We start from the raw sequence: 114,963 nt of genomic DNA, 5'->3' as shown, positions 1-114,963 counted from the left end.
CTGCTGCGCGGGCATGGCGGGCACCGCGATCTTCAGGCTACTGTCGATCTCCCCGGTCACGTCGACGGAGAGCTGGGCCATGGCGGGCGTCGCGCCAAGCGCGCATACCGCCGCGACGATCAGGATCTTCAAGCGTTTCATCGGTTCAGCCTCGCGTCAAAGCGGAGCGGCTTCAGCCACTTCCACTGGTCATAATATTCCGGCGGCAGATTCTGGAACGGCGAGGCCAGCATAACAGCCTGGATCGCACGTTCGGCATGTAATTTCGCTTGCGGCCTGTTGCTGGCCGTCACGCCCAGTTGATCGACCAGTTCGGGCGAGCCGACGACCCGCCCATTCTTGTCGAGATGGACGCTGAGCAGCGTCACGAGCTGGTCGGCGTCGGCGCCCGAGGGCGGCCGCCAATGGGCCTTGAGCTGCCGGCGGATTTCCTGGTCGAGCGCGGCCTTCTGCTGCGGGCCCAGCGCGGCGGCGGGGGCGGGCGAAGGCGCCGTGGGGCGGACGGGCTTTTCGGTCTGGATGCCCTTGAGGAAATCCGGGCCGAGCAGCGATCCGCGTGCGCGGGTCGCCGTGCCGCTGCCGCTGGCTTTCGGCTTTTCCGGCGCCGGCTTGGGCTTCGCCTTGGGCGTTTCCTTCGCGGGGGCGGGCTTGGCCGCGGGCTTTTCCCTGGGCGGGGCCGGTTTTGCGACGGCCTTGGGCGGCGCGGCCGGTGGCCTGGGCTTGGGCTTCGCCTTTTCCGCGATCTGGCGGGGCGGGGCGGGCTTGGGCGGCGGCGGCGCGGGCACCGGTTCCGGCTCGGGCTCCGGCGCCGCTTCAGGCGCGGGGGCGGGCGCGGCCTCTTCCGTCGGCCCCTGCTCGGGCGCCTGCGAGGGCGGCGGCGGGGTGGTCGAGACGCGCTGGGCCATGCTCTGCAGCGCCACCTCGTCCACCATGGACACATCCATGGGCGGCGAGTTGAGCTTCAGCGGGTTGGGCGTCGAGAGGAAACCGGAAGACAGCACGCCGAACAGCAGGACATGTCCCGCCGTGGCGATGCCAAGGCCGATCTTTTCAGAGCGCTCCATGCACCGCCACCTATTCGCCCGGTCCTGAACCTGCGATGACGGGTGCCGCATTGCGCGCGCCCTCGCTCGCGCTGCTGCTGACCAGCGCCACCCGGCTGAGCCCGGCACGGTTGAGTTCGCCCATCACCCGCATCACGCGGCCATAATCCAGTGCCGTATCGGCGCGCAGGAACATCTGCGGCGGCTCCGCCCCCGCCGTGGCCGCGCGGATTTCGGCAAGGCGGCCGGGCAGGTCGCCCTCGCTGATCTCGACATCGTCGATGAACAGCCGGCCGCTCCTGTCGATGGAGAGCACCGTGGGTTTCTCATCCTGATCCAGCGCCTTGGCGCGGCTGTCCGGCAGCTTGACCGGCACGCCCGTCACCAGCAACGGCGCCGTCACCATGAAGATGATGAGCAGCACCAGCATCACGTCCACCAGCGGCGTGACGTTGATGTCGGCCATCGGCGCGCGGCGGCCGCCCCTGCGGCCGGAAGGCGGCGTTCCCATGCCCATCTCAGCGCGTCTCCTGTGTCAAAGCGGGCACGATCAGTTTCCCTGCCGTCACTGGCGCTGGCTTTCCAGTTCGCGGCTCAAGGTCGCATAGAAGCCGTCCGCAAAGCGGTGCAGCCGCGCCTCCAGCTTGTTGATGCCATGGCTGAAGCGGTTATAGGCGATCACCGCCGGGATGGCCGCGAACAGGCCGATGGCGGTCGCGAACAGCGCCTCGGCAATGCCCGGCGCGACGACGGCGAGCGAGCTGTTCTGCTCCGCCGCGATCGAGGTGAAGGCGCGCATAATGCCCCAGACGGTGCCGAACAGGCCGACAAAGGGCGCGACGCTGCCGACCGTCGCCAGGATGTTGAGCCGGTCGGACATGCGATCCACCTCGGCGGCGACGGCGCTGCCCATGGCGGTCGACAGGCGGTCGCGCGTGCCTTCGCGGTCCACGCTCTTCTGCGCGGTGGAGCGGCGCCATTCGGAAACGCCCGCCGCCATCACCTTGGCGGTCGGCAGGTTGGCCTTGCCACGGGCTTCGTAGAAGCGGTCGATATCCTCGGTCTTCCAGAAATCCGTCTCGAAACTGGCGCAGCCGCGGCGCGCACGCCCGAAGGAAAAGCTGAAGCCGATGATGATCGCCCAGGTCCAGATGCTGGCGAGCAGCAGGCCCACCATCACGACCTTGACGACGATGTCGGCCTGAAGGAACAGTTTGACCGGCGAGATGACGGTCGGCCCGTCGGCAAGCGCCAGCGCGGCGGAGAATATGGGCAGGGAGAGGCTCATATAGTCAAATCTTCCCCTTGGAGGAGGCGGTTGAACAATGCGATCCAGGGCGCCGGTTGCCGTTGCGGGCGACCCTGGGGGCTGAGGAAGGCGACTTTCACGTCGCTTTGGGTCAGGATGTCTTCTCCACGCACCACCTGCTGATGGATGGTACAGGTGGCGGCACCTACCCCAGTCACATGGCTGCGCACCAGCAGATCGTCGTCCAGCCGTGCCGGCCGGCGATAGCTGATCGCCACATCCGCGACGGCATAGACGCCCGTCCCGCCCTCATGGGTGCCGCGCTGGTCGATGCCGGCCACGCGCAGCATGTCCGACCGCGCCCGCTCCATATAGCGCAGATAATTGGCATGATAGACCACGCCCGACAGATCCGTGTCCTCGAAATAGACACGGACGGGAAAATGGTGGACGCCGGCCATGAAGATACCGGTCGCCGGCGCTGGCAGCACGGGGGACATGGCGGCCGTTTAACCACGTTCCGCACTGCAGCGCAAAGCCGTAAAATGACGAGAACGAAACCTTTTCCCGCACGGCTGCCCCGGTCCGTCGCGCATATGGGCCGGTGACGGCCTTCGGGAGAGGGCAGGGAAAGTCCGTCGGCGGAAGGCCGGACAGCCCGTTCGCCCGGCACGCCCGCCTATAGCCTGAGCCAATTGGTCGCGGCGAACCAGCCCGCGATCGCAATCGCCGTCGCCACGCAAAAGCCGGTCACGCCCCAGAAGGCCCAATGCGCATGGGCAAAGGGAATGCCCTCCACATTCATGCCCAGCAGGCCGGTGATGAAGGTGAGCGGCAGGAAGATCAGCGCCACGACGGCGAGCACCAGCGCCTGTCGGTTCATCTGTTCGGCGCGCAGGTCGGTCAGCGCTTCATGGGCCAGCGCCGACCGTTCGCGCACCGCCTCCAGTTCTTCCGCCATGCGCGCGCAGCGGTCGGCCGCATCCTGCAGGTGCAGCCGGTCGTCCTCCTCCAGCCAGTGCGCATCGGCCATCGCCAGCCGCTCGACCGCCTGCCGCTGCGGCGAGAGGAACCGGCGATAGGCGATGGCGGTCGCGCGGATACGGGCGACGCGGCGGCGCGATTCGGACAACCCCTCCTCGCTCAGCGCACTTTCGATGTCGTCCAGCGCATCGCCCAGTTCGGCCACGTCCGGGTCCAGCTCATCGGTGATTTCCTGGGCAAGGCAGGCAATGAAATCGCCCGGATCGCGGATCGCCCCGCTCTTCATCTGCTCGATCATGCGTGGCAGCGCGGCCAGCTCGCGATAAACGGTGGACACGATCAGCCCCTTCTGCACCCAGAGGCGGATGGACACGAGCGGATCGCCATCGGGGTCTTCACCGCCACACAGGCCACGCAGGTTGACCAGCGCGCCGGTGATGCCGCCCGCGCTCATGAAGGTGCAGCGCGGCCGCGTTTCCTGCGCGACCAGGGCCCGCATCGCGGATTCGGGCACGTCGGCGATCCTGCCCGCCACCGCGCGCGGATCTTCCTTCCGCCCATCGATATGCAGCCAGGTCAGGGCCGGATGCGTCGGCAGCGCGCACCAGGCGTCGAGCGTGATCTCCCTTACGCCAGCGCCGCTTTGGGCGCCGTCATGGATGAGGACGAGGCTCATCGGGCGATCTCCAGCCAGAGCGAGAGGCCCGCGCCGGGCGCACCGGGCGGCGCATCGGCCATGATCCGCGCAGCGTCGGCGCGGGCACGGACCAGGATCGCGGCCGGCACATCGGGATGGTAATAGACCCTGTCCGCCTCGCCCAGCAACCGCGCGGCGCGCAGGCTGAGGTCGTCGGGGTCCGCCGACGCGAGGATCAACCTGACCAGGCGACTGCCGTCCCCTTCCCCTCCATCCTGCGCAAGCCATGCCGCCACGCGAGCGTCGCCATCGCCATCGCCATCGCCATCGCCATCCGCCAACGGATCGAGCGCGCCGCCCGCCGCAAGGGCCGCGTCGATGGCCCGGCGTCGCTCCGCGGCACCCGGCCAGCACTGCCTGATCGCCCCGCGCGCCGCCGACAGCGCCAGCGCCAAAGCGCCCAGCCGCGCCGGCAGCATCGCCTCGATCCGCTGCCGCACCGCCTTGGCAAGCCCCGCCGAAGCCCCGCCCGTCCCCACCGCGACGATCAACGGATCGCGGTCGACAATGGCGGGCAGGGTGAAATCGCAGAGCGCCGGGCGGTCGACGGCGTTCACCAGCACGCCCCGCGCCTGCAGCCGGGCGACCGCCGCGCGTGCCGCCGCATCATCCTCGATCGCGACGATGGCGATGGCCGCCTGCGCGCCCTCATCGTCCGTCACGCACGCGCCGGCCCGCTCCAGCAGGCGCCGCTTGGCCGCCGTCACCTCACCCTCGCCCAGCAGGATCACCGGCCGGTCCGCAAGGCGCAGGAACAGCGGCAGGGCCTCCATGCGCGTGTTAGCCCTTCACCCAATCGGGGATGATGTCGCCCGCGATCAGCGCCTCGACCGGCGGACGCGGACGCACGACGGCCCAGCGATCGCCGGACACCAGCACTTCGGGGGTCAGCGGGCGGCTGTTATAGGTGCCGGCCATGGTCGCGCCATAAGCCCCGGCGGTCATGAAGGCGACCAGATCGTCCGCCTGCACATGGTCCATCGCCCGGCCCGTGGCAAAGGTATCGCCGCTCTCGCATACCGGGCCGACGACATTGGCCGTCGTCGTGCGGCCGCTGGGCTGCACCGCGCGAATATCGTGCCAGGCGTCATAGAGGCTGGGGCGGAGTAGGTCGTTCATCGCCGCGTCGACGATGACGAAGGGCTGGCTCGCCCCCTGCTTCACCCGCACGACACGGCTCACCAGCGCGCCGGCATTGCCCACGATCACCCGGCCGGGCTCGAACATCAGCCGCACCTTCCAGTCGCGGGTGACGCGCGTCACCATCGCACCATAGTCGGCGGGGCTGGGCGGCACGGGGAGCGAAGGATCATAGGGCACGCCCAGGCCGCCGCCCAGGTCCGCAGTGCGGATAGTGTGCCCTTCGTCGGCCAGCACCTCGATCAGCGCGCCGACCTTGGTGAAGGCAGCCTCCAGCGGGGCGAGATCGGTCAGCTGGCTGCCGATGTGGACGGCGACGCCCTGCACGTCGAGCCCGGCAAGCTGCGCCGCCCGATCATAGGCGGCAATGGCGCGATCATAGGGGATGCCGAACTTGTTTTCCGCCTTGCCGGTGGAAATCTTCGCATGGGTGCCCGCGTCCACATCCGGGTTGATGCGATAGGCGACCGGCGCGACCTGCCCCATGGAAAGCGCCACTTCGGACAGCATCTCCGCCTCCGGCTCGCTTTCCAGGTTGAACTGGAAAATGCCCTTTTCCAGCGCGAGCCGCATTTCCTCGCGGGTCTTGCCGACGCCGGAAAAGACGATCTTGCTCGCCGGGATGCCGGCGGCAAGCGCGCGCAGCAGCTCGCCGGCGGACACCACGTCCGCGCCCAGCCCCAGCTTCGCCAGCGTGCCGAGCACGGCGGCATTGGGGTTCGCCTTCACCGCAAAGGCGATCAACGGATCGGGCAGGGCGGACAGCGCCGCGCGGAACACGCCGACATGGCGGGTCAGGGTGGCAGTGGAGTAGATATAGACAGGCGTGCCGACCGCTTCGGCGATCACCTCGACAGGCACGTCCTCAACATGCATCGCGCCGCCGCGATACTCGAAATGGTCCATCTGGCAGCGTTCCTCAGTTGGTTTCGGGCGGAAGGTCGAAAGGATCGTCCTCGCGCTCCTGCGATTTGGTCAGCAATTCCGCGTTGCGCTCGGGCCGCGACTGTTCGGATGGCGTCATCAGCTGCTGCGCCGTCGGCTGCGCAGCGGCGCCCCGCGGCACGGGGATGCGCGCGGTACCGCTGGGCGGCTGCAGCGCCTGTCGCCCGCCACAGGCGGACAGCAGGGCGAGCGCCCCCAATGCCAGGGCGATGGCGGTCCGGCCGGTCATGGCGCCGTCCCTTCCAGCAACGCGGCCTTCGCCTGCGCGATGCGGGCGCGCACCTGATCGGGCGCGGTGCCGCCATGGCTGCGGCGGCTGGCGACAGAGGCATCGACGGTCAGCACCGCAAACAGCCGCGCGTCGATGCGCGGGTCGATCTCCTGCAGTGCTTCCAGCGGCAGCGCGGCGAGCGCCACGCCGCTGTCGTCCGCCAGCTTCACTGCGCGACCGGTGATGTGATGCGCCTCGCGGAAAGGCACGTTCGCCTCGCGCACCAGCCAGTCGGCAAGATCGGTCGCAGTCGCATGGCCGCTTTCGGCAAGCGTCCGCATCCGGTCGGTGCGGAAAGTGACGGTCTCGATCATGCCGGTCATCGCCGCGATGGAGAGGCCCAGCAGGTCGTGCGCCTCGAACACCGGCGGCTTGTCGTCCTGCATGTCCTTCGAATAGGCAAGCGGCAGGCCCTTCATGGTGATGACCAGCGCGTTCATGGCGCCCGCGATCCGCCCGGCATGGCCGCGCACCAGCTCCGCCGCATCGGGATTGCGCTTCTGCGGCATGATCGAGCTGCCGGTCGAATAGGCGTCCGGCAGCGAGATGAAGCCGAAGGGCTGGCTCGCCCAGATGATGAATTCCTCGGCCAGCCGCGACAGATGCAGGCTGCACTGGGTCGCCGCCATCAGATAATCGAGCGCGAAGTCTCGGTCGGACACGCTGTCGAGGCTGTTGTCGGTCGGCCGGTCGAAGCCCAGCGCCGCCGCCGTCGCATGGCGATCCAGCGGAAAGCCGGTGCCGGCGAGCGCGGCCGCGCCCAGCGGGCATTCGTTCATCCGCACCCGCGCGTCGGCAAAGCGGCTGCGGTCGCGCCGGACCATCTCATAATAGGCCATCAGATGATGGCCGAGCGTCACCGGCTGGGCGGACTGGAGATGGGTGAAGCCCGGCATCACTGCGTCGGCATGCTCCTGCGCCCGCGCCACCAGCGCGCGCTGCAGCCCGGCAAGGCCGGCCTCGACCATGTCGATCGCATCGCGCACCCACAGGCGGAAATCGGTCGCGACCTGATCGTTGCGCGAACGCGCGGTGTGCAGGCGGCCCGCGACCGGGCCGATCAGCGCGGCCAGGCGCGATTCGGTCGCCATGTGGATATCTTCAAGGTCGAGATCTTCCGGAACGCCATTAGCCTCATATTCCGCCGCGACCTGCGCCAGACCGTCCGTGATCGCCTGCGCATCCGCCGCCGAAACGATACCCTGTTTGGCCAGCATCGCGACATGCGCGCGCGATCCGGCGATATCCTGCCGCCACAATCGCTTGTCGAAGGGGATAGAGGCATTTATCTCGCGCATGACCGAAGCCGGGCCGGCCGCAAATCGCCCGCCCCACATGCTGTTGGAGCCTGAACCCTTGCCCAGCCCCCTATTCGTCTCGTCTGTCCGGTCTTCCGGTGCCGTCATGGTTTCACTGCGTTCCGTCATGGCCCTGCTGATCGCGGGGGGCGTGTTGAGCGCCTGCGATAGGCAATCCGCGCCGCAGGGGCAACACGCCAATGCGAGCGCGGCCGCTGCATCCGACGAAGTGCCGTCCAGCGACGAGGCATCAGGGTCGGCGGGGGCACCGGCGGGCAACGACAGCGGCGGCTTCAGCTTCACCGTGGACAAGGCCAAGGCAGGGACGCCGGCACCCGCCTTCGTCTTTGCCGCGCCCGGCGGTGGCGAGGCGAAGCTGGCCGACTTTGCGGGCAAGCCCATCCTCGTCAACCTGTGGGCGACATGGTGCGCGCCCTGCGTCGCGGAAATGCCGACGCTCGACACAATCGCGGCGACCTATGCCCCGCGCGGCCTGCAGATCCTCACCATCTCGCAGGACAGCCAGGGCGCCGAACGGGTCGACGCCTTTTTCGCTGCACGCAAGTTCAAGCATTTGAAGGCCTGGCGCGACCCGGAAAACCAGTTCGGTTTCCACTATGCGACCGGCCTGTTGCCCACCAGCGTGCTCTATAATGCCAGGGGCAAGGAGGTCGCGCGCGTGACCGGGGCGATGGACTGGACGGGGCCGGAAGCGAAGGCGCTGATCGAAGAAGCGCTGAAAGGCGCCTGATCGGCCCAATACCGGGACGATCATATCGGAATGAAGCGATACGGCGGACAATCGCGGGCTTGCACGCCGCTTTCCTGCTCATGATCGCCCTGTCGCAATGATTCATGGCCAATTGCATCAACGCCGGACAGCCGCTTGCAGCCCGCGTCTTCCGGCGTAGGATGGCGCGCCTGCCCGGCAGGCGCAGCAATTGGGAGGAACGATCATGAAAGCCTGGCAGATAAGCGGCGCGGCCCTGATGGCATGTCTTGCGGTTGGCCTTGCGAGCGCGGCCGGCGGCATGCGCATCGACATGAAGAGCCTGCTTGCCGACCCCGGCCGCCCGGAAGCGGACCGCGTGCGCGACCAGGACCGCAAGCCGGCCGAGACGATCGCGGCATCCGGCCTCAAGCCCGGCGACAAGGTGGCGGAACTGGCGCCCGGCGGCGGCTATTTCACCCGCATCCTCGTGGGCGCGGTGGGCGCCAAAGGGCATGTCTATGCGATGCTGGGCCGCCCCTCCCCGGCGTTGGCGGACTATGCCGCGAGCCATGCCAATCTGAGCCTGGTGGAGATCGGGCCGGGCGAGATCACCGTGCCCGAGCCGGTCGATGTCGTGTGGACGACGCTCAACTATCATGACTTCAAGAACAACAAGGTCGGCGACAGCGATGCCGCCACGCTGACCAATGCCGCCGCCTTCAGGGCGCTGAAGCCCGGCGGCTCTTATTTCATCGTCGACCATCAGGCCGCCAAAGGCGCCGGCACCACCGTCACATCGACCCTGCACCGGATCGAGGATAGCGCCGTCATCAGCGAAGTGAAGGCCGCCGGCTTCGTGCTGGACCGCCAGAGCCCGATCCTGCGCCACCCGGCGGACGATCACAGCCTGAAGGTTCAGGAAAGCGGCATCCGGGGCAAGACGGACCAGTTCGTCCTGCGCTTCCGCAAGCCGCTGCGCTGATCCATCGGCGGCAAGGCAGGGCGCGCGGACAGGAGGGCGCGCCCTGCCTTGCCCTGCGCCCGCCGGGGCAGCAGGCGAAGAGGCCGGCACGCAGGCGATAAAAGACGCCGTCACGCCGGTCGGCGACATTCCCGGACTGGAACATCCCCACGCGCCGCAAGCCGTTGTGCGCTTTGCGTAACCTGCTATTCTGGCGCCATAAACGGCGGGACACGCATGCCGCCGGGGAGGGGCTTGATCATGTCCGGGCGATGGCCGGGAATGGAAAGGCGGGCAACTGTCGCGCTGGCGGCCGCCCTGTTGCTGGCCGTCTCCGCCGCGCCAGCCCCCGCCACGCGCCAGCCCTATGTGCCCGACGTCACGGAAACGCGCGAGAAGCAGTGGCGCACGCTCACGTCACAGGCGCAAAAGGACTATGCCGCCGGGCAGATGGCCGAGGGTGCCGCCCATGCCCGGGAAGCGCTGGCCGTTGCGGAGGAGATTTTCGATGAGGACGACCCGCGCACGCTCATCTCCGTGAACGATCTGGCGCTCAACCTCGACGCCCTGCATCAGGATGGCGAGGCCGAAGCCCTGCTGCGCCGCGCGTTCGACGCCTATCTGCGCACAAGGGGCGAGGCCGACCAGAATACCCAGCTTGCGGCCGAGAACCTGATCGATTTCTATGCGTCGCGACAGCGCTATGCCGCCGCGCAGGAACTTGCCGGCTGGGCGCTGGACAGCCGTCGCCGGACCATGGGCGCCAGCAGCACGCCCAGCCAGATGATGGAACAGCGGCTGCAGCAACTGGCCGCCGCGGCTACGCCCGCCGCGCCGCCTGCCCCGCCGCCAGATGTTGCATCGCCTACGCCCGCGCCGCCGCCCCAGCCATCCGCCACGCCCGCAACCGGGGCGGAAATCCAGGCACTCCCTGCCGGCGCCATGCCCTTGCCGCCGCCGACCGACGGGGAAGCCCCCGTCCAGCCGACCACGCCTGCGCCCATGCCGACGCCTTTGGAGCGGGAGCCCATATTGCCATGACGGCGCGCGCCCATCCGGAGGCGGAAAAGCAGGCGGCCGGAACGGCCATTGCGCATTTACGGCTTATTGACCACATATGGGATACGCCTGACGCATGGGAACCGGCACGCAGGGGAAGGCCATGACAGCCTGGACGGACATCGCCGCCTATCTGCACCGCAAAAGCATTGCGGCGGTGAACATGCTTGAACTCAACATGCGCGCCATCGTGACCGGCTGGGTCCTCGTGGCGGCCTTTCTGTGCGGCCTGCGCATGGCCTTTCCCGCGACCCCGCAGGAAAACGACCTGCTGAGCGCGGCCCGCGCGATGCTGCCCTATATCCTTGTCGTCGGCGCGCCGCTGGCATCGCTCGGCCTTGGCCTTGGCCTGTTTCCGCGCGACGCGGTATTCGACCAGCCCATGATCCGGCTGGCGCGGGTCGGTCGCTGGCGGCAGGTCGATTGCCTGACCGCGCGCGACCTGTCGCATCACGGGCTGTTCGGGATGATGGCATCGCTGCTGATCGGCCTGCTGCTGAACGTGCCGGTGCGCACGCTGGAATTTCTTGCCGCCATGCCCGCGCTCGGCAGCCATTCGCCCGACTGGTTCCAGGGCGTCTTCCATGTGATGCTGCTGGACTGCACGGTCATCAGCAGCCTCTATATGTTTGCCTTTGCGATGGCGTTTCGCCTGCACCCGCTGTTTCCCCGCTTCCTGCTGCTCGTCTGGGGGCTGGACCTGCTGGCGCAGCTGGTGATCGCCAATGTCGCTGCGTCCATGCATGGGCTTCCCGTGACCGTGGCGAGCGCCCTTGCCGACCTTCTGACCGGCAACATCAAGAAGGTGCTGATCAGCGCGGCGATCTGGCTGCCTTATCTGATCCTGTCGGCGCGCGTGAACCTGACCTTCCGGCACCGCGTCCCCGCCTGATCCCCGCGTCTCATCGCCTAACGGCGCGCCCGGCCGTGCTGCGCCGGCGTTTCGCATTTGCAATAACGATTCAGAAAAACCCGCAATTCATTTGCAAGAAGCGTAAATAAAAACGAATCAATACTTGGGTATATCTAAAGTTATACTTGACTGATTCGCTTTCAATTTACCCCGAAACGCATAAAATGGCCCATATGGTTAACAAAAATTTACTGCAATATACTGAAAAATATAGCTAAAATTTGGTGTATTGACAGATTCCGATACTAGGCAGCTATTGGCTTCAGCTTTTGTGGAAACTGTCGGAACCGACGGCTCCTCCACCAAGGCGCCGCCGGGGTCACATGGTTCAGAACCCCGACGCGAAAGCGGAAATAGCCGGACTTATCCGGCAGAGCGTAGGGGTAGGAAAATGAACATCATCAAGACTCTGTGGAATGACGAAAGCGGCGCTTCGGCCGCTGAATACGCCCTGATCCTGGCGATTGTCGGCACGGGTATTGCCGGTGCAGCTTGGTATCTTGGCGACAACATCAAGACCGCCATGACCGCGTCTGCAGACTGCATCAAGGATTCAGCTGCAGCAACGAGCCAAGCGGCAGCGACGGCGGCCTGCCAGCCTTGATCGAACCATGGGCACCCTGCGCTAACGCACAGGGTGCCTAGCTTCCTTTTTGCTACTGCACGCAGTCGGGGGAAATTCCGTGGGGCAGCGTCGATCATTGATCATATTGGCCTTCGCAATCCTGCTGGGCCTGGCGGCGGTCTACATCGCCAACGTCTTTCTGGTCCGCAAGGAACAGCAGCAGGCGCAAATCCCCCAGGGCATGGCCAAGGTTGTCGTCGCGCGTGTCGCGATGCCCTTCGGCACCGCCGTCACCAATGAAAATGTGCGGGTGGTCGACTGGCCGGCGGCGTCATTGCCGGCGGGCTCCTTCCATTCCCCCATGCAGTTGACCTCCTTCGGCAAGACGCGGGTCGTCACCCGCGCCATAGAGGCCAATGAACCCATTCTCGCGGTCAAGCTTTCGGGCGATGACGGCCGCGCCTCCATCACCGGCCTGCTCCGCCCCGACATGCGCGCCACCGCCGTGCGGGTCAGCGATGTCGCGGCGGCCGGCGGCTTCGTGCTGCCGGGCGACATGGTGGACGTGCTGGTCACGCGCCAGCTGGAAAGCCCCATGGGCGGCCCAAGCGGCGGTAGGGCCGAACAGATCACCGACGTGCTGCTGCAGGGCGTGCGCGTGATCGCGATCGACCAGAACGCCAATGACAGCACCAAGGACCCGACCGTCGCCAAGACCGCGACCCTGGAAACGACCCAGGTGGACGCGCAGAAGCTGGTGCTGGGCCAGAGCGTCGGCCAGCTGACGCTGGTGCTGCGCAAGATCACCGACAAGCCGACGCTGGCGGTGCAGACCGTGAATATCGAGGACCTGCGCGATGGCGCCTATGCCGGCGGCTATCGCCGGTCGTCCATCCCGCCCGCGCTTGCCGGCCTTCCCTTCGACATGTCCGTCGCGCCCGCCCCGGCGGTGATGCGCGCCCGTCCGCAGGTTGCGGCCACATCCGCGCCCAAGCCCGCCAATACCGCCACGGTGGAAGTGGTGCGCGGCGTCAAGGGCAGTTCTTACGAGGTAAAGCGCTATGGCACGAAATAGGGGGATGCTGCAGTTTGCGCTGGGGGGCGCATTGGCGGTCGGCCTGACTGGCCCCAATCCGGTCGCAAATCCAGCCGCACAGGCGCAGATATTGAGCGGCGCGGTCAGGACCAGCGACGCCCTGCATGCCGGCCAGCTCGACGTGCCGCTCAACAAGAGCCAGGTGCTGACGGTCGACCGCCCCTTCGCCAAGGCGCTGGTGGGCAATGACGAGGTGGCGGACATCCTGCCGATGACCAATCGCTCGCTCTATGTCCTGGGCAAGAAGATGGGGACGACCAGCCTGACCCTGTATGACGGCCGCAACATGCTGATCGCCGTGGTCGACGTGGCGGTGGGGCCGGACATCGTGACGCTGAAGCGCCAGCTGTCCGAACTGCTGCCCGGCGAGAAGGTCAGCGCCCGCATCTCCAACGACGCCATCGTGCTGAGCGGCACCGTCTCCAGCGCATCGGCGGTGCAGCGCGCGGCCGATATCGCCCGGACCTATGCGGGCGGCCCGGAAAAGGTCGTCAACATGCTCTCGGTCGGCTCGGCCCAGCAGGTCATGCTGGAAGTGCGCTTTTCCGAAGTGAACCGCCAGGCCGCCAAGCAGATCGGCTTCAACCACAGCTTCGTGGGCAACAAGACCTATGGCAGCGTCGGCAATCTGGCGCCCAAGTCCGTGCTGGGCATCAGCGACGGAATCCAGGCGGACGGCATCGCCCGGCCGGTGATCGCGATAGACGGCCTGTCCGACGCCTTCGGCGTGGGCACGCTGGCCTATTCGATCGGCAGCCTCAACCTCTTCTCCGCGCTCGACCTGCTGGAGCGCAAGGGGCTGGTGAAGACATTGGCGGAACCGACGCTGGTCGCTCTGTCGGGCGAAACCGCCTCCTTCCTGGCGGGCGGCGAATTCCCGATTCCCGTGCTGCAGAATGCCAATTCCGGGGGCGGGGGCGGCGCCGGCGGCAATGGCGGCGGGGGCGGCATCACCGTGGAGTTCAAGCCCTTCGGCGTCAGCCTGGGCTTCACCCCCACGGTGCTGGCCGACGGCGTCATCAACCTGGTGGTCGAACCCGAAGTCAGCTCCATCGATCCGTCCGCATCCATCACCATCAACGGGCTGGTCGTGCCGGGGCTGCTGACGCGGCGGGCCAAGACGGTGGTGGAGCTGCGCGACGGCCAGTCCTTCGCCATTGCCGGGCTGCTGCGCAACGATTTCCAGGATACGGTGCGCCAGCTGCCCATATTGGGATCGCTGCCGATCATCGGCACGCTGTTCCGCTCCACCGGCTTCCAGAAGCAGGAGACGGAACTGGTGATGATCGTCACCCCGCGGCTGGTGAAGCCGATGCCGGCCGAAGCCGTGCGCCTGCCCACCGATCGCGTCGGCAATCCGCATGAGCTGGACCTGTTCCTGATGGGGCGGACGGACAAGGCGGTGGGCATCAACCCGCTGGACCCCAACGCGATGCCGCCCGAAGCGCCCAAGGCGCCGGCACCGGCAATGCCGGCCCCTGCCGATCCGGCCCAGCCCCCATCACCGTCTCAAGCCCAGTCTCAACCGCCAGCCCAACCGGGCGGCTATGAGCTTTAGGAGGATCACCATGCGGACCTTTCCCCTCCTGCTGCTGGCGCCCTTGCCCCTGCTGGCGGCCTGCACGCCCAATGATCCGACGCTGGGCGGGGCGCTGCGCCACAATTATGCGATGCAGGTGATCGACCCGGACCCGCATTATCAGGGCAATGAGATCGAGGGCAGCGACGGCGCCCGCTCCGCCGCCGCCATCGAACGCTATCGCACGGACAAGGTGAAGCAGCCCCGCTCGATCAGGACGACATCGGGCACATCGGGCGGCGGTTCGGGGTCAGGTTCGGGCTCCGGCTCCAGCTCGGGCATGCGTTAGGGCGGAGGGGGATGCGGCCATGCCTGTCCGGGAGAAAGGCCTGATCGGTGCGACCAGAGGCGCCGTCGCGCCCACCGTCGCGCTGTCGCTTTTCGCCCTGATCGCGGTGGGCGGCATCGCCTTCGACTATGCCCGGCTGGCCGGCATGGATTCCGAACTGCAAAGCGCCGCCGACCAGGCCGCGCTGGCCGCAGCCACCCAGCTGGACGGCAAATCCACCGCCATCACCCGCGCCACCGCCGCCGCGCAGACCCTGATCCAGAATTCGACGGTCTTCGCCAATGACGGCAATGCGAGCGGGCGCACCATCACCGTGCCCACGCTGACCTTCTATTCGGCCTATAATGAAACCACCGACAGCGGCACGGTGACGACCGACCCGGTGGCCGCGAAGTTCGTTCAGGTGACGGTGGCGCCGCGACAGGCCCGATATGCCCTCACGCCGGTCGTTCAGGCGATCAGTTCCGGCAATATCGACGCTTCGGCCGTCGCGGGGCTGGGCCAGGCGATCTGCAAGGTGCCGCCCCTTATGATCTGCAATCCGCAGGAAACCGGGGGCAATACGTCCTTCGATGTGACATCGTTGATCGGCAAGGGGCTGAAGCTCGTCTCCGTCGGCAATGGCGGCGGGTGGGCGCCGGGGAATTTCGGCTATCTCAACACCGGCGGCGGCAGCAACGGCGCGCCGGGCCTGCGCGAAGCGCTGGGCTGGGTGACGGCGCCCGGCGACTGCATTGCGCAGACCGGCGTCGACACGAAACCGGGCGCGACCGTCTCCGTCACCGACGCGCTGAACACGCGGTTCGACATCTACGACAGCAACGTCTCGTGCCCCAATGGCGGCGCTTGCCCGGCATCGATCAATGCGGTGAAGGATCTGGTGCGCCCGGGCAATGCGAACGGCAACAATGCCTGCAAGATGCACAATCAGGGATGGCAGGAAGTTTCTGCGGCGACGCGATATCTTCCAACCTCCGCCACCGCACCGATCGCGACCACGCCCGCGGCGATGGGGCATCCCCGCGACATATGCCATGCCGTGACGTCCGGCACCGCCGGCGCCTGTACCGGCCCGATCGGCAACGGAACATGGGACCGGGACGCCTATTTCCGCGTCAACTACGGATGGACGCCCGCCCAATGGCAAAGCTTCACCGGCCTCTCGCCAACGGCCGCGCCCACCGACGCGAGCTATGCCAGCCGATACCATGTCTACACATGGGAGATCGCCCATCGCGGACAGACCATCGGCAGCAAGCTGATCCTGTCATCCCGCACGGCGCAAGGCAGCGGCGCCAATGCATTGATGGATCATGACAGCCCGGTCTGCAGCACCGATCAGGGCTATGGCGGCGGCACCGTGCCGGGCGGCAGCATTGTCGACCGACGGCGGCTGTCGGTGGCGGTCGTCAATTGCACGGCCAACAGCGTCAATGGCTCCTCGACGAATGTTCCGGTCGAAAAATGGATCGACACCTTCCTTGTCGAGCCTTCGCTCAACCGTGATCGCACCAACGCCGGCGATATCTATGTCGAGGTCATCGATCAGACGCCGGCGGGCGGCGGCGGCGCCACCAACGCGCAGGTCATTCAACGCTCTGTGCCGTATCTGCTCAAATGAAACCGCGCGCGCGCCCTTCCCTTATCAAAAGCGATCTGGCCACGGCCGGCGCGGAAATGGCGCTGGTGGCGCCGATGCTCATCATCCTCATGTTCGGCTCCTTCGAGCTTGGAAACTATTTCCTGAGCGAACATGTGGTGGTGAAGGCGGTAAGGGATGGCGCGCGCTATGCCTCGCGGCTGAACATCACCAACTATCCATGCACCGCCCCGGCAACCGGCCTCGCTCCGGCGGGGACGGTGGTGGACGACACGCGCAACCTGACCCGTACCGGGCAGATCAGCGGCGGCAGCAGCAGGATATCCTCCTGGACCAGCGCGACCACCATCACCGTGACCTATGACTGCGTCACATCGAACAGCAATGCAGACTATTCGGGCATTTACAACGGCATGTCCAACGTCCCGCGGATCAAGGTCAGCGCCGTCGTCCCTTATGATTCCCTGTTCAACGACCTGGGCTTCACCAGCACCACCTTGTCGATGAAAGCCGAATCGCAAGTTTCGGTGATGGGTATATGACGCGGCGCGCACGCCACCTTCTGCGCGACAGCAGAGCCAGCTCTGCCGCCGAATTCGCATTGGTGCTGCCGTTATTGCTGATCTTTCTCTTCGGGATCATCGACGTCGGCCGGTTGATGTGGACCTGGAACCGCGCCGAAAAGGCGACGCAGATGGGCGTGCGCTATGCCGTCGTGACCGACATGGTGCCGACCGGGCTGGCAAATTACAGCTTTGCCACCAGCGGGGGCATCCCGCAGGGCGACACCATTCCCCTGTCCGCCTTTGGCGGGGCATCCTGCACGTCCACCAGCTGCACATGCCATAGCGGCGCGACCTGCCCCACGCTCACGCCCTATAACGGCACCGCCTTTACCAAGATTGTCGACCGGATGCGGCTGTTCATGCCGGAGATCGCGGCCAGCGACGTCAAGGTGGACTATGGTTATTCCGGCCTTGGCTATGCGGGCGACCCCAATGGGTCCGATGTCGCGCCGGTCGTCACCGTCAGCCTGCTCCCCGGCAGCATCCAGTTCCAGCCGATCACACTCATCCTGTTCCAGACCAGCTTCGGTCTTCCCAGCTTCGGCGCCGCGCTGACGCTGGAAGACGCGAAGGGCAGCGCATCAAATTGAAGGACAACAGACCCGTGGGCATTGCGACCAAGACAGGCGAAGCCGATATCTGGGCCCTTGACGATGGCAGGGGCGGCATCGACGTCATCCTTTCCGAACCGGAGGTGCGCTCTTCGGACCTGACGGCGGCGGGGCTGAGCGACGTGGTGCTGCGGCTCGACATGATGCCGGCCGACGCCCCGATCCCGGCGGACATCGCGGACCGGACGCAGGCGATCATCCTTGAGGTGGAGCCCGACAGCCCCGGTTCCATCCGCCGGCTGGAGGCGCTGCGCGCGACCCACCCCGCCATGCCGATCGTGGCGGCGGTGCGATCGCCCGAGCTGGCGACCGTGCGCACCCTGCTGCGCAGCGGCGTGAACGACGTGATCTCCCTGCCGCTGCAGGCAAGCGAGCTGGCCACGGTCATGCGCGATCTTTCCGACCTGCTCGAAAAGCGCAACCGCGAAACCATGCGCACCGGCCGGCTGATCTCCTGCATCAAGAGCGTCGGCGGCGTCGGCTCCACCACCATCGCCACCCAGGCGGCCAGCCTGGAAGCGCGGCTGGGCAGGGAGAGCGGCCGCCAGGTCTGCCTGATCGACCTCGACCTTCAGTTCGGCAATGCGGCGACCTATCTGGGCGCGACCAGCCCGCTGACCTTGAACGACCTGCTGACCGCCGGCAGCCGCGTCGACACCGCGCTGCTGCGCACGGTGACGGTGGACACCGCCTCGGGGCTCCATCTCATCACCGCGCCCAACGACATCATGCCGATGGAGGCGGTGAACGCCCAGCAAATCTACCGCATCGTCGAGCTGGCGCAACTGGAATATGACACGGTCTATCTGGACCTGCCCGGCAACTGGACGAACTGGTCGCTCTCGCTCGTCGCGCGGTCGGACATCATCCTGCTGGTGGTGGAGCTGTCGATCGCCAGCCTGCGGCAGGCGCGGCGGCAGATATCGCTGCTGCACAGCGAGGGCATCGACCCCGCCCGCCTGCATGTCGTCGCCAATCGCGTGGAAAAACAGCTGTTCCGGCCCATCGGCCTCGGCTCGGCGGAAACGGCGCTGGATCATCCGGTGAAGTTCAGCATCGCCAACGACTTTCCGCTGGTGAACTCGGCCCTCGACCAGGGCGTGCTGGTGGAGGAGCTGAAGGCAAAAAGCCGGGTGTGCAAGGATCTGCGCATCCTGGTCGACGCCTGCATGGCCGATGGCGTCCAGGGGGAGGCAGGCTGATGTGGCAGATATCCAAGGGCGGCGATGCCCTCGCCCGCACCATCGAACCGGCCGGGCCGGGGCAGTCGATCGTGCCCGAGCAGGAGGATCAGCGCCACCTCGACCTCAAGGTCGCGCTGCACCAGAAGCTGCTCGACATCATCAACCTGTCGGCGCTGGAAACCATGTCGCGCCAGCAGGTGGAGGCGGAGATCGGCGAGATCGTCTATGAGCAGCTCGCGCTCCAGAAGCATGCCCTCAACCAGGAGGAGCGTCGCAAGCTGATCGGCGACGTGCTGGACGAGCTGCTGGGGCTGGGGCCGCTGGAACCGCTGCTCAAGGATGCCACCATCAACGACATCCTGGTCAACGGCTACGATACGGTCTTTGTCGAGCGCAAGGGGCGGCTGGTGGAAACGCCGGTGCGCTTCAAGGATGAAAAGCACCTGCTGCGCATCATCCAGAAGATCGTGTCGGCGGTCGGCCGCCGGATCGATGAATCCTCGCCCTTCGTCGATGCGCGCCTGGCCGACGGCTCGCGCGTCCACGCTATCATCCCGCCGCTGGCGGTCGACGGGTCGCTGCTCTCCATCCGCAAGTTCGCGCGCGTGCCCATCGACATGAACAAGCTGATCGAGCTGGGCAGCGTGCCGCGCGCCATGGCGGAAGTGCTGAGCGCCATCGTGGCGGGCCGGCGCAACATCCTGATTTCGGGCGGCACCGGATCGGGCAAGACGACGCTGCTCAACGCCATGTCGGAATATATCTCCCATGAAGAGCGCATCCTGACGATCGAGGATTCAGCCGAACTGCAATTGCGCCAGCGCCATGTCGCCCGGCTGGAAACCCGCCCGCCCAATATCGAGGGGCGCGGCGAGGTGTCCCAGCGCGATCTGGTGAAGAACGCGCTGCGCATGCGGCCCGACCGCATCATCGTGGGCGAGGTGCGCGCCGGCGAGGCGTTCGACATGCTGCAGGCGATGAACACGGGGCATGACGGGTCGATGACCACGGTGCATGCCAACACCCCGCGCGATGCCCTTTCCCGCGTCGAGCAGATGATCGGCATGAGCGGCATCGAGATTTCGCCGCGCTCGGCGCGGGCGCAGATCGCGTCGGCGATCAATGTCGTCGTCCAGGCCGGCCGCCTTGCCGATGGCCGTCGCAAGATCCTGAGCGTGTCGGAAGTGACCGGCATGGAAGGCGATGTCATCACCATGCAGGAAATCTTCCGCTTCCGCCTGAGCGGACGCGACGAGCATGGCAATGTGCTGGGCCGGTTCGAAGCCACCGGCATCCGCCCGCGCTTCCTTTCGGAACTGGCCGATCAGGGCATTCACCTGCCCGCGGAGCTGTTCCGCCCGGATGGAGTCTTCTCCTGATGCCCAGCTATGCCATCCGCCTGCTCGTGCTGCTGCTGCTGTTCGCGGCGATCGTGCTGGCGATCGAGGCCGGCGTCGGCTGGTATCAGGGGCGCATCGGCGGCGGCCGCGCGATCAACAAGCGCCTGTCGATGATCGCGCGCGGCGCGGGACGCGCGACCATCCTGTCCAAGCTGCGGCGCGACGACGAGACCGCGCAATGGAACCCCGATACGCTGCCGGGCCGGTTGGGGCTGGGCATGGTGCGGATGCTCCACGGCGCCGGCGTGCCCTATACTGCCAGGGCGGTGATGTCCGCCATGGCCATGGCCATCGCGACGCTGTTCCTCCTGGTCATGCTGGCGGCCGCACTTTCGGGCTATGCGCTGACCAGCGGGGTCGTCCTGCTGGCGCTGGCCTTTGCCGGCGCGCTGGGCGCCGGCATGCCGCTCGCCATCCTGTCGCGCATGAACCAGAAGCGGCACAAGAAGATGGAAGACCAGTTTCCGGTCGCGCTCGACACCTTTGTCCGCGCCCTGCGCGCAGGGCATCCGGTGGCGGCGGCGCTCGACCTGCTCACCGTGGAGATGAAGGACCCGATCGGCAGCGAATTCGGCATCGTCGCCGATGAAGTCACCTATGGCGCGGACCTGCGCGACGCGCTGCAGCGCATGGCGGACCGCTGGGGGATGAACGACCTGCACATGTTCGTCGTCTCCCTCTCCATCCAGAGCGAGACGGGCGGCAACCTTGCCGAAATCCTCGAAAATCTCTCCGCCGTCATCCGCGAGCGGCACAGCCTGTTCATGAAGGTGCGGGCGCTCAGTTCCGAAGGGCGGATGACCGCCCTGATGCTGACCGTGCTGCCGGTACTCGCCTTTGTCGCGTTGTTCCTCATCAATCCGGGCTTCTACATGGACGTTGCGCAGGACCCGATGTTCCTGACCGGCTTTGTCGGGCTCGCCCTTCTCTACGCTGTCGGGTTTATCACGATCCGCCGCATGGTCGATCTGAAGGTCTAGGACATGAACGATCTTTTCGCCTCGCGGACGCTGTTCCTCCTCATCGTCTTCCTGCTGGTCGTGGGCGGCGTGCTGCTGGCCAGCGCTGTCATCAATCGCAACATGGCGGTGCGGCGCAGGCTTGGGGAACTGGGCGTCGTCGCCGGCGGCGGCGAACCGACCGGGCAGACGAGCCTGCGCGCCGCCCGCGCCAATACCGAATGGACGCGCATCGTCGACCGCATCGAGCGGTCGGGCATCTCGCTGGTGGACACGAACAACGAGAAGCTGCGCAAGCGGCTGATTGCGGCGGGATATACCTCCCCGGAGGCGCCGCGGATGTTCACGCTGCTGCGCCTTGTCCTCACCCTGCTGCTGCCCGCCGTCCTCGTGATCCTGAACCTGAGTTCAGGCCAGACGCCCAGCCTCTTCAAACTCTACCTCTTCGGCGTCATTGTCGCCCTGGTCGGCCTGTATCTGCCCAATCTGTGGATCGCGGCCAAGGCCGGCCGGCGGCAGGAAGCCATCGTCAACGGCTTTCCCGATGCGCTCGACCTACTACTCGTCTGTGTCGAGGCCGGGCTGGGGCTGGAAGCGGGGCTGGATCGCGTCGGGCGGGAAATGTCGCTGTCCCACCCGCTGGTGTCGCAGATGCTGGGCAAGGTGGTGCTGGAACTGCGCGCCGGCCGCAGCCGCGCCGATGCGCTGCGCCGCATGGCCGACGATGTCGAGATCGACGAGATCCGCGCCTTCTCGACCCTGCTGATCCAGTCGGACCAGCTTGGCACCAGCGTCGGCCAGACCTTGCGCGTCTATGCTGCCGAAATGCGCGAAAAGCGCCGGATGCGGGCCGAGGAAAAGGCACACAAGCTGCCGGTGCTGCTGTCGATCCCGCTGGTGGCGTGCATGCTGCCGGTGATGATCGGCGTGCTGATGCTGCCCGCGATGATCCGCGTCGTGCGGACCTTGCTGCCCGCCATGGGAGGGGGATCATGAACAAGAACGCCGTCGTCGTCGCGCTGCTGGCCGCATCGGCCGCTATTTCGGGCTGTACGGGCATGGGTACGTCGCATGTCGAGATCAGGCCGCTCAATCCCGGCGCGGGCCCAGGCGCGGGACCAGGCACGGGCAACCTCCGGTCGACCGGGATCGCGGCGGGCCATGCGCTGTTCCGCCAGGGCGAATATGCCCTCGCCATGGATGCCTATCGCAAGGTGCTGCGCGTCGATCCCGCCAATGCCGACGCCTATAACGGCCTGGCCGTCAGCTATGCCGCCATGGGGCGCTATGACATCGGCGACAGGTTCTTCCAGCTCGCTTTGTCCTTCGCCCCCACGGACGCCCGCATTCTGCGCAATTTCGCCCGCTGCCTGGAACAGCAGGGCCGGCATGACGAGAGCCGGGCGATGCTGGCCCGGCTGGACGGCACCGGCGCCATGCCCACGCCGCGCACCAGCCTGGCGCAGATCGCGGCGCGCCCCGCGGTGATGGCGCAAGCCGGCACTGCCGCGCAGGCGCAGCATCTCGTCCGCCAGTCCATGGGCGAAGTGCGGCTCGACACCAGCACGCTGGGCAGCAACGCCAATACCGGCCAGCTTTCGGCGCATATCACCGTCACCATCATCGACCGTTCGGACATCGTGGAAAAAGACAAGGACACAGCCGAACAGCCGGGCCAGCAGGCTACGGCCACCAGGGCGCCTCGGGTCGCAACCGAAGACGTCTCCGCAAAGGGCGGCCATGCCGCCGATCGGGATCTTTCTTTCCTCAGGCTGTGGAAGGCCATGAAGACGGAGGAGCCATCCTGATGATGCGTCCCCTGCATGTCGCGCTGATGGGCGCGGCTCTGCTTGGTGCCGCATCCCCGTTCAGCGGGGTACTCGGCGCCGAACCGCCCACCGTCGGGGCCATCGCCCCACCCGATGACCTGGCGCAGGTGGAAGAGGCGCTGGATGCCGGCAGGCTGGTCCAGGCCGATGTCATGCTCGGGCGGCTCGGGGCGGATGCGGCCATGCGGCAGACCCCGCGCTTTCGGGTCGCCTTTGCCGCGCTGGCCGTAAACGAGGGCAAGGCGCAGACGGTGGTCGGCGATCTTGAGGCGTTGAAGGCCGCGGGCGACACATCCTGCCGGCTGCTTGAGGCATTGGGCACGGCCTATCTGCGCACCGGCCGCGACGAAGATGCCATCGCCAGCCTGGAGCCGGCCGTGGCGTCCTGCCCCGAACGATGGCGCGCCTGGGAAGCGCTCGGCATGGCGCATGACCGCCGCGCGCAATGGCAGGAAAGCGCCCGCGCCTTCGAACGGGCCTTCCGGTGGACGAACCATCCCGCCCGCATCGCCAATAATTACGGCGTCTCGCTGCTGCGGCAGGGCCGCGCCGCCGAAGCCGCCAACCTGTTCGCCGAGGCGATCCGCCTGGATGCCGCCAATCCGCGATATCAGAGCAATGAAGATGCCGCGCACATCATCGCCGGCCTCCCGCTCCGCCGCCTGGGCGAGGACGAGACGACCGAAGCGACCGCGGAACGGCTCGCCGATGCGTCCCGTGTCGCCAGCGGGGCGGGGCTGGCCGACAGGGCCCGCGCGCTTTCCGCCCAGGCACTGACCACGGCCGAATATTATGGTGCCGATGGCGGGCTCGACAGGCTTGCAAAGGATGGATTGTGATGACCCACTGGCTTCTTGTCGCGGCGGCAATCGTGCTGGCGCTGGCCGCGCTGCAGGACATCGCCTCGCTGCGGATCGCCAATCTGTTCCCGGTGCTGATGGTCGCGCTCTATATCGTCTGGGTGGCCTTGGTCGGGTGGAACGGCTCGCTCTGGCTGAACGCGGCCTCCTTCCTCGCCATGCTGGGCGCGGGCATCGTCATGTTCGGGCGGGGATGGCTGGGCGGGGGCGATGTCAAGCTGCTGGCCGCAACGGCGCTCTGGTTCCCGCTCACCGGCCTGCCGGCGCTCATCGCCTATGTCACCATGGTCGGCGGCCTGATGACGCTGGTGCTGATCGCCCTGCGGCGCCTGGTCATGTCAGGCAGCGGCGATCAGATACGCAATCCCGTGCTGAAGCCCAAGGGGCCGATCCCCTATGGCGTTGCGATCGCCATCGGCGCCATCGCCTGCCTGTTCCTCTATGGCCCGAACCCGGACGGCGTCGCCCGCGAGCCCGCCTTTCTCCATGCCGCCTCCAGCCCGCTGGGCCAGGGCCGCTAACATCGCCGGCCGCTCGCAGCCTCTCTCCGCCGCCGGGCGATCCGGGATGGAGGCCGCCCCCGTCGAAGCGGCCTCGCCCGGTCATTCTCGCCCCGTCATTCTCGTCTGGTCATTGGCCGCCGGCCGGCATCATCGAGACGATCAGTTCCGCGCGGGATTTGACGCCCAGCTTCTGGAAGATGCTGTGCAGATGCACCTTCACGGTCCCCTCGGTCAGCCCGCATTTCTCGGCGATGACCCGGTTGCGCAGGCCCGCGCGGATCAGGCCGGAAATCTCCCGCTCGCGCTCGGTCAGGTGATCGGCCAGGCTGGGCCGGTGGGTCTTGGCCATGATGCTGTAGTGCAGGGCATCGTTCATGATGCCGGGATCAATGGCATTTTCCCCCGCCTCGATCCTTGCGATACAGGTCAGAAGCTCCTCGGGATCGCGTTCCTTCAGGACGATGCCGTTGACCCCCATCTCCACCGCTTCCAGCGTCTGCTCGGGAGGGATGTTCACTGTCAGGAAGATCGCGGGGACAGTATTTCCTGCTGCGCGAAGTTCAGACAATATCGCCAGGCCGCCGCCATCTTTCATGCTGACGTCCAGAATGGCGATGTCGGGGTTTTTGCGGTTGATCAGCGCGATCGCATCTTCAATATTCCGTGCCAGACCCAGCACTTCATGACCATTCGCCTTCAGGAAATGCGCAAGGCCATCGAGAAATATTGGATGATCGTCAACAATGACGAGATTTGACATTATTTTGGCGCCCCCATCCTAATCGGTATTTGAACAGAAATGATTGAACTTTTATCTAATCTGTCAAAATAGGCCCTGCCGCCGATTGCACTCAGCCGTTGTTTCAGTGACCTGGATTGCACTATTATCTCCTTTTCTCCCTCCTCGCTATTGGTTTTGGTGCCGTTCCAACCGGAATCGTCACGAAATGCGAGCACCAACTGGTCGTCCTGAACGGAAACGGCCACGGTGATCTTGCGGGCGTGCGCATGCTGCACCGCGTTCGCCACCATTTCGCGCACCAGAAATTCGACCTGGATGGCGACGGCGCGGGACACCATGATGCCGTCCCGCTCCAGAATCGGCAGGCATTCGACATTCCACTGGGCCGCCGCGAGCGACGCGCAACGCTTCAAGCAGGCGGACATATCTTCTTCGAGATCGGCATCGCGCGCGCTTTGCTGCAGCAGTTTCCGCAGATTCTGCTGCTCGGCGATGATGAGTTGCTGCAACCCTTCGACATCCTGTGCGAGCATGGCATCGGCCGGCGCGCCGATACGGCCCCGCAAGGTCGCCAGCCGGATGCGAAGCGCGGCAAGGGTCTGGAGCACGCTATCGTGCAGGTCCCGGCTCATCGCCTGCCGCGCTTCGGCAAAGGAGCGTTCGCGCCAGGCGACGAGGAAATAATAGCGCTCGAAAAAGATCTCCACGCTTTCCTGGATGCGCATCAGCTGATCGAGCGCGCCCGCCGCCCAGCCATGGCGCAACGCGACAAAACCCATGCCCGCAATGTCGCCCGCCACGACCGGAAAGCCCGCGCCCTGCCCCAGGCCATAGGTCTGCATGATCGCGTCCATCAGTTCAGGCGCGGCACGCAGCCGCAATGAGCCGATCGTGTTGCGCAGCAAAACCTCGTCAGAACCGCGACCGAACAGGAATGGCGTGTCGGGAATGCGCGGGTGCAGCAGCGCGGTCGCCAGCGCGGGCATCGGGTTGAGCCGCTCCACGGTGCCGTCTTCCCACCGCAGGCAGACGATCTCGTCCGTCACAAGATTGCGCCACAGGATGCCGCAGTGCCGGGCATTGCAGATCGCGGCCAGCTCACCCAGCAGCAGCCCCGTCGGCAGTTCGCTCACATTGCCGCCCACGGCCTGAAGCCGGTCGGCCCACAGCTTGAGGTTCGACCGGCGCAGACCCACGCCGATGGCCGCGACACTCCCCAGGCAACCGATGACGACCGTGCCGCTGTCGATCAGCGACAGGTCCATCGTGCCGGCCAGCACCGCGTCCCAGGGGCCGTAATTGTGGCGCACCAGCAGGGTCAGGATGATGCCGATCGCCGCCAGCCCGGTGATCGTCCGCCCCAGCCGCTCATGGATCGCCCAGAGCAGGACAAGGGCACAGCACAGCGCGGGCAGTTCCAGCTGCCGCAGCAATGCGACGACGATCATCAGCAGCTGGAAATCGACCAGCAGCAGCAGCGGCCTCAGCCCCATCTCCATGCGGGCCGACAGCAGTTTCGTCGCTGGAAACAGGATGATCCACGCCACGACCAGCCACCGGCCATAGCGCGCCGCCCGGCCAAGCTCGGGAACATGCATGACGGCGATGCCAAGATAGCTGATGATCAGGAAGCCGACGACAAGACGGGCAATGCCCAGGATCGCCATGGGCGAACGGCCGAACCTGTCGGCAATGTCGCCGAGCAGCTTGACCATCCCCATCCCTGCTTGCCGTGCGATCATATGGCCCGAGTCGCTTTCTGACAGCGCTTGATCCTAGCAACAATTTTCCCGGAAAATACTGCAAAAGATATATATACCGGGAGATAAGTAATACTTTGGTTATATGTCGATAGATTATTCCACAAGTATAAATACACAAGATGGTTAACAAAATTTGAATCTACATGACTTAAGAAATTATGTGGAATAGGATCGGAGCCGTGACGAATAGAAATATAAACCGTCACAAAATTAGGTGGTGCAGAGGATAGCTTGTCAATTCTCAAATAGAAGACCGTATCGCCTGGCTCGATCCGTGATCGCTTAAGTCCGGTCCGTCGATCCAGAAATGTTCACCCGGATGCTCATGGCGTTTTCGGGAAGTCATTTTTGCGCGCTGTCTTCGGTCCACCGCTGATGGGGACAAAAGATGGATTTCGAAACCAACGCCGGACTTCAGGCACCCTCCGATCTTCAGCAATTCAGCGCGGGCGACATGCCTGCCGCCCCGGGCAAGCAATCCTTGCAGCCGCCGGTCACGCGAACCATCGCACCGGATGCGAGCGGCCATATCGTGCTGCCCGCCGGCACCGATCTGGATCTGATCCAGGTGGTCGGCCGCAATCTGGTCGTCACCCTGCCCGATGGCGAGAAGGTGCTGATCCCCGACGGCGCTATCCTGATGCCGCAGCTTGTGATCGGCGACGTGGAAGTGCCGCCGCTCAACCTTGCCGCGCTGCTGATCGGGGAGGAGCCGCAGCCGGCGGCCGGTCCGCCGCAAAGTTCGGGCGGCAATTTCGCCGCGGCCGATGGCGACATCGGCAACCCCTTTGCCCTGGGCGACCTGCTCCCCCCGACGGCACTGGCCTTCACGCAGCCCGAAGAGCGCGAGATCCTGCCGATCGCCCCCGATGAGGAGCCCAGCGTCCTCATCACCACGCCCGACCAGCCGGCCGGCGCGACGGATGCCACAGCCAATGTCACCGAAGAGGCGCTGCCCGCGCGCGGCAATGAGCCCGCCGGGTCCAACGCAGCTTCCAGCAATGAAAGCGTCAGCGGCACCATCGCCTTTGTCGCGAATGATTCGCCCGCCGTCGTCGCGATCGACGGCACCGCCGTCACCGCCATCGGCCAGACATTCACCACGGCCAATGGCGTGCTCACCATCACGTCGATCGGCGCGGGCACGATCGGCTACAGCTATACGCTGACGGATAATGTCGTCGGCCCGGCGACGCCCGAGCTGTTCACCGTCACCGTCACGGATGGCGACGGAGATGTCGCGACCGCCACCCTCACCATCGCCATTGTCGATGACAGCCCGACCGCCATCAACGATGTCGACAGCGTGGCCGAGGATGGCTCGGTGCTGGCCGACGGCAATGTGCTGACCGGCACCGGCGGCAGCGACGCCAACACCACCGACGGCGTCGCCGACGTGCAGGGCGCGGATGGCGCGCACGTCACCGGCATCGCCTTTGGCGGGGTGGCGGGCACGCTCGGCGCGCCGATCCAGGGCAGCTACGGCACCCTCACGCTCAATGCGGACGGCAGCTACAGCTATGCCCTCGACAATGAGAGCAGCCGCGTACAGGGCCTCAACGGCACCGAGACCCGGACGGAGACCTTCACCTACACCATCACCGATGGCGACGGCGACACCTCGTCCGCCACGCTGGTCATCACCGTGCGCGGCAGCGACGACCCGGCGAGTGTCACCGGCCTCGACAGCACCTCGTCCGAGCAGACGCTGTTCGAAAGCGACCTGATCGACGGCAGCCAGCCCGACGCGCCGGCACTGACCCAAAGCGGCAGCTTCCAGCTTTCCGCCCTGGACGGCATCACCACGGTGACGGTCGGCGGGCAGCCGATCTTCACCGGCAATGGCTTTGTGCCCAATGTCACGATCGCCAATGCCTATGGCACGCTGACCGTCACCGGCTTCACGCCCACGGTCGATGGCGACGGGCAGGTGACGGGCGGCACCGTGACCTACAGCTATGTGCTGAACGACAATACGCTGCTGCATGTCGGCGCGAATGCCGACAGCCTGACCGACAGCTTCGTCGTTGCGATCACCGATACGGACGGATCGACCGACAATGCCAGCCTGGACATCAGCATCGTCGACGACGTGCCGACCGCCCATGACGACAGCGCCGCGCAATCGGCCGAAAACGCGCCGATCAGCATCAATGTACTGACCAACGACGTGCCCGGCGCCGACGGCGTCGATCCGGCCAGCGGCGTCGCCCTGCTCGACGCGCCGGCCAAGGGCAGCGTCACCTATCAAGGCGGCGGCGTCTTCCTCTACACCCCGGCGCCCGGCGCCGAGGGGCAGGACAGCTTCACCTATACGATCACCGACGGCGACGGCGACCCATCGACCGCAACGGTGACGATCAGCCTGCTGGCGGATTCGACGCCGACCGTGCGCGTCACCGACCTTACCGTATCGGAAGCCGCCCTGCCGGCCGGCACCGATCCCGCCTCCGACGCGGAAACCGCCGGCGGCGCCATGACCATCGCCACGGGCGGCGACACCCTTGCCAGGGTCGAGGTGCAGGACGGCAACGGCAACTGGGTCGATGTGACGGCCGCCACCACGGCCGCGCCGGTGATTGTCGCCGGGGCCGCCGGGCAGCTTTCCGTCACGTCGGACGGTGCGGGCCATTACAGCTACAGCTATACGCTGGTCGCCAACGACCCCACCCACCCGGACACCAACCCCAATGACGGCGACGGGATCAGCGGCGGCGCCGACACGCTGCCGGGCGACAGCTTCGCCGTCCGCGTGACGGACAGCGACGGCGATGTCTCGCCCGCCGACAGCATCGACGTGACCGTGCAGGACGACGCGCCCATCGCCGCGCCGGACAGCGGCGCCGTCATCGAAGGCGCAACGCTGGTCGTGGCCGCCGACGCCGGCGTGCTCGCCAATGACAAGGCCGGCGCGGACGGCTTTGCGCCCGGCGTCGTGGGCGTGGCGGCCGGCACCGATGCGAGCAATCCGGTCAGCGGCAATGTCGGCAACGCCATTGCCGGCGACCATGGCACGCTGACGCTCAATGCCGATGGCAGCTATCGCTATGTCGCGACCGCCAACGCCATCACCGCCGATGCGCAGGACGTGTTCGTCTACACCATCCGCGACGCCGACGGCGATCTGGCGACGACGACGCTGACCATCAACCTCACCAATGTCGTTCTGAACGCGGACAACCAGACGCAGACGGTCTACGAAGCCGCGCTCGACACGATCGTTGCCGACAGCGACATCGCCGCCGGCAGCGTGACAGGCAGCGACCCGGACCTGAAGACCGAAACGGCGACCGGCACGATCAGCGTGGTCGATGCCGTGGGCTATACGCTGGTGGGATCGGCGACCGGCACCTATGGCGTGCTGTCGCTGAACGGCACGACCGGCGCCTATGTCTATACGCTGACGACCCCGTTCGACACCACGCCCGATGCGAACAACGGATCGCAGACGGAGCCGGGGGCCGAGGTCTTCACCTATCAGGCCACCGATGCCGTCGGCAACACGGTGCTGGGCACCATCACCATCGACATCGTCGATGACGTGCCGACCGCCCATGACGATGCAACCCGGACGCTGGCGGAGGATGCGGCGGCGATCGACGGCAATGTGCTGGCCAACGACATCCAGGGCGCGGACAGCGCGACGCTGACCGCCGTCACCATCGGCGGCGTCACCACCGCCATCGCGCCCGCGGGCACGACGGTCGTGTCGGGCGCCTATGGCAGCTACAGCTTCACCGCCGCCGGCGCGTGGACCTTCACGCCCGCGCCGAACCTGTCGAATGCCGACGGCGTCAATGCCGGCTTCAGCTATGTCATCACCGATGGCGACGGCGACACCTCGTCCGCGCTCCAGCCGATCACGGTGACGGACGGCGCCGGCCCGACCGCCGGCGAACCGGTCAGCCTGACCCTGGACGACCAGAACCTGCCCGGCGGCACCAGCGCCGGAAACCCGGATTTCACCAGCGCCAGCATCAGCTTCACGCCCGGATCGGACGCTATCGCCTCCATCCTGTTCGGCGATACCGGCGGGCTTGGCGGCGGCCTCACCTGGCTGCGCGTTTCGGGGACGCAGATCACCGGATCGGACGAACGCGGCGTCGTGGTGACGCTGGACCTTTCGGTCACGGGCAATGTCGCCACCGTCACCGCCACGCTGAACGACAATTACGACACGCATCCGGGCATCAATGTCGATGATCTCGCCGCGCTCGGCACGGTCGGCATCATCGCCACCGACACCGATGGCGACACCGCCACCGGCACCGCCAGCGTCGCCGTGTCGGACGACCTGCCGGTGGTGACGGGCACCCCGCCCGCCGCCAATGCCCTGACGGTCGATGAAACCGTGCTCGCCACCAATGCGCAGGCGGATTTCAGCGGGCTCTTCACGCCCGATTATCGCGCCGACGGCCCGTCCGCAACGACGCCCATCGCCTACACGCTGGACGTCAAGGCGGCCGGCATCGCTTCCGGCCTGTTCGACACCGCGACCGGCAGCGCCATCCTGCTGCGCGTCAACGGCGCCGTGGTGGAGGGTTATCTCCAGTCGCAACCCGCGACGCTGGCCTTCACCCTCTCCGTCGATGCCGGCGGCACGGTGACGCTCGACCAGCTGCGCGCCGTGATCCACACGCCCGACAGCGGGCCGGACCAGCCCGCCTTCCTCGCCGGCGCCGACCTCATCACCCTGACGGCGACGGTCACGGATGTCGATGGCGACACCGCCCACGCCACCGTCAACATCGCCGGCGCCCTGCGCTTCGAGGATGACGCGCCCGCCATCACCGCCGCCAGCGATCCTGACGCCAATGTGCTGGTGACGACGCAGGACGCGGACACCATCGGCGCGGCCAGCGACAGCGACAGCGCGAATTTCAGCAGCGCTTTCTCGGTCGCCACGTCCAGCTATGGCGCGGACGGCGCGGGCACCACGGTCTGGAGCTATGCGCTCGGCTTCGCCGGCAGCCTCGTCAACGGCGCGCCTTCGGGCCTCTCCAGCAATGGCGTGGGCATCAACCTCTTCCTCGATGGCGGCATCATCAAGGGGTCGACCGCCGCGTCGCTCGGCGGCGTGAACGCGGGGAACACGATCTTCTCCATCGCCGTGGGCAGCGGCTCGGGCATCGTCACCCTGACCCAGTTTGCAGAGATCGACCATGCCGCGCCCGGCGCGACCGGCAATTATGACAGCCAGCTCGCCAGCCTCGCCAATGATCTGGTGCTGCTGCAGGGCACGGTGACGATCACCGACAAGGATGGCGACAGCGCATCCGCCACCCAGGCCTTCGACCTTGGCGGCAATATCCGCTTTGCCGACGATGGCCCGGTGGTCGGCACGCCCGCGATCACCGGCGGCGTCACGCTGGATGAAAGCAATGCGGTGCCCAGCGGCTTCCCGATCTCGGCCACCAGCGCGACGCCCGTCGTCACCGCCAGCGTCTCCTTCGGCGCCGACGGCCCCGGCAGCGTCGCCTATGCCATCACCCGCGCCGGCAACGGCACGACGACGCTCCAGACCGCGCAGGGCGATTTCGCGATCAGCCTGGTGCAGACCAACGCCACGACGATCACCGGCGTCTATGATGGCGGCCTCACCGCCTTCACCGTCGTCATCAACGGCAACGGCACGCTGACCGTCACCCAGATGGTCGCGCTGGAGCATCTGCAGGACGGTGCGACCCCGGCGGATTTCAACGATGCCCTCACCCTTGCGGGCCTCATCAACGCGACCGTGACCGCCACCGATGGCGATCTGGACATCGCGTCGGCCACCGCCGGCATCGGCGGCGCCATCGTCTTCCTGGACGACGGCCCCTCGGTGAGCGCCAATGCGCCGGTGCAGCTGGACGACGATGCGCTGGCGGGCGGCAACCCCGGCGGCACCGGCGACGATCCCAATGCCGTGAACGTCACCGGCACGCTGCAGCATGATTATCGCGCGGACGGCGCGGGCGGGATCGCCCTGCTCGACACCGGCGCGCCCGGCGGCTTCACCTATCAGAGCAATGGCACGGTGCTGACCGTGAAGCAGGGGGCGACCACCGTCCTCACCATCACGCTCACCGACGCGACGGCCGGCACCTATACGGTGGTGCAGAACGCGCCGATCATCCATGCGGCGGGGCTGGACGAAAACAACCAGAGCTTCACCATCGCCTATCGGGTGACGGACGGCGACGGCGACACGGTCGACGGCACGCTCTCGATCAGCGTCGACGACGATACGCCGCTGGCCGCGAACGACACCGACAGCGTCACCGAGGACGGCCCCACCAGCGCCAACGGCAATGTGCTGACCGGCACCGGCTCGGACGGCAATCCGGCCGGCGCGGACTCGCTGGGCGCCGACGGCCCGGCCGTGGGCGGCGCGGTGACGGGGATCGCCGGCGGCACGATCGGCGTGGCGCATGCGGGCAGCTATGGCTCGATCACCCTCAATGCCGATGGCAGCTACAGCTATGCGCTGAACAACGCCCTGCCCGCCGTGCAGCAGCTGGACGACGGCGAGACGCTGTCCGATGTCTTCACCTACACGATCAGCGACCGCGACGGCGACACGACCACCGCCACGCTGACCATCACCATCAACGGCAGGAACGACGCGCCGGTGGTCGGCAGCGGTATCGCCATCGTCTCCGAAGAGGGGCTGGCGAGCGCCAATGCCGACGGCAGCGGCACGCCCACGGACACGACCAACAGCGCGAGCGCCGGCGGCACCATCAGCATCGCCGATGTCGATGGCGACAGCATCACGGTGACGCTGGGCGATCCCGGCGCGGTGCTGACCGCCGATGGCCTGCCCGTGACCTGGACCGGCGTCGGCACCCAGACGCTGGTCGGATCGGTCGGGCTGGTCCCGGTCATCACCGTCACCATCACCAATGGCGGCGCCTTCACGGTCACGCTGTCGCAGTCGATCGACCATCCCGCGAGCAATGCCGAGGACCTGAAGAACTTCACCGTCCCGGTGAATGTCAGCGACGGCACGGCCAATGTCGCCACCAGCATCGCGGTGACGATCGAGGATGACAGCCCCATCGCCGTCGCCGACGATCGCACCGCGGGCGAGAACGGCCCCGCCCTCAACGGCAATGTCCTCACCAACGACATGGTCGGCGCCGACACGCCCGGAGCGGTGGTCTCCATCAACGGATCGGCGATCGCGCTGGGCGGCAGCCAGACGCTCATCACCAGCTTCGGCACGCTGCAGATCTTTTCGGACGGCAGCTACAGCTACACGCCCAAGGCGTCCGTGGCGGCCGGCACGGTCGACAGCTTCACCTATGTCATGCGCGATGCCGATGGCGACACCGCGATGACGACGCTGAAGTTCACCTTCGCGGGCGACGCCAGCAAGCCGACGGCCGGCACCGCGACCGCGGCCGTCGATGACGATGGCCTTGCCGGCCACAATGCGGCCAGCACCAGCGGCGACCTGGACGCCAATGCCGGCGACCTGGATGGCCCCGCCTCGAGCGAGGCGAGCTTCACCGGCATCCTGCCGCATGATTTCGGGCTGGACGGGGCGGGCAGCATCAGCTTCGCCGCGCTCGACACCCAGACCGCGACCGTCGGCACGGACACCGTGCGCTACAGCTGGAACGGCGCCACCAACACGCTCACCGCCACGATCGTCACCGTGGGCGGGCGCGGCACCGACCTGTTCAAGGTCGTCGTCAATCCGCTGACCGGCCAATATACGGTGACATTGCTGGACAATGTGCTGCACGCAGCGGGCGGCGCGGAAAATGACGCATCGGTCAACCTCGCCTATCTGGTGACGGACAGCGACTATAACGCCACGACCAGTCCGGGATCGTCGGCCACCGGCACGCTCACCATCACCTTCGATGACGACATGCCCAGCGCCTTCGCGCCCCAGTCGGGCGCCGTGGCGAACACCGACAGCCCGGCAACGCCGTTCAACCTCAATTTCGCCAATGCGGTGGGCGCCGACGGCCTGGGCGATGTCGTCTTCAGCTTCACCAACGGGACGGCGGCGCTGGATGCCAATGGCGCCACCCTGCGCCTGGCCGGGGAACAGCTGTTCCTGTTCGGCACCGGCACCAATGTGCTGACGGCGATGACCGCGGACGGCGACATCGGCTACACCATCACCATCAATCCGGGCGCCGACACCTATGTCGTCGACCTCCACGGCACGATCACCAACGGCAGCGAGATTTCCGTCAGCAACCTGACGAGCGCGGCGGCCGGCAACAGCGATTATCGCGGCATCGGCGTCAACACGACCGATGCGATCGACGTCCTCCTCTCGGGTCGCAGCGCCGATGGGACACGGGGGAGCGTCAACACCGACAGCGACTCCATCGGCATCGACAACCAGTCGATGAACCCGAACGAAGCGGCCCGCATCGATCTGGTGAAGGGCCTGACGAGCAATGCCGGCCAGCCCACCGGCTTTGCCTATACCGACCATCAGGAAGTGGCGAGCTTCGAACAGGTCATCGCGCAGGTCGGCGGCGCGCCGGGCAACACCGCATCCATCAAGGTCACGGCGATCAACGCCGACAATGACCAGGATTTCAGCTATTCCTCCACCAGCGCCGAAGCCGGCGAGAGCTTCGTCGCGATCAACAAGGTGGTCGTCACCGACGCCAGCAGCGGCCTTGTCTACACCTTCACCAGCAGCGGCACGCAGGCCGGTTTCACCGTCACCTTCGCGTCGGGCAGCGCCAGCATCACCGGCCTTGCGGTCAATGACAGCTACGAAATCTCCGGCGCATCCCCGTTCGACGCGGTGCTGGTGGAGGCGCTGAACGGCTCCAATCCCTTCGATCTTGGGGTCTTCTCGGTCGTCACGATCAACAGCGGCGATCCCATCAACCTCAGCTACAGCGTGATCGGCAGCGATGCGGACAGCGACAGCGTGACCGTCAACAACGCCATCAACCTCACGCTGAACCCGGTGACGCCGCCCGTCGCGATCGACCTGGACGGCAATGGGCTGCAATTTCTCAGCCTGTCCGCGGGTGTCCAGCATGATTATGGCTCCGGCCTCGTCGCGACCGCATGGGTGGCGCCCGAAGACGGCCTGCTCGCCCATCAGACCGGCGACGGCAGCTATGACATCGTCTTCACCGACGATGCCGCCGGCGCCACCACCGACCTTCAGGGGCTCGCCCTTGCCTATGACAGCAATGGCGACGGCGCGCTGACCAGCAGCGACACCGCCTTTGCAAGCTTCGGCGTCTGGCAGGATGCCAACAGCAACGGCGTGGTCGACGCAGGCGAATTCACCAGCCTGACGGCCGCCGGCATTGCCGCCATCGCGCTGACATCGGACGGCAAATCCTATGTCGACGCCAGCGGCGACACGGTGGTTCTGGGCACCGGCAGCTTCACCCGGGCGGACGGGACGACGGGCGTCATTGGCGATGTGGTCTTCACCACCACGAAGATCGCCGCCAATGACGACCGCGCCACCAGCAGCGCCAACAGTGCCGCCAACAGCGCCCTGGCCGGCCTCAACCAGGCACTGGTCGCCGCCAGCCTCGTCGCGACGGCCGCCGCCGCGCCGGCCGTGCTGCAGGCGATCGCGCCCGATGCCCATGCCGCCACAGCCCTTGCCGGCGATGTGCCGCCATGGATGGCCCAGGCCGCGCCGACATTCGCCCCGCTGGCGAAGGCGGACACGCCGCCCGCCCATGACGGGCTGGACAGGCCCGAGCCGGCGCATGGCGCGACGAAGGCGCCGGACATCCATCACGGCTTTGAAGACGGCGCCCGCCCGGCTTCCACGGACAGGGTCGAACCCGACCATGCGCCGTCCGGCCAGGCCCCCGCGCCAGCGGACATGCATGTCGACCAGCACCCGCTGCTCGCGCAGGGCGCACCGGCGCTGTCGGTGGACGGGGCGGCGCTCATGCTCGCGGCCAGCATCGCCGGGCAGGCACCGCAGGCCCAGCAGGCAACGACCCCCGAGCAACTGGCGCAGACCATAGCCGAGGCGCTGGGCCGGCATGACGGCCCGGACCTGAGCGCGCTGCTGGATGCGCTGCCGCACGGGAAGGACGTTGCCATCGCCCATCTCGATGCGGCGGGGCCGGCCGCCGGCGACAGCGGGCATCTGGCCGCGATGATGGGTGCGTCGCACGGCTTCGACATGGCGATGGCCGCCCACGACGCAATGGTGGCCGCCCATGCCTGAACCGGAAGGATCGCGAGACACCTCAAAAGGTGCCGAACAGGGAGAGCAGGAATGAACACGCAACGCACATCCACCGCCGCGGCCATCTGCCTGATGGCGGGCATGGCCACCGCGCCGGCGATGGCCGCCCCGGTCTCCGCGCTGATGGATATGGACCAGGGCACGCTTCGAAGCGAATTGCAGAGCCGCTATGACCGCGCCGTCGCCGCCGTGGCGGACCACAGCGTGCAGGCGGCATCGGACAGCCGCTTCACCTGGGCGGTCGAAGCCAAGAACCAGTGCGGCATCGCGCTCGGCTTCCTGAAATCGAACACGCGGGACATGAACAGCATCAACAAATGCGACGCGGCCATCGCCCATCTCACGGCGCCGCCCCCGCCCCCGCCGCCTGCCGCCGGGCCTCCGGCCGGATGCATGACCGCGCCGGTCGTCTCGATCTTCTTCGACTGGAACATGGACAACCCGCTGCCCGAGGGCACCGAAACGATCAACAGCATCGCCCGCGATGCCGCATCCTGCGGATGGACGCGCTTCTCCGTCGTCGGCTTCACCGACACGTCGGGCACCAACATCTACAATGACGGGCTGTCCGTCCGCCGCGCCCGCAATGTCGCGAGCCAGCTGGAACAGGCCGGCATCGCCAGCACCGCGATCGCCACCGAGGGGCGGGGCGAAACCCAGCTCAAGATCGAAACGCAGGACGGGGTTCGCGAACCGATGAACCGTCGCGTCGAAGTCACCGCCATGAGTGGTCAATAAGACAACAGGAGAGGACAGGACCATGGACATGCGCAAGACATGCGTCAGCCTGATCGCACTAGCCGCCGCCACGATGATAACCGCGGCCAACGCCCAGACTACCGATCTGCACAATGCGATCGTCGCTGCGATCGACAGCCACCCGGAAATCAACCAGGCGATCCAGAACAAGCAGGCGATCGAGTTCGAGCGGGAGCAGGCCCAGGGGCTTTACCTGCCGCGCGTCAGCGTGGAGGGATCGGCCGGCATCCGGCGGCTGGAGAACAACACCCGCCGCACGCTGGGGATCGGCGACCAGACGCTGTATCCGGCCGAAGCCAATGCCGTCATCGAGCAGACGATCTTCGATTCGGGCTATCGCGCCTCTGAAAAGCGGCGGCAGGCGGCACGCACCGACGGCGCCGCGCTCCGCATCGAGGAACGCTCCGAATTCATCGCCCTCAACGTGACCCGGCAATATCTGGACTACATGCTGCAACAGCGGATCGTCGCCGCTTCGGAAGACAATATCGCCTTCCACCAGAAGTTGCTGGGCGATCTGGGCGAAGGCGTGCGGCAGGGCTCGATCAGCATCGCCGACCAGCAGCAGGCCGAGGAACGGCTGCAATCCGCGCGCGTGCGCAAGAGCGAGGCGGAGCAGGACCTGACCAATGCCGCCATCAGCTTCCGCACGCTGACCGGGCTCTCCATCGACCAGGTGCAGATGCCCGATCCGGTGACGGCGGCCGTGCCCCCGACGCTGGACGACGCCATCGCCGCCGCGCGGATCGGCAACCCCAAGGTACGTGAGGCCGAGGCCGATGTGCAGGCCGCCCATGCGGTGGTCGGCGAAGCGCGGTCGGACCTTGGCCCGAAGGTGACGCTGGAAGGCCGTGGCCGCATCGGCGACGATGTCGATGGCTTCCGGGGCAGCACCAATGATGTGCAGGGCCGGGTGGTCGTGCGCTGGCAGCTGTTCGACGGCGGCATCAATCGCGCCAAGGTGCAGGAGATGACGCGCCGCGCCAGCGAGGCCCGCTTCCTGCTCAGCCAGCGCCAGCGCGAGGCCGAGGAGGATGTCCGCACCGCGTGGAACCGCTGGGATACCGAAAAGAAGCGGATCGTGGACCTTGAGCGGCAGGGCCAGGTGTCCGACGCGCTGCTGGTGTCCTATCGCGAGCAATTCAATGTCGGCCGGCGCTCGCTGCTCGACGTGCTCGATTCCCAGAACACCCGCTACAACACCCAGATCCGTAGCGAAACGGCCCGGTTTTCTGAGATTTTCGCGCAATATCAAATCCTTGCGGCAGACAACAAACTGCTCGACACGCTCGGCATCGCGCCACCCTCCGACAGCGAGGCCACGGCGCGGGCGCGGTTCAAGGTCGATGACCTGCCCCCCGCGGAGCTGATGCGCCGACGCAACCCGCAATGATGCTGCGACCCGGAAAACCCGCGAGGTGAATGACATGCTGGATCGCAGCACCACGGCGAGCCTGGAGGAATGGCTCGACCAGGAGCCCGACCATGGGGACGATCTGCTCGCCTGCATCGCGCTGATCGCCCGCCATTTCGACAAGTCGGCGGGCATTGTCGGCCTGCGCGCCGGCCTTGCGCTGGACGATCGCGGCTTCCTGCCCTTCCATCAGGCGGAATCCGCGCTCGACCAGCTGGGGCTGCTCTCCGATCATGTGCGCGGCAAGCTCAAATCATGGCGGCGGACCGACCTGCCCGCCATCCTGCCGCTGCGCGATGGGCGCCATGTGCTGCTGCTGGACGTCAATGGCGGCGACCTGCTGGTCCACAGGCCCGGCGCACTGGCGCCGGCATGGATCGACAGCAGCGTCTTTGCCGACCGCTTCGCGGGCGAGGCGCTGGTCGTCATGGCCGACCATGGCCGCGAGCGCGCCGAGGAACGGCCATGGGACGAGCGCGCCCGCCGCCACTGGTTCTGGCGGGAGGTCTGGCGGATGCGCCGGGCCTTCGGCTTCGTCGTCCTCGCTGCCGGGATCATCAACCTGCTCGCCTTCGCGCTGCCGCTGTTCACGATGAACGTCTATGACCGGATCATCCCGAACAAGGCGGCGGCCAGCCTGTGGGTGCTCGCCATCGGCGTGCTGCTCGCCTTTTCGCTCGACTTCGCGCTGCGCCTTGCCCGCGCCCGGCTGATCGACGAATCCGGCCGCGAGATCGACGAGCGCCTGTCCCAGCGCCTGTTCGAAAAGGTGATGAACATCCCCCTGTCCCACCGCGAGGGCAGCACAGGCGCGCTTGCCCGCCGCGTCTCGGAATTCGAGACGGTGCGGGAATTCTTCACCTCGACCACCGTCGTCCTGATGGTCGACATGGCCTTTCTGGTGGTGTTCGTGGCGCTCATCACCTTTCTGGGCGGCTGGCTGGCGCTGGTGCCGGTCGTCGCGATGGCCGTCATGGCCAGCGCGGGCTACATGCTCCAGCGCAGCATGGCGCAGGTGTCGCGCGATGCGCAAGCCGACGCCAGCCTGCAGGGCTCCGTGCTGGTCGAAGCCATTGGCGGCATGGAAACGCTCAAGGCCTGCCGCGCCGAAGGGCGGATGCTCGCGCGCTGGCGCCGCTACGCGCAGATGAGCGCGGCCACGCAGGAAAAGCTGCGCCGGCTCAGCGCCACCAGCGTCACCCTGGCCGCCCTGTGCCAGCAGGTGACGAGCATCAGCCTGGTGATCGGCGGCTTCTACATGTTCTCCGCCGGGCAGATCACCATGGGCGCGATCATCGCCATCGTCATGCTGGCCGGGCGCTCGCTCGCACCGGTGGGGCAGCTGGCCTTCGTCATCGTCCGCGCGCGGCAGGCGATGACCACGCTGGAAAGCCTGCAGACGCTGATCGACCGCCCCGACGAACGCCATGACGGCGTGCGCAGCATCGTGCCCGAAATCCGCGAAGGCACCATCACCACGCAGGGGCTCTCGTTCAGCTATCCCGGCGCCAGCCAGCCGTCGCTGCGGGAACTGAACCTGCGGATCACGCCCGGCGAGCGGATCGGCATCATCGGGCGGGTCGCGTCGGGCAAGTCCACGCTGGGCCGGGTGCTGTGCGGCCTCTATGCGCCCACCGGCGGCGCGATGCTGGTGGACGAGATCGACAGCCGCCAGCATCACCCGCACGAACTGCGCGCCGCCTTCCGCTATGTCGGGCAGGATTCGCAACTGTTCAGCGGATCGATCCGCGAAAACCTGCTGCTGGGCGCCCGCGAGGCGGACGACGCGAAGCTGATCGATGCGCTGCGGCGGTCGGGCGCGGACCGGATGTTCGGCCGCGACGCCGCCGGCTTCGACCTCCATATCGGCGAGCGCGGCAGCCGCCTGTCGGGCGGGCAGCGCAGTTTCCTAGTGCTCGCCCGCGCGCTGGTCGAACCCTGCCGCCTGCTGTTCCTGGACGAGCCGACCGGCGCGATGGACAGCCAGACCGAGGCGATGTTCATCCAGCATCTGGGCAGCGCGCTGGAAAGGGACCAGACGCTGGTCGTTTCCACCCACCGCCATGCGCTGCTGAACTTGGTCGACCGCGTCATCGTCATCGATCAGGGCCGGATCATCGCGGATGGCCCGCGCGATCTGGTCGTCAGCCTGTTGCAGCAGCAGGCGATGGAGAAGACGGAAGCAAAAGCCGGGGAGAAGGCCGCGGAGACGGCCGGATGATCGCGCGGCCGCCTTTCGCATGGCAGGCCGGCATAAGCGGGCTGGCCGCGCTGTCCTGCGCGACCGGGCTGACGCTCGCCCTGCTGAACGGCGGCCGCCCGGTCGATCCCCCCGCCACCGCCCGGCCCGCCGCATCGCCGAAGGCGGTCATCCCGCCCCAATATCGCGCGCTCGTCGCCATGACGACAATCGCCGACAGCAGCGCGCCGGAGGGCAGGGACGCCCGGAAAGAGAATGACGCCCTACCCTTCTCGCACAACCGGGTGGCGGCGATCGCACCCTTCATGGCGCTCGGCCCGACGGGGTCGAACCACGACCGCGCGCTGCAATGCCTGACGCAGGCCGTCTATTATGAGGCCGGATACGAACCCGAAGCCGGGCGCCGCGCCGTCGCCCAGGTCGTGCTCAACCGCGTGCGCCACCCCGCCTTCGCCAAATCGGTCTGCGGCGTCGTCTATCAGGGGTTCCAGGCGCCCGGTTGCCAGTTCAGTTTCACCTGCGACGGCTCGCTCGCTCGCCGTCCCGCGCCACAGGCATGGGCGGAGGCGCGACGGATCGCGGCGGAGGCGCTGGCCGGCGCGGTCTACGCCCCGGTGGGCACGGCGACCCATTATCATGCCGATTATGTCTTCCCGCGCTGGGCGCCCTATCTGTCGAAGCTGGCGAAGATCGGCGCGCATATCTTCTATCGCTGGCCGGGCAGCTGGGGCCTGCCCAATGCCTTTCTCGCCCGCTATGTCGGCGGCGAATATGTGCCGGCCGTGGACCTTTCCCGCTTCGCCGCGCTCCCCTCGTCGCAGATCGCCTATCCCGCCGTCGCCGCCCTGCCCGAACGCCGGGCGGACAACGACCTTGGCGGCCGGCTCGACCCGACAAAGGGCTGGACGCTCGCCATTCCCGACCCGGCCCAGACGCATGGATCGCTGAGCGGCATCCTGGCCCGGCAGGGCGATGCCCCATCCCCGTCCACACCCGCCGCGACACCGACCACCCGCCTCGCCTCGGCGGACGAAAGCCATCAGGAGAAACACCCATGATCGCCCGCTGGACCCGCTGGGTCCGCACGCAATCCGGCAGCCGACAGATCATCCTTTTCAGCGCGGGGGGCATGCTGCTGTTCCTGCTGTGGGCCAGCCTCGCCACGGTCGACGAAGTGACGCACGGGCAGGGGCGCGTCATCCCCTCCAGCAAGGCGCAGGTGATCCAGAGCGCCGAGCCGACGACGATCAAGGAAATCCTGGTGCGCTCCGGCCAGAAGGTGCGCCGGGACCAGTTGCTGGTGCGCCTGGACGACGCGATCCTGGGCTCCGAACTGGGGCAGTTGCAGGCCGAGACGCGGTCGCTTTCCGCCCGCGCCGGGCGTCTTGGGATGGAGGGCACCGGGTCCGGCGCGATCTGCGCCGCCACCGCCGATGGCACGATCGCGCCCGAATGCCGGCAGGAACAGGCGCTGGCGCAGGTGCGCGAATCGACCTTGCGCAGCCGGCAGGCGGCACTCGCCGCCGCCGTCGACCAACGCAGCCGGGAAATGGCGGAGGCGCAGGCCACCATCCAGAGCCTGGAGGGCAGCGCGCAGCTCGCCCAGCGTCAGGTCGACATGCTGGAACCGCTCGCCGCCAAATCCGTGGTGCCGCAGACCGACCTGCTCACCGCCCGGCGCGAACTGAACGACACGCAGGGCCGCCTTGCCGCCGCGCGCCAGCAATCCTCGCGCGCCGCCGCCGCGATCCGCGAGGCGCAGGCCCAGCGGTCGGAGGCCAGTTTCCAGTTCCGGCAGGATGCGCTGAACGAACGCAGCGAATTGCAGGCGAAGATCGCCGTCAACAGCGAATCCCTGCGCGGCGCGAAGGGCCGGGCCGAGCGCGCCGAAATCCGCTCGCCCGTGGATGGCCTTGTCAACGACGTGCAGGTGACGACCATCGGCGGTTTCGTCAGCCCCGGACAGAAGATCATGCAGGTGGTGCCGATCGGCGAGAAACTGCTGGTGGAAGCGCGGGTGCGCCCCAGCGACATCGCCTTCATCAAGGCCGGCGACCATGCGGTGGTGAAAGTGACCGCCTATGATTTCTCCATCTATGGCGGCCTGTCGGGCACGGTGCAGCAGATTTCGGCCGACAGCGTCTATGACGAGACGACCAAGGAAGCCTATTTCACCGTCGTCGTGGAGACCGACCGCTCCTATCTGACCTCCGGCACCCGGCGCCTGCCGATCACGCCGGGCATGGTCTGCGACGTGGAAGTGCTGACGGGGCGCAAGACCATCCTCGCCTATCTGCTCAAGCCGGTAATGAAGGCGCGGTCGGAGGCATTGCGCGAACGATAGAATATCCTGCGATAGATGGGGATAGCTGGATGGCTGCCCCCGTTCGCCTCCGGATCAGGTCCGGGGCAGGCTCCGGGCCTGTCGAAGCGCGAAAGCCGTCACGTGCCTGCTTTCGACCTGAGCGCCTGCCAGAGGGCCGTCCTTAGGCTCGGCCCGAACGGGTTGGATTGAACGCCCGATGCTGTAGCGACGAGCGACCGGCGGGGACGTGCGATTATCGCAGGGCAGCGAACCGGCGCCCTTCGGCCGGCACGGTGCTGGCAACCCGATAGCCATGCATCCAGCGGCCCGCCGCGCCGAAGGTGATGATCGGCCGATAATCGGACGCCGCCATGGCCGAGGCCAGCCGGTCGGTCATATTGTCGAGGATCACCGCCTGCCCGTCCACGCGGGCGACCAGCACGGCATGGTCGGCGCGGCGCACCAGATCCCGCGCGATCACCAGGAACAGCGCCCGGCGATCAAAGCCCATCGCTTCGAGCAGGCGCATCTTGGCGATCGCATAATCCTCGCAATCGCCCGTGCCGCGCGACAGCGCACTGGCCGCGGTGGACCATTGGTCGGCGACACCGGCGGCGCGGATGTCGTCTACGAAACGCAGCCGCCCATTGACCCAGCGGTTGACGGCATCGACCTGTTGCCGGGGCGCAAGGCCGCGCCCACCCTCGACCAGCGTCCGCCACACGCCATTGCGCGGCAGCGCCGCCGCGACGCTCGCCCATTTCCGGTCGAGCGGCGTATGGCTGATCGGCAGGGCATTGCTGCCGAAGAAATCGACCGGCCCGGCCAGCACCGCCGGCGCGGAGCGGACGAAGGGCGCCTGCGGATCGGCGCGATCGGCCATCGGAGCGCGGCAGTCCACATCCCCGTCGGCCCCCTGGGCGGCGGGCGCGACGCGCAGGAACATGCGCAGCGTCTCCGGCACGATCGAGGGCGCATCGCCATGGAACAGGGCCGGCGCGGCCGGCGGCAGATAGCGCGCCCAGACCGACAGCCGGTCGCCAAAGGATCGGCCCGCCAATGCCGAGACGACGATCTCCGGCCCGGCCGAGGGTTCAGGGGTGATGGCGAAAGCGGGCGGCGTGTCGGTAGACTGCCGGGCGCTCACCTGGCTGAGGCGGCTGGGCCGGCCACCGAGCAACGCGTCGGCGATCCGGGTTCCGCCGCTCGACGCCCCCGCCATCGGCCCGGCGCAGGGCGTGATGGTCAGGGACTGGGCGGTCAGGGACTGGGCGGCGGCCGCCGTCGAAAAGACGCTGGCGGCGGCAAGGGTCAATCCCGCCGCAACGGCGCAACCGCGCGCGCGAAGGCCGGATAGGGGATGAGCGACATACCGCATGTCGCGCAATATCCGGGGTCAAGGATAAGATTCTGGTCAGCCAACATGGTTAACCATGCTTTACCCGACGGCATGGCCCCGCCAGATCCCCGCAGCATGACGGTGCCGGTCATAATGGCCCCGGAATGGCTGCCATTTTTTGAGAAGCGATCCTGCGGATGAACGGCCGGTACGGCGAGACACAGGCAGGAGGCAAGGCAGAGCGAAAGCATTTTCCAGTCAGATGGAAATGCAGTTCGGCGCAGCCAATCCCCTGACGGTTCGGGAAAATGCCACACATAAAAGCCGGGAGCGGTTGATCCGGCGCGATCGGATCGCAAACCCCTCCGATCCCGGAAATCGAAGGTCACGCGTGGATGGTGCATCCATATCGCCGGAGGCGCCACAAACCGGGCGGTGGTGGGCGATGACAGGCTCGAACTGCCGACATCCTCGGTGTAAACGAGGCGCTCTACCAACTGAGCTAATCGCCCCCTTGCGGGATAGACCGGCTATCTATGCAAATCTGGGGAAGGGTCAAGCCGGTTCCGCCACGGATCGCATATTCCCCATGGGTCAGCCTGCCGCCGCCGCCAGGCTGCGGCGGCTCGCGCCGTGCCAGCGCGTCAAGGCTTCCGCCGCCCCGTCGGACAGGGCGATGAACACGCGCCGGCCATCGGTGGGGTCGGCATGGCGTTCCAGCATGCCGCGATCGGTGAGCTGGCGAATCCACCGCAGCGCCGTCGTCGGCGGCACGGCCGCGGCGATGCACAGGCTGGAAACCGACACGCGCTCGCCGGCCAGCCTTGCCGCCATCAGGTCCAGCATCATGTCCCAGGCCGGATCGGCGAACAGGTCGGCCGGCAGGAACTGGTCGCGCAGCCGCCTTGTGCGGATCAGGTCGCGGATCTGCATGGCCGTCAACGTCCCCGTGCCGCCCATGGCCATGTCCGGCGCGCGCGGTGCCGGCGCGGGCGCCATGTCCAGATAGCTTCCCGGCCGGCCCGACAGCGCCGTGACGCCGGCGGCTGGCGCGGCCGTCCCGCCATGGCGGGTCAGCGCGTCCAGCCGCCGCGCCAGCCGGCCGACCTCCTCGCTCAGCCGCTGCAGCCGGCTCGTCTCGCTCTCCCGGCCGATATCGGACAATGCCGCGGGCACGGCACGCCCGGCGATCGCCATGGACAGGGCGCTGGCCAGTTCGACCGGCCCCGGTTCGCACAGCAATTGCACCGATGCATCGTGCAGCTGGGCAAAGGCGGCGTCGACGCTCTCCATCCCCGCGATGACGATCAGCTGGGTGCCCGAAGCGCGGGCCATCATGTCCAGCCGCGCGGCGAGCGGCACGAGCGTCGTGTCCGCCGCCGACCAGTGCAGCAGCACCACGTCGACATCCACCGTGCGTTCCAGCCGCGCCTCCGCCTCGGCCACCGGCACGCCGCCCAGAAGGCGCAGCCCCACGGCGTTGGCCATCGCCGCGATCTGATCGCGCACCGGGTCCCCGGCGAAGATCATCAGGCTGGGCCGCAGGTCCGGCATCGATTCCGCTACGGAAACCGGATCTCGCGATTCCCGACTCCAATCTCGATATGATGCCATGGTCCCGATGTCCTCGATCATGCGCCAAGCCCCCGTGCCACTTTTGTTCCCGCCATTATGCGTAACTGATTCCTGCCCGTCGCCCGCACCTTCCTCCATTATGGAGAAGGATCGGGAGCGCCGAAGCCCTGCCTTCGATTGCCGGGCAGGCGTGCTATCGCGTTGAGCCAGAAGACCCATATGTTTCGATATCGATATGACCTGTGGTTGGACCGCGGTGTAATCATCCATTTCAGAGTCATTTGCCGCATTGCACCACAGACCAATGTTCCCAATATGTTCTCACCAGGGCCATGTCGAGCGATTTTTCGGCATGATTTCCGCAGCGCAGTGGCGGCGCGGCATGAGAATGATTCTCGACTAAGGTCTAACCCGCCTTCTCATTTGACTCCGTCCCCTCATCCGCTATGGCGCTGCCATCGGGATTCACCCGCCTTGACCGCCGGTTGATGCCCCTTCCATTCCGGGGAGGACAAGGAAGGGCGCGGCCTCCTCACCCGCGCGGCCGGGCACTTGCGAGGAGACGCACGACCTATGACCGCCATCGGACAGGACAGCCTGGGCACCCGCGATACGCTGAGCGTGAGCGGCAAGGACATTGGCTATTATTCGCTGAAGAAAGCCGCCGAAAAGCTGGGCGATGTGAGCCGCCTTCCCTTTTCCATGAAGGTGCTGCTGGAAAACCTGCTCCGCTTCGAGGATGGTGTGACCGTCACGGTCGAGGATATCCAGGCGATCGTAGACTGGCAGGTCGACCGCAAGTCCGAGCGCGAGATCCAGTATCGCCCCGCCCGCGTGCTGATGCAGGATTTCACCGGCGTTCCCTGCGTGGTCGACCTGGCCGCCATGCGCGACGCGATGAACGCGCTGGGCGCCGACGCGACCAAGATCAACCCGCAGGTGCCCGTCCACCTCGTCATCGACCACTCGGTCATGGTCGACGAATTCGGCACGCCCAAGGCGTTCGAGGACAATGTCGAGCTGGAATATCAGCGCAATGGCGAGCGCTACGACTTCCTGAAATGGGGCTCCAAGAGCCTCGACAATTTCAAGGTCGTGCCTCCCGGCACCGGCATCTGCCATCAGGTGAATCTTGAGAATATCGCCCGTGCCGTCTGGTCGTCGGTCGATGCTTCGGGCGCGACCGTGGCCTATCCCGACACCTGCGTCGGCACGGACAGCCACACCACCATGATCAACGGCCTGGGCGTGCTCGGCTGGGGCGTGGGCGGTATCGAGGCAGAGGCCGCGATGCTGGGCCAGCCGGTCTCCATGCTCATCCCCGAAGTCGTCGGCTTCAAGCTGACCGGCGCGCTGGCCGAAGGCATTACCGCCACCGACCTGGTGCTCACCGTCACGCAGATGCTGCGCGCCAAGGGCGTGGTCGGCCGCTTTGTCGAGTTCTACGGCCCGGGCGTTTCGGCGCTCAGCCTTGCCGACCGCGCGACCATCGCCAACATGGCGCCGGAATATGGCGCGACCTGCGGCTTCTTCCCGATCGACGGCAAGACGCTGGATTACATGCGCCTGACCGGCCGCGAAGAAGACACCATCGCGCTGACCGAAGCCTATGCCAAGGCGCAGGGCTTCTGGCTCGACACGACCGCCGCCGATCCGGTGTTCACCGACACGCTGGAACTGGACATGGGCAGCGTCGTCCCCAGCCTTGCCGGCCCCAAGCGCCCGCAGGACAAGGTCGCGCTGACGCAAGTCGACGATGTGTTCAACGCCGACCTGGAGAAGGTCTACAAGAAGACCGCCCCCGCCCGCGTCGCGGTGGACGGCAAGGATCATGACATCGGCGACGGCGACGTGGTGATCGCCGCGATCACCAGCTGCACCAACACCTCCAACCCCTCCGTGCTGGTCGCCGCCGGCCTCGTCGCCAAGAAGGCGGTCGAAAAGGGCCTGAAGCCCAAGCCCTGGGTCAAGACCTCGCTGGCGCCCGGCTCCCAGGTCGTCACCGACTATCTGGAGAAGGCCGGGCTGCAGACCTATCTGGATCAGATCGGCTTCAACCTGGTCGGCTATGGCTGCACCACCTGCATCGGCAATAGCGGCCCGCTGGCCGAGCCGATCAGCAAGGCGATCAACGGCAACGACATCGTCGCCGCCTCCGTCCTGTCGGGCAATCGCAACTTCGAAGGCCGCGTCTCGCCGGACGTGCGGGCGAACTTCCTCGCCTCGCCGCCGCTGGTCGTCGCCTATGCGCTCAAGGGCACCGTCACCACCGATTTCGTCGCCACGCCGATCGGGCAGGGCAGCGACGGCAGCGACGTGTACCTCAAGGACATCTGGCCGACCAATGAAGAGGTCCGCTCGGTCATGGACGGCGCGCTGACCCGCGAAATGTTCGTCAGCCGCTATTCGACCGTCTTCACCGGCGACGCCCGGTGGCAGGCGATCAGCGTCGAGGGGTCCGACACCTACAGCTGGCGCGCCGGCTCCACCTATGTCGCCAACCCGCCCTATTTCGAGGGCATGGGCATGACCCCGGCACCGGTCGGCGACATCATCGAGGCCAAGCCGCTGGCGATCTTCGGCGACTCGATCACCACCGACCACATCTCGCCCGCCGGCAACATCAAGGCATCCTCGCCCGCCGGCACCTGGCTGCAGGAGCATCAGGTCGCGCAGGCCGACTTCAACAGCTACGGCGCGCGCCGCGGCCATCATGAAGTGATGATGCGCGGCACCTTCGCCAACATCCGCATCAAGAACCAGATGCTGGACGGGATCGAAGGCGGCATGACCCGCTATGATGGCGAAGTGATGCCGATCTACGACGCGGCGATGAAGCACAAGGCGGACGGCTCCGCGCTGATCGTCATCGCCGGCAAGGAATATGGCACCGGCTCGTCGCGCGACTGGGCGGCGAAGGGCACCAGCCTGCTGGGCGTGCGCTGCGTCGTGGCCGAGAGCTTCGAGCGTATCCACCGTTCGAACCTGGTCGGCATGGGCGTGCTGCCGCTGCAGTTCAAGGATGGCGAAGGCCGCGAAGCGCTGGGCCTGACCGGCGACGAGACCTTCACCGTCAGCAATGTGTCGGGCCTCAAGCCCCGCCAGGACGTGGACGTGGCCGTGAAGCGGGCCGATGGCTCCACCTTCACCTTCACCGCCCGCTGCCGCATCGACACGGTGAACGAGCTGGAATATTTCCTGAACGGCGGCATTCTGCCCTACGTGCTGCGCAAGCTCGCCGCCTGATCGGCAGCGACGGCATGATATCGGCCGGGGTGCTCCACATGCGGGCACCCCGGCTTTTTCGTGCGTCAGAACCATTGCCCCGCCGTCGGCATCGGGCCGGTTGCGCCGGGCCGATGGCACCGGATATGCTGCGCCGGGCTTCCGGTTCAGCGCGATGTCCGGCCGACCGGTGACGGGCTTTATCGCTCCCGATCCTTCCGCCCACCCCATGCCTGAAAGGCAAAGCCCATGCGCCGCCTGATCGACCTCAGCCATGATATCGTCGCGGGCATGACGACCTATAAGGGGCTGCCCGGCCCCGCCATCTGCGATTACTGGACGCGCGAGCAGTCCGCCCGGAATTTCAGCGACGGCAGCAGCTTCCAGATGGGCCGGATCGACATGGTGTCGAACACCGGCACCTATCTGGACGCGCCCTTCCACCGTTTCGAGGATGGCGACGACCTGTCCGCCCTGCACCTCTCCCGGATCGCCGACCTGCCCGGCCTCGTCGTCCGCCATGCGCCGGAACGCGGGCTGGCGGTGGACGCCGGCGCCTTTGCCGACATCGAATGCGCGGGCCGCGCCGTGCTGGTCGACACCGGCTGGAGCCGGCACTGGGGCACCGACGCCTACCTCTCCGACCACCCCTTCCTGACCGCCGCCGCCGCTGAACTGCTGGTCGCGCGCGGCGCGGCGCTGGTCGGCATCGACAGCCACAATATCGACGACACGCGCGGCACCACGCGGCCCGTCCACCGCATCCTGCTGGGCGCCGACATCCTCATCTGCGAACATATGACCAACCTCGCCACCCTGCCCGACGACAATTTCCGCTTCACCGCCGCCCCACCAAAGATCTGCGGCATGGGGACGTTTCCGGTGTGCGCCTTCGCTGTGGTGGAGGGGCGGTGAGGGGAATGAAAGCTCCTGGGGATTTTAGTGGCAGCGAGTTGGAAGCGCGCGACGACGACACAACCCTGCCTTCCGCCACGAGCGATCTTCAAAACGGTCGTTAGATCGCGAGATGCTCCCCAGCGTCAACATGATCAGCGATAGCCGACAATTTAGAGAAGCGGATCAGCGCGTAGAATGAGAGTCCTCGCACGGCTTAAAGCCCGCGCCACATGGCCATCCCTTCCGGCAAGGGCGCCTGCAAATGGTCAGGATAGCCAAATATCGGATCCGCCCGTCCTGCAAGGAATATGTGAAATAGTGATTTCTTCTTCCAGTAGAACTCGCGCTCGCGGGTCACCCTCACCACAAATCCGGCATTCTTGACCGGGAAGTGGTCGACCACCCAATTCGTGCGACCCATCGATATGCCGAGTCCGGCGCCGCCGCTACGCATGCTAAGATCGAAAAGACGGTTCGCCTCCGCGCGAAGCTCAGCCCACCTTTGATATGCCAGAATCTGAGCATGACGCTCCTCCTCTATACCACCAGGATAAAGTGTCTGAATTAAAGCATTCAGTTCGTCGTGGTCTGCTCCGCTCCACCACGCCGCATGACGAACGCTCGCAGCTTGAGAGAGGCTTTGGCCAAGCGCTCCCAAGAATAGACGGAAGCCATACTGAATCTCGAGGCTCGGCGGCGCATGTTCTTCAGTTGGATGCTGTGAAATCGCCACTTTAAGCTATCATATCCATTGGGGTCTATCGAGTCCGGTCCGCCTGAAAACTACCATTCCGCAAACCACCCTACCCCGTCAACCCGTCGATCGCCGCCCAGCCATGGGCGCTCAGTGCCCTCACCTGCTTTGCCCTCCCGGCATTCATACCGCCCAGCGCGATGACGGTCATGCCCTGCGCCTGACGGGCGAGCCGGGCGAAGCCGATCCGACCGAGGGTTGGTGCGCCGGGGTGAGAGCGCGTGGGGAAGGCGGGCGATATCAGCACCATGTCTGCCCCCCTCGCCCGCGCGCGATTGAGTTCCCGCGCGTCATGCGCCGGCGCGCTGTGGATGGGCGGGATGCGACCGGCCGATGCGTGGCGGCGTGTCGCGCGGCCGTGCCAGCCATCGGCGCGCCAGGCCGCCGCCTCGGTCGCCGTGCCCGCCAGCAGCAGGAGCAGGCCATGCCGCCGGGCAATCACCCGCATCGCGTCGAACAGCTGGCGCCGCTCCGCCACCGGCAGGCTGTAATGGCGCAGGATGATGCCCGCCCCCCGCGGCAGGCAGGCGGCGGCGGCAAGCAGCGTCGGCTGCGCAATCCGCTCGTCGGTCAACAGCCACAGGCGCGGTATCGCGCGCGCGCCGCCATGTCGCCCGGCCGCATATTTGCAGTAGAACCCCGTCATCGCCCTGCCTATAGCAGCGCGCATGACAGGCTGCACGGAACAAGAGGCCGCCGCCCAGCGGCTGGCGACGATCAGGACAGGCATCGCCCGCGCGGCGGCGGTGGCCGGGCGCGATCCGCAGGACATCGCGCTGATCGCCATATCGAAAACCCATGATGCTCCCGCGATCACGCCGCTGATCGCCGCCGGCCAGCGCCTGTTCGGCGAGAACCGGGTGCAGGAAGCGCAGGGCAAATGGCCGGCGCTCAAGGAGGCGCATCCCGATATCGCGCTGCATCTGGTCGGCCAGCTGCAATCGAACAAGGCCGCCGATGCCGTCGCCCTGTTCGACGCGATCCACAGCCTCGACCGCCCCTCGCTGCTGACCGCGCTCGCCAGGGCGATGGATACGGGCGGGCGGCAGGTGCCTTGCTTCGTCCAGGTCAATATCGGCGCGGAGGAGCAGAAGGGCGGTTGCACCATCGCCGATGTGCCCGCGCTGGTCGCCGCCGCGCGCGCCGCCGATGTGCCGGTGGCCGGGCTGATGTGCGTGCCCCCCGCCGATGTGGAGCCCGCCCCCTATTTCGCGCTGCTCGCCAAGATCGCGCGGGAAGAGGGGCTGACCGGCCTCTCCATGGGCATGTCCGGCGATTATGAGACGGCGGTGATGCTGGGCGCGACGCATGTGCGCGTGGGCACCGCCCTGTTCGGCGCCCGCCCGCCCATCACGCCCACGGGCTGATGGCCCGTGCGCTGGCAGGCAAGCGAAAGGCCCGCCCCGGCGTAGCGGGACGAGCCTTCCCCCTCCCCCTTTTATCCGGTCAGAACGCGGCGCGCAGGGTCACGCCATAGGTGCGCGGCTCGGCGAGATAGGCGGTGATCAGCTGGTTCGCCATCGGCGCGCCAAGGGCGAACTGGCCGGTGGTCGATGTCGCCGGGCTGCTCGACTGCAACGGGGCGCTGAAGGCGACCTGCGTATAATCGGTGTTGAAGATATTCTGGCCCCAGAATTCCAGCGCCCATTTCTGCTCCGGCCCACGGATGCCGACACGGGCATTGAAGATCGCAAAGCCATCCTGCTTCTTTTCCGGGAACAGGTCCGAGCCGGTATTATAATCGCTGGTCATGCGGCCATCGATGTAGAACAGGCCGGAAAGGCCGCCGCTGCCGATATCCGGCGTCCAGGCGAAGCTGGCCGTCGTCACGAATTTGGGCGCGTTCGAATTGGTGCTGCCCGGCAACAGGAACAGCGCCGGGTCCAGCGGCACCGCGCCGTTGCTGCTGCCCACCAGCCGGTTGGCGAACTTCGCGTCGGCATAGGTGAAGCCGCCGGTCACGCGGACATTGCGGATCGGCGAGGCGTTCAGCTCCAGCTCCACGCCCTGGGTGATGAGGCCCGGCGACACATCGCCCTTGGCGCAGGTGCGGGTGGCGCTGAGCGCGGCACTACACCCATTGATATTCTGGACGATGAAGCTGGTGCCGTTGAAGGTATTGAGCTGGAAATTGGTGAATTCCTGCCGGAAGGCGGCGACATTCGCGCCCCAATGCGGCTGGCTGTATTTCAGGCCCAGTTCGAAGGCGTCCACCGTCTCCGCGCTGAAGCGCAGCGACGCCGCATCGGCATCGCTGCGCGGCGAGAACACGGCGGGCACCGGGTTGAGCCCGGTGGTGCCCAGCTGGAAGCGATCCAGATTATAGCCGCCCGCCTTGTAACCACGCGAATAGCTGCCGTAGACGAGCAGGTTGTTCACCGGCTTCCATGAGAGGACGGCGGTGCCGGAAAACTCGCCATTGCTGATCTTGTCGTTGAGGTCGAGCGCGTTGAGCCCGGTGCTGGCATTGCCAAGGCAGCCCAGCGTCAGGATGCCGCCGGCCAGCGCCTGCGCGGAACCGAGCGCCGGATTGGTGGCGATGCCGGGCAGTCCGCTTGCCTGCAGCGCGGCGCAGGTGGCGTTGTTGTTGTTGAGATCGGCCGAGAAACGCTTGGTCTCATGGGTGTAGCGCAGGCCCAGGGTCAGATCGAGCGTGTTGGTCAGATGCACGATATTATGGGTGAACAGCGCCCAGTTCTTGCTCTTCTGATAATAGAGCGAATTGGTGTCGCCGGTGCCCGAGGGGATGGCGGCCAGGGCGCGCAGGCCGGTGCCAAGGCCCGAGGAGATCGCCCCGGCCTGCGCCGCCGCCGTCCCGGCCGGCAGGCCCGCCTGCAGGAAGGCCGCGTTGAGGCCGGCATTGAGCTGCGCCTGCGTGCCGGTGATAAGCGCGCTGGTCGCGGTGCCATTGGCACAGGCGGCAAGCTGCGCCGGCGAGAAATTGCTGTTGACGCCGGCGCCCGCCAGCAGGCGGCAGGCGGCGAAACGGCCATAGTCCGCGCCGAAGCGGATATTGTCGCGCAGCGTCAGCTTCTCGTCGGCATAATAGCCGCCCACCAGCCAGTCGAGCTTGTCGCCAAAGGCCGATCCCTGCAGCCGCAGTTCCTGCGTGAAGGTCTTGAACTGGCGGAAGGTGCCCGGATCGCGATAGAGCAGGTCGGCACGGTTATAGTCATAATCGCCATAGTCGCGGGACTTGTAGTCGCGATAGGCGGTGATGCTGGTCAGCTTCGCCCCGCCAAGATCGTAATTGACCTCGCCGGAAACGCCCCAGTCCTTGAGCTTGCTGGCATATTCGCGACCCGGGGTGATCGAAAGATCGCGGGAGAAGGGATCGGACGGGATCGGGCCGCCCTGCGCCTGCAGGATGGTGGCGATGCGGTTGAACGGCGCGGTCGTATAGCCGCCGCCTGTCGCCGGACGGCGCTCGGTCGTTTCGATATAGGCGGCGCCACAGCAGCTTTCGTCGCGATGGGTATAGTCGCCGATGATGCGGACGGAGAGCGCGTCGCTGGGCTGGAACAGCGCCTGCCCGCGCAGGAAATAACGGTCGCGGTCATTGGTGTCGCCCACCTTGGCGCCGCTCGCGTCGACCAGCTTGTAGAAGCCGTCCCGCTTCGACCAGACGCCGTCCAGGCTGAGCGCGAGGCTTTCCGTGATCGGGCCGGTGACGCGGCCGGCGACGCGCCAGGCATCGTAATTGCCATAGGTCACGTCACCCTTGGCATGGAAGGTGAACTCCGGCGCCTTGCTGACGATGTTGAGCAGGCCGGCCGAGGCATTGCGCCCGAAGAGCGTGCCCTGCGGCCCGCGCAGCACCTCCACCCGCTCGATCTCGCCAAGGTCGGTCAGGCCCGCGCCGGTGCGCGAACGATAGACGCCGTCGATGAACACCGCGACCGAGCTTTCCAGCCCCGGATTGTCGCCCACCGTACCGATGCCACGAATGCGCGCGGAGCCATTGGCTTCCGTGCCGGTCGATGAGACGAGCAGCGAGGGCGCGAGCTGGTTCAGCTGCCGGATGTCGTTGGCACCGCTGTTCTGCAACGACTGGGCGGTCACGGCCGAAACCGCGATCGGCACGCTGGAAAGTGGGCTGGCGCGGCGCGTGGCGGTGACGATGATGTCGCCGACGGCGGCATCATCCTGCGGTGGCGCTTCTTGCGGCGCGACAGGCGCGGCGTCCTGCGCATGGGCCTGAACGGCGATAGCGATGGCGAGGGGTGCCACGCAGGCGGAAAGCAGCCAGCGGCCTTTTGTCATAATGATGTCCTCTCCTGATGCCCGGCTGTGTCGCCGCGTCCTTCATTACATCGAACAGTATATGCTTGATTCGGGTATGGCAAGGACCGCCCGCATTTGCGTGCAACTGAGCTATTTATACAATAGTCGGTATGGTGGGCGCGCCGGTACGGCACGGCGGGCATCAGCCCGTCCCGCAAGATCAGCATCGGCCGCTCAGCATTGATGGGTCAGCATCGATATGTCAGGGGGAAGCACAGCAGCCTGTCTTCCACCGGCACCAACGCCTCTGCGCCCGCCCCGGTTGCATCGCGAATCGCGGGCGCCGCCGCATCCAGCCCGCCCGTCAGCGCGCCAAAGGCCGGCATCAGCAGCTTGCGCGGGGTCCGCACGAAGCAGCGGCGCGAAACATGGCGGCCGCGCAGGGTGAGGCGCAGCTTGGGATGGAAATGGCCGGAGATTTCCGGGCGGGCCTCCGCCGGATCGGCCTCATGCCGCAGCACGATGCCGTCCACCACCGCTTCGGGCAGCACCACGCCGCCGATCATCGCCTGCGCCTCCGCAGGCAGGCCGATGTCGTGATTGCCCGTCACCCAATGCCAGGCGAGGCGGTCGGCAAGGCCGCGCAGGCGCTCGCGCGTCTCCCCGTCCATCCGGACGGCGCCCGCCATGTCGTGGAAACTGTCGCCCAGGCACCAGAGTTCGACCGCGTCCGTCCGGTCGACAAGCGCCGTCACCGCCTCCAGCGTCGCCCGGCTGTCATAAGGGGGCAGATGCTGGCCCGACCGCGCGAACCAGCTCGCCTTTTCGAAATGCAGGTCGGCAAGCAGCAGCGCGCGGCGGGCCGGCCAGAACAGGGCCGCCTGCCCACAGGCAAGGAAATGGTGCTGGCCGAACGAAAGGGGAACCATCGCTCGCCTATGCACTGGCGCGACCGGGCTTTCAACCATGCGGCAACGCTTCTATAGCGCGGCCATGGCCGACATTGCCCCGCAGGATCATTTCGAAGACAGCGCGCCGCTGACGGTCGCCGCGCTCTATCGCTTCACCGCGCTGGACGATCCCGCCGCGCTGCACGCGCCCCTGCTGGCGCTGTGCGAGGGGCAGGGCGTGCGCGGCACGCTGCTGCTGGCGCATGAGGGGCTGAACGGCACGATCGCGGGGCCTGGCGCAGGCATCGACGCGGTGATCGCGCATCTGCGCACCTTGCCCGGCTGCGCGGCGATGGAGGTCAAATATGCGACCGCCACGACCATGCCCTTCGGCAAGATGAAGGTGCGGCTGAAGCGCGAAATCGTGACCATGGGCGTGCCGGATCTCGATCCGGTGGCGGGCGCCGGCATCCGGGTGGAGCCGGAGGAATGGAACGCGCTGATCGCCGATCCCGACACGGTCGTGATCGACACGCGCAATAATTATGAGATCGCGATCGGCAGCTTTGCCAACGCCGTCGACCCGCACACCGCAACCTTCCGCAACTTTCCCGCCTGGTTCGACGCACAGGCGGAACGCTGGGCGGCGCAGGGGCGCTCACCCCGCATCGCCATGTTCTGCACCGGCGGCATCCGCTGCGAAAAGGCGACCGCCTATGTGCGCGACCGCGGCTTCGAGGATGTCCACCATCTGAACGGCGGCATCCTGCGCTATCTGGAACAGGTGCCGCCCGAACGGAGCCTGTGGCAGGGCGACTGCTTCGTCTTCGACGATCGGGTCTCGGTGGGCCACGGCCTGCGACAGGGCGATCATGCGATCTGCCAGGCGTGCGGCTGGCCGGTGGCAGCCGACAACCGCGAGGCCCATGCCGCGCAATGCGCGGGCACGGGTGCCTGGCGGGATCAATAGGCGCCGCCGCCGATGCCGCTTGCCGAGGCCAGGTGGAAGGGCTGCAGCGCGCTCTGGTCCGGCAACAGGAAGTCGACACGGTGCCGGCCGAAATCGATGGCGACCCGGTCGAACTGCCGCAGCGCCTTGACGCCCAGCAGCAGCGCGGGCTGATCGGCCACCCCAAGCACGCCGAAGGGGCCGCCGTCGGTGAACATCACCGGCAGGTTCCTGAGCACGATCTTCCCCATGGTGATACGGTCCAGCACGCCCCATTGCCCGTCCAGCGTCTCGCCCGTGACGCTGACGAGCTGCGCCGCACCCAGCATTGCGGCGGGCCGCGACGCCACCAGCTGCGTCATCAGCGCGCGGTTGCCGATGCTGTATTCCGTGCCGGTGTCCAGGATGACATGCACCTTGCGCTTGTTAGCCGTGCAATCGAGCAGGATCAGCTGGCCGTCGCGCCGCCGCGCGTCCACCGATACCACGTCGGGCACATAGTCCCGCATCACGCTGCTGGTGATCGTCATCTTGCCGGTGCGGAAGTTCATCACCAGCCGCTTGCCGCGCATCCCGTCCAGCCCCAGCAGGCCCGGCGCGCCCAGATGATCGCCCTCCAGCACCGGGGCGAGCGTGTCGCGCATGCGGGTGGCGCCAAAGCGGATGTCGGGCACGGCCACCGTCGACACATCGGCAAGGCCCGACATGGCAAGGATGGTGACGGGGCGGTCGGCCGTCAGCCCCAGCCGGGTCGCAAGCGCGTGGGAAATGACGGTGCGCTGCGATCCGGTATCGATGACGAAGGGCCATGGCCCGGTGCCGTTGACCTGAACGGGGATGCTGATCCGGCTGTCCGGCTGGGGGATGGCCTGGACGACCGCCGGCTCGGGGCCATCGACAGTCTGCTGCGCCGTCGCCGGGCCGGCGGCCAGGCCGGCCAGCGCGATCATCGCGGATAAGCACGCAACGCGCATGGCACCTCTCCCAAGGTGATTATGCGCGGCAGAATAGCATGGCGCGGGGGAATCCCCAAATGATCCCCAGACGCTCTGGAGGTTCGCTCAGTCCCTGCGCATCGCGGCGTTCACCAGCGCCTCCGCCTCCATCAGCAGCGCGTCGTCCACATCATGCCGGGCGACCATCTCCCGCCCGATGAGGATCAGCACCGGCACGGCGAGCGGGCTGACCCGGTCGAGCGGCCGGTGCAGCATCGTGGCCGCCGCGCGGTCGATCAGCTTGCCGAGGCGGCCGACATCGGTCATCCGCGCCCGCGCATCGGCCCAGGCGGCGCGCAGCAGCATATGGTCGGGCTCGTAGCGGCGCAGCACATCATAAACGAGGTCTGTGGAGAAGGTGACTTGCCGCCCGGTCTTGCGCTTGCCGGGGTGCTGCCGCTCGATCAGGCCGCTGATGACGGCCACGTCGCGAAAGGCGCGCTTGAGCAAGCTGGAGCCTTCCACCCATGCGACAAATTCATGGTCGAGGATGTCGGGGGTGAACAGGCTGGCCGGATCGGTGACGGGCTTGAGGCCATAGACCGCCAGCGCATAATCGTTGGAGACGAAGCCGATGGGCATCAGCCCCTGCGCGTCCATGCGGCGGGTGAGCAGCATGCCCAGCGACTGATGCGCATTCCACCCTTCGAAACTATAGGCGACCATATAATGCCGCCCTTCATGCGGGAAGGTTTCGACCAGCAGCTGGTCCGCCCCCGGCAGCGCCGAGCGCAGCTGCTGCATGTCCAGCCATTCGCGCACATCGTCGGGGAAGCGGTGCCATTGGGCAGGATCGGCGAGAAACGCGCGCACCCGGTCGGCCAGCCGGGTGGACATCGCCATGCGCGTGCCGCCCCAGCTGGGGATGCGCGCCGACCGGGTGGTGGCGCGCACGATCAGGTCGGTGGTGTCCATCCGCACCACCTCCAGCGCCATGCCCGCGAAGAAGAAGCAGTCGCGGGGCGAGAGGGTCGCGGCGAACCCCTCCTCCACCGTGCCCAGCTTGCGGCCATTGGCGAAGCGCACGTCGAGCACCGGCTGATCCACGATGATGCCCGCGTTCATCCGGTGCTGCTGGACGAAGCGGGGGTGGGTGACGCGCCAAAGCCCATCCGGCCCCTTCACCAGCCGCTTGAAGCGATCATAGGCACGCAACGCATAGCCGCCGCTCTCGATGAAACTCAACACCTGATGAAAGGCTTCGGGCGTCAGCGCGGAATAGGGCAGCGCACTCTGCACCTCGGCCAGCATTTCCGCTTCATCGAAGGGACCGGCGCAGGCGAGGCCCATGACATGCTGGGCCAGCACGTCGAGCCCTCCAGCGCGGAAATCATCGGCATCGCGCTCCCCCGCCTCCACGGCATCCAGCGCCGCGCGGGCTTCGAGATATTCGAAGCGGTTGCCGGGGATGAGGATGGCTTCGCTGGGCGTATCGAACCGGTGGTTGGCCCGACCGATGCGCTGGAGCAGGCGCGAGCTGCCCTTGGGCGCGCCCATCTGGATAACGCAATCGACATCGCCCCAGTCAACGCCCAGGTCGAGCGATGCGGTCGCCACCAGCGCGCGCAGCTTGCCCACCGCCATCGCCGATTCCACCTTGCGCCGCGCCTCACGCGACAGGCTGCCATGGTGGATGCCGATCGGCAGGTTATCGTCATTGACCGCCCAGAGTTCCTGAAAGATCAGCTCGGCAAGGCCACGGGTGTTGCAGAAGACCAGGGTCGTGCGGCGGCTGGCAATCTCCTTCATCACCTGGGCCGCAGCATATTTGCCCGAATGGCCGGACCAGGGGATGCGGCCTTGCGGGATCAGGATTTCGATCTCGGGGTCGGCGCCGGGATCGCCGATGACGGTCTGGACCGCCTCGATATCCCCATCCGGCGCGAGCCAGGCGCGATAGGCATCCACATCGGCGACGGTTGCGGACAGCGCGACCCGCCTCAGCGCCGGATTGATCCCCTGCAAGCGCGCAAGGCAGAGGCTGAGCAGGTCGCCGCGCTTCTGGGTGGCGAAGGCGTGGACTTCATCGACAATGACGGTGCGCAGGTCGGCGAAGAGCAGCCGGCTGTCCTCATGGCTGAGCAGCAGGGAGAGCGATTCCGGCGTCGTCAGCAGGATCTGGGGCGGGCGCACGCGCTGGCGGGCCTTGCGCTCGGCAGGCGTATCGCCGGTGCGGGTTTCCACGCGGATCGGCAGGCCCATTTCGGCGATGGGGGTCAGCAGGTTGCGCTGCACGTCTACCGCCAGCGCTTTCAGGGGCGAGATGTAGAGGCTGTGCAGCCGGCTCTCCCGCGGCGCCGCCTCCACCAGCTGCTCCAGCGAGGGCAGGAAGCCCGCCAGCGTCTTGCCCGCACCGGTGGGGGCGACCAGCAGTGCGTGGCGACCGGCACGGGCCGCGGCGAGCATGTCCAGCTGATGGCGGCGGGGCGCCCAGCCACGGTCCGCAAACCAGCGGGCAATCGGTGCTGCAAGGCCATATTTTCCAGCCGTTCCAGCCGCTCCGTCGGGCGGCGTTGCGGCGTCCGCACCGGGCGCATGATCGGATGGGGGCGGGCGCTGCTCCATGGCCGGGGTCTATCGCGATTTGGGGACGGGCGAAATCACCCAGGGCATATCCGTCGGCGCAAGTCGTGGAACCGACAGAAAATGCGACGCGTTGTGAATAGCTTAGGGCACCATTCCGAAATATCGCCGCTCTGGCAATGCCCCGCCGGGAAGCCCCAGACCTGCCGGGCGGAGACCAAAAAAAAGGCCGCCCCGAAGGACGGCCGTATAAGTTTTAGGAGAGGATGCCTGAAAGGCACGTCCTATGTGCGGCGCAGCGCGTCATGCTGCAAATGCGAATAAAACACTCATGGTTGCAAAAATTGCAACCGTCGCTCGGACGTCATATTTCCGTAGCGTCAACTTTGGAGAATCATCGCACGAAAAAACGCAACGGCGGGGCAATCATGTCTTTCCACACCTGCCTTGCGCCGCGAATCACCTGTCAGTGGCCAGCCTGCGGGCCGCGCTCCAGCCCGGACAGCGCAAGCTGCGCGTCGATCTGCGCCATCAACCGCTCCAGACCTGCCTCGTCCTTCGCCTCGGCGCGGGCGACCAGCACGTCCTGCGTGTTGGACGCGCGCAGCAGCCACCAGCCGTCCGCCGTGTTGACGCGCGCGCCGTCGGTATCGTTGACGGTGGCGCCGTCGGCCTTCAGGCGCGCGAGCACTTCGTCGATCACCGCGAACTTGCGGCTTTCATCCACCTGGAAGCGCATTTCCGGCGTGTTCACCATCGCCGGCATCTCGCCGCGCAACTGGGTGACGCTCTTGCCCAGCGCGGTCGCGGCGCGGATCAGGCGGATGGCGGCATAAAGCGCATCGTCAAAGCCATAATATTGATGCTTGAAGAACACATGGCCGCTCATCTCGCCGGCGAGCGGGCTGTCGGTCTCCTTCATCTTCGACTTGATGAGGCTGTGGCCGGTCTTCCACATCAGCGGCACACCGCCCAGCTCGGCGACCCGGTCATACAGCGCCTGGCTGGCCTTCACATCGGCGATGATGGTCGAACCGGGCAGTTCCTTCAGCACAGGCTCGGCATAGATGGAGAGCAGCTGATCGCCCCAGATCACCCGGCCCTCGCCGTCGATCGCGCCGATGCGGTCGCCGTCGCCGTCGAACGCCACGCCGAAGTCCAGCTTCTTCTCGGCGACCAGCGCCTTCAGGTCGACAAGGTTCTTTTCCTCGGTCGGGTCGGGATGGTGGTTGGGGAAATTGCCGTCGACATCGGTGAACAGCGTATAATGTTCGCCGGGGATCAGCTTCACCAGCTTCTCCACGATCGGGCCGGCAACGCCATTGCCCGCGTCCCAGCCGATGCGATAGGCGGCGCCGTCGAAATTCTCCATCAGCCGCGCGACATAGCGGTCCATGATGTCCACGCTCTCGCTGCCGGCGCTGCCTTCGATCCAGTCGCCTTCCTGCGCCATCCTGCCCAGCAGCTGGATGTCCGCGCCGAAGAAGGGGCGGTGCTGGAACACCATCTTGAAGCCGTTGTAGTTGGCCGGGTTGTGGCTGCCGGTGATCTCGATGCCGCCGTCCACGTCCAGCACGGCTTCGGCATAATAGAGCATCGGGGTCGGGCCTTCGCCGATCCGCACGGCATGGATGCCGCTTTCGTTCAGGCCCTTGACCAGCGCCGCTTCCAGGATCGGCGAGCTGACGCGGCCGTCATATCCGACCGCGACCTTCGATCCCCCGGCCCGTGCGATGAGCGTGCCGAAGCCGCGACCGATGGCATAGGCATCCGCCTCGCCCAGCGTCTCGCCGATAATGCCACGAATGTCATATTCACGCAGGGAAGTGGGGTGGAAGCTGTGGGTCATTGATGATCCTGTCTCTGGGGTTGGGATTCAGCGGTGGGGAATGCGGCGACCCGCCCGTGGTTCATTCTTTCCGGTCATGATGCCGCAGCATGACGTCGCGCGCAGCATTAATCTTGGCCGCCAGCGCCTCCGTACCCCCCTTGTCGGGGTGGACAGTGGCGATAAGGCGGCGATGTGCGGCCCTTATCTGGTCCGGATCGGCGTCAATCGGCAAACCGAGCAACGCGGCGGCCTCCGTGGGCGATTCGTCCGCGGGCGTGATTCGGGGTGGGACGGGCCGGGGCCGGGGGCTTGCGCGCCCCTTCGCCTGCCGCGTGCGCCACAGGTAGAAGCCGCCGGAGATCAGCAGCGGCACCGCGCCGGCCAGCGGCTTGCCCTTGGCGGCGAGCACCGCGCCGACGATGGCGAGCCCCAGCGCCGCGCCATCCCGCGCGGTCATGCGCTGCAGCCTGCCGGTGACGATCAGCCAGCCGGCAAGGCCGATGAGCAGCGCGGCCAACAGACCCATCAGGCTACCCCACGCTCCTCCGATGAATTGGCCTCCGGCGATCCAGAATCCGGGGATTGGGCATCCGGCGATCGCGCCTCTGCCTCGCTGACCAGCGGCAAGGCGAGCCCGGCCACCATCTCGCGCAGTTCCTGCCGGGCGGCGACATGGCTGATACCCAGTTCGCCCAGATGCCCCTTGTCGAGCAGGGTGAGGCCCGAGGGGAAAAGTTCGCGGAAGATCACGCGTTCCGACAGCCCCGGGATGACGCGGAAGCCAACCCGGCGGGAAAGCTCCATCAGCGCATCGCCCACGCGCTTCTTGTTGCGCGCATCGTGATGCTGGACGCGGTTGCGCAGCACCACCCAGTCGATGGAAACGCCGTCGGCCTTTGCCCGCTCCTTGCGCGCTTCGAAGATCAGCTCGGAATAGAAGCTCAGGCGGCGAACCTTGAAGGTTTCCGCATCCACTTGCCCGATCAGGTCGAAATCGACGAAGCTGTCGTTCATCGGCGTGACCAGCGTATGCGCGCGCGCCGCCATGTGGCGGGCAAAGGCATCGTCGCGGCCGGGCGTATCCACGATCAGGAAATCCTTGCCGGCGCCCACGGCGGCGGCTTCCTCTTCCAGCGCGGCCGTGCTGTCGCCCTTCAGCACCGCGCAATCGGGCATGGGTAGGGAGATGGCGCGGCGACGCTCGGTTTCCCGCCGGTTTTCCATATAACGATCGACGGTGCGCTGGCGCGGGTCGAGGTCCAGCATGCCCACGGCAAAGCCCAGCGCGGAAAGCGCAACGGCGGTATGCACCGCCGTCGTGGACTTTCCGGTGCCGCCCTTTTCGTTGGCGAAAACGATTGTATGCGGCTGTTGGCGCGCCATGTCCCTGTTGAGCCCTCAAAGAATCTTGACCGACCGGCTCCCCGATGCCTAGGGACGAAGGGCCGTTCGCGAACGCCCTTATCGGAGCCTTCCTCCCCGTGCAAATCCTGCGTGACCTTCCTGCCCTGCGCGCCGCGCTTGGAGCCCTGCGTGCCGATGGCCGGCGCATCGCCCTGGTGCCGACCATGGGCGCGCTTCATGACGGCCATATGGCATTGGTGGAGGAAGCCAAAAGGCTGGCGCCGCATGTCGTCGTCTCCATCTTCGTCAATCCCAGGCAGTTCGGTCCGAACGAGGATCTTGCCGCCTATCCCCGGCGCGAGGCGAGCGATGCCAAGCTGTTGACGGATGCGGGCGTCGCCATCCTGTGGGCGCCTTCGGTGGGCGTGATGTATCCGGACGGCTTCGCCTCCAACCTCTCCGTCTCCGGCGTGACCGAGGGGCTGGACGGCGCCGCGCGGCCCGGCCATTTCGACGGAGTGGCCACCGTGGTCGCCAAGCTATTCAACCAGGTCCAGCCCGATGTCGCGCTGTTCGGCGAGAAGGATTATCAGCAGCTTGCGACGATCCGCCGGATGGCTGCCGACATGGATTTCCCCATCGACATCGTCGGCCTGCCCACGCAGCGCGCGACCGACGGCCTCGCCCTTTCGTCGCGCAACACCTATCTGACCGACGAGGAACGCAAGGCGGCGCTCGCCCTGCCACGCGCGCTGGGCGAGGCGGTGCGGGAGCTGGAGCATGGCGTGGCAGTGGGCGAGGCGCTGGATCGCGCAGTTGCGTCGCTGCGCGCCCATGGCTTCGATCCCATCGACTATGTGACCTTGTGCGACGCCACGACGCTGGAGCCGATGGCGGCGCTCGACCGCCCGGCCCGGCTACTGGCCGCCGCGCGCATGGGCAAGACCCGCCTGATCGACAATCTGCCGGTGATGCCGGCGTCCCCGTCCCCCGGTTCGGATGGCGATCCAGCCGCCTGATCCGGTATCCCGGCGGCGATTCGCCACGAAGCCCGACGATTAACCCTGAATTTGCCCGGAAATGGAGGCAATTTAAGGGAAAACCCCTATCCGCCTGTTAACCATTTCTTATCCCCGCCCGGCGAAGCTGGCCCCCAATATTCACGCAGAGGTGTTCGTGTCAGGGGGATGAAGTCATGGGTAACAGTATCAAGAGCGCAGAATTTCTCATCGAAAGCCGGCTGGCGGACGCCGCCCGGGGATCGCCGGAAGCCTGTTACGATCTTGGCATCGCCTATAGCTGCGGCACGGGCGGCGTCGGCATCGACCTGATCGAGGCGCATAAATGGTTCAACCTGTCCGCGCTGGGCGGCAGCGAAGCGGGCCAGGCGATGCGCGCCGAGATCGCCGACGAGATGACCGCCCGCGAAATCTCCGAAGCGCAGAAACTTGCCCGCGCCTGGATCGTCGCAACCGGCCGCCGCGCCGCCTGACCGACGGTCATCAGGCCTCGCCGCTGCCACCCTGCTTGAAGGGCACATGCGTCGAGAGGAATTCCCGTTCCTGACTGACGGCCGCGCGCTCCTGTTCCAGGAAGTCGGCAATCGCGCGCCTGAACCCCGCGTCGGGGATATAATGGGCCGACCATGTCGGCATCGGCACATAACCGCGCGCGAGCTTGTGCTCGCCCTGCGCACCCGCCTCCACCCGCTGGAGGCCAAGCGCGATCGCCGCGTCGATCGCCTGATAATAGCACAGCTCGAAATGCAGATAGGGGATGTCGCGCGAACACCCCCAGTAGCGCCCGTACAGCGTGTCCGCGCCGATCAGGTTCAGCGCGCCGGCCACCGGCACGCCGCCGTCCAACGCAAAAATCAGCAAGATCCTGTCCGCCATCCGCTCGCCCAGCAGGGTGAAGAAGGCGCGGGTCAGATAGGGCCGCCCCCATTTGCGGGCGCCGGTATCCTGATAGAAGGTCCAGAAGGCATCCCAATGCGCCTGCGTGATCGCATCGCCGGTCAGATGCACGATCTCCAACCCCTCGACCGCCCGCGCCCGCTCCTTGCGCACATCCTTGCGGCGGCGGCTGGAAAGATCGGCGAGGAAATCCTCGAAACCGGCATAACCGCGATTGGACCAATGGAACTGGTGCCCCTCGCGGATCAGCCAGCCGGCATCGCGGAAGGTTTCAAGCTGCGCTTCCTCGACAAAGGTCACATGGGCGGAGGAAAGGCCGTTGTTGTCCGTCAACGCCTCCAGCGCGGCGACCAGCGCGGGGCCGAGCGAAGCGTCGCGCAGCAGCAGCCGTGGGCCGGGCACCGGGGAGAAGGGCGCCGCCACCTGGATCTTGGGATAATAATTGCCGCCCGCCCGCTGCCACGCATCGGCCCAGCCATGGTCGAACACATATTCGCCCTGGCTGTGCGTCTTGCCATAGGCCGGCGCGATGGCGGCGGGCCGCCCATCCGCACCGTCGATCAGGATCGGCAGCGGTTGCCAGCCGGTGCCGGGGCCGACGCTGCCCGATTCCTCCAGCGCGCTCAGAAATTCATGGGAGACAAAGGGGTTGGCATCGCCGGCACAGGCGTTCCAGTCCGCCCGCGCGATCTGCGCCACACCCGGCACGGTGCGCGCGACCAGCGGTGCGCGGTCGTCTTCAGCCATGGGCCGACTCAGCCATTGGCCAATGCAGCCATGGACGGATGCTCGAAGATGATCTGATCGGCATGGACCAGCGCCACCGCCTCCTGCGCGGCGTCGCGCACCGTCCAGCTCAGCACGGGAAGTCCCCGGCGGCGGGCGCGCGTGGCGAAGGGGGCGGGCAGGTCGCGGATATCATAGGCCAGGAAATCGGGTTTCGCCCGCCAGAGCGCAAGGGTGCGCTCCACCGCGCCGCGCATTTTCCCCTTGCCCTGCTGCGTCACCACCAGTCCGCGCACGACGCGCGGGGCCGCACGCGCGAACCATGCGCCCACCTGCGGATTGAACGACATCACCGCGACCGGGCCGCGATAGCCCTCCAGCGCGCGGCGCACACCATGGCACAGCCGCGCCACCTGCCGCCCCGGCACCTTCACTTCGATCAGCAACGGCCGCTGCCCGGCGACCAGCGCCAGCAGCGCCTCCAGCCGGGGCAGCCGCTCTCCATTGCCGGAGAGGGTGACGGCATCGAGCAGATCGGCGGTGCGCACGCCGAGCGGCCCCTTCTCGCCGGTCAGCCGGTCCAGCAGCGTATCGTGGAAGATAAAGGGAATGCCGTCCAGGCTCGCCTGCACGTCGCATTCCATGCCATATCCGGCGGCCATCGCCTCATCGAAGGCGGCAAGGCTGTTTTCGACCACCGCGCCGCCATGCAGGCCGCGATGGGCAAAGGGGATATCCTTCAGAAAGGCGATCCGCGCCGCATCGGGCGCGGGCGCCAGCAGCGCATCAAGCGGCGCGAACAGCGACAATCGCGTCGATCTCTACCACGGCGCCCAGCGGCAGCACGGGCACGCCCACGGCGCTGCGGGCATGGCGGCCGGCGTCGCCGAAGATCGCCACCATCAGTTCGGATGCGCCATTGGCGACCTTTGGCTGATCGGTGAAGCTGCCGGCGCTGTTGATGAAGGCGCCCAGCTTCACGATCCGTTCCACCCGGTCGAGCGAGCCCAGCGCCGCCTTGATCTGCGCCACCAGCATCAGGCCGCATTTCTCCGCCGCGCGCATGCCGAAATCGACATCGCGGTCCTCGCCCAGCCGGCCGGTCATCAGCGCGCCATCGTCAAACGGCAGCTGGCCGGAGATGTGCAGCAAGCCGCCCGCCTCGACCGCCGGCACATAGGCGGCGACAGGGACTGCGGGCGTGGGAAGGGTGAGGCCGAGTTCGGCGATGCGGCTTTCAATGCTCATGGATGCGTCATCACCATGGGGACGCGCGGCGGTCAAGCCTCTTGTGCCATCGCGTCGACGGGCGCCGGCCCCTGCGCGATCCGCGCCCTGATCCACGCCTCCGCCGCGCCCCAGTCATCGATGCGCGCATGGGCGAAGGGCGCGGGCGGCACGACCGACGCGATTTCCGGCTCGCCCACCATATGCAGCCGCCAGACATGGGGAGCGTGGCGGGCAACCGACGCATGATGTTCGCCCAGATCGTCGATGAAGATCGCGACGCTCGGCTGCCGCTGCGCCAGGATGCGTGCCAGCGGCCGGCCCTTGCCGCCCTGGTTCCAATGCACCGGATGGTCGATGCCCAGCGCGCGCAACTGCGCGATCCGGCCCAGATGCGCGGCCTCCCCGATATTGGTCAGCACCTCTATGTCGGCGATGCGCGACAGGCTGGCGAGCGCGGCGACGGCGCCCGAAATCGGCTGCTGCCGGTGCATTTCGGTCTGGAAGAAGGCAGTGAGCAGCGTCCACACCAGCTCGCGCTCCAACGGCACGCCGCTGTCCTTGTGGCGCAGCGCCTCGGCGAATTCCTGGCCACGCAGCTCGAAATGCACGCCATGCGCCTCGTCCAGCCAGGCGCGGAACGGCACGACCATGTGCAGCAGCACCTCGTCGCAATCGGTGACTATCAGCGGGCGGGCCATTATGCTAAAGCCTCCAGCGCGGCGACAAGCGCTTCGGGACGGTGCTCCAGCGCCGCCGCACAGGCAATCAGATCCGGTTCATGGGCCGCAAGAAATGCCAGGACCGCGCCCAATATCGCAGGGTCGCCAAGGCCGGAACGCAAGGCATCGGGGGTCAGGCCGGTCATGTCGAGCAGTCTCTGCGCGCGTGAAGCATCCGCCATGACCCAGGCAAGCGCTTGAAGACCAAGTATTTCTGCATCGACACTCTTGCCGTTTCTTTCACTCTCGCGCATAGTTATTGCCTCTCATCGGCAAGAGCACAGGGTCGCGCGCTCCTGAGGGGACATCTACTGGAGAACCAAGTGGGCAAGCGCGTGCTCGTTGTCGAGGACAACGAACTCAACCTCAAGCTGTTCTGCGACCTGTTGCGGGCGCATGGACATGAAACGATGCCGGTGCGCGACGGCCGCGAGGCCATCGACCAGGCCCGTGCTTTCCAGCCCGATCTTGTCATCATGGATATTCACCTGCCTCATGTCAGCGGCATCGACCTTATCGTCGCGCTGAAGGCCGACCCTTCGCTCGCGCGCGTCCCCGTCATGGCCGTTACCGCCTATGCGGGCAAGGGGGACGAGGAACAGATTCGCGCCGCCGGAGCCGAAGCCTATGTGTCGAAACCGATCGCGGTGATGAAGTTCATCCAGGTGGTGAACAGCCTGCTCTGAAGCGCGCCGCGGGATACCCCCTCCGCTGTCACGGGAGTGTCATGCAGTTGTCCTCGTTCCGACGCGGGGATGACAGCTTCACGTCATCTCCCGCTGCCATGCCCTCGTCACCATCGCCGGGACATACCCGGGCGACGAGGGAACAGAGGGATATCCATCATGTCGCATCTCACCGACGAGGCGCGTGCGCCCTATCGCGCCGCCCAGCCGACCATCGACCTGCCCGAACAGAGCCTTGAAGCGCTGGTCGCCGCCAATCCGGCGCGCCGCACGATCATCAAGAACGGCCTGATGGGCCTTTCCATCCTGCCGCTGCTGGGCACGCTGGCCGCCTGCGGCGAAGACGACGGAACGAGCACGCCGACCCCCACGCCCGGCACCCCCACGCCCAGCCCCGCCCCCAGCTACAGCATCGCCTTCACCTCCGTCCCGATGAACACCAATGACGTGGTCACGGTGCCGGCCGGCTATACCGTCGACGTCATGTTCTCCGCCGGCGATATCGTGGAAGCGGGCGCGCCCGGCTACAAGGGCGCCTACCAGCCTGCCGCCGAAACGGAAAAGCAGGCCGGCGGCAATCATGACGGCATGGAATTCTATGCACTGGCCGGCGTGGACCCGAACAGCGGCGGCCTGCTCGCCATCAATCACGAGCTTCCCGACTACAACATCCTGTTCGCCGGCAGCTACGATGCCGCGACGGCGACCGCCGAGCAGAAGGCGCAGGCGCTCTCCGCCGTGGGCGTATCGGTGATCGAGATCGCCAGGGGAACGGACGGCAAATGGGCGGTGAAGGCCGGCTCCAAATATAACAAGCGCTACACCGGCAATATGAACTATCGCGCCGGCGGCCCGGCGGCGGGCGCGCTTTCGGGCACCATCAAGGGCACGCTCAACAACTGTTCCAGCGGTCGCACCCCCTGGGGCACCTACCTCACCTGCGAGGAGACGACGAACAATTATCTCGATCCGGCGCAGCCCGCGATCAACTATGGCTGGGCCGTCGAACTCGATCCCTATGGCGAAATCCTGCCGCAGGCGATCAAGCGCACCGCCATGGGCCGCTTCAACCATGAGAACGTCGCCCATATGGCCGACGCCAACAACCGCACCGCCTTCTACATGGGCGACGATTCGACGCCGGGCTGCATCTACAAATTCGTGCCGGATCGCGCCTTCAGCAGCGCCAATCGCGCCGCCAACACCGACCTGCTCGACTATGGCACGCTGTATGTGGCGCGCTTCAATGCCGATGGCTCGGGCGAATGGCGCGCGCTGGTGCAGGGGCGCAACGGCCTGGTCGCAGGCGCCGTCGATCGTGGCGACGTCAGCCAGTCGACCACCGCGCCGACGCCGGTGACGGTCGATTTCAACACCCAGTCCGACGTGCTGACCAGGACGCAGATCGCCGCCCGCGTCGCCGGCGGCACGATCATGGACCGCCCGGAATGGCTGACCGTCGCGCCGGACAACAGCGCGGTCTACTGCACCCTCACCAACAACAGCGGCCGCCAGGTAACGGATGCGGCCAACCCGCGCATCGTCAACCGCCACGGCCACATCATCAAGTTCAAGGAAGCGGGCAACTCGCCGCTGGCGACGACCTTCACCTGGGAAATCTTCGTGCTGGCGGGCTTTGCCGCCGATCCCGCGCTGCCAAGCAATGTCGTCGGCAACATCAACGGCGACATCTTCTCCAGTCCCGACGGCCTGCGCATCGACCCGCAGGGGCGGCTGTGGGTGCAGACCGATCACAGCATCACCAGCGCATCGGGCGCGACCGGCAAGACGCTGGAGCAGGCGTTCGGCAGCAATTCGATGTACCATATCGACCAGGTGTCGAAACTGTCCAAGCGCTTCCTGGTGGGGCCGAAGGGCTGCGAGATCACCGGCATCGCCTATACGCCGGACCTCAAGAGCTTCTTCATCAACATCCAGCACCCCAATGGCAGCTGGCCGGTGGCGGGCGCTCAGCCGCGTTCCTCGACCATCGTCGTGCGCCGGTCGGACGCGCAGCCGGTCGGCAACTGATGGGGACAGGACGGCGCCGGACGCGATTCGGCGCCGTCCCCCTCCCAGCCGCGCGAATCGACGACAAGCATAGAGTAACGGCAAAAGGCCCCGTTCCATCATGGAACGGGGCCTTTTGCCGTCAGATCAGGGGGGAGGTGCATGACCGCCCCGAATCCCGGATCAGGTCCGGGATGACGATGCAGCGGCCTGTGGCCGCCGCCGCGTCACTTGATCTTGGCTTCCTTGAACTCGACATGCTTGCGCGCGACCGGGTCGTACTTGCGGAAGCTCAGCTTCTCGGTCTTCGTGCGCGGGTTCTTCTTCGTAACGTAGAAGAAGCCGGTGTCAGCGGAGCTGACGAGTCTGATCTTGACGGTGGCTGGCTTGGCCATGGCCCAATCCTTCGGAAGTGAATGCGCGTAAAATAATAAAGCGGCCCTGCGGCCGCCCCGTTTCAGCGCTGCCCATTGCTGCAGATTCCCGCGCTTGTCAAGCACGCGATGGCCCGCGCCCATGCTGTAACGGCATATTCGGGCCATGGCGACGCCTTGCTTTACGGGTCGTTAACCAAGCGCGCGCATGATCCCCCTATCCGGGCATCAGGGAGCAGGCCCCATGAAATATGACGCCACGCTGGCCATTCGTACCGACATCGTCAACCGCATCGACGGGCTGGCCGCCGAACGCGGCCATGTCAGCTTCTCGCGCATTTGCGAGGAGATCGACCATATCCGCTACACGGCCCGCAGCTTTGGCATGGACGAGGTGGAGCGGCTGGCCGCGATCCTCGAAACCGCGCTTGCGCTGGACGGGCATGGCCCGGTGGTCCTCTCCTATCTGGACCTGATGCGCGACGCCGCGAGCGCTACCCCTTGCGACATCGTCATCCCGCATCCGACGGCGACGGCCCGCCCGCACGCGCAGCCACCGCTGCACAACTGACGCCCGGCACGCAGCGCGCCTGCCGATTCGATGGACGCGCTGCTCCTCGCGCTGCTTGGCTGCCTTGCCTGCGAACTGGGCGATCGCAGCCAGTTGCTGGCGCTGGCGCTGTCCACCCGCTATCGCCGGACGGGCGCCGTGCTTGCCGGCCTTGGCGTGGCAGCCATCGCCAATGCGGCCCTGTCCGCAGCCGCCGGCGGCCTGCTCTCCCCCATGATCCCGCCCGACGCGCGGCTGCTGTTTCTGGCCATCGCCACGCTGTTTGCCGGCGTCGCCATGCTGATGCCCGCCAGGATGCCCGACACACTTTCGGGCTGGCGCACCGGCCCCTTCCTCACCAGCGCCCTCGGCCTCTTCATCCTGGGCTTTGGCGAAGCCTCGCCATTCCTGATCGGCGCCATTGCGGCGCGCGCCGCCGATCCCGTCATGGCCGGCATCGGCGGCGCTGCCGGGATCATGGCGGCGGGCGCACCCGTCGTCCTGCTGCGCGGCGGCTATTTCGCCGCATTGCCGCTCCGCGCGATCAGGCGCGCAAGCGGATTGCTGTGCCTTGCGATCGCATGCTGGCTTGCGGCCGAGGCGCTTCATTTGCCCTGATTCGGGCCATTACTTAGCCATGATCTCCGGCGCTGATCGGGATAATCGATTGCCCTGATCCAGATTTTCGCGGACCTGTGCGGCACCAACTCTGCTATCCTTCGTTATGTCACCGTATCTTTTCTGGCAGGAGACTTTCGAATGACCGCCCAGGACCTCAAAACGCCTACCGATCTCAAGTCCAACGCAACCAGGTCGGTCGCCGAAGCGCTGAACGGCGTTCTGGCCGACAGCTATGCGCTGTATTTCAAGACCAAGAACTTCCACTGGCATGTGTCCGGCCCGCATTTCCGCGACTATCACCTGATGTTCGACGAACAGGCCACCCAGATCCTGGGCACCACCGACCTGATCGCGGAGCGCGTGCGCAAGATCGGCAATGCAACGCTGCGCTCGATCGGCGATATTTCCCGCCACCAGACGGTGAAGGACAATGACGCCGATTTCGTGAGCCCCGACGACATGCTGGCCGAACTGCGGCAGGATAATCTGAACCTGGTCGAATCGCTGCGCGCGGCGAAGGATGCGGCGACCGCGGCCGGCGACAACGCGACCGAAGGCATTATCGACGACTGGACCGACCAGGCCGAACAGCGCGCCTGGTTCCTGTTCGAGGCCGGCCGCAAGGGCTGAGCCGACACCGCAAACGGCCATTTCCGGTCATGACATGGGCGGCAGCGGGATGATCCCGCTGCCGCCCATCGTCTTTTGGCGAGGCGGAAGAGCGGATATCCGGTCTTCCGGATAGGAGATGCCCTAGCTGGCGATGGCGATCAGGAAGGCATCGGTGCGGCGACGCATCTGGCCCAGATAGCCGTCCACCGTCCGCGATCCCTGTTCCAGCCGCGCGATGCGCTCGACCATGGTCTGCGCGTCGGTGCGAATGGCGTCGATCGTGCCCGAGATGCTGTCGGCCGTGCGCGCGGTCTCATCCACCGATGCGGCGATCACCGTGACCGTGCTCGACTGGCGGGTGAGCGCGGCATTGATGACCTCATGCGACGCGGTCATCTCGTCAAAGCGCCGCTGGATATGGGCATTGGCATCGACGGCATCGTCGGTTGCGCTTTGAATGGCGCCGATCTTGCTGGCGATGTCGTCCGTGGCGCGCGCGGTCTGGTTGGCGAGGCTCTTCACTTCCTGCGCCACCACGGCAAAGCCCCGGCCGGCGTCGCCCGCCCGCGCGGCCTCGATCGTGGCGTTGAGCGCGAGCAGGTTGGTCTGGCCGGCAATGTCGCGGATGAGGCCGAGGATCGATTCGATCGACCGCGCCTGTTCGGACAGCCATCGGCTGGACTTCGCCGCCTGGTCCGCATCGACCACGGCGTGGGAGAAAATCTCGCCGGCCTGCCCGATCTGGCCTTCCACATCGGCGATCATCTGGGAAAGACCGGCGGCCGTGCGCGCCGCATCGAGCATGGCGAGCGAGGATTGCTCGGCGGCGGCCGCCACTTCCAGCGCGCGGTCCAGCGTATGGCGTGCCGCGCGGGCGCTTTCTTCGCAGTCGCGGCGCAACGCCGCCGAATCATCCTGCGCCGAGGAAAGCTGGCGCGCGACATCGGCCTGGAACAGCTCCCCCGCCTTGCTCCGTTCGTCCGTCGCCCGCTGCCGTTCCAGCCGGGTGAATTCCGACATGATCAGCGTGAGTTCGAAATAGTGGAAGCGGTGGAAGGCACCGATCAGCTTTGCCCGCAGCGCTTCGTCATCGGGGAAGGCTTCGGCGATCCCGCGTTCGGCCAGCAGGAACTGGTCGACGAAACTGCAGCAGATCACGCCGCTGTCGGTGCCCGGCGTAATATAGCTCGCCAGATGGATCGCACATGCCGCCCAGTCGGACGCATGGGCGTTGATCAACTGGTCACGCGCAAGGTCGACCCCCTGCTGCACCATCGTGTCGGTATCCATGCCCGCCGGCACGGTGACGCACCCCTTGCCGAGCGCCCGGTGCCAGCGCTGCCTGAACAGGGCAAGCATCAGGTCCGGGCAGTGCTCCCAGAGCAGATGGCCTGCCGCGCTCACCGCGCCATCTGCATTTTGAGACGCGATAAAGCGATTCAGCCGATCAAGGTCGTGAGCGGAGCGGAGCGGCGTGGCACAGGTGCGATCATCGTTCATACCACCTGTATCGGCCATCAGCCGTTAATTTCGGGTTGAACAGCCTGTCAATCCGTAAGCTTCCGGAAGGAAAAAGGGGCGGACCGCAGGCCCACCCCCCATTCTTTTTGCCGTTCATGCCGGCTATTTCCCGTTCATGCCGGTCGCCCGGCAGGTCGATTGGGCTTATTCGGCCTTCGACTGCAGGTTGACGGCGGCATATTTGCCGCGACGATCCACCTCCAGCTCGAAATCGAGCCGGTCGCCTTCGTTCAGCGAAGACATGCCGGCACGCTCGACCGCACTGATATGTACGAATGCATCGGGCTGGCCATCGTCGCGCTGAATGAAGCCGAAGCCCTTCATCGCGTTGAAGAACTTGACCGTGCCGCTGGCGCGCTCACCCGTCAGCTGACGCTGCGGGCCGCGTTCGGCACCGCCGAAACCACCACCGGCAGCCGGCCGCTCGCGCGGCGGGCCACGGTCGGTAACGGGCAGGGGCTCGCCCTCGATCTTGAGATCGGTGGCCGAAATCTTGCCGCCACGATCGACCAGCGTGAAGCCCAGCGGCTGTCCTTCGGCAAGGCCGGTCAGGCCGGCCTGCTCGACGGCGCTGATATGAACGAACACATCCTCGGCACCATCATCGCGAACGATGAAACCGAAGCCCTTCTGTCCGTTGAAGAATTTGACGACACCGGTGCCTTCGCCAACGACCTGGGCCGGCATGCCGCCACGGCCACCGCCGCCGCCGCCACCGCCACGGAAGCCGCCGCCACCGCCGCCGCCGAAGCCGCCACGATCACCGCCGCCGAAACCACCACGGTCGCCGAAACCACCGCCGCCGCCGCCGCCGCCGCCGAAGCGATCACCACCGCCAAAGCCACCGCGATCGCCGAATCCGCCGCGGTCACCAAAGCCGCCACCACCGAAGCGACCTCCGCTCTGTTCTGGAAAGCCGCCGAAACTCTCGTCCCCGAAACCGTCCCGCTTGTCCTTGCCGCGCCCGCGGCGACCTCTATCAAAACTCATGCCCTGTTAGTCACTTTCGCTTCGCCCCAAAGAAAATCGGATAGCCATGTCGGACGAAGAGACATGAGAAATCCGCCGCACAAGCACGGTTTGAGAATCACTATATCAACAATTCCTGTGAGCGCGAATGATTTTCAATGGAAATCTCACGTTCCGGGCCAATTCGGAAGGGTCCGGGCGCGGCGTGCGGACGAAACGGACCATTCCAACGCTCAGGCGGTGCAAAATCGCGATGAAAGGGAATGCCCCCGCAGGTGCCGCGCCCGCACGGCACCTGCCCGATTCTCCCGCCCGGCATCGCCCTGCCGGCGGCGACGCGCCATCCCGGCCGACTCAGGGCAGCCGGGCCAGGACGGCCAAAGGCCCCGCCCACCCCCAAACGGCGCATTGCAGTGCGGCTTTCACCCCCCTAAGGAAGGGCAATGACAGTCCATTTCCATGAAGAAGACCTGCCCGAAGGCGTGCTCGCCGCAGGCCCCGTTGCCGTCGACACCGAGACCATGGGTCTCATCACCCCGCGCGACCGACTGTGCGTGGTGCAGATCAGCGACGGCAAGGGCGACGAGCATCTGGTGCGCTTCAACCCCGGCAGCGATTATGCGGCACCCCATCTGAAGGCGGTGCTGGCCGATCCGGCCCGGTTGAAAATCTATCATTTCGGGCGGTTCGATATCGCGGCGATCCAGCATTATCTGGGCGTGCTGGCCGCGCCCGTCTATTGCACCAAGATCGCCTCCCGCCTCATCCGCACCTATACCGACCGGCATGGGCTGAAGGAACTGGTGCGCGAACTGCTGGGGCAGGACATCAGCAAGCAGCAGCAAAGCTCCGACTGGGGCAGCCCCGTGCTGTCCGACGCGCAGAAGGACTATGCCGCATCCGACGTGCGCTTCCTCCACCAGATGAAGGAGGAACTGGACCGCCGCCTGATCCGCGAGGGCCGGATGGAACTGGCCCAGGCCTGTTTCGATTTCCTGCCGCATCGCGCCCTGCTGGATCTGGCGGGCTGGCCGGAAACCGACATCTTCGCCCATATGTGACGCGTCCAAGGACACCGCCCCTCCATGTCCCTTCAGGCAGACCTGCAGCGCAGCGACCGGCGCCACTGGGCGGTTCCCGGCGGCAGCCACGACCGGATGGTCGGCGTGCTCAAGACGGTGCTGCCGATCGCAGTCGGCATCCTCACCGCCTTTCTGGCGACCGCGCCCTTCACCCGCGGCAGCGAGGTCAGCTTCGTGCTGGACAAGAACAAGGTGGCGGTGGCAACGGAACGCATGCGCGTCTCCGAAGCGCTATACCGGGGGGAGGACAGCAAGGGGCAGCCCTTTTCCCTGCGCGCCGGTTCCGCCGTGCAGAAAAGCTCGCGCGAGCCGATCGTGAACCTCAACGATCTTTCCGCCCGCATCCTGCTGGAGGATGGGCCGGCGGTGCTGGAGGCGCAGCGTGGCCGCTATAATCTGGACAGCGAGAATATCGCCATCGACGGTCCCGTGCAGTTCCAGGCGGCGAACGGATATCGGCTGACGACGCGCGATGTCGGGCTCGACATGAAAAGCCGGAAACTGCGCAGCCAGGGCCGGGTCGACGGGCGCATGCCGATCGGCACGTTCAGCGCCGACCATCTGGAAGCGGACATGGAGAATCGCACCGTGACGCTGAATGGCCGTGCCCGCTTGCGTATCGATCAAAATGGCCTCAAAGGGCATGCACGATGACCCGCGCTCCTGCCGCTCTGGCCTTCATGTCATGTGCCGCCACGCTTGGCGTGTTGTCGCTGTCGCCGGCGACCTTTTCGGCGCGGGCGCAGGTGATGAAGGGGCATGACAGCAACGCGCCCGTCAATTTCACCGCCGACCGGATCGAAGTGCAGGACCGCGCCGACCGCGTCATGGTGTCCGGCAATGTCGTGGTCGACCAGGCGGGGCTGCACCTGACGGCCGCGCGCATGACCGTCGCCTATACCAAGGCGGGCGATGTGCAGATCGACCGGATCGACGCTTCGGGCAATGTCGTGGTAACGCGCGGCACCGATACGGCGCGCGGTAATGTCGCCATCTACGACCTCGACAAGCGCCTCATCACCATGCTCGGCAATGTCCAGCTGAACCAGGGCGCGAACCGCCTGACCGGCGGGCGGCTGGTGATGGACCTCAACAGCGGCCGTTCGACCGTGGATGGCCGCTCGACCGGCACGCCGGGCGCATCGACCAGCAGTTCCGGCCGTGTATCGGGCACGTTCACAGTGCCGCAGCGCACGTCCAAACAGCCGTAAACCACCGATAATCGGCCCAAATCGGAAGATTTTTCGCGCCGGGGCTTTTCGCCATGCACAAAGCTTGCCAGATTGCATTGGCAGGGGTGGGCTTTTACAGCGCGTTAACCAGGCGCATGCCAGCAAGGATGAATGATGGACCAGGTCGCAACGATCGATCCCCCGATGCCGCAGGTTCCCAGGGAACTGGGCGATGGCCTTTCCGTCATCTCCATCGCGAAGAGCTATGACCGCCGCACGGTGCTGGCGGACGTTTCGCTGACGGTCGCAAAGGGCGAGGTCGTGGGCCTGCTCGGCCCCAACGGCGCGGGCAAGACGACCTGTTTCTATTCGATCATGGGGCTGGTGCGACCGGACAGCGGCCGCATCCTGCTGGACGGTGCCGACATCACCACCCTGCCCATGTATCGCCGCGCGATCCTGGGCCTGGGCTATCTGCCGCAGGAAACCTCCATCTTCCGCGGCATGACGGTGGAACAGAATATCAGCGCGGTGCTGGAGCTGGCCGAGCCGGACAAGGCAGCGCGCGCCGAGCGGCTGGAACAGTTGCTGGGCGAATTCGGCCTGACGCGGCTGCGCGAATCCTCCGCCATGGCGCTTTCGGGCGGCGAGCGGCGGCGCTGCGAGATCGCCCGCGCGCTGGCGGCCAACCCCTCCATCGTGTTGCTGGACGAGCCCTTTGCCGGCATCGACCCGCTCTCCATCTCCGACATCCGCGATCTGGTGAAGCAGTTGAAGACGCGCGGCATCGGCGTGCTCATCACCGACCATAATGTGCGCGAGACGCTGGAGATCGTGGACCGCGCCTGCATCATCTATGACGGGCGCGTGCTGTTTGCCGGCAGCCCGGAAGAACTCGTCACCAATGCCGAGGTGCGCCGCCTCTATCTCGGCGAGAGCTTTTCCCTGTGACATGATGGCGCCCGGTGCCCTTGATGGCCGCCGCCCGGATGGGGGCAGCTGATGGCATTGGGTCCACGCCTGGACCTGCGGCAGAGCCAGTCGCTGGTGATGACGCCGCAGCTGCAGCAGGCCATTCGCCTGCTGGCGCTTTCGAATCTGGAGATCGAGGGGTTCATCGCCGGCGAGCTGGAAAAGAACCCGCTGCTGGAAGCGGGCGCGCCCGAGCCGGAGACGGTATCCATCGATAGCGGCGCGGCCGAGGAGCCGTTCGCACCGCTTGCCGCCGAAGCCGGCGCCGACCGGCTGATCGCGCAAGGCATGGGCGCGGCGGACAATCCGCTCGACGTCGATCATGGCGCGGAAACCTATATCGACGACGGGCCGGGCGAGCGCATGGCCGACCGCGGCCCCATGTCCGGCCTTGGCGGCGACATGGGCGGGGCCGGGGTCGGGGGCGGCTTTGGCGAGGACGGCCCGGATTTCGACAGCTTCGCCGCGCATGACGAGGGATTGTACGAACATCTGATGGGTCAGGCGCGCGCGCGCCTCTCCGGTATCGACCTTGTCATCGCCGGCCAGCTGATCGGCCAGATCGACGAGGCCGGCTATCTGGAAGCGGACCTGCTGCGCACCGCCTATGACCTTGGCGTGCCGCTCTACACGGTGGAGGCCGTGCTGGCGGCGATCCAGGATTTCGATCCCACGGGCGTCGGCGCACGCACCCTTGCCGAATGCCTCGCGCTGCAGGCGAAGGAAGCCGACCGCTACGACCCGTGCATGCAGGCGCTGATCGCCAATCTCGACATATTGGCGCGCGGGCAATTGCCCCATCTGCGGCGCATCTGCGGCGTGGACGAGGAAGACCTGGCCGACATGATCCAGGAGCTGCGCGGCTATGATCCCAAGCCCGGCCTGCGCTTTTCCACCGATGATTCGCCCGCCATCGTGCCCGACCTGTTCGTCATGCCACGCGGCGACGGCTGGGGCATAGAGGTGAACACCGCCACCCTGCCCCGGCTGCTGGTCAACCGCAGCTATTATGTCGAGCTGTCCGGCGGCGCGCATGACAAGACGTCGAAAGCATGGCTCGCCGATTGCCTGGCCAGCGCGAACTGGCTGGTGAAGGCGCTGGACCAGCGGCAGAAGACCATCGTCAAGGTGGCGAGCGAGATCGTGAAGCAGCAGGAGTTATTCTTCCGCAGGGGCGTGGCGCATCTGCGCCCGCTCACCCTGCGCGCGGTGGCCGACGCGATCGAGATGCATGAATCCACGGTCAGCCGCGTCACCAGCAACAAATATCTCGCCTGCCCGCGCGGCCTGTTCGAACTCAAATATTTCTTCACCAGCTCCATCCAGTCCTCCGACGGCGGCGAGGCGGTGTCGGCGGAGGCGGTGAAGAGCCACATCCGCGCGCTGATCGCCGCCGAAGCCCCCAACAAGATCCTCTCCGACGACACGCTGGTCGACATGCTGCGCGAAAAGGGCTTCGACATCGCCCGGCGCACCGTCGCCAAATATCGCGAAGCGATGGGCATTGGATCGTCGGTGCAACGGCGGCGGCAGAAGGCGCTGTCCAGCCGGGCGGCGTGATGGGCGTGCCCACGATTGGGGAGCGAATATACGTCGGCAAAGAGGGGGAGAGGCGGAACACCCCCCTGCCGTCATGCCGGACTTGATCCGACATCCATTGGCTCGACGGCTGCGATCGGTTCAGAGGATGGCGCTCATGGATGCCGGATCAAGTCCGGCATGACGGCAGAGAGCAACGTCCACAATAGCGCGTTCACTGACGATGCAACCTTATCCTTCCCCGCGCCACGCTCCCCACGATACTGCATATTTGACAGCGCTCCGCATCATCGCGAAAAGCGCCCATTCTCGCATGTGCGAAGCAATGCACTGTCAAAAAGGGGTTCAGATGATCGAGGGCGCAACCGGCACTGCTTATGTGAACGGGCATTATCTGCCGCTGGCGGAAGCGTGTGTTTCCGTGCTCGATCGCGGGTTCCTGTTTGCCGATGGCGTCTATGAGGTCGCGGCGGTGATCGACGGGCTGCTGGTCGACAATGACGCGCATCTGGCCCGGCTGGAGCGATCGGCCGGCGAGCTGGGTATCCCGCTGCCGCTGTCGGCCGCAGAGATCGAGCTGGTACAGAAGGAGATCGTGTCCGCCAATGCGATGACCGAGGGCCTCGTCTACCTGCAACTCACCCGCGGGGCGGACGTGACCCGCGACTTCCTGGCACCCGCGGACCTTGCCCCGACGCTGATCTTGTTCGCGCAGGTGCGACCCGTGACCTCGGCGGAAAAGGCGGCCAAGGGCTTCGCGGTCAAGTCCGTGCCCGACCTGCGCTGGGCGCGGCGCGACATCAAGAGCGTGGGCCTGCTGGCGCAGGCGCTCGCCAAGCGCGAGGCCGCTGCCGCCGGATGCCAGGAAGCGATCATGGTGGAGGACGGCTTCGTGACCGAGGGCGCATCCTCCACCTTCCACATCGTGACGGATCGCGGCGTGCTGGTGACGCGGCCCCATTCGAACGCGGTGCTGCCCGGCTGCACCTCCGCCGCCGTCGCCGCGCTTGCCGCCGAACAGGGGCTGACCGTGGAGCGCCGCGCCTTCACGCTGGACGAGGCCAAGGCCGCGCGGGAGGTGTTCATCACCAGCGCGTCGACCTTTGTGATGCCGGTGGTGACGATCGACGGCGATGCCGTGACAGGGGGCGTGCCGGGGCCGCTGGCCTTGCGGTTGCGCGATCTCTATCTGGACTTTGCGCGCCGCACGGGGCGGTGAAACACCGGGCGCAAGCGTGACCTGAATGCTCAAACGCTTGCGCTCCCGGGTCCCGGAGCAAGCCCGGGAGACGGTGGAGGCCCTACGCGTCACGCCCCCAGCGCCAGCGCCAGCCGCCATCGGTCATCTTCCAGCTCAGCACCAGGAAGCAGGCGATGAGGGCGAGTGCCGTCAGCTCTTTCGCGGATTTGCCGGGGAGCCATTTCATCACCGCGCCCAGCGCCAGGACGAAGGCGAAGGTCGCGGCCCAGCCCGCCTTCGTCGCCGGCACCGCACCGATGCCGAAGCGCTTCTGCGCGAACCAGTAGCCCGGGCGCACGGGGCGCGGTTTGATCGGGTGCATCATCTTGTGTCTCCCTCTTCACGGCCATTGCCGGGCGGACGGCCGCGCTTTCGGGCCTCCGGCGCGGCCAGCGTCACGCCGCGCCGCTTCAGCCCCTCGCGCAGCAGCATCTCCACCTGCGCATTGACACTGCGGAATTCCGCCGCCGCACAGCGTTCCAGCGCGTCGAACAGCGACTGGTCGATACGCAGGGGAAACGCCTTCTTGGCCGGAGGCTGATCGCGCGGAGGCATGGTCTGGACTATTGGTAGAGCGTGCCCGTGTTCACCACCGGCTGGGCATCCCGCTCACCGCAGAGCACGACCATCAGGTTGCTGACCATCGCCGCGCGGCGCTCGTCGTCCAGCTCAACCACATTCTTGGCGGAAAGCTGCTCCAGCGCCATCTCGACCATCGTCACCGCGCCTTCGACCAGCCGGGTGCGCGCCGCGATCACCGCCTCGGCCTGTTGCCGGCGCAGCATGGCCTGCGCGATTTCCGGCGCATAAGCGAGGTGGGTGAGGCGACATTCGTCGATGGTGACACCGGCGATGGCGACCCGGTCCTGCAACTCGATCGCCAGTTCCTCGGCCACATGGTCGCCATCGCCGCGCAGCGTCTTTTCCTCATGCTCGTAATCGTCATAGGGATAGCGCGATCCGATGGCGCGCACGGCGCTTTCGATCTGGATGTGGACGAATTCCTTATAGTCATCCACATCGAACAGCGCCTGCGCCGTGTCGGTCACGCGCCAGACGACATTGGACGCGATCTCGATGGGATTGCCACGCTTGTCGTTGATCTTCAGCTTGTCCGACGTGATGTTGTGGACACGCACCGACAGCTTCTGCTTGGTCAGCCATGGCCATACCCAGCGCAGGCCGTTCACCCGGTCCGTGCCCTTATAGTCGCCGAACAGCAGGATGGCAGCGGCCTGATTGGGCTGCACCAGATAGAAGCCGATGCTGATGAACAGGAAGGCGGCAATGCCGGCAATCAGCAGCGGCGCGCCGGCGGCCTGCGCATCCCGGGTCAGCAGGAAGACGCCATAGACAGCAACGACAATCGCAAGCGCCATCAGCGCCAGCATCGCATAACCGCTGAACGTCGAAACCGGGCGTTCGCGCGTGGCTTTCAGGACGGACATCGACTCACTCCCGATAAATTATGATATCATAATTAAATCGAAACGCGAGGTGCCGCAATGGCATCCCGAAGGGAGCACCCGGTTGCTACGCCAACCGGAACGGCGCCTCCGGCAGGCCCGGCACATCCACCCGGAAGCTGAAGATCGCACCGGCATGGGGCTGGGCCGCAAGCGCCTCTTCGGAAAGGCCAACGCGCGCGCTGGTGACATAGGCGGTGCGCAGATCGTCGCCGCCAAAGACGATCATCGTCGGGCGCTGCACGGGCAGCGCGACCTCGGCCAGGATCGTGCCGTCGGGCGCCAGCCGCACGACCCGGCCGCCATCGAACAGGGCGGACCAGTAGCAGCCCTCCGCGTCCGCCGATCCACCGTCCGGGCGGCCGGTGCCATGCACGAACCGATGCAGGATGCGCATCCCTGAAAGTGTCCCGGCCACGGGATCGCAATCATAAGCGCGCAGGGCATGGCTGGGCGTATCGGCATGGAAGAAGCGGCGGCCATCGACGGTGAAGGCGGCGCCGTTGCAGGTCAGCATGCCGCCCTCCACCTGCGTCACCAAGCCGTCGCCATCCAGCCGGTAGAGCGCGGCATCCTGCGCCGATTTCGCCATGTTGACGCTGCCCGCCCAAAAGCGCCCGGCGGGATCGGTGCGGCCGTCGTTGAAGCGGATATCCGGCCGGTCGGCGAAAAGCTGGGGGCCGAAGGGACGGGGGTCGGCATCCCAATCGTCCAGCAGCGCAAAGCCGGCCTTCATCGCCAGCAACAGCCCGCCGCCCGCGACAAAGGCGAAGCAGCCGACCGGATCGGCAAAGCCGCGACATTCGTCGGTGCCGGTCGCGGGATCGAAGCGGTGCAGTTCCCGCGCCTCGATATCCACCCAATAGAGCCGCCGTTCCCCGCCATGCCAGCGCGGCCCTTCCCCCAGGCGCGCGCGCGCCTCCAGCGCCACACAGACATCGAAGGCGGCCGGTTGTGTCATAAAGGCATCTATCCCCTGTTTTTCGGCTATTAATGGTGGCCGTGATTGCATATGGCGCGCGGGAGCTTAAGCGTAATCCCGTGCAGTAACGAAGAGGCAGCGCATGGCAAGGCCACAACCCTGGCGTCAGCTTCCCGAGGCTTATCCCTTCAGTATCCAGGCCGATACGCGCTACGGCGATCTCGACATCATGGGCCATGTGAACAATGTGGCGATGGCGAGCATTTTCGAAACCGGGCGCATCCTGTTCCACCGCCATCTGGGCCGCCACCCGCAGGATCTGGGCGTGCGCTGGCTGGTCGCTGCGGTCGAGATCAACTATCTGCGCGAATCCCATTATCCCGCGCCCATCACCATCGGCTGCGCCATCGGCGGCGTCGGCAATACCAGCTGGACGGTGATGTCCGCCGCATTCCAGCATGACGAATGCGTCGCCACCTGCGACGCGGTGATCGCGATGCAGGGCCCCGAGGGCCGGCGGCGGGTGAGCGACGACCTGCGCGGCGTGTTCATGAACAATTTCATCCGCGCGCCCAAGGACTGAGGCCATGTGCGGCCGGCGCGGCCCATGCACGCCCGCGCAATCCCTTCCACCGCATTAACCATTTGTTCGCGGGACATCCTTATGGATGGTTCGGAACAGCGGCAGGGACCGACCGACAATGCAGATCTTCACTCGCAAGCGGGACAAGAGCGAACGCACCAGCCCCGCGCGGCGCATCCGCCTGTTGGTGGTGGATGAAAATGCCACGGCGCTGTCCGTGATCGGGCGGCGGCTGGCGCATATGGGCTATGACGTGACGCTGGCGGAGAACGGCTTTGCCGCCATCAACATGCTGATGGCCCAGAAGTTCGACCTGATCCTGATCGAATCGGCGATGAAGCTGCTCGGCGGCATCGCCACGATGCGCAAGATGCGCGCCTCCGGCATGGTCGGCGGCGCATCCATCATGATGATCACCGGCCGCAGCGACAGCGCTGCGATCATCGAGGCGCTGGATGCCGGGGCCGACGACCAGATCGTGAAACCCTTCGACTTCGACGTGCTCGGCGCACGCATTCGCCATGTCGTGGCGCGTGCGCAACGGATCGACGAACTCTCCCGCTTCAACGAGCAGCTCGATGCCCGCATCGCCCGTCGCGCGGTGGAACTAGGCGAGGCCCGCGCCGCGCTGGACGACATGACCGTCGACCGTTCACGCCTCGTCGCCTCCATTCAGGCGCTGCATGACGAGATCGAGCGCCTGAACACGCAAGTCCACGGCTAGAGCGGTTCCGGCCCGCTTTCTCAAACAGTCTCTCACTACAGCAGCGCGTCGATCGCGTGGAGCATCAGGCCGACGAGCCCGCCCACCAGCGTCCCGTTGATACGGATATATTGCAGGTCGCGGCCCACGGCATTTTCCAGCCGTGAGGTGACGGTGCCCGCATCCCAGCCGCGCACCGTTTCACTGACCAGCTTGACGATGCCGTCGCCATAGCTGGCGGTCACGCCGACCGCCGTGCGCCGGGCAAAGCGGTTGATGAGCGCGCGCAGGCGATCGTCCGACTGCAGCGTGCCGCCCAGCGTCACCAGCGCTTCGCCCAGCCGCCCCGCCATTGCCGCGCCAGGATCGCGCGCGGCGCGCAGCAGGCCGGCGCGCGCCTGTTCCCACAGACCGTCGATCCAGCGCTGCATTGCCGGGTTCTCGATCACCTCGTCTCGGATGCGGGCGACGCGGGCCTGCATCGCGATGTCGAACTGCAGGTCCTGCGCCAGCTTCGCCAGCCCTTCCTCGGCCTTGGCGCGCAGGGGGTGCTCGGGATCGTCCCCCATTTCGTCCAGCAGCTTCTGCAGGCCGGCGATGATCGCATTGGCGACATTCTCGTCCAGGCCGGTCCAGCGCATGATCTTGCCGGCGCGCTGATGCACCATGTCGCGGATGATCTGTTCATTGGCCGCCAGCGTCTTGCCGGCCCAGCGCACGATGCCGTCCAGCACCGGGGCGTGGCGCCCGTCGCGCATCGCCGCTTCCAGGGCCTGCCCGACCAGCGGCGCCAGATTGAGCGCGCGCAGCCGACCGGCGACCGCGCCCTTCACCATGCCGCCCAGCCGATCCTGATCCAGCGCCTCCAGCACATCGGCGAGCAGGCGGGAGGCACCGGCGCGCAGCCGCCCGTCGCCGTTCGAAGGCTGGCTCAGGAACCGGCCTGCCGCCGCCGCGATGTCCAGCCGCCCCATGCGCCGCGCCACCACCGCCGGCGTCAGGAAATTGTCGCGCAGGAACAGGGCGAGCGTGTCGCCGATCCTGTCCTTGTTGCGCGGGATGATCGCGGTGTGGGGGATGGGCAGGCCGAGCGGATGGCGGAACAGCGCCGTGACCGCGAACCAGTCCGCAAGGCCGCCGACCATCGCGGCCTCGGCAAAGGCCTGCACATAACCGATGGCGGGATGCAGCTGCGCCAGCGCCCGGGCGGCGACGAACAGCGCCGCCATCGCCAGCAACATGCCCGTCGCCAACAGCCGCATGGTGCGGGCGCTGCGTTTGGCGGGCACCGGCGGCACGGTATCGGCTTTGAGCATTCTCATGCAGTCATAATGGCCGGCGGGGCCGATCGGTTCAACCGGGCAACGATTATGCCATGCCTTTATCGTCGTAGCGATGACGGGGATGGCAGCCCTCCGCCGCCAGCGCCCCGCGCCGGACGGCGAGCAACCTTCCGGCCGCCTCCGTTCTATTCCGCAGGCTGGCCCGCCCCATGTACGTCATCACCCTTCTTATAGGTGAGCAGACGCCGGCTGAGGCGAGGGCCGAGCCATTCCTCCAGCCCGATCGCAAGGCTGAAGCTCGCCGGCACGATCACCAGCGTCAGCGCGGTGGAAAGCACAAGGCCGCCGATCACGGTGATGCCCATGGGCGCGCGCCATGCGCCGTCGCCCGAGAGCGAGAGCGCCGTCGGCACCATGCCCGCCACCATGGCGACCGTGGTCATGACGATCGGCTGGGCGCGCTTGTGCCCGGCATCGACGATCGCTTCCCATTTCGGCACGCCCTTGCCCATTTCCTCCAGCGCGAAGTCGACCAGCAGGATGGAATTCTTGGCCACGATGCCGAGCAACATCAGCAGGCCGATGAACACCGGCATGGAGATCGGCTGGCCGGCGATGTGCAGCGCCAGCGCGCCACCCAGCGGCGCCAGCACCAGCGAGCCCATGTTGACGAAGGGCGGCATCACCCGCTTGTACAGCAGCACCAGCACCGCGAACACCAGCAGCACGCCGGAAATGACGGCGATGATGAAATTGGTGATCATCTCCGCCTGCCACTTGCTGTCGCCGGTATTCAGTTTCTGCACGCCCTGGATTTCGCCGGCCAGCATCTTCTTCATTGTCGGTAGCTGGTTGATGACCTTCATCGCGTCGCTGGTCACGAGGCCGGGCGCGAGGTCGGCGCCGACCACGACACGGCGGATCTGGTTGTAGCGCCGAATCTTCGTCGGGCCGGCGCCGAATTCGACATCGGCCACCACCTTGAGCGGCACCGATCCGCCCGACGCGGTCGGGACCGGCAGATTTTCGATGGTCGAAAGGTCGCGGCGCGAATCCTCGGCGATCGACACGCGGATCGGGATCTGGCGATCGGACAGCGAGAATTTCGCGCTGTTCTGGTCGATATCGCCCAGGGTCGCGATGCGGATCGTCTGGCTGAGCGCGGAGGTCGTCACCCCCATGCTGGCGGCCAGGTCCATATGCGGCTTGATGATGATTTCGGGCCGCTGCATGTCGCCCTGCACGCGCGGCGCACGCAGTTCCTTGAGGTGCGACATCTCGGCGACGATCTGGTTGGCGGTCTGCTCCAACAGCGCGGGATCGTCGCTGCCCATCACCACCGTCAGGTCGCGGCCGAAGCCGCCGCCGGACTGCGACTGGAAGTTGACGCGCGCGTCGGCGATCTGCTGGAATTTCGGCGCCATCGACCGTTCCCAGTCCACGCTGGACATGCCGCGGTCCTTCTTGAGCGTCAGGAACATCTCGGCCGAACCGGGCTCCTCGATATCGGTGAAGACGGCATCCACGACCTTGGTGTCGGCAGAGAGCACGGCCGCCACCTTCTCGGTCACGGCGCGCGTCTGGGCAAGCGTGCTGCCCGGCACCATCTCTACCGTCACCTGGCTGAAATCGGTGTTGGTGGTCGGCTGGAACGTCATCGGCAGGGTCGCGAATGCCAGGATGGTCGCCGCGAAGGCGCCGCCGCCGCCCAGGATGACCGTCTTCCACCGATGGGCGAGCGACCATTTGAGCAGCGCCATATAGCCGTCCATCAACCAGCCCTCGCCATGGCTTTCCTCGCCATGGGCTTTGAGGAAATAGGCCGAGATCATGGGAGTGATGAGGCGCGCGACGGCAAGGCTCATCAGCACGGAGACCACCACGGTCATGCCGAACTGGATGAAGAACTGGCCGGAAATGCCCGGCATCAACGCCACGGGCAGGAACACCGCCACGATGGCGGAGGTCGTCGCCAGCACGGCAAGGCCGATCTCGTCCGCCGCATCGATCGCGGCCTGATAGGCGGTCTTGCCCATGCGCATGTGGCGCACGATATTCTCGATCTCCACGATGGCGTCATCGACCAGCACGCCGGCCACCAGGCTGAGCGCCAGCAGCGAGATGCCGTTGAGCGTGAAGCCCATCATGTCCATGAACCAGAAGGCCGGGATCGCCGAGAGCGGGATGGCGAGCGCGGAGATGACGGTCGCGCGCCAGTCCCGCAGGAACAGGAACACGACGACGACGGCCAGCACCGCGCCCTCGATCATCGCCGACATCGCGGAATGATATTGCTCCTTGGTATATTCCACGCTGGCGAACAGCTTGCGGAAATGAACCTTCGGGTTCTCCTTTTCCAGCTTCTCCAGGATCGTCATCGCTTCGTCATAGACGGAGACGTCCGACGAGCCCTTTGCCTTTTCCAGGCGGAAGCTGGTGACTTGCCGGCCGTTCATCAGCGCCATGGAGCGCTGTTCGGCATACATGTCGCGCACTTCGGCGATGTCGGCCAGCTTGACCGTGCGGCCGGACCCCACGGTGATCTGCGTCTGGCTCAGCGCATAGGCGTCCCGCGCATTGCCCAGCACGCGCACGGACTGTTCCGCGCCGGCGATTTCGGCACGCCCGCCGGCCGCATTCAGGTTCACCTGGCGCAGCTGCTGGTTCACCTGAGACGCGGTGATGCCCTGCGCCTGCAGCTTGGCGGGATCGAGGATGATGCGAATCTCACGCGTGACGCCGCCGCCGCGCTTGACCGCCGCCATGCCGTGAACGCCCAGCAACCGCTTGGCGACGGTATTGTCGACATACCAGGAGAGTTCCTCCAGCGTCATGTCGGTCGCTTCGGCACTGAAATAGGCGATCGGCCCGCCATCGATATCGACGCGCTGCACCTGCGGTTCCAGGATGCCGTCGGGCAGATCGGAACGGATCTGGTCGACGGCATTCTTCACATCGGCGACGGCCCGGTCGACCGGCGTGCCGATGGCGAACTGCACGAAGGTGCTGCTGACCCCTTCGCTCGCGGTCGACTGAATCTCGTCGACGCCGCTGATGGAGCGCACGGCGGCCTCGATCCGCTGCGTGACCTGCGTTTCCAGCTCGGAAGGGGCGGCGCCGGGCTGCGATACGGTGACGTTCACGCCCGGAAAGCTAATGTCCGGATTGTTGTTCACGTCCATCCGGCCGAAACTGACCATGCCGGCCAGCAACAGCGCGGCGAAGATGACGAGCGGCGTCACCGGGTTGCGGATCGCCCAGGCGGAAATGTTGCGGAAACTCATGGGCGTTGATCCTCGATCCGGCGGCCGTTCAGCGCACGGCCTTTCCTGGCTCTGGCTTGACCTTCTGTCCGGGCGTCAGGAAGCCGCCGGCAGTCGCCACGATCTTTTCCGAGCCCGAAAGGCCCGAGAGGATCGCGACGCCGGCACTCGACACCTGGCCGACCTTCACGTCGCGCCGTTCCACCTGGTTCCTGCCATTGACGACATAGACATAATTGCCCTTGGGATCGCTCTGCACCGCGGATTCCGGCAGCAGCGGCGCCGAACCGGACCCCGCCACCAGACGCGCGGCGGCAAAGCCGCCCGGCCTGATCGCCGGGGCATAGGCAAGGGCGATGCGCGCGATGCCGAGCCGCGATTGCGGATCGACCACCGGCGACACCTGCCAGACATGGCCGGTATAGCCCTGCGTCGCGCCCACGGGCGTCACGGTGGCCGCATTGCCGACACGCACGCGCAGCAGATCGTCCTCGCTCAGCTGCGCGCGCATTTCCATCTCGCCGCCCCTGGCCATACGGAACAGCACGCCGGTGCCGCTGCCGACCACCTGCCCGGGCTCCACCGCGCGCGTCAGGATGAGGCCGGCCTCCGGCGCGCGAATGTCGAGTCGGCCGGTACGCGCGCGCTGCTCGCCCAGTTGCGCGATCGCCACGCCGACGCGGGCATTGGCCGCGTCCCGCGTGGCGGTCTTCTGGTCGATCGTCGCTTGGCTGATGAAACCGCGCCCGACCAGCGCCTTGGCACGCTCCAGCTCCGCCTGCGCCAGCTTCGCGTCGGCGCGCGCCACTTCGACCTGGGCGGCCAGCGACCGGATCTGCTCGCTCTGGACCGAGCGTTCGATGACGGCCAGCGTCTGGCCGGCGCCGACCCAGTCGCCCGGCTGCACCAGCACGCGCTGCACCTGCCCGCCTTCGCCCACGACGGCCACCGGCATTTCCACGCGCGCGGCAAGCGTGCCCGTGGCGCTGACCGTGCTTTCCACCTCCGACCGGCCCGGGCTGAGCACGGTGACGACGGGAACCTGCACGGCATTGCCCGCGCCCGCTTCGGCGCCATCGCCCTTGCGCGACAGCACCGCCGCCGCCACGATCAGCGCGAGGATCAACACCCCGGCCACGATCAGGATCAGGCGGCGCTTGCGCTTGCGTGTGTCGCCGTCGATATCGGCATAGCCTTCCATCGCCGGCTCTCCTGCGAAGTGCGTCTCGTAATTCATGCCCCTGAACATGCTCCTGTCGCAGCCTGCCGATGTCGATGATATAATGGCAGCTGTATTATCTGAATAAATCACCGGGCTCAAGCCCGAAAAATACGCGCCGGTCATGCCGGCGATCCTGCGACCATTATGCCCCGGAATGCCTTGGCCATCGGGCAGTTTCAAGCGACGATCCCGCCCCAAAGCGATACAGCCGGCAATGGCAGGTTGCATTGTTCCGCAGGCGTGACATCCTTGCCACTGTGCAAGAGGGGGAGGATGAGGAAGCAAGGCCATGGCGATCGACGCACTGCATTGGGTGATATTGGGGCTGATCGCGGGCGCGCTTGCGCGGTTCATCATGCCCGGACGCGATGGCGCCGGTTGTGTCGTGACCATCCTGCTGGGGATCGCCGGGGCGTTGGTGGCCGGCTATTTCGGGCGCGTGGCCGGCTTTTATACCGTGGGCGAGCGGGCCGGCCTGATCGCCGCGACGCTTGGCGCGGTGGCTGTGCTGGCGCTGTTCCGCGCCTTTGCCGGGCGCAGATAACGACAGGCCATCGTCGAAGGAAAAGGCCATAGTCGCAGAAAAAGGCCCGCCGAAAATCGGCGGGCCCAGATATGCGGTCCGGCAGATGTGCGGACCGGCGGGTTCAGGTTGTGATCAGCGCACGGACCCGCGACGCACCAAGTTGACGATGGCCAGCAGGATCACCGCGCCCACGAGCGAAACCAGGAAGGTCATGACGTTCAGCGGCGCATTGTTGATGTTCCCGCCGGCAAAAATCAGCCCGCCGATGAAGGCGCCGACAATGCCGACGATGATGTTGAGAAAAATGCCCTGCTGTGCATCGGTGCGCATGATGAGGCTGGCAAGCCAGCCAATAACACCGCCTACAATCAGCCACATGATAATGCCCATTACCCAATCCTCCTAAGACCCGATCCCCACGCCGTCTGCATGTTGAAACGGCGGAACCGCAAGGACGTTCCCTCGTCAGGCAATTTGTTTCGCTTCGGCAACCGTCGGTATGATGCCGGCGCGCGGAATCCCGGGCGGATCGTCCGAAACGGAAAGGGCCGCCCGTCGCGAGACGAGCGGCCCTTCCGTGCCGAAACTTTTCCGCCGGAGCCGTCAGTATTTCTGCTGGCGCTCGTACAGCGACTTGTAATGCTGGATGCGGGTGACGCGCAGGCCGGGCATGCCGGAGCGATCGACAGCACGCTGCCAGCTCGCAAATTCCTCAAGGGTCAACGCATAGCGCTCGCACGCCTCATCCACCGTCAACAACCCTCCGTTGACGGCCGCGACCACTTCCGCCTTGCGACGCACCACCCATCGCGTGGTGCTGGGCGAAGGCAGGCTGTCCAGGGTCAAGGGTTCCCCGAGCGGCCCGACGACCTGTGCTGGTCTTATTTTCTGGTTCTCGATCATTCTCACCTCAATCAACGGCGGCGCCGGAAATCATCGTGCCGTCCCTTATCGGCTCGAGCCTTGAACATCGGCTAAATCGCCGAGGTAAAAGGCTTGTTCATCATCTTTCCCCACCGTGGAGTGCCCGGCGGCGAGAGGATTGAAGCTCCCGCTCAGGCAAGCGGCATCGATCATGCCGCCGGCACGTGGCGCGAACATCGCGGCCAGCGCCTGGATCATGTCCCCTTCCGCTTCCTGCCCCCGCAGGACGGACGCCATTTCATGCGCTGTCGGGCTGGCCGCCTGCCTTGCCGCAGCCGCGGCAAGCAGAAGGTCCAGCTCAACGGCATGCGCGACACCGGCCGACGATACATCGTCGGCAGGAATGCGTAGCGTCCGGGAAAAGCCAAGATCCATGCCCCATTGCTAGCGGCAAAAGGATAAGGGCCGGTAAATCCGCCGGTGACAGATCGTTAGCAGGATGAAACCGGCCGGCAACGGGGTGGAAGAACGGGCAAATCCGGCCTATATCCGGCCCCCATGCCCGCAGAACCAGAAACCGGCCACCCGCCCGCAGACTTCCAGTTGCCGCTTCCCCTGGCCGGCAGGCGCATCGTCGTCGCCATGTCGGGCGGCGTCGATTCGAGCGTCGTCGCGGCACTGGCGGCACGCAGCGGCGCGGAAACCATCGGCGTCACGCTGCAGCTGTACGATCATGGCGCGGCAACCGGGCGCACCGGCAGCTGCTGCGCCGGCCAGGATATCCGCGATGCGCGCGCCGTCGCCGACAGCCTGGGCATCGCCCATTATGTCTTTGATTATGAAAGCCGATTTCGCGAATCGGTGATCGCCGGTTTCGCCGATGAATATATGGCCGGGCGCACCCCCATTCCCTGCGTGCGCTGCAATATGGGGGTCAAGTTCACCGATCTGTTCGCGCTGGCGCGCGATCTGGGCGCGGATTGCCTGGCGACGGGCCATTATGTGCGCCGGGTGATCGGCGCGGATGGCACGGCGCAGTTGCACCGCGCCGCAGACCCGGCGCGCGACCAGAGCTATTTCCTGTTCGCCACCACCCAGGCACAGCTCGACTATCTGCGCTTTCCGCTGGGCGCCATGCCCAAGGCGCAGGTGCGCGCCATCGCCGCGGAGATGGGCCTGGGCGTCGCAGCCAAGCCCGACAGCCAGGACATCTGTTTCGTGCCCGATGGCGATTACGCCAAAGTGGTGCGAAAAATGCGCCCCGATGCCGATACCCAGGGCGAGATCGTCCATATCGACGGCCGGATGCTCGGCACGCATCGCGGCCTGATCCACTATACCGTCGGGCAGCGGCGCGGGCTTGACGTCGGCGGACAGGCCGAACCGCTCTATGTCGTGCGGATCGACGCCGCGACGCGGCAAGTGATCGTCGGCCCGCGATCGGCGCTGGCGGTGGGCGCGGCCATGATCGACGAGATGAACTGGCTGGGCGGCGACTTTGCCGGACCGCTGCTCGCCAAGGTGCGTTCCATGGCGCGCCCGGCGCCGGCCCGGCTGGAAAACGGCGTGCTGCGGTTCGACCAGCCCGAATATGGCGTTGCCCCCGGACAGGCCGCCGTGCTTTACGATGGCGATCATGTGCTGGGCGGCGGCTGGATCGCGCAGACGATGCCCGCCGAGCCGGTGCCGGCTTGAAGTCGAGGCCAACATCATCGCTCACCAATAAGGATCGACGGCAAGTCATGATCGGGCGTTAACCTGCCGGATAGGCAATCCTGTTAGGAACGCACCATGTCTTCCCGCTACAAGATCGTCGTCGCCCTGCTTTTTTCGCTCAGCGCCACCATGGCGTTGATGGCGATCGTCTCGCAATTCCCGGATATGGAGATCCCGCCCCGATACTGGATTTTCGGGATGATCTGCGCGGTGGTCGTCTCGCTTCCGGTGATCCTGCTGCTGGTGCATCAGGATACGCGCAGCCGCCGGTTGAATCGCGAACTGGAGGCGGCCTATTCCAGCATGAAGGACATGGCCGAGCGCGATCATCTGACCGGCCTGCTCAACCGATCCGCCTTTTTCTCCCGCGCCGAAGCGCTGCAGGAGACGATTTCCGGCTGGTTCATCCTGATCGACATCGACCATTTCAAGGCGATCAACGACGGGCATGGCCATGAAGCGGGCGACCATGCGCTGTGCGCGGTGGCGACGGCGCTGAAATCCACCGTCCGCAAGGGAAGCGACCTGGTGGCGCGGATCGGCGGCGAGGAATTCGCCATCTATGCGCCGGTCGAACAGCATGACACGGTGACGGGCATGGCCGAACGACTGCGCAGGGCGGTGGAAGGACTGGAGCTGAAAGACCGGTCGGGCACGCGCATCGGCCTCACCATCAGCCTGGGCATCGCGGGCGGGCGGCGCATCCGCAGCGTGCAGGACGGCGTGCGCGAAGCCGATGTGGCGATGTACCATGCCAAGAATAATGGCCGGAACCAGGTGAGGATGCGGGCATAATCCCTGCCCCCTGAACCCTCGCCCCCACACCCTCGGCAGCAGGCCCGCGTCAGCGCCGGCGCCCGAGCCTTACCAGCGTTTCATCCAGAGCCGAAAGGAAGCGGGACCGGTCCGCCTTCCCGAAGGGCGGCGGGCCGCCGATCGGATCGCCCACCGCACCGGCGCGCAGATCGGCCATGATCGCCCGGGTGGCGACGGCCGCCCCGATCGAACTCAGCGTAAAGGGCTTGCCATTGGGCGCGATCACCACGGCCCCGGCCTTCAGGCACCGGTCGGCGAGCAGGATATCGGCGGTGATGCAGACGCTGCGGCCATCCGCCCGTTCCGCGATCCAGTCATCCGCCGCATCGAAGCCGCTGCCGACGACGACCCGTTCGATCAGGTCATGCGCCGGCACGCGGATGGGGCTGTTGCTGACGATGCTGACCGGCACGGCATGGCGGAAGGCGACCTTGTAGATCTCCTCCTTCACCGGGCACGCGTCGGCATCGACCAGCAGGCGGATCATTTGCCCTTGCGCGGTCCCTTCGGCGCGCCCTTGAAGGGACGCTTGGGGCCGTCGCGCCCACCTTCCCTGCCGCCATCGGCACCACCGCGGGGACCGTGACCGCCGGGCTTGCCGCCGCGATCGCCAAAGGGGCGCGCATTGTGGCGTGCCGGCGCGGGGCCATTGGGGCCATTGGCACGGTTGCGCTTGGCCTGCTCGCGCGGCGGGCCGTCCATGGGCTCGATGCGGACGCTGCCCTCGCCATCCTCGTCGGGCTGGGCGGTGCGCTTCACCGCCGCCATGAAGCGGCCGGCGACGGCGCGCGGCACTTCGAACATCGTCATGTCGGCGGTGACGCGGATCGCGCCGATATCGCCGCGCACGACATGGCCACGGCGGCAGATCAGCGGCAGCAACCAGCGCGGATCGGCATTCTGCTTGCGGCCGACATCCATGCCGAACCACACGGTATCCTCAAAGCCGGCGCGGGGCCCCTGCGCACGTTCGGCGGCGGCATCCGCATCCAGCAATTCCTCGGGCTGCGGCATGCGGCCGCGATGGGCATGGACCAGCGCGGCGGCGATGTCCTGCGGGGTGCGCTCGGCCAGCAGCCGCTCGGCCAGGGCGCGATCCTCATCGTCCACCTCGATCGGCTCCAGCAGGGCAGCGAGCAAGCGATCGCGGTCGGCGACGCGGATGTCCTGCGGCGTCGGGGCGGACATCCATTCCGCCGGGATCTTCGCCCCGCGCAGCATCGATTCGACCCGGCGGCGACGGGGATAGGGCACGATCAGCACCGCCGTCCCCTTCTTGCCCGCGCGGCCGGTGCGGCCCGAACGGTGCTGCAGCGTTTCGGCGTCGCGCGGAATCTCGACATGGATGACGAGACTGAGCGTCGGCAGGTCGATGCCGCGCGCGGCCACGTCGGTCGCCACGCAGATGCGCGCGCGCCGGTCGCGCAGCGCTTGCAGCGCCTGGTTGCGCTCATTCTGGCTATGCTCGCCAGACAGCGCGACCACGGCAAAGCCCCGGTCGGTGAGGCTGCTATGGAGATGCCGCACGGATTCGCGCGTGGCGCAGAACAGCATCGCGGTCGGCGCATCGTGCAGGCGCAGCAGGTTGACGACGGCATTCTCGACATCGGCGGGGGCGACGGTGACGGCCTGATAGCTGATGTCGCCATGACCGCGATCCTCGCCCACGGTCGAGATGCGCAGCGCATCCTTCTGGTAACGGCGGGCCAGCGCGACGATGGGCTTGGGCATGGTCGCGGAGAAGAGCAGCGTGCGGCGCCCCTCCGGCGTCGCGTCGAGCAACTGCTCCAGATCCTCGCGGAAGCCCATGTCGAGCATTTCGTCGGCTTCATCGAGCACGGCGACGGCCAGTTCGGACAGGTCGAGCGCGCCGCGCTCCACATGATCACGCAGGCGGCCCGGCGTGCCGACGACGACATGCGCGCCCTGAGCAAGCGCGCGGCGTTCCTTGGCCGCGTCCATGCCGCCCACGCAATGCGCGATGCGCAGGCCGGCGGGGCCATAGAGCCACTCGAATTCGCGCCCGACCTGCAGCGCCAGTTCGCGCGTCGGCGCGATCACCAGCGCCTTGGGCAGGCCGGCAACATTGGGCCGACCGTCTTCGAACAGCAGCTCGGTCGCCATGGCAAGGCCGAAGGCGACGGTCTTGCCCGAGCCGGTCTGGGCCGAAACCACGAGGTCGCGGCCAATCGCCTCTTCCTCCAGCACGGCCGCCTGCACGGGGGTAAGGGTGGCATAGCCACGGGCGGCGAGCGCTTCGGAAAGAAGCGGGGGTATGTTCTGAAAAGTCATTGGTCTTTCAATCTGGTCGCCGGGGGCGCCATGGTCCGCACCCATGGCGGCGAGTTGGCGTGCAGAAGAAGGCGATATCTTTGCTGAGCGCCCCTTAGAGGCAAAACGCCAAAAACGCAATGTCGGTCGCCGGGGCGATGAAAATGACCGTTGGCGGGCGGGTTTTGGGGCGAGGGGATATCCGGGAGGAAGACCATCGCGCGCGATTGAAGGTGGTGGCAGCTTGCGACCATTTGCGCTCATTGATGCGCCGATCCAGTCTGCCGATACCGGACGCTGAGCCTCCCGTCTCGTCCCGCAATTTGGCGAGCGGACTTAACTCAGCAATAAGGTCTTATATGCCACGACCATGAAAATTGGGGTGCTATATGAAGATTCGCGTATCGATATTGACGATCATGCTTGCGAGTTGCTCGCCCACAGATAGCCACGGCGACATATCTCACGTTCCTATTTCGGTGGCAGGCGTAACCTATCAGTGGCCTGTCGATAGCTCTCCGGAACTCCATGAACCTGCAAAGTGGAAAGGACATGGCGTCATTTCCGCAAGCATTTGGAATGAGATTTTTGGCCAGAATGCTGCACTCCGAGCCGATCCTAGATACGGAAAAGAAATCTACCTGACACCCGCGAAGAGTAACGAATGGGGTATCAGTGAGGATGGCAAAGGGCTTCCGCTTTTTGGGAGCAATCACTATGTTATTAAAGAAAAGAAAGAAGGATATTCTATAGGGACCGTTGAAGGGGACGGAATTGTTTCGCCCAGCACGGTTGTCATCTACAAAAATGAGCCGAACGCCTACACCGAATGCGGGCCACAGACGTGCATCGTCTTTCTGAATGACAGAGGCGTGCAGCACACGATTTCTCTACGATACGGAGAGTGGGCAGCCGTCCCGGCCATGCTTCAGATATACAGGCGACTGCTGAGCATCCCGGCGTCTACCTGAGGTTCGCAGCTATTTGCTGATTACCTCCTAAAGCCGACAGTCCGCTTCCCACCCAAAGCCGCCATTCCGCTCCCCACCCTTACCGTCATCCCGGCGAAGGCTGGAATCTTGTGAGGCTGGGTTGCGCCCTCCCGATAGAGATGCCGGCCTGCGCTGGCATGACGAGATGGGAATGACCGGCATCCCCCTATGCCGCCTGCGCGCTACCCGCGGAGAAGCGCTGGCGGTAATCCCCCGGTGAAAGCCCCATGACCCGGTGGAACACCCGGCGAAACGCCGCCGCATCCTCATAGCCCACCGCCCATGCGACCTGATCCACGGATCGGCGGGTGAATTCCAGCAGCTCGCGCGCCTTGCCGACGCGCAGATGCTGGGCATATTCGATGGGGCGCAGGCCCGTGGCGTTCTTGAAGCGGCGCAGGAAGGTGCGCTCCTCCAGCCCGGCCATCTCCGCCATCTGCGTCACGCTGACGGCGCGGCCGCCCTTGCCCTGCAGCCAGTGCTGCACCTTCAGCACGGGTTCGTCGCCATGGGTGAGGCGCGGGGCGAAGCTGCTGTAATGGCGCTGCTCCCGCCCGGATGGATCGACCAGCAGGAAGCGCGCGGTCTCGATCATCACGCTCGGCCCCAGCAGCCGGTCGACCAGCCGGATGCCCAGATCGGTCCACGCCATCAGGCCGCCGGCGGTGATGATGTCGCCATCCTCGATCACCATCCGGTCGGTATCCAGCAGCACGTCGGGAAAGCGCTGGCGGAAATCGTCGGCGAACTGCCAGTGGGTCGTCGCCGGGCGCCCGGCGAGCAGGCCCGTGGCGGCAAGCAGGAACGCGCCGCCGCAGGTGGAGCCGAGCGTCGCGCCCTGCGCGTGCCGGTCCAGCAGCCAGCGGGCATAGGGCGTCGATTCCGCGATGCCGGGCGGGCCGGTCAGCCGCCCCGGCACGATCAGGATTTCCGGCTGGGTCGCGGCATCGGCATGGGTATCGAAGCCCCGCACGAAGCATCCGTTCGCATCGGGCGCCCAGTGGCTGACGCGGATCTCCGGCCCGCCATGGCTGGCCGAAAAATGGCCGGCGATCGCCAGCAGATCGGTCATGCCATGGACCATCGCCTGCTGGCAGCCGGGATAAAGCACCAGCCCGACCTCGGCCCTGGGCTGCGGCGTGTGTGCCATGCGTATCTCCATCGCTCTGCGCCCCTCATCCGGTACAATGTCGGAATCGGCCCGCCTATTGTCGGAACCGCCAATGCCGAAGATGCCCGAGCGGCCCTATCCCTTCAAGTCATGGAGCGAACGGCTTCCGAGCATGAAAGGACACCGGAGACATGAGCACGATCACCACCAAGGACGGCACCCGCATCTTCTACAAGGACTGGGGCAGCAAGGACGCGCAACCCATCCTCTTCTCGCATGGCTGGCCGCTGACCGCCGATGCATGGGACGCACAGATGGTCTTCTTCGCCAATCAGGGCTTTCGCGTCATCGCCCATGACCGCCGCAGCCATGGCCGCTCCGACCAGGTGTGGGACGGCAACACCATGGACCAATATGCCGACGATCTGGCCGAGCTGATCGAGACGCTCGACCTGCATGACGCGATCCTCGTCGGCCACTCCACCGGCGGCGGCGAAGTGACCCGCTATATCGGCCGGCACGGCACGGCGCGGGTCGCCAAGATCGCGCTGATCGGCGCGGTGCCTCCGCTGATGCTGAAGACCGAGGCGAACCCCGGCGGCCTGCCCATCGATGTGTTCGACGGCATCCGCAAGGGCACCTATGACAATCGCGGCCAGTTCTTCCGCGATCTCACCTTGCCCTTCTACGGCTATAACCGCGAAGGCGCGGTGATTTCCGAAGGCATCCGGGACAGCTTCTGGCTGCAGGGCATGATGGGCGGCCTGAAAGGCCAGCTCGACAGCATCCGCGCCTTTTCCGAAAGCGATTTCAACGCGGACCTGGCGAAGTTCGACAAGCCCACGCTCGTCCTCCATGGCGACGACGACCAGATCGTGCCCATCGGCGCTTCCGCCCTGTCGACCGTGAAGATCGTCAAGCATGCGATCCTCAAGGTCTATGCAGGCGCCGACCATGGGCTGACCCAGACCCATCAGGACCGCTTCAACGCCGACCTGCTCGACTTCATCCAGAGCTGACATTCCCACGATGCAGCGGCGGCCACGGACGGCCGCCGCCGCCCCCCTCCCACATCTCTCTCGAAGGACCACGACCATGACGCAAGGAACCATCCTCATCACCGGCGCCTCCGACGGCATCGGCGCCGTCTATGCCGACCGTCTCGCCCGGCGCGGCCACAACCTCATCCTCGTCGCCCGCCGGGCCGAGAAGCTCGCCGCATTGGCCGGCCAGCTGCACGCGGAAACCGGCGTCAGCGTCGAGACGATCTCCGCCGATCTCGCCAACGCGGACGACCTTGCCCGCATCGAGGCGCGGCTGCGCGACGACGGCAGCATCACCGGCCTCGTCAACAATGCCGGCATTGCGGGCGAAACCAGCTTCGTCGCGGCGGACCCCACCCATCTGACCGGCATGATCGACCTCAACGTGCTCGCCGTCACCCGGCTGGCCGCCGCTATCGCCCCGCGCCTTGCCACGCAGGGCAAGGGCACGATCATCAACATCACCTCCGTCACCGCGCTGATGCCGGACGGCTTCACGGCCGTCTATCCCGCGACCAAGGCGTTCGTACTGGCCTTCACCGAAGCGCTGAACGCCGAACTGGGGCCAAAGGGCGTGCGCGTGCAGGCCGTGCTGCCCGGCATCACCCGCACCGCCATCTGGGAAGAAGACCGCATCGCCGCCATTCCGGCCGACATGGTGATGGAGGTGGGCGACATGGTCGACGCGGCGCTGGCCGGGCTGGACCTGGGCGAGACGATCACGATCCCGTCGCTTCCCGACATCGCCGATCTGGATCGGTTCATCGCGGCGCGATCGGCACTGCGCCCCAATCTCTCCCGCAACCTGCCTGCCGCCCGTTATGCGGCCTGAACCACAGCGTATAGAAGGAGACTTGCCATGATCCTCGGACTTTCGGTGCAGGCTTTCATCCAGCTGCACGTCGCCATCAGCCTGATCGGCATCCTGACCGGCCTTATCGCCATGCCCGCGCTCGCGTCCGGGCGCTGGCTCGGGGGCTGGCAGGCGGCCTTCCTCGCCACCACCGCCGCCACCAGCATCACCGGCTTCCTCTTCCCCTTCCGGGGGCCGACGCCGGCGCTGATGGTGGGCGCGATCTCCATCGTCGTCCTCGCCATCGCCCTGACCGCGCTCTATGGCTTCGGCCTGCGCGGACGGGCACGGGCGACCTATGCGGTGAGCGCCACCATCGCGCTTTACTTCAACCTGTTCGTGCTGGTGGTGCAGGGCTTCCTGAAGGTGCCGGCGCTGCAGGCCATCGGCCCCACCCAGGCTTCGCCCGCCTTCATCGTGGCGCAGACGCTGGTGCTGGGGTTGAGCGTGGTGCTGGGCGTCCTCGCCGTGACCGGCGCGCGCCGGGCCAGACCTGCCGTCGCCTGAACGCAACCAGGGGCGGGGCGTGCGCCCCGCCCCTGCGCACATGCCTTCGCCCCCCACTACATGGGGGGCTTTTCCCGTCACAACCGCTCACGATCCCGCAGTCGATCCGGCCTTTGCGGAGCATGACGGCCATGCCCCGCCGCAAGGACATATGGAGATACGGCCTTGTCTCCAGCCCGATCGAAGCGGTCGTCGCGGCGAGGGGCCTCACCCGGCTCGACATAAAACGGGCTGGAACCTCAGGCGCCGGCCTGGCGGATATGGCGCATGATGGCCGCGCCGGCCGCCGCGAAATGCGCCTGCGAGAAACGTTCCAGCATGTCCGCCCGCGCCGCCTGCCCCATCGCATGCAGCGAAGCAGGATCGCCCAGCATCGCCGCCAGCCGGGCGGCCAGCGCGTCGGCATCGCCGGGCGGCACGACATGGCCGGTTTGCCCTTCCCTGATCGAATAGGGCAGTTCGCCGACCGCGGAGGCGAGCACCGGCAGCCCGGCGGTCAGCGCCTCATGCGCGCCGATGCAGAAGCCCTCCCATCGCGACGGCTGGACATAAAGATGCAGGCCCGCCAGGAAATCGCGCGGCGTAGCGGTGAAGCCCGGCAACCGGAGTTCCACGCCCGCGCCCGCCGCCAGCGCCGACAGCCGCGCCCGCTCCGCCCCTTCGCCCGCGATCACGACCTCGACCGGCACCGGAGCGGCAAAGCCATCCGCCTTCAATCGTGCCAGCGCCGCGACCAGCACGTCATAGCCCTTCACCGGATGCAGCCGGCCCAGGCTGCCGATGCGCAGGGGCTCGCCCAGCCGCCATGCCGTCGCCTGCGGCATCCGCGGATCGGCGGCGAAGATCGGCCAGCACATCAGCCGGTCGGCGGGCACGCCCAGCCGGCTGGCCGTCAGCGCCGTCACCGACCGCGAATCCCCGATCCACAGCAGGGCGCGCGATTGCAACAGGCGCATCAACCGCCGGTTCCAGGGCTTGAGAAATGCATTATGCTGCCAACTGACGACCGGCAGGCCCAGCATCGGCCCCATGGCAAGGCCAAGGATCGTCGCCCGGCTGAGCGAGGTCCAGATATGGGTCGCGCCCCAATCCCCCAGCTGCCGCTTCAGCCATAGCGCGGCGGCCAGATGATCGCCTTCCCCGCCATCGCGCACGACGGGATCGAGCCCGGCGGCGGCGATCGCCGGCAGCCCGCGCCCGTCGCGCCGGGTGAGCACGAACACCCGCACCTGCGCGCCTTCATCGCGCAGCACCTGCGCGACCGCCGGCACCGGCTGGGCCGCGCCGCCGCCCTCCACCGAATTGATGACATAAGCGATCCGCATGCCGCTCAATGCGCCAGGCTCCGCCGCCAGACCAGCAGCACGAGCATGCCGCTCGCCAGCACCGCCTGCCCCACCGCCTGGATGCCCGCGCCCATCAGCCCGGCATGATGCAGCAGCCAGGGCAGCACCGGCAGGAAGAGGATGCTGGCGAAGAGATTGGCGCTCATCGACAGCGCGGGATAGCCCATGGCCGACAGCGCGGAACTGCATGGCGGGCCGATGACGGCGATGGCGCGCGCCAGGATGAGGACGACCATCAGGCTCCCCGCCGCCTTGAACGCGGGGCCGGCAAGCAATGTCACGATGGGCGTGGGGAACAGCGCGGCGATAACCACCACCGGCATGGCCGCGAGCACCGCGATGCCGATCACCTTGCGCAGGGTGCGGCGCAACGGCGCGCCGCCTTCCCCGGCCGCGACCATGCGCGCCAGCTCGGCATAGGCGGTGTTACCCAGGATCTGGGCGGGCTGGGCGATGATGACGGTAGCACGCTGGGCGACGGCGAACAGGCCCGCCATGGCGGGGCCGAGCACCCAACCGACGATCAGCGGCGCGATGCGGCCGGCCAGTTCGCCGAGCGTCACATCGGCGTTGCTCGCGACCAGAAAGCGCCAGATGCCCGGATTGTCCGCGCGCGCGCTGCCCGGTTCCGGCTGGCGCAGACTGCTGCCCAGCCTTCGATAGGCGAACCACAGGCCCATCGCCCAGAGCACGGCGAATTCGGCAATGGCGGCCACCAGCCAGGCGACCAGAAAGCCCTTGAGCCCCCAGCCCAGCATCAGCGCCACTGTCGCGCCGATCAGGCGGACGATGGGCTGCACCATATTGTGCAGACCCAGCAGGTCGAACCGCCCGATCAACTGCAGATAGCCCGCCGGGGTCGACCGCACCGAGCCGAGCACCGCGAAGCTGTAGGGAATGGCGAAGGCCAGCGTCGCGGGCGGCCAGCCCAGATGCGCGCCGACAAAGGGCGCACACAGCATCGCCGCGACGATCGCCGCCACCCCGCCGGCAAGCTCGACCGCCGTCCCGAAACGCAGCAGCCGGGCCATGCGGTGCGGCGACGGATCGAGATGGGCTTCGGCGCCATAGCGGACGATGGCCTGCCATGCGGGGAACTCGACGATGCCGCACACCGCCGTCACATAGCCATGGACCAGCACCAATATGCCATAGTCGCGCGGCCCCAGCACGCGCGCGGCGATGACCAGATAGGCCAGGCTGATCAGCCCCGCGCCGGCCTTTCCGCCCAGGACAAGGCCCAGCCCGGCGAAAATCCGCCCCGTAATCCCCGATCGTCCGCTCATCGCGCTTGTGATGACCAGTCTTTTTCGCGCAGCGCAATGCCAAAGCTGTTCCGGGCGGCAAGCCTGCCCGCCAGGAAACGGTAGAAATACCAGTCCATCCAGCCATCCGGCAGGCGGCGGTAGAGCAGCCGCTCCATCGGCGTCCAGCTGACCGAGGCCCGCGAGGCCCGCCGCTGCGATGGGAAGCAGACATGATCGGGATGATAGACCGCCGTGCCGTGCCGCATCAGCGGATGCACGATCTCATGATCCTCCAGCACATAGGGCCAGCGCTGCACGTCGAAGCCACCGGCCGCGCGCAGGGCCTGCGTCCTGAACGCCTGCGCATAGCCGCCGGCATGGCATCGGGTCGGGAAACGCCGGCTCTTGCGCATGATCCGGGCGACCCGCCGCTGCCCCTCGGCGCTGGCGGCCGGTGCATAAAGACCGATCGCCATCACCGCCGCCGCGCGCCCGTTGCTTTCGAACAGGGAGAGTATCCAGGCGACATAATCGGGCGGATAATGGGTGTCGGCATCGCATGTCGCGACCAGCGGCGTCGTGACCGCGGCCAGCCCGGCGGCGAGCGCATGGATCTTGCCCGGCCGGTCGCAGACGATGTGGGACACCGCATCGCCCAGCGGCGCGGCATGCCGGCGCGCCTCCTGCGGCCCCTCGTCGGTCGATCCATTGTCCACCAGCAGCAGGCGAAAGCGGCGGTCGCGCTGCGCCACGAGGCTGTCGATCGTCGGCCCGATCCAGCCCTGTTCGTTGAAATAGGGAAGGATGATCGTGAGGAGAGCGGTCACGCGGCCTGCAATGTCCTGCCGCCGACCGCGACCGGCTGGCGCGCCTGTGCCAGTGCGGCAAGGACATGCGCGGCGCGCTGCGACGACGGCTGCCCGGTCAGGTCGAAGCTTTCGGCGAACATCTGCTGCTGAACGGCGCGATAATGGCTGTCATGCAGTTGCGTCGCCCGCGCCAGCGCGCCGGCCAGTTCGCCCGGATGCGCGATCACCTCGCCCGCCCGCCAATGGTTGAAATTGGGGTCGCCCCGCCATGCGATGCCATGGCTGTTGAGGAAGATGCAGGGCCGCGGCCGCAGCAGGAATTCATAGACCTGGCTGCTCGCATCGCCCAGATAGATGTCGGAGGCGAGCGTATAGCTCATGTCGGTCGACGCGCGGCTGCCCAGGTCGATATGCATGTTGTCGCCATGCAGATAGCGGCTGGAAATCGTGCCGGCACGGCTCACGGTCAGCTTGTCGATGGTGACGACGAAATTGCGTTCGAACAGCATCACATGCGGCGCGAAGATGAGCGCATGGGATTCGTCCGCCAGGAAATGATCCAGCACGTCCCGGCCATGCCTGTACCATGAGGAAAGGTGCGGCGACGGGTGCGGATTGTAGAGCACGACCGGCCGCTCGCCCCCGCTGGGGAACAGTCGCCTGGGCGCACCGGCCATGTCGAATTTCGGATAGCCCACGATGCTGATCGTATCGGGATCGACCCCCGCCTCGGCGATCAGCCGCTGCCTGATCTTCGGGCCGGAACACAGCACATGGTCGAAGCCCGCGCTGGCCTTGTCGAAACCGATCGCCCGGTCGCCCGCGCCGTGGCGCGTATGCACCATCGTCAGATCGGAAAGGCCATAGCGCGACTTGAGCATCAGCGAGGTCTTTTCGGCGACGACCAGCATGTCGAGCCCACGGAAGAAATCCAGATTGTCGCGATAGACCAGGATCTTCGCCGCCGGCACGACGCCGCTCAGGAACCGCGCCAGCTGCGCGGAGCGGGGCGACAGGCCAAGCGCGACATGCCGGATGCGAGTGCCCAGCAGGGCGCCCGCCAGCCGCCTGACCTCGCACGCCAGGCGATCGTTGGTAGTGGCGACGATGATCTCCCCATCGAAGCCGCCCTCGGCCAGCGCGATGGCAATCGGCAGGCTGTGAGCGATCTGATGGATCTGATCGTGGTTGAAAAGAAAACAGATGCGCATGGTGCCCCGACGTCACCTTATGCCCACCACCGCAGTCGGGAATATGACAATGGGAAAATTTTTTGGCCGGCGGGCCATGGGCGGCATCGCGCGCGACAACTGCCGAGATCGGGACGAAGGCGGTCAGAGGCGATGTCTCGGCGGGGCCTAATCCACAAATCGGGCGACGAGCCCGGAAACAGGACCGAAATCCCAGTCCGCCACGGCGCCGGTCGAAAGCAGCGGCTGCCAGCGGCTCGCATCCTCCGGCATCCAGTGGTGGACCGTGCCGCCAAGGTTGAAGACGCAGAGCAGCCGCTCGCCATCCACCATGCGTATAAAGGCGAGCAGTTCTTCGGGCGTATCGAGAAACGCGATATCGCCTTGGCGGAGCGCGGCCGATCGCTTGCGCAGCGCCAGCACCTGCCGCGTCCAGTGGAGCAGCGAGTCCGGCCACGCCTCCTGCCGGTCCACGGCCAGCGGCCGATGCGCCTCGCCCACCGGCAGCCAGGGCTTTGCATGCGAAAAGCCATAAGAGGGCGCATCGGCCGTCCACGGCATCGGCGTGCGGGCGCCGTCGCGCGACAGGGTCAGCGGCCAGTTGGCGATCGCCTCGGGGTCCTGCAGGTCGCCAAAGGCGATATCGACCTGCGTCAGCCCCAGCTCCTCGCCATAATAGAGGAAGATGTTGCCGCGCAGGCTGGCGAGCAGCAGCATCTTCATCCGCCCGAAGGCATCGGCATCATGCCCGCCGGCCCAGCGCGACATCGCCCGGGGCGCATCATGGTTTTCGAAGGCCCAGCTCGGCCAGCCGATCCCCGCCGCCGCCGGCCATTTCTCCAGCGCCGTGCGCAGCGCCGACGCGGTCAGTTCGGGCGCATAGAGGAAATCGAAGCCATAGGCGGTGTTGAGCCGGGCATCCCCTTGCGTAAACAGCTTCATCTCCCGCTCGCTCTCCGCTCCGCCCACTTCGGCGACGGTGAAGCGATCGTCATAATCGTCGAACACCTCGCGCACCTTCTCAAGGAAGGCCGGGATGTCGGGATGGCTCTGGCTGTATTTCTTGATCTGGAAATCGAACGGGCGGGTCCGCACGGAGCCATCGTCGGGCGCGGGGGGATTGTCGCGCAGTTGCGGATCGTGCATCGCATGGTTGATCGCGTCGATGCGGAATCCGTCGACGCCCCGGTCCAGCCAGAAGCGCACGATGTCGAGCAGCTCGGTCTGGACCTCGGCATTGTGCAGATGCAGTTGCGGCTGTTCGCGCAGGAAATTGTGCATATAATATTGGCGGCGGCGCGCGTCCCATGTCCAGGCCGGTCCGCCGAAGACCGACTGCCAGTTATTGGGCGGCGTACCGTCCGCCCTCGCATCGGCCCAGACATACCAGTCCGCTTTGGGATTATCGCGGCTCGCCCGGCTCTCGATGAACCAGGGATGCGCGTCGGAGGTATGCGCCCACACCTGATCGATGATGACGCGCAAGCCCAGCGCATGGGCGCGCGCCACCAGCGCGTCGAAATCGGCAAGCGTGCCGAAGATCGGATCGACATCGCGATAATCCGACACGTCATAGCCGAAATCGCGCATCGGGCTCTTGAAGAAGGGCGACAGCCAGATCGCGTCCACGCCCAGCGATGCGACATAGTCGAGATGCGCGGCGATGCCCTGAAGGTCGCCGACGCCATCGCCGTTCGAATCGGCAAAGCTGCGGGGATAGATCTGGTAGATCGCGGCGCCGCGCCACCACGGTGTTTCGGCTTTCGTCATGCTGTCTGTCATCATCATGTCTTCCGCGGCATCTGGGGCACATTCCGGGCGGCGGCAGGAAGACAGGGCCGTTGCCCGGCGCGGATGCACGCGGCGCAGGGCGCGCGCCAGCACCGCACATCATCCGAACCGGAATCGCCCTCCCCCTGCGCGGCCAGCTTAGCGGCCGACAGGGTGAAGGCGAGCGGATATTATGCCCTTGTGAGGATCGACACGCCGCGGAGCCGCACCCTTCCGTCAGGCAAGCACCATCCCGTCAGGCAGGCGGCATCCGGCGCCATGGCGGCATGGGCGAGATCATGCCCGGCCGACGCCTTGCCGCGAGGCGATCAGCTTTCCCGCGCGACCTGGAAGCCCGCGAAGGACTGGCTGACCGGCATCAGTTCGATGCTGTTGAAGTTGAGATGCGCCGGCTGCGTCGCCACCCAGAACAGGGTTTCGGCGATATCCTCGGCCGTCATCGGGTTGGCGCCGCCATAGAGCGTGTCCGAAGCCGCCTGGCTGCCGGTGCGGATCAGGGTGAATTCGGTTTCGACCATGCCGGGCTCGATCGAGGTCACGCGGACCCCGGTGCCGTGCAGATCGGACCGCAGGCCCAGCGAAAACTGGCGCACAAAGGCCTTGGTGCCGCCATAGACATTGCCGCCGGCATAGGGATAGGTCGCGGCGACGGAGCTGAGATTGAGGATCGCCCCCCTGCGCGCGATCAGCCGCGGCAACAGCAGTTGCGTGATGGTGACGAGCCCCGTCACATTGGTGTCGATCATCTGCCGCCATTGGGCGAGATCGGCCTGCTGCGCGGGGGCCGTGCCAAGCGCGAGCCCGGCATTGTTGATCAGCACGTCGATGCCGGCGAAATCCTCCGGCAGGCTGGCCAGCGCCGCGGCGATGGCATCCTCGTCCCGCATGTCGAAGGCGAGCGCAAAGGCGCTGTCGGCCCCAAGCTCGGCGATGAGCGCGTCCAGCCGATCCTTGCGACGCCCGGTGACAACCACCTTGTCCCCGGCCGCGACGAACCGCCGCGCGGCGGCCGCGCCGATTCCCGCCGTGGCACCGGTGATGAATATCGTCTTCTGCATCTTGCTTCCTTGCCCCATGACGTCCTTGGCCAGCGCATCGTCCGCCGCCGGCAGACTGACTAGCGATCTGGAACGAAGAGGACAATTCGCCCGCACATTTTGCGGTACGGCCCGGATGGTCCGGGCCGGCCGCCACGCATGATCGCGCGGGCCCGGGCGCAGGGCGCGAAGATACTGTCGCCGCGACGATGCGCGCCCTCATGCGCCAAGCGCAAGGCGCGATCGCGAAAACGGACCGCCCCTCATGCCTTCCTGCGCCAGAACCTCCTACCCCCGCGCGCGGCAGACCGGCTGCGGCGCGCGGGGGTGTGGGATCAGTTGGCCCGGGCCGCCGGCTGCGCGGCGCGCCATGCCTGATATTTGTCGATGGCGTCGGACTGCATCAGGATCTTCGAATTGGGGTCGATCGTGACGCCGGCCTGCGCCGTCGCCGGCACTGCGCCGGTGCCGTCGGCCATCGGCAGCGTGACGGTCTTGCCGTCCACACGCACATCGACCGGCATCGGGAAGGGCAGGTTGTCCGGCGTCTGCCAGTGCAGCTTGAGCATCCCGCCCTCACGCATGGCGACCAGCTTCGGCAGGGCGGCGCGATAGAGATAGACGTCGAAGAACCATTTATAGTCCTTGCCCGTCACGTCGTTGACGATCTTGAGGAAGCCCTGCGTCGTGCCGAACTGCGGCGTGAAGTTGCCGGGCTTGGGATCGGGCCGGCCGTAGACGAGAATGCGGATCGCCTTGAAGAAGGCCTCGTCGCCGATCAGCCCGCGCAATGTATGGGCGACCCAGCTCCCCTTGGTATAGATGTCGCCGCGCGGGCCGGTGGGATCGGCATAGACCGCCTTTTCGGGCCGCTCCTGCCCGGAGACCAGCGGCATCTCGTTGCGGATGCCGGCACGCTGCGGCTTGAGCTGCGCCATATAGTCGATCTCGCCGCCCAGATATTGCGCGATCAGCGGCTGGGCATAGGAGCCAAGGCCCTCATGCAGCCACAGGTCGTCATAATTGGCGTTGGACAGCTGGTTGGCAAACCATTCATGCGAGAATTCGTGGTTCATCAGCCAATCCCAGCCATAGGGCGTCTTGGGATAGTCGTTCGAATAACCGATCAGCGTCTGGTTCTCCAGGCCCGAATAGGGCACGCGGATCACGCCCATCTTCTGGTCCGCCCAGGGATAGGGGCCGATCATATTCTCCCAGAAATCGAGGGTCTGGGGGAATTCGGCGAACAGTTCGGCGGCCTGCTTCTCCTCGCCCGGAAGATAATAGAAACGCATCGGGATGACGTTGCCGAAGCGGCTCTTATAGTCGCCTTCCATCACCTTATAGGGCCCGACATCCAGCACCGACCCATAAGTGTGGATGCTGCGCGCATGCCAGTTCCAGGTGGTCCAGCCATCCTTCTCCACCTTGCTGACGAGCGCGCCGTTGCCCGGCGCCATCAGGCCGGCGGGCACGGTGTAGTGCAGGTCGCTGGTCGCAGGCTTGAGCGTGGGATGGTCGAGGCACGGATAGAGCATGTCGCAGCCGCCGCCCCAAAGCGACGTGTCGATCCACGGATATTTGCCGTCCGGCGTCTTCATCCAGGTGGTGCCGCCTTCCCATGGCGGCCGCTTGGCCAGCGGCGGCGTGCCGGCATAGACCACGCGCGCGGCGAAGCTGGTGCCCGCCTTGATCGGCCGGGCCAGCGCGATGCGCAGCTGCCCTTCCGGATTGGCATAGCTGCCCGGCGCGAGCTTCTTGCCGTCGAGATAGATCGCGGAGATCGCGAATTTGGGGAAGAAATCGAGGATCAGTGTGCCGATCTGCGCCTTTGTGTGCAGATTGAGCGTCACATCGCCTTCCACGCGCTGCCGGTCCGGAAAGACCTTGAGCGCGAGGTCGAGATGATCGAACACCAGCGCCAATTGCTCGGGCGGCATCACACCGCCCATCTTGCGGGTCTGCTCGGTCACATATTTGGGATCATTGGGGTCGGTGATCGACGCCGCCACCTGGCGCTGCGCGAACGCCGTGCCCGCCCCACAGAGCGCCGCCGCACCGCACAGCATTAAAGACAGCAACCGTCGCTTCATCCCGTTTCTCCCAGAAGACAATGTGATTTTCGACACCACCGCGCCTTTACGCAAGCGGCACCGGAAGCGTGCTGGGCTCTCCGGTGCCGGCTGCGAGGAGGAACGGTGGGCGAGGGCTCAGAAACCCTTTTGAACCCGGACATAGAAGAAGCGTCCGCGCGAATTGAAGATCAGGTTGTCGAAACCATTGGCGTAATTGCCCTCAAGGAACGGCGGCATCGCGTCGCCGATATTCTCCACGCCAAGGGTCAGCTTCGCCTTGGCCGCGGCAAAGTCGTAATTCACCGAAATGTCGTGCTGCATATAATCGTCGGCGGTCAGGTGGACGCCGTTGACGAGCAGCGACGCATCGTTGCGGACGCCGCCCACATAGCGCACGCCATAGCTCACGGTCAGGTCGTCGAGCGACCAGGTGAGGCGGGCGTTGCCCTTCCACCGCGGCAGCGTGCCGATCGCCGTCGTATAGGTGCCGATCCGTTCGACCGCAGGCTGGTTCGGTGCCGGCGACAGCGTGTAGGAGGACATATAGGTCGCGTCGATGCGGGCATTGAGCTTGCCCCACGGGCCGGACGCCGTCGTATATTCCAGCCCGAAGTCCAGTCCCTTGATGCTCTGGTCGAGCAGATTGTCGCGCGTCGCGAACATCTCGTAGATCGATCCGTCCGGATTGCGCGTGACCCGGCCGGCATAGTCCAGCCCGGCGGCGTTCTGCGCGATGATATAGTCGACATCCGCAATGCCGATGATGTTGGATTTCTTGATGTGGTAATAATCGACGGTCAGCGAAAGGCGCGGGACGAAGCTGGGCGTGAACACCGCGCCGACGGTCAGCGTCTTTGCCGTTTCGGGCTGCAGATTGGGATTGCCGCCCGTGACCACGAAAGTGCCGGTGGTGACGGGCGCCTGGATGCCGTGGCAACCGGGAAGCGCGGCATATTGCGCCGTGGCGCACGGATCGGTGACGGGGCGATAGCCGCGGCTCTGTGTCGAGTTCGCCTCGCCGAAGGTCGGCGCGCGGAAGGCGGTGCCCCATGAACCGCGGATCAGCAGGTCGCTATAGGGCCGCCATTTGACGCCGACCTTGGGGTTCCATGTGTCCCCGAAGGCATTGTAATGCGAATAGCGTCCCGCCGCCTCGATATCGAGGCGATAGGCGAACGGCACGTCCTTCAGCAGCGGCAGGCCGACTTCGGCATAGATTTCCGAAACCTTGCGCGTCGGCGGCAGGAAGGGCGGCGTCTGGGTCGGATAGTCGGGTGCATTGTCCTGCACCTGCTTGAAGCCTTCCTCGCGATATTCGGCACCCAGCGCAACGTTGAGATCGCCCGCCCACAGCGGCAGCACCGTGCCCGAGATATTGGCCACGAAGGAATGAAGATCGGCGGTCACGTCGCGGAAATGCTGGGCCGACACCGAATCGAGCTGCGCCGCGGTAATCGACCCCACCCCTGCGAACAGATTGATCGGGATGCACCCCGCATAGGCCGCGCATGCCGCGTCCGGGCCGACCGCGCGCTGCAGGCGGCTGGTCACGACACCCTTGCCGCTGTCGGTATACTGGTTGAGATGCTGGATATTGGCGGACGCGTCCCAGTGCCAGGTCGTGCCCAGTTCGCCTTCCAGGCCCGCCACGATGCGGTACAGATTGGATTCGACGGCGCTGCGGCGGCCGGCGCCCAACCCTTCCTCCACCAGCGTGCGATAGGCGACGAGATCGCGGCCGAACGGGTTGAACCGGTTGGCCGCGCTGACCGTGATCGTGCCGTCGAAATAATCCGGCGCGAGGAAGCCGAGCGAGGTGCGGTGGCTGAAGCCGCTCTCGACAAACGCCTTGATCCGCGATCCCAGCTCATATTCACCCGCGAAAGTGGTGTTGAACTGCTTCACTTCGGAAGCGCTGCTTTCATATTGCCAATAGTTGATGCCGTCGTTCTGCGTGCCGTTCACATCGGTGAACACACCCGGGAAATAGGCGTCGCGATAATCGCCCAGCGTATTCCCCTGTGCCACGCCGTCCTTCAGGATCATGATCGTGCCGGGGCGCGTAGGGTCCAGGCCCTTGAACGCCGTGCCGGTGGTCGGCGCGGAGTCGCGAAAATTGCGGCCGCCAAGGGAACGCCAGTCCGGATCGCGGCTGATCGGACGATCGCCGATCAGGTTGCCGCCGGTCTGGCGATAGCTCGCGTTGAACACGAACCCGCCATTGTCGAACTTGCGGCCGAAGGTGCCGCTCAGCTCGCGATTGGGCAGGTCGCCACGGCTGGAGATGCCATATCCGCCCTTGAGCAGCAGGCCGTCATAATCGCGGCGCAGAATGATGTTGACCACGCCGGCAACCGCATCCGCGCCATAGACGGCCGATGCGCCGTCCTGCAGGACCTCGACGCGGTCGACCGCCTCGAACGGCACGCTGTTGAGGTCGACCGTGCCTGCCGAGCTGTTCGAAAGCATGCGCCGCCCGTTGACCAGCACCAGCGTATTGACCGCGCTCAGGCCGCGCAACGCGACATTGGCCGAGCCGTCATTGCCGCGGCCGGCGGTGTCGCTGGCCGACGCGGAGGCGACCGGCAACTCGCGCACGAGTTCGCCGATGCTGGTGCTGCCGGTGGCCTCGATCTCGCTGCGGTCCAGGATGGTGAGCGGTGCCGGGCCGGTCAGGTCGGTGGAAGGCAGGCGTGAGCCGGTGACTGTGATGGCCTCATCGGCATCCGCCGCGGCCTGGGGGGCATCCGGCGATGTCGCGGAAGACGTCGCATCCTGTGCCTGTGCGGCGGTGGCGAGCGCGAGCGGTGCAGCGGCGGCGAGCAACAAGAACGACGTTCCAAAGCGCTTCATATGAGACCCCCTGATCTTCTTTATGGAGCTGAGGCGAGCGGATTTTTCCGATTCGGTCAGTGATATACCGTATACTATCTACGCATTGGAGCGTCCAGCCTTGTTTCAAAAAGATGTCATTCCTTGGTATTTTTTATCGCAGGGTGCGAGCGGGACTGCGCGGATATGTCACAGCGAAAGGGCCCGGTCACATATGGCCGGGCCCTTTGGTTGCTGTAGTTGTGCTGTTGTTGTTGGTTATCAGATGCCTGTGACGGGATGCCCCTTGCTTGCGAGGCTTCGTGTGCGGCCATAG

The 114,963-nt window shown here is 66.5% G+C and carries 103 protein-coding genes and 1 tRNA gene (1 of these 104 only partly in view); 50 read left to right on the top strand and 54 right to left on the bottom strand.

Annotated features, from left to right (window positions below):
- From tolB to argH, 10 genes are all read right to left on the bottom strand, one after another.
- A protein-coding gene (gene tolB / locus WFP78_RS00520) for a Tol-Pal system beta propeller repeat protein TolB (protein ID WP_336957806.1) crosses the window boundary here: on the bottom strand, nt 1–141 show its start. The gene continues 1,188 nt to the left of window position 1, outside the view; only the first 141 of its 1,329 coding nucleotides appear in the window; it begins with the start codon at nt 139–141; the stop codon falls past the left edge of the window.
- Complete coding sequence (locus WFP78_RS00515; protein ID WP_336957805.1) at nt 138–1,064, bottom strand: cell envelope biogenesis protein TolA; 927 nt, start codon at nt 1,062–1,064, stop codon at nt 138–140. The genes tolB and WFP78_RS00515 overlap by 4 nt, the downstream gene beginning before the upstream one ends.
- Nucleotides 1,065–1,074: 10 nt before the next feature.
- Complete coding sequence (locus WFP78_RS00510; RefSeq protein WP_336957804.1) at nt 1,075–1,560, bottom strand: ExbD/TolR family protein; 486 nt, start codon at nt 1,558–1,560, stop codon at nt 1,075–1,077.
- 48 nt (nt 1,561–1,608) lie between these two features.
- Nucleotides 1,609–2,331: a protein TolQ gene (tolQ, locus tag WFP78_RS00505; protein WP_336957803.1), complete on the bottom strand. Its 723-nt coding sequence runs from the start codon at nt 2,329–2,331 to the stop codon at nt 1,609–1,611.
- A complete protein-coding gene (locus tag WFP78_RS00500; RefSeq protein ID WP_336957802.1) occupies nt 2,328–2,792 on the bottom strand; it encodes a YbgC/FadM family acyl-CoA thioesterase in 465 nt (154 codons plus the stop codon). The genes tolQ and WFP78_RS00500 overlap by 4 nt, the downstream gene beginning before the upstream one ends.
- A 179-nt stretch (nt 2,793–2,971) precedes the next feature.
- Complete coding sequence (locus WFP78_RS00495) at nt 2,972–3,952, bottom strand: zinc transporter ZntB (protein WP_336957801.1); 981 nt, start codon at nt 3,950–3,952, stop codon at nt 2,972–2,974.
- Nucleotides 3,949–4,746: an NAD(P)-dependent oxidoreductase gene (locus WFP78_RS00490; RefSeq protein ID WP_336957800.1), complete on the bottom strand. Its 798-nt coding sequence runs from the start codon at nt 4,744–4,746 to the stop codon at nt 3,949–3,951. The genes WFP78_RS00495 and WFP78_RS00490 overlap by 4 nt, the downstream gene beginning before the upstream one ends.
- Before the next feature lie 7 nt (nt 4,747–4,753).
- The gene (gene lysA, locus WFP78_RS00485; protein ID WP_336957798.1) at nt 4,754–6,019 is read right to left on the bottom strand and encodes a diaminopimelate decarboxylase; all 1,266 of its coding nucleotides are present in this window, start codon (nt 6,017–6,019) and stop codon (nt 4,754–4,756) included.
- 13 nt (nt 6,020–6,032) lie between these two features.
- Entirely contained in the window at nt 6,033–6,287 is a 255-nt protein-coding gene (locus tag WFP78_RS00480; protein ID WP_336957797.1) for a hypothetical protein, read from the bottom strand.
- A complete protein-coding gene (gene argH / locus WFP78_RS00475) occupies nt 6,284–7,666 on the bottom strand; it encodes an argininosuccinate lyase (RefSeq protein WP_336958193.1) in 1,383 nt (460 codons plus the stop codon). The genes WFP78_RS00480 and argH overlap by 4 nt, the downstream gene beginning before the upstream one ends.
- A gap of 88 nt (nt 7,667–7,754) precedes the next feature.
- Between argH and WFP78_RS00470 the strand changes: the two genes are divergently transcribed.
- From WFP78_RS00470 to WFP78_RS00385, 18 genes are all read left to right on the top strand, one after another.
- A complete protein-coding gene (locus WFP78_RS00470; protein ID WP_336957796.1) occupies nt 7,755–8,378 on the top strand; it encodes a TlpA family protein disulfide reductase in 624 nt (207 codons plus the stop codon).
- Between the two features lie 205 nt (nt 8,379–8,583).
- Nucleotides 8,584–9,321: a class I SAM-dependent methyltransferase gene (locus tag WFP78_RS00465; protein WP_336957795.1), complete on the top strand. Its 738-nt coding sequence runs from the start codon at nt 8,584–8,586 to the stop codon at nt 9,319–9,321.
- Between the two features lie 261 nt (nt 9,322–9,582).
- Entirely contained in the window at nt 9,583–10,341 is a 759-nt protein-coding gene (locus WFP78_RS00460; protein ID WP_336957794.1) for a tetratricopeptide repeat protein, read from the top strand.
- A gap of 121 nt (nt 10,342–10,462) precedes the next feature.
- Entirely contained in the window at nt 10,463–11,251 is a 789-nt protein-coding gene (locus tag WFP78_RS00455; RefSeq protein WP_336957793.1) for a DUF2569 family protein, read from the top strand.
- A 412-nt stretch (nt 11,252–11,663) separates the two neighbouring features.
- On the top strand, nt 11,664–11,876 hold the full coding sequence (locus WFP78_RS00450) for a Flp family type IVb pilin (protein ID WP_336957792.1): 213 nt from the start codon (nt 11,664–11,666) through the stop codon (nt 11,874–11,876).
- Between the two features lie 106 nt (nt 11,877–11,982).
- Nucleotides 11,983–12,912, top strand: coding sequence for a Flp pilus assembly protein CpaB (gene cpaB / locus WFP78_RS00445; protein WP_336957791.1), 930 nt, complete (start codon nt 11,983–11,985; stop codon nt 12,910–12,912).
- A 4-nt stretch (nt 12,913–12,916) separates the two neighbouring features.
- Nucleotides 12,917–14,491, top strand: coding sequence for a type II and III secretion system protein family protein (locus WFP78_RS00440; RefSeq protein ID WP_336957790.1), 1,575 nt, complete (start codon nt 12,917–12,919; stop codon nt 14,489–14,491).
- Between the two features lie 10 nt (nt 14,492–14,501).
- The gene (locus WFP78_RS00435; RefSeq protein WP_336957789.1) at nt 14,502–14,801 is read left to right on the top strand and encodes a hypothetical protein; all 300 of its coding nucleotides are present in this window, start codon (nt 14,502–14,504) and stop codon (nt 14,799–14,801) included.
- Nucleotides 14,802–14,820: 19 nt separating this feature from the next.
- Nucleotides 14,821–16,422 (top strand): pilus assembly protein TadG-related protein, encoded by a 1,602-nt coding sequence (locus WFP78_RS00430; RefSeq protein ID WP_336957788.1) that lies wholly within the window; start codon nt 14,821–14,823, stop codon nt 16,420–16,422.
- Nucleotides 16,419–16,943 (top strand): TadE/TadG family type IV pilus assembly protein, encoded by a 525-nt coding sequence (locus WFP78_RS00425; protein ID WP_336957787.1) that lies wholly within the window; start codon nt 16,419–16,421, stop codon nt 16,941–16,943. Before WFP78_RS00430 ends, WFP78_RS00425 begins: the two co-directional genes overlap by 4 nt.
- On the top strand, nt 16,940–17,557 hold the full coding sequence (locus tag WFP78_RS00420; RefSeq protein ID WP_336957786.1) for a TadE/TadG family type IV pilus assembly protein: 618 nt from the start codon (nt 16,940–16,942) through the stop codon (nt 17,555–17,557). The genes WFP78_RS00425 and WFP78_RS00420 overlap by 4 nt, the downstream gene beginning before the upstream one ends.
- 14 nt (nt 17,558–17,571) lie before the next feature.
- On the top strand, nt 17,572–18,780 hold the full coding sequence (locus WFP78_RS00415) for a CpaE/TadZ family protein (RefSeq protein WP_336957785.1): 1,209 nt from the start codon (nt 17,572–17,574) through the stop codon (nt 18,778–18,780).
- Nucleotides 18,780–20,141, top strand: coding sequence for a TadA family conjugal transfer-associated ATPase (locus WFP78_RS00410; protein WP_336957784.1), 1,362 nt, complete (start codon nt 18,780–18,782; stop codon nt 20,139–20,141). The genes WFP78_RS00415 and WFP78_RS00410 overlap by 1 nt, the downstream gene beginning before the upstream one ends.
- Nucleotides 20,141–21,142, top strand: coding sequence for a type II secretion system F family protein (locus WFP78_RS00405; RefSeq protein ID WP_336957783.1), 1,002 nt, complete (start codon nt 20,141–20,143; stop codon nt 21,140–21,142). Before WFP78_RS00410 ends, WFP78_RS00405 begins: the two co-directional genes overlap by 1 nt.
- Before the next feature lie 3 nt (nt 21,143–21,145).
- Nucleotides 21,146–22,117 carry a type II secretion system F family protein gene (locus WFP78_RS00400; protein WP_336957782.1) on the top strand — a complete coding sequence of 324 codons (972 nt, stop codon included), beginning with the start codon at nt 21,146–21,148 and terminating at the stop codon, nt 22,115–22,117.
- On the top strand, nt 22,114–22,929 hold the full coding sequence (locus WFP78_RS00395; RefSeq protein ID WP_336957781.1) for a tetratricopeptide repeat protein: 816 nt from the start codon (nt 22,114–22,116) through the stop codon (nt 22,927–22,929). Before WFP78_RS00400 ends, WFP78_RS00395 begins: the two co-directional genes overlap by 4 nt.
- Nucleotides 22,929–23,789 carry a tetratricopeptide repeat protein gene (locus WFP78_RS00390; RefSeq protein ID WP_336957779.1) on the top strand — a complete coding sequence of 287 codons (861 nt, stop codon included), beginning with the start codon at nt 22,929–22,931 and terminating at the stop codon, nt 23,787–23,789. Before WFP78_RS00395 ends, WFP78_RS00390 begins: the two co-directional genes overlap by 1 nt.
- The gene (locus tag WFP78_RS00385; RefSeq protein ID WP_336957778.1) at nt 23,789–24,331 is read left to right on the top strand and encodes an A24 family peptidase; all 543 of its coding nucleotides are present in this window, start codon (nt 23,789–23,791) and stop codon (nt 24,329–24,331) included. Before WFP78_RS00390 ends, WFP78_RS00385 begins: the two co-directional genes overlap by 1 nt.
- Before the next feature lie 109 nt (nt 24,332–24,440).
- Here WFP78_RS00385 and WFP78_RS00380 read toward each other — a convergent pair whose 3' ends face one another.
- Entirely contained in the window at nt 24,441–25,073 is a 633-nt protein-coding gene (locus tag WFP78_RS00380; protein ID WP_336957777.1) for a response regulator transcription factor, read from the bottom strand.
- Nucleotides 25,073–26,770: a sensor histidine kinase gene (locus WFP78_RS00375; protein WP_336957776.1), complete on the bottom strand. Its 1,698-nt coding sequence runs from the start codon at nt 26,768–26,770 to the stop codon at nt 25,073–25,075. The genes WFP78_RS00380 and WFP78_RS00375 overlap by 1 nt, the downstream gene beginning before the upstream one ends.
- A 436-nt stretch (nt 26,771–27,206) precedes the next feature.
- Here WFP78_RS00375 and WFP78_RS00370 point away from each other — a divergent pair, with 436 nt between their 5' ends.
- From WFP78_RS00370 to WFP78_RS00345, 6 genes are read left to right on the top strand one after another with little or no spacing between them, the layout of a single operon-like run.
- Complete coding sequence (locus WFP78_RS00370; RefSeq protein WP_336957775.1) at nt 27,207–36,995, top strand: beta strand repeat-containing protein; 9,789 nt, start codon at nt 27,207–27,209, stop codon at nt 36,993–36,995.
- Between the two features lie 51 nt (nt 36,996–37,046).
- Nucleotides 37,047–37,754 carry an OmpA family protein gene (locus WFP78_RS00365; RefSeq protein ID WP_336957774.1) on the top strand — a complete coding sequence of 236 codons (708 nt, stop codon included), beginning with the start codon at nt 37,047–37,049 and terminating at the stop codon, nt 37,752–37,754.
- A 28-nt stretch (nt 37,755–37,782) separates the two neighbouring features.
- The gene (locus WFP78_RS00360; protein WP_336957773.1) at nt 37,783–39,168 is read left to right on the top strand and encodes a TolC family protein; all 1,386 of its coding nucleotides are present in this window, start codon (nt 37,783–37,785) and stop codon (nt 39,166–39,168) included.
- Nucleotides 39,169–39,202: 34 nt separating this feature from the next.
- Nucleotides 39,203–41,410 carry a type I secretion system permease/ATPase gene (locus tag WFP78_RS00355; protein WP_336957772.1) on the top strand — a complete coding sequence of 736 codons (2,208 nt, stop codon included), beginning with the start codon at nt 39,203–39,205 and terminating at the stop codon, nt 41,408–41,410.
- Nucleotides 41,407–42,447 carry a cell wall hydrolase gene (locus WFP78_RS00350; protein WP_336957771.1) on the top strand — a complete coding sequence of 347 codons (1,041 nt, stop codon included), beginning with the start codon at nt 41,407–41,409 and terminating at the stop codon, nt 42,445–42,447. Before WFP78_RS00355 ends, WFP78_RS00350 begins: the two co-directional genes overlap by 4 nt.
- Nucleotides 42,444–43,733, top strand: a complete 1,290-nt coding sequence (locus WFP78_RS00345) for an HlyD family type I secretion periplasmic adaptor subunit (protein WP_336957770.1) — start codon at nt 42,444–42,446, stop codon at nt 43,731–43,733. The genes WFP78_RS00350 and WFP78_RS00345 overlap by 4 nt, the downstream gene beginning before the upstream one ends.
- A gap of 214 nt (nt 43,734–43,947) precedes the next feature.
- On the opposite strand, the gene WFP78_RS00340 is transcribed toward WFP78_RS00345, so the two are convergent.
- From WFP78_RS00340 to WFP78_RS00325, 4 genes are all read right to left on the bottom strand, one after another.
- A complete protein-coding gene (locus tag WFP78_RS00340; protein ID WP_336957769.1) occupies nt 43,948–45,009 on the bottom strand; it encodes a transglutaminase-like cysteine peptidase in 1,062 nt (353 codons plus the stop codon).
- Nucleotides 45,006–45,422: a hypothetical protein gene (locus WFP78_RS00335; protein WP_336957768.1), complete on the bottom strand. Its 417-nt coding sequence runs from the start codon at nt 45,420–45,422 to the stop codon at nt 45,006–45,008. The genes WFP78_RS00340 and WFP78_RS00335 overlap by 4 nt, the downstream gene beginning before the upstream one ends.
- A gap of 47 nt (nt 45,423–45,469) precedes the next feature.
- A tRNA-Val gene (locus tag WFP78_RS00330) sits at nt 45,470–45,545 on the bottom strand.
- Between the two features lie 82 nt (nt 45,546–45,627).
- On the bottom strand, nt 45,628–46,587 hold the full coding sequence (locus WFP78_RS00325; protein WP_336957767.1) for a winged helix DNA-binding protein: 960 nt from the start codon (nt 46,585–46,587) through the stop codon (nt 45,628–45,630).
- Between the two features lie 594 nt (nt 46,588–47,181).
- On the opposite strand from WFP78_RS00325, the gene acnA reads away from it, so the two are divergent.
- A complete protein-coding gene (gene acnA, locus WFP78_RS00320) occupies nt 47,182–49,854 on the top strand; it encodes an aconitate hydratase AcnA (RefSeq protein ID WP_336957766.1) in 2,673 nt (890 codons plus the stop codon).
- Nucleotides 49,855–50,082: 228 nt separating this feature from the next.
- The gene (locus WFP78_RS00315) at nt 50,083–50,748 is read left to right on the top strand and encodes a cyclase family protein (protein ID WP_336957765.1); all 666 of its coding nucleotides are present in this window, start codon (nt 50,083–50,085) and stop codon (nt 50,746–50,748) included.
- A gap of 196 nt (nt 50,749–50,944) precedes the next feature.
- Here WFP78_RS00315 and WFP78_RS00310 read toward each other — a convergent pair whose 3' ends face one another.
- Both WFP78_RS00310 and WFP78_RS00305 read right to left on the bottom strand, forming a co-directional pair.
- Nucleotides 50,945–51,463, bottom strand: coding sequence for a hypothetical protein (locus WFP78_RS00310; RefSeq protein ID WP_336957764.1), 519 nt, complete (start codon nt 51,461–51,463; stop codon nt 50,945–50,947).
- Nucleotides 51,464–51,533: 70 nt separating this feature from the next.
- Nucleotides 51,534–52,130, bottom strand: coding sequence for a thiamine phosphate synthase (locus WFP78_RS00305; protein ID WP_336958191.1), 597 nt, complete (start codon nt 52,128–52,130; stop codon nt 51,534–51,536).
- 22 nt (nt 52,131–52,152) lie between these two features.
- Between WFP78_RS00305 and WFP78_RS00300 the strand changes: the two genes are divergently transcribed.
- Nucleotides 52,153–52,851, top strand: a complete 699-nt coding sequence (locus WFP78_RS00300; RefSeq protein WP_336957763.1) for a YggS family pyridoxal phosphate-dependent enzyme — start codon at nt 52,153–52,155, stop codon at nt 52,849–52,851.
- A gap of 79 nt (nt 52,852–52,930) precedes the next feature.
- Here the strand turns inward: WFP78_RS00300 and WFP78_RS00295 are convergent, their stop codons facing one another.
- Nucleotides 52,931–55,747 (bottom strand): TonB-dependent receptor, encoded by a 2,817-nt coding sequence (locus WFP78_RS00295; protein ID WP_336957762.1) that lies wholly within the window; start codon nt 55,745–55,747, stop codon nt 52,931–52,933.
- Between the two features lie 209 nt (nt 55,748–55,956).
- Complete coding sequence (gene pdeM, locus WFP78_RS00290; RefSeq protein ID WP_336957761.1) at nt 55,957–56,637, bottom strand: ligase-associated DNA damage response endonuclease PdeM; 681 nt, start codon at nt 56,635–56,637, stop codon at nt 55,957–55,959.
- 64 nt (nt 56,638–56,701) lie between these two features.
- On the opposite strand from pdeM, the gene trhO reads away from it, so the two are divergent.
- Nucleotides 56,702–57,568 carry an oxygen-dependent tRNA uridine(34) hydroxylase TrhO gene (trhO, locus tag WFP78_RS00285; protein ID WP_336957760.1) on the top strand — a complete coding sequence of 289 codons (867 nt, stop codon included), beginning with the start codon at nt 56,702–56,704 and terminating at the stop codon, nt 57,566–57,568.
- On the opposite strand, the gene WFP78_RS00280 is transcribed toward trhO, so the two are convergent.
- The 5 genes from WFP78_RS00280 to WFP78_RS00260 form a co-directional block, all read right to left on the bottom strand.
- A complete protein-coding gene (locus WFP78_RS00280; protein WP_336957759.1) occupies nt 57,562–58,521 on the bottom strand; it encodes a retroviral-like aspartic protease family protein in 960 nt (319 codons plus the stop codon). The genes trhO and WFP78_RS00280 overlap by 7 nt on opposite strands.
- 87 nt (nt 58,522–58,608) lie before the next feature.
- Nucleotides 58,609–61,107, bottom strand: coding sequence for a ligase-associated DNA damage response DEXH box helicase (locus WFP78_RS00275; RefSeq protein WP_336957758.1), 2,499 nt, complete (start codon nt 61,105–61,107; stop codon nt 58,609–58,611).
- A gap of 424 nt (nt 61,108–61,531) precedes the next feature.
- The gene (gene pgmG / locus WFP78_RS00270) at nt 61,532–62,914 is read right to left on the bottom strand and encodes a phosphoglucomutase/phosphomannomutase PgmG (protein ID WP_336957757.1); all 1,383 of its coding nucleotides are present in this window, start codon (nt 62,912–62,914) and stop codon (nt 61,532–61,534) included.
- Between the two features lie 61 nt (nt 62,915–62,975).
- On the bottom strand, nt 62,976–63,422 hold the full coding sequence (locus tag WFP78_RS00265; RefSeq protein WP_336957756.1) for a J domain-containing protein: 447 nt from the start codon (nt 63,420–63,422) through the stop codon (nt 62,976–62,978).
- Nucleotides 63,422–64,279, bottom strand: coding sequence for a division plane positioning ATPase MipZ (locus tag WFP78_RS00260; protein ID WP_336957755.1), 858 nt, complete (start codon nt 64,277–64,279; stop codon nt 63,422–63,424). Before WFP78_RS00260 ends, WFP78_RS00265 begins: the two co-directional genes overlap by 1 nt.
- A 98-nt stretch (nt 64,280–64,377) precedes the next feature.
- Between WFP78_RS00260 and panC the strand changes: the two genes are divergently transcribed.
- Both panC and WFP78_RS00250 read left to right on the top strand, forming a co-directional pair.
- Nucleotides 64,378–65,259: a pantoate--beta-alanine ligase gene (panC, locus tag WFP78_RS00255; RefSeq protein ID WP_336957754.1), complete on the top strand. Its 882-nt coding sequence runs from the start codon at nt 64,378–64,380 to the stop codon at nt 65,257–65,259.
- Between the two features lie 176 nt (nt 65,260–65,435).
- On the top strand, nt 65,436–65,732 hold the full coding sequence (locus WFP78_RS00250; RefSeq protein ID WP_336957753.1) for an SEL1-like repeat protein: 297 nt from the start codon (nt 65,436–65,438) through the stop codon (nt 65,730–65,732).
- Nucleotides 65,733–65,742: 10 nt separating this feature from the next.
- Here the strand turns inward: WFP78_RS00250 and WFP78_RS00245 are convergent, their stop codons facing one another.
- The 5 genes from WFP78_RS00245 to WFP78_RS00225 are packed head-to-tail and all read right to left on the bottom strand — an operon-like array spanning nt 65,743 to nt 69,085.
- Nucleotides 65,743–66,903 carry a GNAT family N-acetyltransferase gene (locus WFP78_RS00245; protein WP_336957752.1) on the bottom strand — a complete coding sequence of 387 codons (1,161 nt, stop codon included), beginning with the start codon at nt 66,901–66,903 and terminating at the stop codon, nt 65,743–65,745.
- An 8-nt stretch (nt 66,904–66,911) separates the two neighbouring features.
- A complete protein-coding gene (locus WFP78_RS00240; protein ID WP_336957751.1) occupies nt 66,912–67,691 on the bottom strand; it encodes a glycerophosphodiester phosphodiesterase family protein in 780 nt (259 codons plus the stop codon).
- Nucleotides 67,669–68,130, bottom strand: coding sequence for a RidA family protein (locus tag WFP78_RS00235; RefSeq protein WP_336957750.1), 462 nt, complete (start codon nt 68,128–68,130; stop codon nt 67,669–67,671). The genes WFP78_RS00240 and WFP78_RS00235 overlap by 23 nt, the downstream gene beginning before the upstream one ends.
- A gap of 32 nt (nt 68,131–68,162) precedes the next feature.
- Nucleotides 68,163–68,810, bottom strand: a complete 648-nt coding sequence (locus WFP78_RS00230; protein WP_336957749.1) for an HAD family hydrolase — start codon at nt 68,808–68,810, stop codon at nt 68,163–68,165.
- A complete protein-coding gene (locus WFP78_RS00225; protein ID WP_336957748.1) occupies nt 68,810–69,085 on the bottom strand; it encodes a DUF3572 family protein in 276 nt (91 codons plus the stop codon). The genes WFP78_RS00230 and WFP78_RS00225 overlap by 1 nt, the downstream gene beginning before the upstream one ends.
- A 69-nt stretch (nt 69,086–69,154) precedes the next feature.
- Here WFP78_RS00225 and WFP78_RS00220 point away from each other — a divergent pair, with 69 nt between their 5' ends.
- Nucleotides 69,155–69,517, top strand: a complete 363-nt coding sequence (locus WFP78_RS00220; protein WP_336957747.1) for a response regulator — start codon at nt 69,155–69,157, stop codon at nt 69,515–69,517.
- Nucleotides 69,518–69,676: 159 nt separating this feature from the next.
- Nucleotides 69,677–71,548 (top strand): PhoX family protein, encoded by a 1,872-nt coding sequence (locus tag WFP78_RS00215; RefSeq protein WP_336957746.1) that lies wholly within the window; start codon nt 69,677–69,679, stop codon nt 71,546–71,548.
- A gap of 206 nt (nt 71,549–71,754) precedes the next feature.
- Here the strand turns inward: WFP78_RS00215 and rpmG are convergent, their stop codons facing one another.
- Nucleotides 71,755–71,922, bottom strand: a complete 168-nt coding sequence (gene rpmG / locus WFP78_RS00210; RefSeq protein ID WP_021226203.1) for a 50S ribosomal protein L33 — start codon at nt 71,920–71,922, stop codon at nt 71,755–71,757.
- A 223-nt stretch (nt 71,923–72,145) separates the two neighbouring features.
- Here rpmG and WFP78_RS00205 point away from each other — a divergent pair, with 223 nt between their 5' ends.
- The 3 genes from WFP78_RS00205 to WFP78_RS00195 all read left to right on the top strand — a co-directional run bounded on the left by WFP78_RS00205 (nt 72,146) and on the right by WFP78_RS00195 (nt 73,702).
- Entirely contained in the window at nt 72,146–72,472 is a 327-nt protein-coding gene (locus WFP78_RS00205; protein ID WP_336957744.1) for a hypothetical protein, read from the top strand.
- Between the two features lie 30 nt (nt 72,473–72,502).
- The gene (locus tag WFP78_RS00200; RefSeq protein WP_336957743.1) at nt 72,503–73,069 is read left to right on the top strand and encodes a TMEM165/GDT1 family protein; all 567 of its coding nucleotides are present in this window, start codon (nt 72,503–72,505) and stop codon (nt 73,067–73,069) included.
- Between the two features lie 141 nt (nt 73,070–73,210).
- Nucleotides 73,211–73,702, top strand: coding sequence for a Dps family protein (locus WFP78_RS00195; protein WP_336957742.1), 492 nt, complete (start codon nt 73,211–73,213; stop codon nt 73,700–73,702).
- 123 nt (nt 73,703–73,825) lie between these two features.
- Here the strand turns inward: WFP78_RS00195 and WFP78_RS00190 are convergent, their stop codons facing one another.
- A complete protein-coding gene (locus WFP78_RS00190; protein ID WP_336957741.1) occupies nt 73,826–75,088 on the bottom strand; it encodes a methyl-accepting chemotaxis protein in 1,263 nt (420 codons plus the stop codon).
- A gap of 261 nt (nt 75,089–75,349) precedes the next feature.
- Nucleotides 75,350–76,195: a cold-shock protein gene (locus tag WFP78_RS00185; RefSeq protein ID WP_336957740.1), complete on the bottom strand. Its 846-nt coding sequence runs from the start codon at nt 76,193–76,195 to the stop codon at nt 75,350–75,352.
- 422 nt (nt 76,196–76,617) lie between these two features.
- Here WFP78_RS00185 and WFP78_RS00180 point away from each other — a divergent pair, with 422 nt between their 5' ends.
- The 6 genes from WFP78_RS00180 (at nt 76,618) to WFP78_RS00155 (ending at nt 82,158) form a co-directional block, all read left to right on the top strand.
- Nucleotides 76,618–77,235 carry a ribonuclease D gene (locus tag WFP78_RS00180; protein ID WP_336957739.1) on the top strand — a complete coding sequence of 206 codons (618 nt, stop codon included), beginning with the start codon at nt 76,618–76,620 and terminating at the stop codon, nt 77,233–77,235.
- 24 nt (nt 77,236–77,259) lie between these two features.
- Nucleotides 77,260–77,910, top strand: coding sequence for an LPS export ABC transporter periplasmic protein LptC (gene lptC, locus WFP78_RS00175; RefSeq protein WP_336957738.1), 651 nt, complete (start codon nt 77,260–77,262; stop codon nt 77,908–77,910).
- Between the two features lie 26 nt (nt 77,911–77,936).
- On the top strand, nt 77,937–78,467 hold the full coding sequence (locus tag WFP78_RS00170) for an LptA/OstA family protein (protein ID WP_336958189.1): 531 nt from the start codon (nt 77,937–77,939) through the stop codon (nt 78,465–78,467).
- 135 nt (nt 78,468–78,602) lie between these two features.
- A complete protein-coding gene (lptB, locus tag WFP78_RS00165; RefSeq protein WP_336957737.1) occupies nt 78,603–79,379 on the top strand; it encodes an LPS export ABC transporter ATP-binding protein in 777 nt (258 codons plus the stop codon).
- Between the two features lie 51 nt (nt 79,380–79,430).
- Complete coding sequence (gene rpoN / locus WFP78_RS00160; protein ID WP_336957736.1) at nt 79,431–80,960, top strand: RNA polymerase factor sigma-54; 1,530 nt, start codon at nt 79,431–79,433, stop codon at nt 80,958–80,960.
- Nucleotides 80,961–81,288: 328 nt separating this feature from the next.
- Nucleotides 81,289–82,158 (top strand): D-amino-acid transaminase, encoded by an 870-nt coding sequence (locus tag WFP78_RS00155; RefSeq protein ID WP_336957735.1) that lies wholly within the window; start codon nt 81,289–81,291, stop codon nt 82,156–82,158.
- 82 nt (nt 82,159–82,240) lie between these two features.
- Here the strand turns inward: WFP78_RS00155 and WFP78_RS00150 are convergent, their stop codons facing one another.
- The 4 genes from WFP78_RS00150 to WFP78_RS00135 all read right to left on the bottom strand — a co-directional run bounded on the left by WFP78_RS00150 (nt 82,241) and on the right by WFP78_RS00135 (nt 84,606).
- A complete protein-coding gene (locus WFP78_RS00150; RefSeq protein WP_336957734.1) occupies nt 82,241–82,504 on the bottom strand; it encodes a hypothetical protein in 264 nt (87 codons plus the stop codon).
- The gene (locus tag WFP78_RS00145; RefSeq protein WP_336957733.1) at nt 82,501–82,734 is read right to left on the bottom strand and encodes a type II toxin-antitoxin system antitoxin; all 234 of its coding nucleotides are present in this window, start codon (nt 82,732–82,734) and stop codon (nt 82,501–82,503) included. The genes WFP78_RS00150 and WFP78_RS00145 overlap by 4 nt, the downstream gene beginning before the upstream one ends.
- Nucleotides 82,735–82,742: 8 nt before the next feature.
- The gene (locus WFP78_RS00140; RefSeq protein WP_336957732.1) at nt 82,743–83,627 is read right to left on the bottom strand and encodes an SPFH domain-containing protein; all 885 of its coding nucleotides are present in this window, start codon (nt 83,625–83,627) and stop codon (nt 82,743–82,745) included.
- Between the two features lie 85 nt (nt 83,628–83,712).
- Nucleotides 83,713–84,606 (bottom strand): SMP-30/gluconolactonase/LRE family protein, encoded by an 894-nt coding sequence (locus tag WFP78_RS00135; protein WP_336957731.1) that lies wholly within the window; start codon nt 84,604–84,606, stop codon nt 83,713–83,715.
- A gap of 103 nt (nt 84,607–84,709) precedes the next feature.
- Here WFP78_RS00135 and WFP78_RS00130 point away from each other — a divergent pair, with 103 nt between their 5' ends.
- Nucleotides 84,710–85,150 (top strand): acyl-CoA thioesterase, encoded by a 441-nt coding sequence (locus WFP78_RS00130; RefSeq protein WP_336957730.1) that lies wholly within the window; start codon nt 84,710–84,712, stop codon nt 85,148–85,150.
- 118 nt (nt 85,151–85,268) lie between these two features.
- Nucleotides 85,269–85,874 (top strand): response regulator transcription factor, encoded by a 606-nt coding sequence (locus WFP78_RS00125; protein WP_336957729.1) that lies wholly within the window; start codon nt 85,269–85,271, stop codon nt 85,872–85,874.
- A gap of 35 nt (nt 85,875–85,909) precedes the next feature.
- On the opposite strand, the gene WFP78_RS00120 is transcribed toward WFP78_RS00125, so the two are convergent.
- The 3 genes from WFP78_RS00120 to WFP78_RS00110 all read right to left on the bottom strand — a co-directional run bounded on the left by WFP78_RS00120 (nt 85,910) and on the right by WFP78_RS00110 (nt 91,636).
- Entirely contained in the window at nt 85,910–87,175 is a 1,266-nt protein-coding gene (locus WFP78_RS00120; protein WP_419722879.1) for a DUF445 domain-containing protein, read from the bottom strand.
- 146 nt (nt 87,176–87,321) lie between these two features.
- Nucleotides 87,322–90,420, bottom strand: a complete 3,099-nt coding sequence (locus WFP78_RS00115) for an efflux RND transporter permease subunit (RefSeq protein ID WP_336957728.1) — start codon at nt 90,418–90,420, stop codon at nt 87,322–87,324.
- Nucleotides 90,421–90,448: 28 nt separating this feature from the next.
- Nucleotides 90,449–91,636, bottom strand: coding sequence for an efflux RND transporter periplasmic adaptor subunit (locus WFP78_RS00110; protein WP_336958185.1), 1,188 nt, complete (start codon nt 91,634–91,636; stop codon nt 90,449–90,451).
- A gap of 274 nt (nt 91,637–91,910) precedes the next feature.
- Between WFP78_RS00110 and WFP78_RS00105 the strand changes: the two genes are divergently transcribed.
- On the top strand, nt 91,911–92,165 hold the full coding sequence (locus tag WFP78_RS00105; protein ID WP_419722878.1) for a GlsB/YeaQ/YmgE family stress response membrane protein: 255 nt from the start codon (nt 91,911–91,913) through the stop codon (nt 92,163–92,165).
- A 114-nt stretch (nt 92,166–92,279) separates the two neighbouring features.
- On the opposite strand, the gene WFP78_RS00100 is transcribed toward WFP78_RS00105, so the two are convergent.
- From WFP78_RS00100 to WFP78_RS00090, 3 genes are all read right to left on the bottom strand, one after another.
- On the bottom strand, nt 92,280–92,537 hold the full coding sequence (locus WFP78_RS00100) for a GlsB/YeaQ/YmgE family stress response membrane protein (RefSeq protein ID WP_336957727.1): 258 nt from the start codon (nt 92,535–92,537) through the stop codon (nt 92,280–92,282).
- Between the two features lie 213 nt (nt 92,538–92,750).
- Complete coding sequence (sciP, locus tag WFP78_RS00095; protein WP_336957726.1) at nt 92,751–93,050, bottom strand: CtrA inhibitor SciP; 300 nt, start codon at nt 93,048–93,050, stop codon at nt 92,751–92,753.
- A 45-nt stretch (nt 93,051–93,095) separates the two neighbouring features.
- Nucleotides 93,096–93,446, bottom strand: coding sequence for a hypothetical protein (locus tag WFP78_RS00090; RefSeq protein ID WP_336957725.1), 351 nt, complete (start codon nt 93,444–93,446; stop codon nt 93,096–93,098).
- A gap of 123 nt (nt 93,447–93,569) precedes the next feature.
- On the opposite strand from WFP78_RS00090, the gene mnmA reads away from it, so the two are divergent.
- Together mnmA and WFP78_RS00080 are read left to right on the top strand one after the other, a co-directional pair.
- The gene (gene mnmA, locus WFP78_RS00085) at nt 93,570–94,706 is read left to right on the top strand and encodes a tRNA 2-thiouridine(34) synthase MnmA (RefSeq protein WP_336957724.1); all 1,137 of its coding nucleotides are present in this window, start codon (nt 93,570–93,572) and stop codon (nt 94,704–94,706) included.
- 96 nt (nt 94,707–94,802) lie between these two features.
- Complete coding sequence (locus tag WFP78_RS00080) at nt 94,803–95,522, top strand: GGDEF domain-containing protein (protein WP_336957723.1); 720 nt, start codon at nt 94,803–94,805, stop codon at nt 95,520–95,522.
- Between the two features lie 49 nt (nt 95,523–95,571).
- Here the strand turns inward: WFP78_RS00080 and WFP78_RS00075 are convergent, their stop codons facing one another.
- Entirely contained in the window at nt 95,572–96,027 is a 456-nt protein-coding gene (locus WFP78_RS00075; RefSeq protein WP_336958180.1) for a YaiI/YqxD family protein, read from the bottom strand.
- Nucleotides 96,027–97,835 (bottom strand): DEAD/DEAH box helicase, encoded by a 1,809-nt coding sequence (locus tag WFP78_RS00070; RefSeq protein ID WP_336957722.1) that lies wholly within the window; start codon nt 97,833–97,835, stop codon nt 96,027–96,029. Before WFP78_RS00070 ends, WFP78_RS00075 begins: the two co-directional genes overlap by 1 nt.
- Nucleotides 97,836–98,203: 368 nt before the next feature.
- Between WFP78_RS00070 and WFP78_RS00065 the strand changes: the two genes are divergently transcribed.
- Entirely contained in the window at nt 98,204–98,785 is a 582-nt protein-coding gene (locus WFP78_RS00065) for a hypothetical protein (protein ID WP_336957721.1), read from the top strand.
- Between the two features lie 187 nt (nt 98,786–98,972).
- On the opposite strand, the gene WFP78_RS00060 is transcribed toward WFP78_RS00065, so the two are convergent.
- Nucleotides 98,973–99,956 carry a GlxA family transcriptional regulator gene (locus WFP78_RS00060; protein WP_336957720.1) on the bottom strand — a complete coding sequence of 328 codons (984 nt, stop codon included), beginning with the start codon at nt 99,954–99,956 and terminating at the stop codon, nt 98,973–98,975.
- Between the two features lie 152 nt (nt 99,957–100,108).
- Here WFP78_RS00060 and WFP78_RS00055 point away from each other — a divergent pair, with 152 nt between their 5' ends.
- The 3 genes from WFP78_RS00055 (at nt 100,109) to WFP78_RS00045 (ending at nt 102,320) form a co-directional block, all read left to right on the top strand.
- On the top strand, nt 100,109–100,936 hold the full coding sequence (locus WFP78_RS00055) for an alpha/beta fold hydrolase (RefSeq protein WP_336957719.1): 828 nt from the start codon (nt 100,109–100,111) through the stop codon (nt 100,934–100,936).
- A gap of 76 nt (nt 100,937–101,012) precedes the next feature.
- Nucleotides 101,013–101,792, top strand: coding sequence for an SDR family NAD(P)-dependent oxidoreductase (locus WFP78_RS00050; protein ID WP_336957718.1), 780 nt, complete (start codon nt 101,013–101,015; stop codon nt 101,790–101,792).
- A 27-nt stretch (nt 101,793–101,819) separates the two neighbouring features.
- Nucleotides 101,820–102,320: a hypothetical protein gene (locus WFP78_RS00045; protein WP_336957717.1), complete on the top strand. Its 501-nt coding sequence runs from the start codon at nt 101,820–101,822 to the stop codon at nt 102,318–102,320.
- 239 nt (nt 102,321–102,559) lie between these two features.
- Here the strand turns inward: WFP78_RS00045 and WFP78_RS00040 are convergent, their stop codons facing one another.
- The 8 genes from WFP78_RS00040 to WFP78_RS00005 all read right to left on the bottom strand — a co-directional run bounded on the left by WFP78_RS00040 (nt 102,560) and on the right by WFP78_RS00005 (nt 114,668).
- A complete protein-coding gene (locus WFP78_RS00040) occupies nt 102,560–103,645 on the bottom strand; it encodes a glycosyltransferase family 4 protein (protein ID WP_336957716.1) in 1,086 nt (361 codons plus the stop codon).
- Between the two features lie 5 nt (nt 103,646–103,650).
- Nucleotides 103,651–104,952, bottom strand: a complete 1,302-nt coding sequence (locus WFP78_RS00035) for a lipopolysaccharide biosynthesis protein (RefSeq protein WP_336957715.1) — start codon at nt 104,950–104,952, stop codon at nt 103,651–103,653.
- Nucleotides 104,949–105,740, bottom strand: coding sequence for a glycosyltransferase family 2 protein (locus tag WFP78_RS00030; RefSeq protein ID WP_336957714.1), 792 nt, complete (start codon nt 105,738–105,740; stop codon nt 104,949–104,951). Before WFP78_RS00030 ends, WFP78_RS00035 begins: the two co-directional genes overlap by 4 nt.
- On the bottom strand, nt 105,737–106,933 hold the full coding sequence (locus WFP78_RS00025; protein ID WP_336957713.1) for a hypothetical protein: 1,197 nt from the start codon (nt 106,931–106,933) through the stop codon (nt 105,737–105,739). The genes WFP78_RS00030 and WFP78_RS00025 overlap by 4 nt, the downstream gene beginning before the upstream one ends.
- 147 nt (nt 106,934–107,080) lie before the next feature.
- Complete coding sequence (locus WFP78_RS00020; protein WP_336957712.1) at nt 107,081–108,682, bottom strand: alpha-glucosidase; 1,602 nt, start codon at nt 108,680–108,682, stop codon at nt 107,081–107,083.
- 329 nt (nt 108,683–109,011) lie between these two features.
- Nucleotides 109,012–109,761, bottom strand: a complete 750-nt coding sequence (locus WFP78_RS00015; protein ID WP_336957711.1) for an SDR family NAD(P)-dependent oxidoreductase — start codon at nt 109,759–109,761, stop codon at nt 109,012–109,014.
- Between the two features lie 314 nt (nt 109,762–110,075).
- Nucleotides 110,076–111,833, bottom strand: coding sequence for a M1 family metallopeptidase (locus tag WFP78_RS00010; protein ID WP_336957710.1), 1,758 nt, complete (start codon nt 111,831–111,833; stop codon nt 110,076–110,078).
- 117 nt (nt 111,834–111,950) lie between these two features.
- Nucleotides 111,951–114,668 (bottom strand): TonB-dependent receptor plug domain-containing protein, encoded by a 2,718-nt coding sequence (locus WFP78_RS00005; protein WP_336957709.1) that lies wholly within the window; start codon nt 114,666–114,668, stop codon nt 111,951–111,953.
- Nucleotides 114,669–114,963: the final 295 nt, after the last annotated feature.

Source organism: Sphingobium aquiterrae (genome assembly GCF_037154135.1).
Classification (GTDB): Bacteria; Pseudomonadota; Alphaproteobacteria; order Sphingomonadales; family Sphingomonadaceae; genus Sphingobium; species Sphingobium aquiterrae.
Note: the sequence above shows the minus strand (reverse complement) of the source record. Positions and strands in the feature narration are given on the sequence as shown.

Coding starts and splice junctions, on each gene's coding strand:
- WFP78_RS00515 (WP_336957805.1), bottom strand. CDS start 1,064: ATGGAGCGCTCTGAAAAGATCGGCCTTGGCATCGCCACGGCGGGACAT.
- WFP78_RS00510 (WP_336957804.1), bottom strand. CDS start 1,560: ATGGGCATGGGAACGCCGCCTTCCGGCCGCAGGGGCGGCCGCCGCGCG.
- tolQ (WP_336957803.1), bottom strand. CDS start 2,331: ATGAGCCTCTCCCTGCCCATATTCTCCGCCGCGCTGGCGCTTGCCGAC.
- WFP78_RS00500 (WP_336957802.1), bottom strand. CDS start 2,792: ATGTCCCCCGTGCTGCCAGCGCCGGCGACCGGTATCTTCATGGCCGGC.
- WFP78_RS00495 (WP_336957801.1), bottom strand. CDS start 3,952: ATGAGCCTCGTCCTCATCCATGACGGCGCCCAAAGCGGCGCTGGCGTA.
- WFP78_RS00490 (WP_336957800.1), bottom strand. CDS start 4,746: ATGGAGGCCCTGCCGCTGTTCCTGCGCCTTGCGGACCGGCCGGTGATC.
- lysA (WP_336957798.1), bottom strand. CDS start 6,019: ATGGACCATTTCGAGTATCGCGGCGGCGCGATGCATGTTGAGGACGTG.
- WFP78_RS00480 (WP_336957797.1), bottom strand. CDS start 6,287: ATGACCGGCCGGACCGCCATCGCCCTGGCATTGGGGGCGCTCGCCCTG.
- argH (WP_336958193.1), bottom strand. CDS start 7,666: ATGTGGGGCGGGCGATTTGCGGCCGGCCCGGCTTCGGTCATGCGCGAG.
- WFP78_RS00470 (WP_336957796.1), top strand. CDS start 7,755: ATGGCCCTGCTGATCGCGGGGGGCGTGTTGAGCGCCTGCGATAGGCAA.
- WFP78_RS00465 (WP_336957795.1), top strand. CDS start 8,584: ATGAAAGCCTGGCAGATAAGCGGCGCGGCCCTGATGGCATGTCTTGCG.
- WFP78_RS00460 (WP_336957794.1), top strand. CDS start 9,583: ATGGAAAGGCGGGCAACTGTCGCGCTGGCGGCCGCCCTGTTGCTGGCC.
- WFP78_RS00455 (WP_336957793.1), top strand. CDS start 10,463: ATGACAGCCTGGACGGACATCGCCGCCTATCTGCACCGCAAAAGCATT.
- WFP78_RS00450 (WP_336957792.1), top strand. CDS start 11,664: ATGAACATCATCAAGACTCTGTGGAATGACGAAAGCGGCGCTTCGGCC.
- WFP78_RS00440 (WP_336957790.1), top strand. CDS start 12,917: ATGCTGCAGTTTGCGCTGGGGGGCGCATTGGCGGTCGGCCTGACTGGC.
- WFP78_RS00435 (WP_336957789.1), top strand. CDS start 14,502: ATGCGGACCTTTCCCCTCCTGCTGCTGGCGCCCTTGCCCCTGCTGGCG.
- WFP78_RS00430 (WP_336957788.1), top strand. CDS start 14,821: ATGCCTGTCCGGGAGAAAGGCCTGATCGGTGCGACCAGAGGCGCCGTC.
- WFP78_RS00425 (WP_336957787.1), top strand. CDS start 16,419: ATGAAACCGCGCGCGCGCCCTTCCCTTATCAAAAGCGATCTGGCCACG.
- WFP78_RS00420 (WP_336957786.1), top strand. CDS start 16,940: ATGACGCGGCGCGCACGCCACCTTCTGCGCGACAGCAGAGCCAGCTCT.
- WFP78_RS00410 (WP_336957784.1), top strand. CDS start 18,780: ATGTGGCAGATATCCAAGGGCGGCGATGCCCTCGCCCGCACCATCGAA.
- WFP78_RS00405 (WP_336957783.1), top strand. CDS start 20,141: ATGCCCAGCTATGCCATCCGCCTGCTCGTGCTGCTGCTGCTGTTCGCG.
- WFP78_RS00400 (WP_336957782.1), top strand. CDS start 21,146: ATGAACGATCTTTTCGCCTCGCGGACGCTGTTCCTCCTCATCGTCTTC.
- WFP78_RS00395 (WP_336957781.1), top strand. CDS start 22,114: ATGAACAAGAACGCCGTCGTCGTCGCGCTGCTGGCCGCATCGGCCGCT.
- WFP78_RS00390 (WP_336957779.1), top strand. CDS start 22,929: ATGATGCGTCCCCTGCATGTCGCGCTGATGGGCGCGGCTCTGCTTGGT.
- WFP78_RS00385 (WP_336957778.1), top strand. CDS start 23,789: ATGACCCACTGGCTTCTTGTCGCGGCGGCAATCGTGCTGGCGCTGGCC.
- WFP78_RS00380 (WP_336957777.1), bottom strand. CDS start 25,073: ATGTCAAATCTCGTCATTGTTGACGATCATCCAATATTTCTCGATGGC.
- WFP78_RS00375 (WP_336957776.1), bottom strand. CDS start 26,770: ATGGTCAAGCTGCTCGGCGACATTGCCGACAGGTTCGGCCGTTCGCCC.
- WFP78_RS00370 (WP_336957775.1), top strand. CDS start 27,207: ATGGATTTCGAAACCAACGCCGGACTTCAGGCACCCTCCGATCTTCAG.
- WFP78_RS00365 (WP_336957774.1), top strand. CDS start 37,047: ATGAACACGCAACGCACATCCACCGCCGCGGCCATCTGCCTGATGGCG.
- WFP78_RS00360 (WP_336957773.1), top strand. CDS start 37,783: ATGCGCAAGACATGCGTCAGCCTGATCGCACTAGCCGCCGCCACGATG.
- WFP78_RS00355 (WP_336957772.1), top strand. CDS start 39,203: ATGCTGGATCGCAGCACCACGGCGAGCCTGGAGGAATGGCTCGACCAG.
- WFP78_RS00350 (WP_336957771.1), top strand. CDS start 41,407: ATGATCGCGCGGCCGCCTTTCGCATGGCAGGCCGGCATAAGCGGGCTG.
- WFP78_RS00345 (WP_336957770.1), top strand. CDS start 42,444: ATGATCGCCCGCTGGACCCGCTGGGTCCGCACGCAATCCGGCAGCCGA.
- WFP78_RS00325 (WP_336957767.1), bottom strand. CDS start 46,587: ATGCCGGACCTGCGGCCCAGCCTGATGATCTTCGCCGGGGACCCGGTG.
- acnA (WP_336957766.1), top strand. CDS start 47,182: ATGACCGCCATCGGACAGGACAGCCTGGGCACCCGCGATACGCTGAGC.
- WFP78_RS00315 (WP_336957765.1), top strand. CDS start 50,083: ATGCGCCGCCTGATCGACCTCAGCCATGATATCGTCGCGGGCATGACG.
- WFP78_RS00305 (WP_336958191.1), bottom strand. CDS start 52,130: ATGACGGGGTTCTACTGCAAATATGCGGCCGGGCGACATGGCGGCGCG.
- WFP78_RS00300 (WP_336957763.1), top strand. CDS start 52,153: ATGACAGGCTGCACGGAACAAGAGGCCGCCGCCCAGCGGCTGGCGACG.
- WFP78_RS00295 (WP_336957762.1), bottom strand. CDS start 55,747: ATGACAAAAGGCCGCTGGCTGCTTTCCGCCTGCGTGGCACCCCTCGCC.
- pdeM (WP_336957761.1), bottom strand. CDS start 56,637: ATGGTTCCCCTTTCGTTCGGCCAGCACCATTTCCTTGCCTGTGGGCAG.
- trhO (WP_336957760.1), top strand. CDS start 56,702: ATGGCCGACATTGCCCCGCAGGATCATTTCGAAGACAGCGCGCCGCTG.
- WFP78_RS00280 (WP_336957759.1), bottom strand. CDS start 58,521: ATGCGCGTTGCGTGCTTATCCGCGATGATCGCGCTGGCCGGCCTGGCC.
- WFP78_RS00275 (WP_336957758.1), bottom strand. CDS start 61,107: ATGGAGCAGCGCCCGCCCCCATCCGATCATGCGCCCGGTGCGGACGCC.
- pgmG (WP_336957757.1), bottom strand. CDS start 62,914: ATGACCCACAGCTTCCACCCCACTTCCCTGCGTGAATATGACATTCGT.
- WFP78_RS00265 (WP_336957756.1), bottom strand. CDS start 63,422: ATGGGTCTGTTGGCCGCGCTGCTCATCGGCCTTGCCGGCTGGCTGATC.
- WFP78_RS00260 (WP_336957755.1), bottom strand. CDS start 64,279: ATGGCGCGCCAACAGCCGCATACAATCGTTTTCGCCAACGAAAAGGGC.
- WFP78_RS00250 (WP_336957753.1), top strand. CDS start 65,436: ATGGGTAACAGTATCAAGAGCGCAGAATTTCTCATCGAAAGCCGGCTG.
- WFP78_RS00245 (WP_336957752.1), bottom strand. CDS start 66,903: ATGGCTGAAGACGACCGCGCACCGCTGGTCGCGCGCACCGTGCCGGGT.
- WFP78_RS00235 (WP_336957750.1), bottom strand. CDS start 68,130: ATGAGCATTGAAAGCCGCATCGCCGAACTCGGCCTCACCCTTCCCACG.
- WFP78_RS00230 (WP_336957749.1), bottom strand. CDS start 68,810: ATGGCCCGCCCGCTGATAGTCACCGATTGCGACGAGGTGCTGCTGCAC.
- WFP78_RS00225 (WP_336957748.1), bottom strand. CDS start 69,085: ATGCGCGAGAGTGAAAGAAACGGCAAGAGTGTCGATGCAGAAATACTT.
- WFP78_RS00215 (WP_336957746.1), top strand. CDS start 69,677: ATGTCGCATCTCACCGACGAGGCGCGTGCGCCCTATCGCGCCGCCCAG.
- rpmG (WP_021226203.1), bottom strand. CDS start 71,922: ATGGCCAAGCCAGCCACCGTCAAGATCAGACTCGTCAGCTCCGCTGAC.
- WFP78_RS00205 (WP_336957744.1), top strand. CDS start 72,146: ATGAAATATGACGCCACGCTGGCCATTCGTACCGACATCGTCAACCGC.
- WFP78_RS00200 (WP_336957743.1), top strand. CDS start 72,503: ATGGACGCGCTGCTCCTCGCGCTGCTTGGCTGCCTTGCCTGCGAACTG.
- WFP78_RS00195 (WP_336957742.1), top strand. CDS start 73,211: ATGACCGCCCAGGACCTCAAAACGCCTACCGATCTCAAGTCCAACGCA.
- WFP78_RS00185 (WP_336957740.1), bottom strand. CDS start 76,195: ATGAGTTTTGATAGAGGTCGCCGCGGGCGCGGCAAGGACAAGCGGGAC.
- WFP78_RS00180 (WP_336957739.1), top strand. CDS start 76,618: ATGACAGTCCATTTCCATGAAGAAGACCTGCCCGAAGGCGTGCTCGCC.
- lptC (WP_336957738.1), top strand. CDS start 77,260: ATGTCCCTTCAGGCAGACCTGCAGCGCAGCGACCGGCGCCACTGGGCG.
- WFP78_RS00170 (WP_336958189.1), top strand. CDS start 77,937: ATGTCATGTGCCGCCACGCTTGGCGTGTTGTCGCTGTCGCCGGCGACC.
- lptB (WP_336957737.1), top strand. CDS start 78,603: ATGGACCAGGTCGCAACGATCGATCCCCCGATGCCGCAGGTTCCCAGG.
- rpoN (WP_336957736.1), top strand. CDS start 79,431: ATGGCATTGGGTCCACGCCTGGACCTGCGGCAGAGCCAGTCGCTGGTG.
- WFP78_RS00155 (WP_336957735.1), top strand. CDS start 81,289: ATGATCGAGGGCGCAACCGGCACTGCTTATGTGAACGGGCATTATCTG.
- WFP78_RS00150 (WP_336957734.1), bottom strand. CDS start 82,504: ATGATGCACCCGATCAAACCGCGCCCCGTGCGCCCGGGCTACTGGTTC.
- WFP78_RS00145 (WP_336957733.1), bottom strand. CDS start 82,734: ATGCCTCCGCGCGATCAGCCTCCGGCCAAGAAGGCGTTTCCCCTGCGT.
- WFP78_RS00140 (WP_336957732.1), bottom strand. CDS start 83,627: ATGTCCGTCCTGAAAGCCACGCGCGAACGCCCGGTTTCGACGTTCAGC.
- WFP78_RS00135 (WP_336957731.1), bottom strand. CDS start 84,606: ATGACACAACCGGCCGCCTTCGATGTCTGTGTGGCGCTGGAGGCGCGC.
- WFP78_RS00130 (WP_336957730.1), top strand. CDS start 84,710: ATGGCAAGGCCACAACCCTGGCGTCAGCTTCCCGAGGCTTATCCCTTC.
- WFP78_RS00125 (WP_336957729.1), top strand. CDS start 85,269: ATGCAGATCTTCACTCGCAAGCGGGACAAGAGCGAACGCACCAGCCCC.
- WFP78_RS00120 (WP_419722879.1), bottom strand. CDS start 87,175: ATGAGAATGCTCAAAGCCGATACCGTGCCGCCGGTGCCCGCCAAACGC.
- WFP78_RS00115 (WP_336957728.1), bottom strand. CDS start 90,420: ATGAGTTTCCGCAACATTTCCGCCTGGGCGATCCGCAACCCGGTGACG.
- WFP78_RS00110 (WP_336958185.1), bottom strand. CDS start 91,636: ATGAATTACGAGACGCACTTCGCAGGAGAGCCGGCGATGGAAGGCTAT.
- WFP78_RS00105 (WP_419722878.1), top strand. CDS start 91,911: ATGGCGATCGACGCACTGCATTGGGTGATATTGGGGCTGATCGCGGGC.
- WFP78_RS00100 (WP_336957727.1), bottom strand. CDS start 92,537: ATGGGCATTATCATGTGGCTGATTGTAGGCGGTGTTATTGGCTGGCTT.
- sciP (WP_336957726.1), bottom strand. CDS start 93,050: ATGATCGAGAACCAGAAAATAAGACCAGCACAGGTCGTCGGGCCGCTC.
- WFP78_RS00090 (WP_336957725.1), bottom strand. CDS start 93,446: ATGGATCTTGGCTTTTCCCGGACGCTACGCATTCCTGCCGACGATGTA.
- mnmA (WP_336957724.1), top strand. CDS start 93,570: ATGCCCGCAGAACCAGAAACCGGCCACCCGCCCGCAGACTTCCAGTTG.
- WFP78_RS00080 (WP_336957723.1), top strand. CDS start 94,803: ATGTCTTCCCGCTACAAGATCGTCGTCGCCCTGCTTTTTTCGCTCAGC.
- WFP78_RS00070 (WP_336957722.1), bottom strand. CDS start 97,835: ATGACTTTTCAGAACATACCCCCGCTTCTTTCCGAAGCGCTCGCCGCC.
- WFP78_RS00065 (WP_336957721.1), top strand. CDS start 98,204: ATGAAGATTCGCGTATCGATATTGACGATCATGCTTGCGAGTTGCTCG.
- WFP78_RS00060 (WP_336957720.1), bottom strand. CDS start 99,956: ATGGCACACACGCCGCAGCCCAGGGCCGAGGTCGGGCTGGTGCTTTAT.
- WFP78_RS00055 (WP_336957719.1), top strand. CDS start 100,109: ATGAGCACGATCACCACCAAGGACGGCACCCGCATCTTCTACAAGGAC.
- WFP78_RS00050 (WP_336957718.1), top strand. CDS start 101,013: ATGACGCAAGGAACCATCCTCATCACCGGCGCCTCCGACGGCATCGGC.
- WFP78_RS00045 (WP_336957717.1), top strand. CDS start 101,820: ATGATCCTCGGACTTTCGGTGCAGGCTTTCATCCAGCTGCACGTCGCC.
- WFP78_RS00040 (WP_336957716.1), bottom strand. CDS start 103,645: ATGCGGATCGCTTATGTCATCAATTCGGTGGAGGGCGGCGGCGCGGCC.
- WFP78_RS00035 (WP_336957715.1), bottom strand. CDS start 104,952: ATGAGCGGACGATCGGGGATTACGGGGCGGATTTTCGCCGGGCTGGGC.
- WFP78_RS00025 (WP_336957713.1), bottom strand. CDS start 106,933: ATGCGCATCTGTTTTCTTTTCAACCACGATCAGATCCATCAGATCGCT.
- WFP78_RS00020 (WP_336957712.1), bottom strand. CDS start 108,682: ATGACGAAAGCCGAAACACCGTGGTGGCGCGGCGCCGCGATCTACCAG.
- WFP78_RS00015 (WP_336957711.1), bottom strand. CDS start 109,761: ATGCAGAAGACGATATTCATCACCGGTGCCACGGCGGGAATCGGCGCG.
- WFP78_RS00010 (WP_336957710.1), bottom strand. CDS start 111,833: ATGAAGCGACGGTTGCTGTCTTTAATGCTGTGCGGTGCGGCGGCGCTC.
- WFP78_RS00005 (WP_336957709.1), bottom strand. CDS start 114,668: ATGAAGCGCTTTGGAACGTCGTTCTTGTTGCTCGCCGCCGCTGCACCG.